The 115,343-nt window shown below is 47.1% G+C and carries 116 protein-coding genes, 2 tRNA genes and 1 riboswitch (2 of these 119 running past the window's edge); of the genes, 12 read left to right on the top strand and 106 right to left on the bottom strand.

Annotated features, from left to right (window positions below; all coding sequences use genetic code 11):
- The 10 genes from DW915_RS06380 to DW915_RS06335 all read right to left on the bottom strand — a co-directional run.
- Nucleotides 1-180: the start of a hypothetical protein gene (locus DW915_RS06380; RefSeq protein WP_022461074.1), read on the bottom strand. 234 nt of this gene lie to the left of the window's left edge; the window shows 180 of its 414 coding nt (coding positions 1-180); it begins with the start codon at nucleotides 178-180; its stop codon lies off the left edge, out of view.
- 26 nt (nucleotides 181-206) lie between these two features.
- Nucleotides 207-542 carry a YlbF family regulator gene (locus tag DW915_RS06375; RefSeq protein WP_158568317.1) on the bottom strand — a complete coding sequence of 112 codons (336 nt, stop codon included), beginning with the start codon at nucleotides 540-542 and terminating at the stop codon, nucleotides 207-209.
- 5 nt (nucleotides 543-547) lie between these two features.
- Complete coding sequence (locus tag DW915_RS06370; protein ID WP_055218756.1) at nucleotides 548-2,212, bottom strand: ribonuclease J; 1,665 nt, start codon at nucleotides 2,210-2,212, stop codon at nucleotides 548-550.
- 178 nt (nucleotides 2,213-2,390) lie between these two features.
- The gene (locus DW915_RS06365) at nucleotides 2,391-2,651 is read right to left on the bottom strand and encodes a DUF1292 domain-containing protein (protein WP_022461718.1); all 261 of its coding nucleotides are present in this window, start codon (nucleotides 2,649-2,651) and stop codon (nucleotides 2,391-2,393) included.
- A gap of 15 nt (nucleotides 2,652-2,666) precedes the next feature.
- Nucleotides 2,667-3,110 (bottom strand): Holliday junction resolvase RuvX, encoded by a 444-nt coding sequence (ruvX, locus tag DW915_RS06360; RefSeq protein ID WP_022461717.1) that lies wholly within the window; start codon nucleotides 3,108-3,110, stop codon nucleotides 2,667-2,669.
- Nucleotides 3,111-3,121: 11 nt separating this feature from the next.
- Nucleotides 3,122-3,385 carry an IreB family regulatory phosphoprotein gene (locus DW915_RS06355; protein WP_022461716.1) on the bottom strand — a complete coding sequence of 88 codons (264 nt, stop codon included), beginning with the start codon at nucleotides 3,383-3,385 and terminating at the stop codon, nucleotides 3,122-3,124.
- Nucleotides 3,386-3,591: 206 nt separating this feature from the next.
- On the bottom strand, nucleotides 3,592-5,361 hold the full coding sequence (locus DW915_RS06350) for a glycoside hydrolase family 3 N-terminal domain-containing protein (RefSeq protein WP_118741797.1): 1,770 nt from the start codon (nucleotides 5,359-5,361) through the stop codon (nucleotides 3,592-3,594).
- Between the two features lie 216 nt (nucleotides 5,362-5,577).
- The gene (locus DW915_RS06345; RefSeq protein WP_118741796.1) at nucleotides 5,578-7,188 is read right to left on the bottom strand and encodes a hypothetical protein; all 1,611 of its coding nucleotides are present in this window, start codon (nucleotides 7,186-7,188) and stop codon (nucleotides 5,578-5,580) included.
- Complete coding sequence (gene tnpA, locus DW915_RS06340) at nucleotides 7,181-7,594, bottom strand: IS200/IS605 family transposase (protein WP_055228324.1); 414 nt, start codon at nucleotides 7,592-7,594, stop codon at nucleotides 7,181-7,183. The genes DW915_RS06345 and tnpA overlap by 8 nt, the downstream gene beginning before the upstream one ends.
- Entirely contained in the window at nucleotides 7,572-7,769 is a 198-nt protein-coding gene (locus DW915_RS06335) for a hypothetical protein (RefSeq protein ID WP_055228323.1), read from the bottom strand. The genes tnpA and DW915_RS06335 overlap by 23 nt, the downstream gene beginning before the upstream one ends.
- Before the next feature lie 231 nt (nucleotides 7,770-8,000).
- On the opposite strand from DW915_RS06335, the gene DW915_RS06330 reads away from it, so the two are divergent.
- Together DW915_RS06330 and DW915_RS06325 are read left to right on the top strand one after the other, a co-directional pair.
- On the top strand, nucleotides 8,001-8,243 hold the full coding sequence (locus tag DW915_RS06330) for a hypothetical protein (RefSeq protein ID WP_022463041.1): 243 nt from the start codon (nucleotides 8,001-8,003) through the stop codon (nucleotides 8,241-8,243).
- A 38-nt stretch (nucleotides 8,244-8,281) separates the two neighbouring features.
- Complete coding sequence (locus DW915_RS06325; protein ID WP_117509614.1) at nucleotides 8,282-8,482, top strand: Uma2 family endonuclease; 201 nt, start codon at nucleotides 8,282-8,284, stop codon at nucleotides 8,480-8,482.
- Here the strand turns inward: DW915_RS06325 and DW915_RS06320 are convergent.
- The gene (locus DW915_RS06320) at nucleotides 8,468-8,743 is read right to left on the bottom strand and encodes a hypothetical protein (protein WP_118666405.1); all 276 of its coding nucleotides are present in this window, start codon (nucleotides 8,741-8,743) and stop codon (nucleotides 8,468-8,470) included. The genes DW915_RS06325 and DW915_RS06320 overlap by 15 nt on opposite strands.
- A 149-nt stretch (nucleotides 8,744-8,892) precedes the next feature.
- Between DW915_RS06320 and DW915_RS06315 the strand changes: the two genes are divergently transcribed.
- The gene (locus DW915_RS06315; protein ID WP_055265066.1) at nucleotides 8,893-9,528 is read left to right on the top strand and encodes a helix-turn-helix domain-containing protein; all 636 of its coding nucleotides are present in this window, start codon (nucleotides 8,893-8,895) and stop codon (nucleotides 9,526-9,528) included.
- Nucleotides 9,509-10,330 carry a hypothetical protein gene (locus tag DW915_RS06310; protein WP_118666406.1) on the top strand — a complete coding sequence of 274 codons (822 nt, stop codon included), beginning with the start codon at nucleotides 9,509-9,511 and terminating at the stop codon, nucleotides 10,328-10,330. Before DW915_RS06315 ends, DW915_RS06310 begins: the two co-directional genes overlap by 20 nt.
- An 84-nt stretch (nucleotides 10,331-10,414) precedes the next feature.
- Here the strand turns inward: DW915_RS06310 and DW915_RS06305 are convergent, their stop codons facing one another.
- The 3 genes from DW915_RS06305 to DW915_RS06290 form a co-directional block, all read right to left on the bottom strand.
- A complete protein-coding gene (locus DW915_RS06305) occupies nucleotides 10,415-12,442 on the bottom strand; it encodes a glycoside hydrolase family 31 protein (protein WP_118666407.1) in 2,028 nt (675 codons plus the stop codon).
- 266 nt (nucleotides 12,443-12,708) lie between these two features.
- Nucleotides 12,709-15,027 (bottom strand): alpha-xylosidase, encoded by a 2,319-nt coding sequence (gene yicI / locus DW915_RS06300; RefSeq protein WP_118741795.1) that lies wholly within the window; start codon nucleotides 15,025-15,027, stop codon nucleotides 12,709-12,711.
- Nucleotides 15,028-15,330: 303 nt separating this feature from the next.
- Complete coding sequence (locus tag DW915_RS06290; protein ID WP_117813043.1) at nucleotides 15,331-16,281, bottom strand: phospho-N-acetylmuramoyl-pentapeptide-transferase; 951 nt, start codon at nucleotides 16,279-16,281, stop codon at nucleotides 15,331-15,333.
- Between the two features lie 167 nt (nucleotides 16,282-16,448).
- On the opposite strand from DW915_RS06290, the gene DW915_RS06285 reads away from it, so the two are divergent.
- Together DW915_RS06285 and DW915_RS06280 are read left to right on the top strand one after the other, a co-directional pair.
- Entirely contained in the window at nucleotides 16,449-17,324 is an 876-nt protein-coding gene (locus DW915_RS06285) for an AraC family transcriptional regulator (RefSeq protein ID WP_022463035.1), read from the top strand.
- Nucleotides 17,325-17,369: 45 nt separating this feature from the next.
- Entirely contained in the window at nucleotides 17,370-18,011 is a 642-nt protein-coding gene (locus DW915_RS06280; protein ID WP_022463034.1) for an endonuclease III domain-containing protein, read from the top strand.
- 90 nt (nucleotides 18,012-18,101) lie between these two features.
- On the opposite strand, the gene DW915_RS06275 is transcribed toward DW915_RS06280, so the two are convergent.
- From DW915_RS06275 to tadA, 15 genes are all read right to left on the bottom strand, one after another.
- Nucleotides 18,102-18,539: a MarR family winged helix-turn-helix transcriptional regulator gene (locus tag DW915_RS06275; protein WP_022463033.1), complete on the bottom strand. Its 438-nt coding sequence runs from the start codon at nucleotides 18,537-18,539 to the stop codon at nucleotides 18,102-18,104.
- Between the two features lie 163 nt (nucleotides 18,540-18,702).
- On the bottom strand, nucleotides 18,703-20,052 hold the full coding sequence (locus DW915_RS06270; RefSeq protein ID WP_117813042.1) for an MATE family efflux transporter: 1,350 nt from the start codon (nucleotides 20,050-20,052) through the stop codon (nucleotides 18,703-18,705).
- The gene (locus tag DW915_RS06265; protein ID WP_022463031.1) at nucleotides 20,036-20,500 is read right to left on the bottom strand and encodes a MarR family winged helix-turn-helix transcriptional regulator; all 465 of its coding nucleotides are present in this window, start codon (nucleotides 20,498-20,500) and stop codon (nucleotides 20,036-20,038) included. The genes DW915_RS06270 and DW915_RS06265 overlap by 17 nt, the downstream gene beginning before the upstream one ends.
- Before the next feature lie 173 nt (nucleotides 20,501-20,673).
- A complete protein-coding gene (locus DW915_RS06260) occupies nucleotides 20,674-22,959 on the bottom strand; it encodes an ATP-binding protein (RefSeq protein ID WP_243033796.1) in 2,286 nt (761 codons plus the stop codon).
- A gap of 2 nt (nucleotides 22,960-22,961) precedes the next feature.
- Nucleotides 22,962-24,806: an ABC transporter substrate-binding protein gene (locus DW915_RS06255; RefSeq protein WP_118741794.1), complete on the bottom strand. Its 1,845-nt coding sequence runs from the start codon at nucleotides 24,804-24,806 to the stop codon at nucleotides 22,962-22,964.
- Between the two features lie 58 nt (nucleotides 24,807-24,864).
- A complete protein-coding gene (locus DW915_RS06250) occupies nucleotides 24,865-28,071 on the bottom strand; it encodes a response regulator (protein WP_118741793.1) in 3,207 nt (1,068 codons plus the stop codon).
- A gap of 222 nt (nucleotides 28,072-28,293) precedes the next feature.
- A riboswitch (cyclic di-GMP riboswitch) is annotated at nucleotides 28,294-28,384 on the bottom strand.
- A 116-nt stretch (nucleotides 28,385-28,500) separates the two neighbouring features.
- Complete coding sequence (locus tag DW915_RS06245) at nucleotides 28,501-28,716, bottom strand: hypothetical protein (RefSeq protein ID WP_118741792.1); 216 nt, start codon at nucleotides 28,714-28,716, stop codon at nucleotides 28,501-28,503.
- 71 nt (nucleotides 28,717-28,787) lie between these two features.
- The gene (locus tag DW915_RS06240) at nucleotides 28,788-30,860 is read right to left on the bottom strand and encodes a hybrid sensor histidine kinase/response regulator (protein ID WP_118741791.1); all 2,073 of its coding nucleotides are present in this window, start codon (nucleotides 30,858-30,860) and stop codon (nucleotides 28,788-28,790) included.
- A 330-nt stretch (nucleotides 30,861-31,190) separates the two neighbouring features.
- The gene (locus DW915_RS06235; protein ID WP_118741790.1) at nucleotides 31,191-31,859 is read right to left on the bottom strand and encodes a hypothetical protein; all 669 of its coding nucleotides are present in this window, start codon (nucleotides 31,857-31,859) and stop codon (nucleotides 31,191-31,193) included.
- Nucleotides 31,860-32,070: 211 nt separating this feature from the next.
- On the bottom strand, nucleotides 32,071-32,856 hold the full coding sequence (locus DW915_RS06230) for a Cof-type HAD-IIB family hydrolase (protein WP_243033795.1): 786 nt from the start codon (nucleotides 32,854-32,856) through the stop codon (nucleotides 32,071-32,073).
- A 157-nt stretch (nucleotides 32,857-33,013) separates the two neighbouring features.
- Nucleotides 33,014-33,087: transfer RNA gene (locus DW915_RS06225), tRNA-Pro, on the bottom strand.
- 234 nt (nucleotides 33,088-33,321) lie between these two features.
- The gene (locus tag DW915_RS06220; protein WP_118741788.1) at nucleotides 33,322-34,620 is read right to left on the bottom strand and encodes a PcsB-like coiled-coil domain-containing protein; all 1,299 of its coding nucleotides are present in this window, start codon (nucleotides 34,618-34,620) and stop codon (nucleotides 33,322-33,324) included.
- 190 nt (nucleotides 34,621-34,810) lie between these two features.
- Nucleotides 34,811-36,244 (bottom strand): RsmF rRNA methyltransferase first C-terminal domain-containing protein, encoded by a 1,434-nt coding sequence (locus DW915_RS06215; protein ID WP_118741787.1) that lies wholly within the window; start codon nucleotides 36,242-36,244, stop codon nucleotides 34,811-34,813.
- A gap of 172 nt (nucleotides 36,245-36,416) precedes the next feature.
- Nucleotides 36,417-36,502 (bottom strand) — tRNA-Ser (locus tag DW915_RS06210).
- A gap of 352 nt (nucleotides 36,503-36,854) precedes the next feature.
- Nucleotides 36,855-37,403, bottom strand: a complete 549-nt coding sequence (gene tadA / locus DW915_RS06205; protein WP_117509593.1) for a tRNA adenosine(34) deaminase TadA — start codon at nucleotides 37,401-37,403, stop codon at nucleotides 36,855-36,857.
- Nucleotides 37,404-37,510: 107 nt separating this feature from the next.
- Here tadA and DW915_RS06200 point away from each other — a divergent pair, with 107 nt between their 5' ends.
- Entirely contained in the window at nucleotides 37,511-38,692 is a 1,182-nt protein-coding gene (locus DW915_RS06200; protein ID WP_118741786.1) for a DUF6128 domain-containing protein, read from the top strand.
- 8 nt (nucleotides 38,693-38,700) lie between these two features.
- Here DW915_RS06200 and DW915_RS06195 read toward each other — a convergent pair whose 3' ends face one another.
- The 4 genes from DW915_RS06195 to DW915_RS06180 form a co-directional block, all read right to left on the bottom strand.
- The gene (locus DW915_RS06195; protein WP_055228308.1) at nucleotides 38,701-39,396 is read right to left on the bottom strand and encodes an anaerobic ribonucleoside-triphosphate reductase activating protein; all 696 of its coding nucleotides are present in this window, start codon (nucleotides 39,394-39,396) and stop codon (nucleotides 38,701-38,703) included.
- 102 nt (nucleotides 39,397-39,498) lie between these two features.
- Nucleotides 39,499-40,584, bottom strand: coding sequence for a tryptophan--tRNA ligase (trpS, locus tag DW915_RS06190; protein WP_022461312.1), 1,086 nt, complete (start codon nucleotides 40,582-40,584; stop codon nucleotides 39,499-39,501).
- 152 nt (nucleotides 40,585-40,736) lie between these two features.
- Nucleotides 40,737-41,501, bottom strand: a complete 765-nt coding sequence (locus tag DW915_RS06185; RefSeq protein ID WP_118741785.1) for a YlmH family RNA-binding protein — start codon at nucleotides 41,499-41,501, stop codon at nucleotides 40,737-40,739.
- A gap of 66 nt (nucleotides 41,502-41,567) precedes the next feature.
- Nucleotides 41,568-43,712, bottom strand: a complete 2,145-nt coding sequence (locus tag DW915_RS06180; RefSeq protein ID WP_118741784.1) for a Tex family protein — start codon at nucleotides 43,710-43,712, stop codon at nucleotides 41,568-41,570.
- A 209-nt stretch (nucleotides 43,713-43,921) separates the two neighbouring features.
- Here DW915_RS06180 and DW915_RS06175 point away from each other — a divergent pair, with 209 nt between their 5' ends.
- Complete coding sequence (locus tag DW915_RS06175) at nucleotides 43,922-44,401, top strand: hypothetical protein (protein ID WP_055218430.1); 480 nt, start codon at nucleotides 43,922-43,924, stop codon at nucleotides 44,399-44,401.
- 19 nt (nucleotides 44,402-44,420) lie between these two features.
- Nucleotides 44,421-45,239, top strand: coding sequence for a DUF975 family protein (locus DW915_RS06170; protein ID WP_118641119.1), 819 nt, complete (start codon nucleotides 44,421-44,423; stop codon nucleotides 45,237-45,239).
- A gap of 89 nt (nucleotides 45,240-45,328) precedes the next feature.
- On the opposite strand, the gene DW915_RS06165 is transcribed toward DW915_RS06170, so the two are convergent.
- From DW915_RS06165 to hrcA, 19 genes are all read right to left on the bottom strand, one after another.
- Entirely contained in the window at nucleotides 45,329-46,546 is a 1,218-nt protein-coding gene (locus DW915_RS06165; protein WP_055228305.1) for a homoserine dehydrogenase, read from the bottom strand.
- 30 nt (nucleotides 46,547-46,576) lie between these two features.
- A complete protein-coding gene (locus DW915_RS06160; protein WP_022461318.1) occupies nucleotides 46,577-47,023 on the bottom strand; it encodes an ACT domain-containing protein in 447 nt (148 codons plus the stop codon).
- Nucleotides 47,024-47,115: 92 nt separating this feature from the next.
- Nucleotides 47,116-47,967, bottom strand: a complete 852-nt coding sequence (locus tag DW915_RS06155) for a TPM domain-containing protein (protein WP_055228304.1) — start codon at nucleotides 47,965-47,967, stop codon at nucleotides 47,116-47,118.
- Complete coding sequence (locus DW915_RS06150; RefSeq protein WP_118741783.1) at nucleotides 47,964-49,073, bottom strand: TFIIB-type zinc ribbon-containing protein; 1,110 nt, start codon at nucleotides 49,071-49,073, stop codon at nucleotides 47,964-47,966. Before DW915_RS06150 ends, DW915_RS06155 begins: the two co-directional genes overlap by 4 nt.
- A 56-nt stretch (nucleotides 49,074-49,129) precedes the next feature.
- Nucleotides 49,130-50,383 (bottom strand): SPFH domain-containing protein, encoded by a 1,254-nt coding sequence (locus DW915_RS06145; RefSeq protein WP_055228302.1) that lies wholly within the window; start codon nucleotides 50,381-50,383, stop codon nucleotides 49,130-49,132.
- 111 nt (nucleotides 50,384-50,494) lie between these two features.
- Nucleotides 50,495-51,602 (bottom strand): peptide chain release factor 2 gene (gene prfB / locus DW915_RS06140; protein WP_117509617.1). Its coding sequence is split into 2 segments (ribosomal slippage): nucleotides 50,495-51,550 and nucleotides 51,552-51,602, totalling 1,107 coding nucleotides; the frame shifts between segments, so codons are not numbered across the junction.
- Nucleotides 51,603-51,743: 141 nt separating this feature from the next.
- Nucleotides 51,744-54,314, bottom strand: a complete 2,571-nt coding sequence (gene secA / locus DW915_RS06135) for a preprotein translocase subunit SecA (RefSeq protein WP_118741782.1) — start codon at nucleotides 54,312-54,314, stop codon at nucleotides 51,744-51,746.
- Nucleotides 54,315-54,548: 234 nt separating this feature from the next.
- Complete coding sequence (gene hpf / locus DW915_RS06130; RefSeq protein WP_055218411.1) at nucleotides 54,549-55,076, bottom strand: ribosome hibernation-promoting factor, HPF/YfiA family; 528 nt, start codon at nucleotides 55,074-55,076, stop codon at nucleotides 54,549-54,551.
- Between the two features lie 301 nt (nucleotides 55,077-55,377).
- Nucleotides 55,378-56,154 (bottom strand): phosphoribosylformimino-5-aminoimidazole carboxamide ribotide isomerase, encoded by a 777-nt coding sequence (gene hisA / locus DW915_RS06125; protein WP_055228301.1) that lies wholly within the window; start codon nucleotides 56,152-56,154, stop codon nucleotides 55,378-55,380.
- A gap of 325 nt (nucleotides 56,155-56,479) precedes the next feature.
- Nucleotides 56,480-58,972: a S8 family serine peptidase gene (locus tag DW915_RS06120; RefSeq protein WP_055228300.1), complete on the bottom strand. Its 2,493-nt coding sequence runs from the start codon at nucleotides 58,970-58,972 to the stop codon at nucleotides 56,480-56,482.
- Between the two features lie 12 nt (nucleotides 58,973-58,984).
- Nucleotides 58,985-59,674, bottom strand: coding sequence for a zinc ribbon domain-containing protein (locus DW915_RS06115; protein ID WP_055228299.1), 690 nt, complete (start codon nucleotides 59,672-59,674; stop codon nucleotides 58,985-58,987).
- Nucleotides 59,675-59,702: 28 nt separating this feature from the next.
- Nucleotides 59,703-61,625 (bottom strand): hypothetical protein, encoded by a 1,923-nt coding sequence (locus DW915_RS06110; RefSeq protein WP_118741781.1) that lies wholly within the window; start codon nucleotides 61,623-61,625, stop codon nucleotides 59,703-59,705.
- Nucleotides 61,626-61,765: 140 nt separating this feature from the next.
- On the bottom strand, nucleotides 61,766-63,781 hold the full coding sequence (locus tag DW915_RS06105; protein ID WP_118741780.1) for a zinc ribbon domain-containing protein: 2,016 nt from the start codon (nucleotides 63,779-63,781) through the stop codon (nucleotides 61,766-61,768).
- Between the two features lie 155 nt (nucleotides 63,782-63,936).
- Complete coding sequence (locus DW915_RS06100) at nucleotides 63,937-64,410, bottom strand: zinc ribbon domain-containing protein (RefSeq protein WP_055228296.1); 474 nt, start codon at nucleotides 64,408-64,410, stop codon at nucleotides 63,937-63,939.
- A 203-nt stretch (nucleotides 64,411-64,613) separates the two neighbouring features.
- On the bottom strand, nucleotides 64,614-65,213 hold the full coding sequence (locus tag DW915_RS06095; protein ID WP_055228295.1) for a Crp/Fnr family transcriptional regulator: 600 nt from the start codon (nucleotides 65,211-65,213) through the stop codon (nucleotides 64,614-64,616).
- Nucleotides 65,214-65,543: 330 nt separating this feature from the next.
- Nucleotides 65,544-66,755 (bottom strand): molecular chaperone DnaJ, encoded by a 1,212-nt coding sequence (gene dnaJ, locus DW915_RS06090; RefSeq protein WP_055228294.1) that lies wholly within the window; start codon nucleotides 66,753-66,755, stop codon nucleotides 65,544-65,546.
- A gap of 225 nt (nucleotides 66,756-66,980) precedes the next feature.
- Nucleotides 66,981-68,858, bottom strand: a complete 1,878-nt coding sequence (gene dnaK / locus DW915_RS06085) for a molecular chaperone DnaK (RefSeq protein WP_055228293.1) — start codon at nucleotides 68,856-68,858, stop codon at nucleotides 66,981-66,983.
- Nucleotides 68,859-68,924: 66 nt separating this feature from the next.
- Nucleotides 68,925-69,569, bottom strand: a complete 645-nt coding sequence (gene grpE, locus DW915_RS06080; protein ID WP_330378123.1) for a nucleotide exchange factor GrpE — start codon at nucleotides 69,567-69,569, stop codon at nucleotides 68,925-68,927.
- A gap of 16 nt (nucleotides 69,570-69,585) precedes the next feature.
- Nucleotides 69,586-70,644 (bottom strand): heat-inducible transcriptional repressor HrcA, encoded by a 1,059-nt coding sequence (hrcA, locus tag DW915_RS06075; protein WP_022461073.1) that lies wholly within the window; start codon nucleotides 70,642-70,644, stop codon nucleotides 69,586-69,588.
- Nucleotides 70,645-70,929: 285 nt separating this feature from the next.
- On the opposite strand from hrcA, the gene DW915_RS06070 reads away from it, so the two are divergent.
- Entirely contained in the window at nucleotides 70,930-71,148 is a 219-nt protein-coding gene (locus DW915_RS06070; RefSeq protein WP_118741779.1) for a helix-turn-helix domain-containing protein, read from the top strand.
- A gap of 77 nt (nucleotides 71,149-71,225) precedes the next feature.
- On the opposite strand, the gene DW915_RS06065 is transcribed toward DW915_RS06070, so the two are convergent.
- Nucleotides 71,226-71,591, bottom strand: a complete 366-nt coding sequence (locus DW915_RS06065) for a hypothetical protein (protein ID WP_022461735.1) — start codon at nucleotides 71,589-71,591, stop codon at nucleotides 71,226-71,228.
- Nucleotides 71,592-71,763: 172 nt separating this feature from the next.
- On the opposite strand from DW915_RS06065, the gene DW915_RS06060 reads away from it, so the two are divergent.
- Nucleotides 71,764-71,982: a helix-turn-helix domain-containing protein gene (locus DW915_RS06060; protein ID WP_055228291.1), complete on the top strand. Its 219-nt coding sequence runs from the start codon at nucleotides 71,764-71,766 to the stop codon at nucleotides 71,980-71,982.
- Between the two features lie 210 nt (nucleotides 71,983-72,192).
- Here DW915_RS06060 and uvrB read toward each other — a convergent pair whose 3' ends face one another.
- The 48 genes from uvrB to DW915_RS05820 form a co-directional block, all read right to left on the bottom strand.
- Entirely contained in the window at nucleotides 72,193-74,181 is a 1,989-nt protein-coding gene (uvrB, locus tag DW915_RS06055) for an excinuclease ABC subunit UvrB (protein ID WP_117813028.1), read from the bottom strand.
- 211 nt (nucleotides 74,182-74,392) lie between these two features.
- Nucleotides 74,393-76,468, bottom strand: coding sequence for an efflux RND transporter permease subunit (locus tag DW915_RS06050; protein ID WP_118741777.1), 2,076 nt, complete (start codon nucleotides 76,466-76,468; stop codon nucleotides 74,393-74,395).
- A gap of 228 nt (nucleotides 76,469-76,696) precedes the next feature.
- Nucleotides 76,697-77,575 carry an FKBP-type peptidyl-prolyl cis-trans isomerase gene (locus tag DW915_RS06045; protein WP_118741776.1) on the bottom strand — a complete coding sequence of 293 codons (879 nt, stop codon included), beginning with the start codon at nucleotides 77,573-77,575 and terminating at the stop codon, nucleotides 76,697-76,699.
- Between the two features lie 27 nt (nucleotides 77,576-77,602).
- Complete coding sequence (locus tag DW915_RS06040; protein WP_055220735.1) at nucleotides 77,603-78,847, bottom strand: aminopeptidase P N-terminal domain-containing protein; 1,245 nt, start codon at nucleotides 78,845-78,847, stop codon at nucleotides 77,603-77,605.
- Nucleotides 78,848-78,966: 119 nt separating this feature from the next.
- Nucleotides 78,967-80,226 carry a S41 family peptidase gene (locus DW915_RS06035; RefSeq protein ID WP_118741775.1) on the bottom strand — a complete coding sequence of 420 codons (1,260 nt, stop codon included), beginning with the start codon at nucleotides 80,224-80,226 and terminating at the stop codon, nucleotides 78,967-78,969.
- 83 nt (nucleotides 80,227-80,309) lie between these two features.
- Nucleotides 80,310-81,224 (bottom strand): permease-like cell division protein FtsX, encoded by a 915-nt coding sequence (gene ftsX, locus DW915_RS06030; RefSeq protein WP_022461639.1) that lies wholly within the window; start codon nucleotides 81,222-81,224, stop codon nucleotides 80,310-80,312.
- Nucleotides 81,214-81,897, bottom strand: a complete 684-nt coding sequence (gene ftsE / locus DW915_RS06025; RefSeq protein WP_022461638.1) for a cell division ATP-binding protein FtsE — start codon at nucleotides 81,895-81,897, stop codon at nucleotides 81,214-81,216. The genes ftsX and ftsE overlap by 11 nt, the downstream gene beginning before the upstream one ends.
- A 26-nt stretch (nucleotides 81,898-81,923) precedes the next feature.
- Nucleotides 81,924-83,012 carry a PucR family transcriptional regulator gene (locus tag DW915_RS06020; protein ID WP_022461637.1) on the bottom strand — a complete coding sequence of 363 codons (1,089 nt, stop codon included), beginning with the start codon at nucleotides 83,010-83,012 and terminating at the stop codon, nucleotides 81,924-81,926.
- Nucleotides 83,013-83,197: 185 nt separating this feature from the next.
- Nucleotides 83,198-84,067 carry a YitT family protein gene (locus DW915_RS06015; protein ID WP_022461636.1) on the bottom strand — a complete coding sequence of 290 codons (870 nt, stop codon included), beginning with the start codon at nucleotides 84,065-84,067 and terminating at the stop codon, nucleotides 83,198-83,200.
- Between the two features lie 5 nt (nucleotides 84,068-84,072).
- Nucleotides 84,073-84,861: a WecB/TagA/CpsF family glycosyltransferase gene (locus DW915_RS06010; protein WP_118741774.1), complete on the bottom strand. Its 789-nt coding sequence runs from the start codon at nucleotides 84,859-84,861 to the stop codon at nucleotides 84,073-84,075.
- A 104-nt stretch (nucleotides 84,862-84,965) separates the two neighbouring features.
- On the bottom strand, nucleotides 84,966-87,080 hold the full coding sequence (locus DW915_RS06005) for a glutamine synthetase III family protein (protein WP_022461634.1): 2,115 nt from the start codon (nucleotides 87,078-87,080) through the stop codon (nucleotides 84,966-84,968).
- A 416-nt stretch (nucleotides 87,081-87,496) separates the two neighbouring features.
- Entirely contained in the window at nucleotides 87,497-88,360 is an 864-nt protein-coding gene (gene fba, locus DW915_RS06000) for a class II fructose-1,6-bisphosphate aldolase (RefSeq protein ID WP_022461579.1), read from the bottom strand.
- A gap of 179 nt (nucleotides 88,361-88,539) precedes the next feature.
- Nucleotides 88,540-89,439 (bottom strand): diacylglycerol/lipid kinase family protein, encoded by a 900-nt coding sequence (locus tag DW915_RS05995; RefSeq protein ID WP_022461578.1) that lies wholly within the window; start codon nucleotides 89,437-89,439, stop codon nucleotides 88,540-88,542.
- Between the two features lie 186 nt (nucleotides 89,440-89,625).
- The gene (locus tag DW915_RS05990; protein WP_022461577.1) at nucleotides 89,626-90,162 is read right to left on the bottom strand and encodes a bL17 family ribosomal protein; all 537 of its coding nucleotides are present in this window, start codon (nucleotides 90,160-90,162) and stop codon (nucleotides 89,626-89,628) included.
- Nucleotides 90,163-90,266: 104 nt separating this feature from the next.
- Nucleotides 90,267-91,229, bottom strand: coding sequence for a DNA-directed RNA polymerase subunit alpha (locus tag DW915_RS05985; RefSeq protein ID WP_022461576.1), 963 nt, complete (start codon nucleotides 91,227-91,229; stop codon nucleotides 90,267-90,269).
- 72 nt (nucleotides 91,230-91,301) lie between these two features.
- Nucleotides 91,302-91,895, bottom strand: coding sequence for a 30S ribosomal protein S4 (rpsD, locus tag DW915_RS05980; protein WP_022461575.1), 594 nt, complete (start codon nucleotides 91,893-91,895; stop codon nucleotides 91,302-91,304).
- A gap of 16 nt (nucleotides 91,896-91,911) precedes the next feature.
- A complete protein-coding gene (rpsK, locus tag DW915_RS05975; RefSeq protein WP_022461574.1) occupies nucleotides 91,912-92,304 on the bottom strand; it encodes a 30S ribosomal protein S11 in 393 nt (130 codons plus the stop codon).
- Between the two features lie 50 nt (nucleotides 92,305-92,354).
- Nucleotides 92,355-92,723, bottom strand: a complete 369-nt coding sequence (gene rpsM / locus DW915_RS05970) for a 30S ribosomal protein S13 (RefSeq protein ID WP_022461573.1) — start codon at nucleotides 92,721-92,723, stop codon at nucleotides 92,355-92,357.
- A gap of 295 nt (nucleotides 92,724-93,018) precedes the next feature.
- On the bottom strand, nucleotides 93,019-93,132 hold the full coding sequence (gene rpmJ / locus DW915_RS05965) for a 50S ribosomal protein L36 (protein ID WP_003022746.1): 114 nt from the start codon (nucleotides 93,130-93,132) through the stop codon (nucleotides 93,019-93,021).
- Complete coding sequence (locus DW915_RS05960) at nucleotides 93,122-93,415, bottom strand: hypothetical protein (RefSeq protein WP_147398420.1); 294 nt, start codon at nucleotides 93,413-93,415, stop codon at nucleotides 93,122-93,124. The genes rpmJ and DW915_RS05960 overlap by 11 nt, the downstream gene beginning before the upstream one ends.
- 10 nt (nucleotides 93,416-93,425) lie before the next feature.
- On the bottom strand, nucleotides 93,426-94,898 hold the full coding sequence (locus DW915_RS05955) for a VanW family protein (protein ID WP_022461572.1): 1,473 nt from the start codon (nucleotides 94,896-94,898) through the stop codon (nucleotides 93,426-93,428).
- 684 nt (nucleotides 94,899-95,582) lie between these two features.
- Nucleotides 95,583-95,801 carry a translation initiation factor IF-1 gene (gene infA, locus DW915_RS05950; protein WP_022461642.1) on the bottom strand — a complete coding sequence of 73 codons (219 nt, stop codon included), beginning with the start codon at nucleotides 95,799-95,801 and terminating at the stop codon, nucleotides 95,583-95,585.
- A 3-nt stretch (nucleotides 95,802-95,804) separates the two neighbouring features.
- Nucleotides 95,805-96,056 carry a KOW domain-containing RNA-binding protein gene (locus DW915_RS05945; RefSeq protein WP_055220745.1) on the bottom strand — a complete coding sequence of 84 codons (252 nt, stop codon included), beginning with the start codon at nucleotides 96,054-96,056 and terminating at the stop codon, nucleotides 95,805-95,807.
- On the bottom strand, nucleotides 96,053-96,823 hold the full coding sequence (gene map / locus DW915_RS05940) for a type I methionyl aminopeptidase (RefSeq protein ID WP_022461644.1): 771 nt from the start codon (nucleotides 96,821-96,823) through the stop codon (nucleotides 96,053-96,055). The genes DW915_RS05945 and map overlap by 4 nt, the downstream gene beginning before the upstream one ends.
- A gap of 3 nt (nucleotides 96,824-96,826) precedes the next feature.
- Complete coding sequence (locus DW915_RS05935; RefSeq protein WP_118741773.1) at nucleotides 96,827-97,471, bottom strand: adenylate kinase; 645 nt, start codon at nucleotides 97,469-97,471, stop codon at nucleotides 96,827-96,829.
- 167 nt (nucleotides 97,472-97,638) lie between these two features.
- On the bottom strand, nucleotides 97,639-98,955 hold the full coding sequence (secY, locus tag DW915_RS05930) for a preprotein translocase subunit SecY (protein WP_055220749.1): 1,317 nt from the start codon (nucleotides 98,953-98,955) through the stop codon (nucleotides 97,639-97,641).
- Complete coding sequence (rplO, locus tag DW915_RS05925) at nucleotides 98,955-99,395, bottom strand: 50S ribosomal protein L15 (protein ID WP_022461647.1); 441 nt, start codon at nucleotides 99,393-99,395, stop codon at nucleotides 98,955-98,957. Before rplO ends, secY begins: the two co-directional genes overlap by 1 nt.
- 12 nt (nucleotides 99,396-99,407) lie before the next feature.
- Complete coding sequence (gene rpmD / locus DW915_RS05920) at nucleotides 99,408-99,590, bottom strand: 50S ribosomal protein L30 (protein WP_022461648.1); 183 nt, start codon at nucleotides 99,588-99,590, stop codon at nucleotides 99,408-99,410.
- A gap of 14 nt (nucleotides 99,591-99,604) precedes the next feature.
- Nucleotides 99,605-100,114 carry a 30S ribosomal protein S5 gene (rpsE, locus tag DW915_RS05915; protein ID WP_022461649.1) on the bottom strand — a complete coding sequence of 170 codons (510 nt, stop codon included), beginning with the start codon at nucleotides 100,112-100,114 and terminating at the stop codon, nucleotides 99,605-99,607.
- 20 nt (nucleotides 100,115-100,134) lie between these two features.
- Nucleotides 100,135-100,503 (bottom strand): 50S ribosomal protein L18, encoded by a 369-nt coding sequence (rplR, locus tag DW915_RS05910; RefSeq protein WP_055220751.1) that lies wholly within the window; start codon nucleotides 100,501-100,503, stop codon nucleotides 100,135-100,137.
- A gap of 17 nt (nucleotides 100,504-100,520) precedes the next feature.
- On the bottom strand, nucleotides 100,521-101,060 hold the full coding sequence (rplF, locus tag DW915_RS05905; RefSeq protein WP_055220754.1) for a 50S ribosomal protein L6: 540 nt from the start codon (nucleotides 101,058-101,060) through the stop codon (nucleotides 100,521-100,523).
- Nucleotides 101,061-101,141: 81 nt separating this feature from the next.
- Nucleotides 101,142-101,543: a 30S ribosomal protein S8 gene (gene rpsH, locus DW915_RS05900; protein ID WP_022461652.1), complete on the bottom strand. Its 402-nt coding sequence runs from the start codon at nucleotides 101,541-101,543 to the stop codon at nucleotides 101,142-101,144.
- Nucleotides 101,544-101,567: 24 nt separating this feature from the next.
- Nucleotides 101,568-101,753 (bottom strand): type Z 30S ribosomal protein S14, encoded by a 186-nt coding sequence (locus DW915_RS05895; RefSeq protein ID WP_022461653.1) that lies wholly within the window; start codon nucleotides 101,751-101,753, stop codon nucleotides 101,568-101,570.
- 16 nt (nucleotides 101,754-101,769) lie between these two features.
- A complete protein-coding gene (rplE, locus tag DW915_RS05890; protein ID WP_022461654.1) occupies nucleotides 101,770-102,309 on the bottom strand; it encodes a 50S ribosomal protein L5 in 540 nt (179 codons plus the stop codon).
- 20 nt (nucleotides 102,310-102,329) lie between these two features.
- Nucleotides 102,330-102,671, bottom strand: coding sequence for a 50S ribosomal protein L24 (gene rplX / locus DW915_RS05885; RefSeq protein WP_022461655.1), 342 nt, complete (start codon nucleotides 102,669-102,671; stop codon nucleotides 102,330-102,332).
- A 10-nt stretch (nucleotides 102,672-102,681) separates the two neighbouring features.
- Nucleotides 102,682-103,050: a 50S ribosomal protein L14 gene (gene rplN, locus DW915_RS05880; protein WP_022461656.1), complete on the bottom strand. Its 369-nt coding sequence runs from the start codon at nucleotides 103,048-103,050 to the stop codon at nucleotides 102,682-102,684.
- 35 nt (nucleotides 103,051-103,085) lie between these two features.
- Nucleotides 103,086-103,343 carry a 30S ribosomal protein S17 gene (rpsQ, locus tag DW915_RS05875; RefSeq protein ID WP_022461657.1) on the bottom strand — a complete coding sequence of 86 codons (258 nt, stop codon included), beginning with the start codon at nucleotides 103,341-103,343 and terminating at the stop codon, nucleotides 103,086-103,088.
- A gap of 16 nt (nucleotides 103,344-103,359) precedes the next feature.
- Nucleotides 103,360-103,569, bottom strand: a complete 210-nt coding sequence (rpmC, locus tag DW915_RS05870; RefSeq protein WP_022461658.1) for a 50S ribosomal protein L29 — start codon at nucleotides 103,567-103,569, stop codon at nucleotides 103,360-103,362.
- Nucleotides 103,559-103,996: a 50S ribosomal protein L16 gene (gene rplP / locus DW915_RS05865; protein ID WP_022461659.1), complete on the bottom strand. Its 438-nt coding sequence runs from the start codon at nucleotides 103,994-103,996 to the stop codon at nucleotides 103,559-103,561. The genes rpmC and rplP overlap by 11 nt, the downstream gene beginning before the upstream one ends.
- A gap of 2 nt (nucleotides 103,997-103,998) precedes the next feature.
- Nucleotides 103,999-104,655: a 30S ribosomal protein S3 gene (gene rpsC / locus DW915_RS05860; RefSeq protein WP_022461660.1), complete on the bottom strand. Its 657-nt coding sequence runs from the start codon at nucleotides 104,653-104,655 to the stop codon at nucleotides 103,999-104,001.
- A gap of 12 nt (nucleotides 104,656-104,667) precedes the next feature.
- Nucleotides 104,668-105,054 carry a 50S ribosomal protein L22 gene (gene rplV / locus DW915_RS05855; protein WP_022461661.1) on the bottom strand — a complete coding sequence of 129 codons (387 nt, stop codon included), beginning with the start codon at nucleotides 105,052-105,054 and terminating at the stop codon, nucleotides 104,668-104,670.
- 33 nt (nucleotides 105,055-105,087) lie between these two features.
- Nucleotides 105,088-105,369, bottom strand: a complete 282-nt coding sequence (gene rpsS, locus DW915_RS05850; protein ID WP_022461662.1) for a 30S ribosomal protein S19 — start codon at nucleotides 105,367-105,369, stop codon at nucleotides 105,088-105,090.
- 11 nt (nucleotides 105,370-105,380) lie between these two features.
- Nucleotides 105,381-106,226 carry a 50S ribosomal protein L2 gene (gene rplB, locus DW915_RS05845; RefSeq protein ID WP_055266980.1) on the bottom strand — a complete coding sequence of 282 codons (846 nt, stop codon included), beginning with the start codon at nucleotides 106,224-106,226 and terminating at the stop codon, nucleotides 105,381-105,383.
- Nucleotides 106,227-106,287: 61 nt separating this feature from the next.
- Nucleotides 106,288-106,587, bottom strand: coding sequence for a 50S ribosomal protein L23 (rplW, locus tag DW915_RS05840; protein WP_022461664.1), 300 nt, complete (start codon nucleotides 106,585-106,587; stop codon nucleotides 106,288-106,290).
- Nucleotides 106,587-107,207, bottom strand: coding sequence for a 50S ribosomal protein L4 (rplD, locus tag DW915_RS05835; RefSeq protein WP_022461665.1), 621 nt, complete (start codon nucleotides 107,205-107,207; stop codon nucleotides 106,587-106,589). Before rplD ends, rplW begins: the two co-directional genes overlap by 1 nt.
- 26 nt (nucleotides 107,208-107,233) lie before the next feature.
- On the bottom strand, nucleotides 107,234-107,869 hold the full coding sequence (gene rplC, locus DW915_RS05830) for a 50S ribosomal protein L3 (protein WP_022461666.1): 636 nt from the start codon (nucleotides 107,867-107,869) through the stop codon (nucleotides 107,234-107,236).
- A 193-nt stretch (nucleotides 107,870-108,062) separates the two neighbouring features.
- Entirely contained in the window at nucleotides 108,063-108,380 is a 318-nt protein-coding gene (gene rpsJ, locus DW915_RS05825; RefSeq protein WP_022461667.1) for a 30S ribosomal protein S10, read from the bottom strand.
- 504 nt (nucleotides 108,381-108,884) lie between these two features.
- Nucleotides 108,885-109,937, bottom strand: a complete 1,053-nt coding sequence (locus tag DW915_RS05820; RefSeq protein ID WP_118741772.1) for a hypothetical protein — start codon at nucleotides 109,935-109,937, stop codon at nucleotides 108,885-108,887.
- A 187-nt stretch (nucleotides 109,938-110,124) separates the two neighbouring features.
- Here DW915_RS05820 and DW915_RS05815 point away from each other — a divergent pair, with 187 nt between their 5' ends.
- A complete protein-coding gene (locus DW915_RS05815; protein WP_118741771.1) occupies nucleotides 110,125-110,880 on the top strand; it encodes a GNAT family N-acetyltransferase in 756 nt (251 codons plus the stop codon).
- A 99-nt stretch (nucleotides 110,881-110,979) separates the two neighbouring features.
- On the opposite strand, the gene DW915_RS05810 is transcribed toward DW915_RS05815, so the two are convergent.
- The 5 genes from DW915_RS05810 to mtaB form a co-directional block, all read right to left on the bottom strand.
- Nucleotides 110,980-111,243 carry an HPr family phosphocarrier protein gene (locus DW915_RS05810; protein WP_022461839.1) on the bottom strand — a complete coding sequence of 88 codons (264 nt, stop codon included), beginning with the start codon at nucleotides 111,241-111,243 and terminating at the stop codon, nucleotides 110,980-110,982.
- Nucleotides 111,240-112,178, bottom strand: coding sequence for a DNA-binding protein WhiA (whiA, locus tag DW915_RS05805; protein ID WP_118741770.1), 939 nt, complete (start codon nucleotides 112,176-112,178; stop codon nucleotides 111,240-111,242). The genes DW915_RS05810 and whiA overlap by 4 nt, the downstream gene beginning before the upstream one ends.
- 10 nt (nucleotides 112,179-112,188) lie before the next feature.
- A complete protein-coding gene (gene rapZ, locus DW915_RS05800; protein WP_055227737.1) occupies nucleotides 112,189-113,070 on the bottom strand; it encodes an RNase adapter RapZ in 882 nt (293 codons plus the stop codon).
- Between the two features lie 29 nt (nucleotides 113,071-113,099).
- The gene (gene murB, locus DW915_RS05795) at nucleotides 113,100-114,011 is read right to left on the bottom strand and encodes a UDP-N-acetylmuramate dehydrogenase (RefSeq protein ID WP_373141650.1); all 912 of its coding nucleotides are present in this window, start codon (nucleotides 114,009-114,011) and stop codon (nucleotides 113,100-113,102) included.
- A gap of 260 nt (nucleotides 114,012-114,271) precedes the next feature.
- On the bottom strand, nucleotides 114,272-115,343 hold the 3' portion of the coding sequence (gene mtaB, locus DW915_RS05790) for a tRNA (N(6)-L-threonylcarbamoyladenosine(37)-C(2))-methylthiotransferase MtaB (protein ID WP_118741769.1). Its footprint extends 263 nt past the window's final position; 1,072 of the gene's 1,335 nt are visible here — the last part of the coding sequence; the start codon falls outside the window, past its right edge; it ends in the stop codon at nucleotides 114,272-114,274.

The raw sequence follows: 115,343 nt of genomic DNA, 5'->3' as shown, positions 1-115,343 counted from the left end.
CTTTCCTTTTCCTCTGGATGCGACTGGCTCCTCGGCAAACACGTCATGTCCAAACTGATATGAAGTTTTCGCTGCCAGAATGATCACAAGAATCACGCAGACGTAAATGAGCAGGCGCACGGTTCCTTTCGCACCTGTCAGCGCTGCGCGGTATCCGGCATCCCTTTTCTTTTCGGACATGGGCGCTCTCCTTTTGATTTTCGGTTTTAGATTTCCGGTACTCCGATGCGGATTGCCTCTGAAATGCAGTCCTGCACCTTCTGTACCATCTTACAGACCTCAAGCTCCGCCTCAAGATAAGCGTTTGCCTTCTCGCTTTTGCGGAGTGCGTAGGAATCCCGCTCCAGGGAATCTACCGCATCGTAAAGGTCTACGTTTTCGGACTGCTGCAGTCGGTAGTTGCGGATTCGATAGTCGTCGACCCGGCTTTTTAAGTCCGGGTCTTTTTCAAGTTCCTCTTCCATCCACAAGTAATTCTGATATGCCCTGCTCTCCCTCATTTCTTCGATGAGCGCATCCAGACATTCTGTTACTTTGTCCATGGTATTTATGCCTCCATGATGATTGGAAGGATCATCGGTCTTCTCTTTGTTTTCTTCCATACATAATCGCCGAGGGCATCTTTGATCGTGGATTTGATCTTGCCCCAGTCGGAGATATTTTTGGAAAGGCAGCCATCCAGTGCCTCTTCTACAACTTCTCTTGCCTCGCCCATCAAATCCTCGGATTCGCGTACATAGACGAAACCGCGGGATACGATGTCCGGGCCGGCCAGAAGCTGGTTCGTTCTCTTTTCGAGAGTCAGTACAACGACCATGATTCCGTCCTCGGACAGATGCTGGCGGTCACGCAGGACGATATTTCCTACATCACCAACGCCGAGTCCGTCGACCATGATGGCTCCGGTGTGGACTTTGCCAGTTACTGCTGCGCCGTCCTCATCGAGTTCCATGACATCACCGGAATACATGAGGAAGATGTTCTCTTTCGGGATGCCGAGGCTCTGTGCTACTTCTGCGTGTGCTTTTAAGTGGCGGTATTCGCCGTGTACCGGGATCGCGTATTTCGGTTTTACCAGGGAGTAGATCAGCTTGATTTCCTCCTGGCAGGCATGTCCGGATACGTGAACGTCCTGGAATACGACGTTGGCACCCTGTGCAGACAGTTCGTTGATGACGTTCGAAACGGCTTTTTCATTTCCCGGGATCGGGTGGGAACTGAAGATCACGGTGTCGCCCGGCAGGATCGAGATCTTTTTGTGCAGGTGTGCCGCCATACGGGACAGTGCTGCCATGGACTCGCCCTGGCTTCCGGTAGTGATCAGGACAAGCTGCTCGCCGGTGTAGTTTTTCATCTGCTCCACATCGATCAGGGTATTTTCCGGGATATTGATGTAGCCCAGCTCCTGCGCGATGGAGATGATGTTGACCATACTGCGGCCTTCGATGACAACTTTACGGCCGTATTTATAAGCAGAGTTGATGATCTGCTGCACACGGTCGACGTTCGATGCGAAGGTTGCGATGATGATTCGGGAATTCTGATGCTCGGCAAACAGGCCGTCGATCGTCTTTCCTACGGTCCGCTCGGACATGGTAAAGCCAGGCCGCTCTGCATTGGTACTGTCGCACATCAGTGCCAGAACGCCTTTCTTTCCGATCTCTGCGAATCTCTGCAGGTCGATGACATCACCAAAGACTGGTGTGTAGTCGACTTTGAAGTCTCCGGTGTGGACGATGATGCCAGCCGGGGAGTAGATTGCCAGTGCTGCTGCATCTGCAATACTGTGGTTTGTTTTGATAAACTCAATGCGGAATGCGCCCAGGTTGATGGACTGTCCGTGTTTGATGATTTTCCGTTTTGTGGTGCGGAGCAGGTTGTGCTCCTTTAATTTGTTTTCGATCAGGCCAATCGTCAGTTTGGTGGCGTAGACCGGCACGTTCACTTCTTTTAAGATGTAAGGCAGGGCTCCGATATGGTCCTCGTGGCCGTGGGTGATGACGAAGCCTTTGACTTTGTCGATGTTTTCTTTCAGATATGTTACATCCGGGATGACCAGGTCGATACCGAGCATGTCGTCTTCCGGGAATGCAAGTCCGCAGTCTACGACGATGATACTGTCTTCATACTCAAAGACGGTGATGTTCATACCGATCTGTTCCAGACCGCCAAGCGGTATAATTTTTAATTTACTTCCATTATTCTTTTTCAAATAGCACCTCCGCGCATGTTTTCCAAACGATTCCGTTACCGGTACGGCTTCACGCACGCATCCCCTGAGCGTCACTTCAGGCTGATGGAGCATGTCCCGCACCTGCAGGATTTGCCCTTTAAAGCGCTGTCCCGGTCCCGCTTCGTCTGCGTCCCGGTATGGCTTCAAAACGGCTGGTTCAATAGGTGATGTCTGCCTCGTCATCCAACATGGAAGCAAATACGCCGGAAACGGCATCGAATTCGGTGTCGTCTTCTACCATAACATACTCTGCCTCTGCGTCGGTGTCGGTGGAGATATCCTTCAGAATATAGGCATTTGCCTCGTCGTCCTTTGAATCGGATACCAGAATATAGTTGACTCCGTTGATTCTGGTCTGCTCCTCCACGTAAAATTCTTCTTTGCCGCCATCATCTGTTACAAATGTTATTTTTTCCATACAATATTCCTTTGTTCAGTTTTCCTGTGATTCCTTCTGATGGGAAAGATAGTCCAGATATCCCTGCAGGATAAAAACAGCTGCAATCATATCTACGTACTCCTTGCGGTTTTCCCTGCGGATTCCGGTTTCCATCATGGTGCGGTCTGCTTCGACCGTTGTCAGCCGCTCGTCCCACATAACAACGGGCAGACCTGTCCGTCTCTCCAGCATTTCTTTGAACTCGAGAGATTTTTCGGCCCGCTCTCCGATGTCGTTGTTCATATGTTTCGGGAAGCCGAGTACGATTTTTTCCACGCCGTACTCTTTTGCTATCTCTTCAATCCGGGCCAGCGTCTGACGCAGCTTATTCTCCGATTTTCTGCGGACAATTTCGATTCCCTGCGCAGTAAGACCCAGGGCGTCGCTGACTGCCACCCCTACTGTTTTTGAGCCGTAATCTAATCCCATTATTCTCATAGTAATTACGCTCACTTCCAGGATTCATTTTTGATGTACTCTTTTAACAGTTCCTCTACCAGCTCGTCACGCTCTACTTTCATGATCAGACTTCTGGCTCCCTTAAAGCTTGTGATGTACGTCGGGTCGCCTGACATGATATAGCCTACGATCTGGTTGACTGGATTATACCCTTTTTCTACCATGGCGTTGTAAACGGTTTCGAGTACCTCTTTTACCTGAATCTCCGGCTCTGTTTTTACTTTAAAATATTGTGTGTTACTTAATCCTGACATTCTTTTCACGTCCTCGTATTTATTGATATCATTTATATTCTAATACATGTTATGGGAAATTTCAATCGTGAAATTGCCCAACTATTTGAATGTTACAGTTCACTGCATCTCAGCGAACTGTAACATTCAAAGCCCGCATGGAAAATTTTGCTTTGCGAAGGGGCGGCAGCTATTTCTGATGTTATTTTATCCCTGAAAACGCCGCATTATTCATATGAATTGGAAGTAAAAATCATTTCCAGGATTCTCTGGGCACAGGCGGTCAGGTCTTTTTCCTCGAGATACTGGTCATTTTCGGCACTCAGCGCATCCAGGATTTCGCGGCGGTCGGTGTCGGTTCCCGGCATCACAAGATCATTTCCGGCGGCGATGCATTTTGCGGCGGAGGAGCCTCCGTCGGCGTTTGTTGTGGTCCAGTCGGTCATGATGATGCCGGCAAAGCCCCATTCCTTTCTTGCAGCGGTTGTGCACAGATCATAGCTGTTGGCGGTGTGGACACCGTTTACCTTGTTGTAGGATGTCATAATTGCCTTTGGCTGGGATTCTTTGATTGCAATTTCGAAGCCCTTCAGATAGATCTCACGCAGAGCGCGCTCGGAGACGATGCTCGATACGCCGCGGCGGTTTTCTTCCTGATTGTTGCAGGCGTAATGTTTGATGGTCGTTCCGACCCCGTACCGGCTCTGGACGCCTCTTGTGAGGGCTGCCGCCATTTTTCCGCTGACAAGCGGATCCTCAGAATAATATTCGAAGTTGCGTCCGCAGAGCGGATTGCGGTGGATGTTCATGCCGGGTGCAAGCCAGAGGGTCACGCCGAACTCCTCCAGCTCTGCGCCGATCATGCGGCCTACTTCCTCGAGAAGCTCTGTGTCGAATGTCTGCGCCAGAAGCGTTCCGACCGGGATCGCACTGCAGTACTGATAATAATCTTCTCCGTCGTCGTGAAGGAATTCTGTTCCGAAAATGCGGTTCTCGAGACGCTGATACATGTTCATTTTGTAAACACTGCCGTCCGACGGATTTTTCTGATAATGGGAGGTGATGCGGATGCCTGCCGGCCCGTCAGCCAGAATGACATTGGCAACACCGTATTTTTCCAGCAAGGAGGCGGTTGTCTCCCCGGCTGCACCCGGTACGGTAACGGCAGCGGCTCCGATGATTTCTTTGCTTCCGCTGCTGCGGCCGCAGACAAGAGCCGTTTTTTCTTCCGGTGTCAGCTTCTGAGCGAGTTCGGCGGCTTTTTCCATCGCCCTGCGCCGTCTTTCTTCCCATTTCGGCTGTTCTGCTCCACATTTGCAGTTTTCGGCATCCTCTTTCGCTTCTGTTGTTTCTGCTTCAAATTCACAGCCGTTGGCATCGCATTCCTTTGCTTCTGCTGCATTTGTTTCTCCGAATTTCAGAATTTTATACATTTCTTCGGCACTCTTTCCATCGCGGATCAGACCTTTTTCGTCCAGGAACAGCAGCGGGATTTCTGCTTTCTTTTCTTCCCACATCTGCTCCCGTTCTGCTCTCCAGCGCTCCTCTTTTTCCTCTTCCGGCTGAATTTCCTTTAATGCGTCGAGCAGCGGGCAGATGTTGGTCAGATGCTCGGTTTCCACGGTTTTATCAAGTGTCAGTCTCGCAGCCAGGGTTACATCCCGGCTTGAGGTTCCGACCAGAAAATCATAGTCTCCGGCCTCCATACAGTATACGGCTTTGCCTGTCCGGTAGGATTCCAGCAGGACAGTTGGTACCTTAAGGTGCAGTGTCTCGGATTCTCCCGGCTGCAGCAGTGCTGTTTTTCCAAAAGCGACCAGACGTTTTCTCTCTTTTTTCAGTTTTCCAAACGGGCAGGCAGCGTAAATCTGTACAACTTCTTTTCCGGCACAGGAGCCGGTGTTTGTTACTTTTACGGTTACTGTGATTGTTTTTGGCTCTGCATCCGGCTTCCACGCTGCATTTTCTGTTGCTACGTCAAAGGTCGTATAGGACATTCCATATCCGAACGGCTGACGACTCCCACGGGCAAGCCCGTGGGGTTCTTACTACCAAGTTTAGCTTGTAATCGTACATCATTCTCAGACTTTGGAATACAAGTGTAAGTCTATTTGAGTAAGGACTTTTATTGCCGGGCAGTCCTACGACCACATTGACGGCAAATTTCTATCTTTTGATAAGGAAGTATCGTCAATCTCCCTAACGTATTTCATTTATGCTGTTTTTATTCCACTATTTAAAATTTTAATCTGATTCGCCTGAATCCATTCAATTAAGGCTTTTTCCCTCTTGTAATGTTTTTCAAATTCTGTTCTACATTTTGTTTTATTTATCTCTTCTATTTTATCATCGTAACAGTATAGTAAAAATGAGGAATACCAGTCTCGCTGTACCAATGTTCCATCCACTAAATGATACATTCTATCCGACAACTTCTTTTTGACATAAGCATCTGCGGTATGGTCATATTGACTTGCTCTATAATTGCTCGCCACTTCTATATATCTGCCACCAGACACTTCAAATTTCTTTTCTATTGTCGTTTGAAATCCACCAGGGCATCGATTCTTTATTGATTTACCGAAACGCTTTTTCTTGTTAAACTTACCTTTATTGTTTTTCGTAGTCTCTTTCGCTCGTTTCATAAGTTTACTGGCATTTTTAGGCTCTGTAATCAACACATCTCCAAGGCTTCTTAGATAGTTGGCATCTTCATTTATCGCAAGCTGTCTGTTTCTTTCATTAATACGGCATAATTCTGCGTGTTTCGCTTTCAGTCTTTTATAATGATTCGAGTATTTCCAAATCTTTCGACCTTTTTTAATCGTACCATCCTTATTATAATTCTGTGGATTGGTCGCTCGTCTGCTTCTATCCATTGCACAATAATAAATTCTTTCTAATCGCTCGGATTTTTGAATACTGTTCCCTCTTTCGGATAAGTTTTTAAGACCAACCTCCGTATCCGATGTATAAGCAACGGTCTGCGTTCCAATATCCGCACCAATGATACCTTTTCCAAATTTATGCCTTGGATTCCCAAATCTGTCATATTTCGGTTTTGCTTTCCCCTCAATCGTTAAGTGCAAATACACTCTGTATTTCCCACGAATCAACTTTGGTACAAGCGTAGCATAGCAGGGTCTGTAAGTATTGATACAATACGCTTTCTCTGCAAATATCTGGATTGCTTTCTTATCTATTATTTCAGGTTCAGCAAGGTAATCCAAAACAGCGTGAATTTCATCCGATTGAAATCTATCTTTCAGTTGTATTCCAAACGTAGATTTACCAAATTTAAATTGCAATTGATTCTCTTTCACAGAAATTGGAATCCCACGATTCCTTTGTTTGGCTCGAATACAGGGCAACACTCCATATTTAGAAAAGTGGAGTCTCTTACCATTTGCATATAAGCATTTTTCTATCCCTCTCCAAACATCTTCGGCTTTTGTAAGTGCAAATATAGCATCAATCCCATATTTTTTACCGATTGGTATCATAGATGTTCTACAATCATCCCATGTAACATGATATTGCTTTTGCATTTCATTCAGCTGACGGGCAAGTACTTTTCGTTTCTTTTTCTCTTCTGTAGCACCATAAAGTTTCCGTACTTTCCGATACCTTTTCGTACGGATAAGCTGGTCGTAATTCTTTCTCATAAGACCAACCAGTTCATTTCCTGCTTTTCGAATCTTATCAGAAAGAGCTACCACCTTTTGTATATCAGAAAAAGACATATCGGTTTCTACGACCAGGATATGTCTGTCAGAATGTTTATGAAATTGTCTTAGGCTTTTCTTATATTCCTTCTCATTCATGACTTTTCTGTTCCTCTATATACTGCATTACTGTTGCTTCACTTATCTGTCCCACTGTAGATATAAAATATCCCCTCGACCATAAAACACCACATCTTGCATAAAACCGTTTCAGTGTTGGATATGCCTTAAATAATTCAATCGCACTTTTACTTTTGAGTGTTCTAACCACATCGCAGGGAGCGACTGTTTGTGGCACATCTACAAAAATATGGATATGGTCCGGCATTACTTCAAGTGCTTTAATTCTATATCCGTAATCCTCGCATATTTTTTGTAGTATCTGTTTGAGAGTCATATCTGCTTTCCCATGTAATACAGAAAATCTAAATTTTGGACACCAGATAATATGATATTGTATCAGATACTTGCAATGCGAAGCACTATGATAGGGTTTCCTGCTCATCATTCTGTTCTCCTAACTGATACTTTTCCTGAATTCCTCGACGCATTAAATCAAGGAATGTAATTGTTTTCCCTTCCTCAACAGAATAGATACGAGCAATATTTTCCAGTTCTTTTTTCCACTCCATAGGAATTGAAATGTTAATTTGTACATTGTTTGATTTCGGTCTTCCCATGCACTTAACCTCCTTTTTATCTATGCATATATTATACATCTATTCTATGTAAAAACCAAGTAAAAAATATGTGGCTTTCATCCCACAGGCAAACCTATGGGTTTTCGCCACTAATTTATAACCTCTCAGACACGTATACTGTTATCGAAAAGCTTGTAGATTGAATTTTTTCCGCCATTGCCCTATACTAATAACAGATATGTCAACAACGATTAGGAGGATTATAGTTTTATGCATATGCCAGAAATTCAATCTGTTTTAAACGAGAAGAACATCTCTTTTTCTTATGTCGAAGAGGACAACTGCGGAAGCATCGACTTTGAGCACCGCGGTCTGCGGTATCATATCTGGGAATTTGCAGACGATGTGGAGCCGGTCGGCGTGGAGACCAATCTGCGGTATGCAGGGCGCGATGAGGAAATCGAAGGCGATTACGATACGATTCTCGCAGAACATTTAAAGAAAGAATTTTAAGCGATTTCATTTCATTTTTGGGAAAAGATGTGTATTTTATGACGCCAGTTCTTCAACCACAGCTCGAAAAAGTCACGCTGGAACAGTATGAAATGCTTCCAGAAGAGAAACGCTTCGAAGTTTTTGACGGTGTCATCTACGACATGGCAAGCCCTTCGCAGGTTCATCAGGCACTATCCATGCAGCTTTCTACACTCATCAATACTTACATTCTTCGCAAAAAATCATATATTTTCTAACGCTGCCAGAAACAGCTCATAGAAGTCATCTTCCCCTTCAAGCGCCGGGGAATTTTCTCCGCCGCCATTGGTGCTGCGTTTGATTTCTGCGTAAAATTCTTCACCTGCCATGGCAAGATCCATTTCATAGATGGAAACGCCATAGGCATGGCAGATTTCGCAGAATGCGTGGATTGGATTCGGATTTTCCCTTGTCTGAAGCAGTTTTTCACGCAGAATAGAGTCTGCTTTTGCTTTTTTCTGCCAAGCTTTTGCCTGCACTGCAGGGAAGTTCTTTCATCGCCATGATTGCTGTTCTCAGACATCTGCGAGCCGTAACTTTTCTCAATCAGTTCGTTTTTTGTCAATAAATGATTTCTTGACGCTTTCAGATCTCTGTGATACAGTAATGGCAGAAACGAGGTGATTGCATGAAAAACACATTTGAGCAACAGATTTACGAGATCTTTGGAACAACGGACCCAAAGGAGCTGCGCAAGCTTTCCAAAGACGCGAAACAATACCAGCAGTTAGCGAAAAAAGAAGCACTGCGCCATGCGGCTGGAAGAAAACCAGCTTTTTCGCTGCCGCAAATCATTCAGATGGCTGCCATGCAGCAGCAGGGAAAAAGTATTGCCGAGATCGCGCGCACCTTTCAGGTCAGCAGGCAGACAGTATACAATCAAATTGCCCGTGCTCACTGTTTCAGCACGGATCCCGATGTCAAAACGCGGATGTGTTTTCTTTACCGCGATCAGCTTTGCACAACGATCGATATCGACTTCCGTCATGAGAAAATTGCAATCCAGAATTACACAAAAAAAATTCCGCTTCGTGCCTTTGGCGTTGTGGAGCATCCGACCTGGGATGATTTTACCTGGTTTCTGGAAAGCCGCTGTTTTCCCAAAACACGCGATCATGCCAAAGATATTTTAAAAGAAATGGGACTTCCCTTTTATGATCCGCTGCTTATCATTGAAAAAACAGATGGACGAATGGCCGGTGACGAGCAATGGATCCTGATTCTGAAAAATAAGGAGGCACGCCATGGAACAGATCCGTCTTGATCATCAGCTGCCTGTCAAAAAAACAGATCACACCTCAAAAGGGGACCAGCTCAAATGGAAAATCGGTAATATCTGGTACAAATCCGACTATATGGGATATGAGGGACTCTCGGAGACACTGGTGTCTCATTTACTGCAAAAAAGCACTCTTTCCCACCCGTTTGTCCTGTATCAGCCTGTTCGGATTGCATACCGCGGCACTCTCCGCAGTGGCTGTTCCAGTCCTGATTTTCTAAAAGTAAATCAGATGCTGATCCCATTGGAAAAACTGTACCGTCAGAATACCGGAGACAGTCTGGCAATCTCACTTGCTGCTTTTTCAGAACCTGCGGAACGCATTCGTTTTCTGGCAGATCAGTTAGAAAACATGACGGGAATTCAGAACTTCGGCGCATATTTGACCGCTATGCTGGAAATTGATGCCTTCTTTCTGAATGAAGACCGGCACACCAACAACATCGCTGTTCTATATGATACAGAAACAGCGCAATATTCTCTAAGTCCTCTGTTCGATCAGGGTTTATGCCTGTTTGCAGACACCAGCAATGACTACCCTCTGGATCTGCCGATGGATGTTTGTATGGAACGCATCGAAGCCAAACCTTTCAGCTCTGATTTTGATACACAGCTGGATGCTGCGGAGGAATTATACGGTATCCAGCTTCACTTTTCCTTTACTACAAAAGATGTCTGCACGGAACTGGCTTCTCTGGCCGATTACTATCCTCTGGAAATCCGCCAGCGTGTTGAGCAGATCATACGCCGACAGATGCGCAAATATGGATATCTGATGCGCAGTTAGAGTCGAAAAGAAAACAGTACAGAAAAGTCCCCACGCTGTGTGTGTCTTCTGTACTGTTTTCTTTTTTGACCTTTTTACACGATCTTATGCCATTTTCTTAAATACCGGAATCGAATCGATCGGTGCAGCGGCACGGATAGTCTGTCCGCCTTCGTACACTTTTCCGTCTCTGGTGTCTTCCCAGCGTCCTTCCGGAAGATATACTTCACGCTCAAACTCGTTCAGATGGAAAATCGGCGCTACCAGGTATTCGCTTCCGAACATATACTGATCCTGCAGCTCCCAGCATTTTTTGTCATCCGGGAACTCGTAGAACATGGTACGGATCAGCGGAGAACCGTTTTCGGATGCTTCGTCATACAGCTGTTTGATGTAATCGTGCATGCTGATGCGGATGTCGTAATATTTCTTCATGATCCGGTAATTTTCTTCTCCATAGCTCCACAATTCATTGGACTGGCCGGTATACAGATAGCCGCCGCCAAAGTCACGGTCATCGAGCGGTGGAATGTTGTGCGGTCCGCGGTCGCCGTGCATACGGAGAACAGCAGAGTAAACGGCAAACTCATACCATCGGATCAGAAGCTGCTGGAAATCCGGGTCATTGACATCATCTGTCATAAAGCCGCCGATATCGGTTGTCCACCACGGAATGCCGGCAAGACCCATATTAAGGCCGGCCTGGAGCTGATCATAGAAGGCTTCAAAGGTACTCGGCACATCGCCGGACCATACAACATTTCCGTATTTCTGACTTCCGGCCCAGGCGCAGCGAAGCAGGTTTACAATATTTTCTTCTCCTTCTGCTTTCATGCCGTCATAGAAGACACGGCTGTACAGCTGCGGATAGATGTTGCTGCAGGAAAGAGCCGGTCCGTCGATATAGCGGTAATGGTCGAAATCGTAAACGCCGAAATCCGGTTCTGAGTTGTCCAGCCAGAAGGCATCAATTCCCAAATCATAATAGTTTTTCTTGCAGACTTCCCAGACGTATTTTCTGGTCTCCGGGTTGAACACATCGATTTCCACACAGTCTCCCTGGAAATCATACGTCTGCAGGGCGCCGCGCTCTGTTTTAATCAGCAGGCCGCGGTCCAGCATCGGCCAGAAATTCTCGCTCTTCCGGTCTACGCTTGGCCATACGGAAACGATAACTTTGATTCCCATGGAATGCAGTTCGTCCACCATGGCTTTTGGATCCGGCCAGTATTTTTCATCGAATTTCCAGTCACCCTGCACGGTCCAGTGGAAGAAGTCAATGACAATCTGATCGATTTTGATGCCTTCCTTCTGGTAGCGGCGTGCCACTTCAAGCACTTCGTCCTGCGTACGGTAGCGCAGCTTGCACTGCCACAGGCCCATACGGTCCTCCGGGAATTTCGGCGCGCGGCCGGTCACTGCGGTGTAATTTTCCAGGATCTCTTTCGGTGTATCAGCTGCAGTCAGCCAGTAGTCCATATCTTTCGTCGAGCATGCGGTCCATTCGGTATAATTCTTTCCGAAGGTTACCTGTCCGACGGCCGGATTGTTCCACAGCATGCCATATCCTAAGCTGGATACGGCAAACGGTACACTGATCTGGGAGTTACGCTGCGCCAGCTCCAGGGTACATCCCTTCAGATCCATGTATTTCTGCTGATACTGACCCATTCCGAAAATCTTCTCTTCGTCGTTGCTCTCAAATTTCAGGTTCAGGCTGTATTCGCTTCCGCCGATCACACCTTTCCACTCACGGTTGACCGTTTTTAAGCAGCGGCTCTCTTTGCTGATCGTTCCGTCGTAGCACCGATGATATTCTCTTAAAATTTCCTGATCTTCTTTGTAGAAGGTGATAACTCCTGCAAAGTTGACCACAGCACGGATTTTTCCATTGGTGATCGATGCGCTGGTTCTTTTTCCCATGGATCCGTCGATTTCCAGATGATCGACTTCAAACTGCTCTGCTTTTGCCTCTGTTTTTTCCGGCACTTCGGTCAGTGCCCAGTCCTTTCCGAAAAATCCCGGAAGCATGGTTGCGCGGACACGTAAGGAATCTTTTCCCCACGGCTCAATCCGCAGTGTTTCTCCGTTTGCCTGTGCAATTAACACACCATTTTCTGTCTGAAAACGCATTGTTTTTTCCTCCTTTTTGTTTCAATCCACAGTCGGTAATTTCACAGAGTCTGACATGCCAGCAGAATGCTGACTGTGGTTTGCCTCATGTCAGTGGGGGATACCGATTTCTCTCCGCCCGCCACTGCTGTTAACTTTCTTATTTGCAATTCATCTCACCACCTATAGAGGTGGGAGAATCCTTGCTATTATTTGTTGAAAGGAGAGGTCACAGAAAAATTTGCTTTTCCGTGCCTCTCCCTCCCTATATTCTTACATTCCGATGCTTATGCAACAACAACTTCGCTTGCATCTGCTGCCAGAACAGCTTCTTTCTTCTCATTTCCGACGAAGACTTCTACTTTCAGTTCGGTATGTGCGCCTTCTACGGATACTTTCACTGTGTCGCCGTCTTTGACTGCTTTTACGGTGAATACATTGTTTCCGTGGATATCCGGAACTTTTGTCTCGGCTGCGTCTTTTAACTGATATACGCAAACAGTTGCGTGGTCAGCGTAGTCGTAATCCGGTTTGGTGTCGCAGTTTCCTCTTACTACGATGCTGTTCTCTCTTACATACAGCGGCATGGAGAAGTAGTCGTAGGTTCCCTGATACCATCTTCCGCCCTCTTTTGTCTCGCCGGTCAGAAGCTCAGTCCAGGCGCCTTCCGGCAGGTAGTACTGTGCAACTTTATCCTCGCGGAATACCGGTGCAACCATAAGGGCATCACCTAACATGTACTGCTGATCCAGATACGGAACGGCCGGGTCGTTCATGAACTCGAATACCATCGGGCGCATTACCGGGGTTCCTTCCTCGTGTGCCTCTACAGATTTCTGGAAAATGTACGGCATCAGCGAGCATTTCAGGTTGGTGAAGAATTTTACTACGTCGCAGGACTCTTCGTCGAACAGCCACGGCACACGGTAGCTTGTGGATCCGTGCAGACGGCTGTGGGTAGACATCAGTCCAAATGCGCACCATCTCTTGTACAGATCCGGTGTTGCGGTGCTCTCGAATCCGGAGATATCATGGCTCCAGAAGGAGAAGCCGCTCATGGCGAAGGAAAGGCCGCCGCGCAGCGTTTCTGCCATGGACGGATAGTTTGCAGAGCAGTCGCCGCCCCAGTGTACCGGGAATTTCTGGCTTCCTGCTGTTGCACTTCTTGCAAACAGAACTGCCTCGTTCTCACCTTTTACTTCTTTTAACAGGCTGAATACTGCCTGGTTGTACAGGTATGTATAGTAGTTGTGCATTGCCTGCGGATCGCTTCCGTCGTGGTAAACAACGTCAACCGGGATTCTCTCGCCGAAGTCGGTCTTAAAGCAGTCTACGCCGCAGTCCAGAACAGTTCTCAGTTTATCGGTATACCATTTAACCGCATCCGGGTTGGTAAAGTCCACAAGGCCCATACCTGCCTGCCAGTTGTCGGTCTGCCATACGCCTTTTCCGTCTGCTCTCTGCAGCAGATAGCCGTTTGCAGCGCCTTCTTTGAAGAATGCGGTTCCCTGTGCAATATACGGGTTGATCCATGCACAGATGTGAAGACCTTTGTCGTGATATTTCTTTAAGGTTGCGCGAATATCCGGGAAGCATTTCTTGTCCCACTCAAAATCGCACCAGTGGAATTCGTGCATCCAGAAGCAGTCGAAGTGGAAAACGCTCAGCGGAATATTTCTCTTTTCCATTCCCGCGATGAAGGATGTGGTAGTCTCTTCGTCGTAGTTTGTGGTAAAGGATGTGGACAGCCACAGACCAAAGGACCACGCCGGAGGAAGTGCCGGGCGTCCGGTCAGCGCGGTGTACTCGTTCATGATCTTCTTCGGTGACGGTCCGTGGAACAGATAGTATTTGATTCTTTCGCCCGGTACGGAGAAGCCGACATACTCTACTTTTTCACTTGCTACTTCGAAAGAAACGTTGTCGGTACTGTCAACGAGAATACCGTAGCCGTTGTTTGTCATGTAGAACGGTACGCATTTGTAGCCGATTTCGGATGCCGTACCGCCGTCCTCGTTCCAGGTGTCTACAACCTGTCCGTTTTTTACGAATGGAGTAAATCTCTCGCCAAGGCCGTATACGCACTCGCCGACGCCAAGGGAGAGCTCGCTTACCATATATGGCTGATATTTTTCGGTCATGTAATTCTGGGCTGGCAGCATGGTGCTCTGCTGACGGTCCCATCTGATATAGGAAAGGTTGCGGAAGCCGCTTCCGGTCAGAACTTTTCCATCTGCCTCGAAGGTGTAAGCAAAGACACCTTTTCTCTGTACGCGGACCTGTACGCTTCCGGTATCAAGAACTGCCTCATCCTCGTTGATCGTTACAGTTACGTCCTCGTATACGCTCTCTGTTTTGTCGAAGGACGGAACTTTGTTGTCGTAGGCTTCGTAGTGCCATGCCTCCATGGAGATGGTGTCCGGTGTATGTGCTACGAACTCAACGGTGATGGTCGGCAGGTTCAGGGTCATGCCTCTGTGCTCGATCGGACGTGTGGTAGCCAGGATACGCATACCGCCTGGAATCTGCTCTACTTCATAAGCCTGCATTGCATGGGATGCATTTGCTTTTTCACTCGGAAGCCAGTAACCTTCTGTGAATTTCATCTTTTCATTACCTCCTGATTTGATGCGCCCGAAACAGAGGATGAAAAGCACTCTCTTTTCATCATTTTTTACAGAATTCCTGTTTCAGGCTGACGTTTTTTGGTAATTTTATCCTACCACACTTTTCCTGTCGAAAACAGGGAGGATTCTGTGAAAAAATACGGCGATATTATCTTTTTTCCGGTTTGAACCTTTTTCTGGTTCCAATATGCAAAACGGGAGTGTGTCCCGCAAAAGTATCCTGTTGCATTTCCAGTTACTTTTGCCGGGACACACTCCCATCTCTCTTCTTTTGTTTTTTCTTTATGCCACAATCAGATAGGCAACAACTGCCAGCAGGATCTGCAGGATCACAAAGCGGATCACAACCTGACTGTCGGACCATTTGTATTTCAGGCGGACATGGTCATGCAGCGGTGTTCTTGTATTTTTGAGGATCGCGATTTTCAGGAAACGGAGTAAAAATACTTTGACAAGGCCGATTCCTCCGTCGACGATCATCACGCCTGCCATCAGCAGATATAAGAACGGATGGCGGGACTGCATGGCAAGGATGGCGATGTAGAAGCCAAGTGCTCTCGAACCGGCGTCTCCCATCAGCATGCTACTCGGCGAGGTGTTGAAATACAGGTACGCGAGAAGCGCTGCCACGAACAGGTAATTGGCTACGGTGAAGCTTCCAAGGACATCGTGGAAAATCATACTGAACGCGAAGATAACCACACAGGAAAGGCTCGCGCAGAGTCCGTCGACACCGTCGGAACAGTTTGTAACGTTGATCGAAATCCAGATCAGGATGATGCCGAGGATTATGTAGACCACTTTCGGAATGGTAAGGGACATGCTTCCGAAGTAGATCGTGGTGGAATTGTAATTCACAAAGGTGATGACGGTCACAATGGAGATGACGAGGTCAATCGCGCCTTTTTTGTAATCGCTCCACGGGGTTTCGGATGCATCATCGAGGTAGCCGCTCAGCATGATGCAGACGAGCAGGATCGCGTAGATCGCATACTCGGCGCCAAGAGGCAGGAACAATACGCTTCCGATCAGGAAACAGATGACGATCACAAGGCCGACGCCGCGCAGTTTTCCGCGGGAGAGGCCGCCGTTTACGGCAAATTCTCTGCCGTGATCGCTCGGCAGAAAGGAAAATGGATGCTTTAACGCCAGAAAGGTCAGCAGAAAGGTGACCACGATTCCCAGCATGGCGATCTGGCCGGGATTTAAAAAGTTACTCCATACTTGATACATACGTTTTCTTCCTTCACTTTTCTTTAGATTGAGTTTGCACGAAGCCGTATGTGACGTGGCTTTGTGTTCATTTATTATAACAACTTCATGCAAAAATTGCTATACCCAATTCGGGGGTTTCGTGATAAGATAGTGATACACTAAGTTGAACAAAAAAGGAGTTTTTTATGCCACGCAAAGATCATCTGCCGCGCCAGACACGCCAGGAACACATCACGCTGCAGCCGAACCGCAGCATCGAATTTCGCGTAACCGACGATTTCGGCAGTTTTTCGCCGCCGCACTGGCACGACGCGCTGGAAATTATTTATATTCTGGAGGGTTCCTCCATTGTCACGCTCTCGGACCGCACCAAGACCGTCCTTCCGGGTCAATTTCTGCTGATCAATTCCGGGCGTATCCACACGGCGCGCTGTCCGTCCACGGGAAACCGCTCGATTCTGATGCAGATTCCGGATGCGTTCCTTGCGAACTATCTGCCTGATCCGTCACAGCTCTGGTTCTCGATTGACTACGACAGTACGAATCCGGAAGTGCAGAAAAATATCAGCCAGTTCCGGCGTCTTCTGCTTTCGATGATGCAGCTTCATGAGGAAATGCCCGACGGCTATCTTCTGACGTTCCAGCGGGAGCTTTTTACGTTTCTCGATCTGCTCTACACGAAATTTTCCGAGAAGAGCCCGCTTGCGCACCACCCGATGAGCTCCCGGACGCAGACACGGCTCGATACGATTCTGACGTACACGCAGGAAAATTACCAGCGGCCGATTACGCTGAAGGAGGCTGCCGATGTTGTCTCGCTGCAGCCGGAATATTTCTGCCGGTTCTTCCGCCAGAACATGGAAACGACGTATCTGGAATACTTGAATTCCTACCGTCTTTCCCGCATCTACCGCGACCTGATCGCCACGGATCTGCCGGTCGGCACGCTCGCGGAAAAGCATGGTTTTACAAACGATAAGCTGTTTCACCGCCTCTTCCGCGAGCGGTTTCACACGACGCCGCTGCAGCTTCGGAAGGCAGCACGCGAGAAAGGATCCTGATAGCTTTCGCTGTTTTAATATCTTTGAGAATGGGAGTTTAACACGATGACAAAAGAAGAACTGGCGCTTGCCGTCATTGAACGTTTGAAACAAGAATATCCTGACGCCGACTGTACGCTTGACTATGACCAGGCGTGGAAGCTGCTCGTCAGTGTCCGCCTGGCCGCACAGTGCACCGATGCGCGGGTCAATGTTGTGGTGGAGGATCTCTACGCAAAGTATCCTGATATCGATGCGCTGGCAAACGCGACACCGGAGGAAATCGAGGAAATTGTGCGGCCGTGCGGTCTTGGAAAGAGCAAGGCACGCGACATCAACGCCTGCATGCGCATGCTGCGCGACGAGTACCACAGCCAGGTGCCGGATGACTTTAACGCACTTTTGAAGCTCCCGGGCGTGGGACGGAAAAGTGCGAACCTGATTATGGGCGATGTATTCAAAAAGCCTGCGATTGTGACGGATACGCACTGCATCCGGCTGTGCAACCGCATCGGGCTCGTGCATGACTGCAAGGATCCGAAGAAGGTGGAGATGGCACTCTGGAAAATTGTGCCGCCGGAAGAAGGAAGCTCGCTCTGCCACCGGTTTGTGGAGCACGGACGCGAGGTCTGTACTGCGCGGACGACACCGCACTGTGAACGGTGTGTGCTCGCGGATATCTGTGAGAAGAACGGCGTAGAAAAATAGCATTTTTTTATGCGTTTCCATGCGAAAAAGGCTTTTGCATACCGGACAGATTTTTCTGATTCTGTCCCGGCTGCAAAAGCCTTTTTGTTTCTATTTTTTATATGACCGAAAGAAGTCCGTCAGCGCTTTCAGCGTTTTCCCGAGCACCTGCACTTCCTCTTCTCCGAGTTCCGCCATCACGGCATCCGTCATCTGCTCGTGGAATTTTGCGTGATGATGGAATGCCTGCCGTCCCTTTCCGGTCAGGTGGATGTAGACGATCCGGCGGTCCTTCTCGCTGCGCTCCCGCTCGGTGTAGCCTTTTTTCACCAGACTGTTCATTGACGTTGTCAGCGATCCGACCGTGATGTCGAGCTTTGCCGCGATCGATGACATATTGCCGCCCTCCAGGCCGACGGCCTCGATGATGTGCATATCGTTGTTCGTCAGATCCTTGAAATCCTCGGTAATGATCGCCTCTTCTTCCAGTTTTTGTATCTCGTGAAACAGATGGACCAGTGTCTCATTGATGATTTCTCTGTTATCCACTCCTCTTCCCCTTTCCGTCTGTTCTGTCCCTTCTGAACAGGGTTCCGCTCTTTCTGTCTGTATTGTATCAAAAAAGTTCCGGACAAACAATACCAAAAACTGCCTGGGAAACGGCGGATCGCTCCGTGCCGTTTCCCAGGCAGTTCTGTTATGTTTGATTCAATTACATCTGCCCTTTTTTCTTTAACCGTGCAAAGCAGATCATGAAAAAGCAGATGCCGTATACGGTTGTGATCGGGGTGGACATGCCGACGAAGGTCAGGTTCGTATTCGGCAGGTGTGAGAAGAACAGCGCCAGCGGAATACGGATCAGGCAGGCGGAGGTGATTCCCTGGATCATAACCGGGATGCTGATGCCGCGGCCGTTGAAGTATCCGATGCTGCTGAACAGCACACAGGTCAGAATACATTCCGGTGCGAAACCGCGCAGGTAAGCGGCGCTCTGCTCGATAACGGCCGGATCGCTCGTGAAGATTCTGGAGATGACACTTCCACCGAAGAAACCGATGCAGAAAATCACAACTCCAAGAGAGCAGCCCGTTGCGATTGCGGTGAGGAAGCCCTTCCACGCGCGGTCTTTCTTTCCGGCTCCGGTGTTCTGTGCCACGAATGCTGACACAGACTGCATCACAGAGGACGGGATCAGCATGATGAATGAGGTCAGCTTCTGCGCCACACCGTATCCGGCGGACGGCATCAGACCCATGCCGTTGATGATCGAGTTGATCACAAGGAAGGAAATCTGTACGGTCGTCTCCTGCAGCGCGATCGGCACACCGACGTTCAGGACTTTCTTCAGCTCGTCATGGTCGATGCGGCAGTCTTCTTTTTTGAATTCAATCGGCAGATTGCCTTTTTTCAACACACCCATGGAGGCGATGACAGAAATCAGCTGCGCCAGAACCGTCGCAAGCGCTGCTCCCGCAACGTCCAGTTTCAGCACACCGACGAAGAACAGATCTCCGGCAATATTGGCTGCGCAGGCGATGCCGACGAATAAAAGCGGCAGATTTGCATTACCGATTCCGCGAAGCACGCTGCTGATGACGTTGTACGCGATGATGATCAGAATACCGCCGGAACAGATCCGCAGGTAGAGGACGGTTTTGTCAAAAGACTCCGCCGGGACCTGTAAAATATTGGCGATCGGGCCTGCGAACAGCTCCAGAATCACCGTCATGACGACACCGATGATGGCGAACAGAACAATCGAGGTTCCCACGGTTTTGCCGGCCTTATCCGGCTTGCCCTCGCCGATGTGCTGGCCGATCATAACGGTCGAACCCATCGCAAGGCTGGTGATGATAAATGTTACCATCTGCATGAAGCTGCTTCCGGTTCCGACAGCGGAAATACTCGACGCATCGCCGAACCAGCCGACCACGAGAAGGTCGACCGCACCGTAAGCCGCCTGCAGAATCAGCGCGCCGAGCACCGGCAGCGCAAAACGGATCAGGGACTGGAAAATCGGTCCCTCTACAAACGATACTTCTTTCTTATTTTCTTTTGCCATTGTTTTTCACTCCTTTTATTCCCGGCATCGTTTCCTGCATCCGTGTGATTGCATGCACAAATTCGTCCACCACCGCGTCGTCCAGATCTGGCAGGCGGGATGCCCATTCCCCGTGAAAGTGCGTCACGCGGAGTTCCACAAACTCTTTTCCCTCTTCGGTCAGTGTCAGGTTGATCACGCGCTTATCTTTTTCATCCGCCTGTTTCACGAGAAGATTTCTCTCCTCCAGTTCCTGCACCAGCTTGGTGATGCTCGGCAGCGTTGTGTTCATATAGCTGCTGATGTCGCTGACGCGGCAGAAGCCCTGCTTTTTCTGAATCTCATTCACCGCATCCAGCACATGCACCTGCCGCGGCTTCATACCGTCCGGCAGGTCCGGGAGTTTCTCGATCAGACGCTTTGCATCAAAACACGCATCCAGGAACTGCTTTAATTTTTCCTGTGTCATGGAAAATGGTCCTTTCTTCTTAAAATTTAGTTATCTTTAGTAATTATCTTTGATAAGTATAGCAGGAAATGAAAAAATGTCAAGAGGGAACTGATGCTAAAAAAGAGCTGATTGAAAGTTCTGGCAATGCCAGATTCTTTCATCAGCTCTTTTCCATATCCATTTGTCACTGTTCAATGAGCTGCATTTCGGTGCCCCCCGCCGGATTTTATGCTTCTGATCGTCTTTTCCAGTACCTTCATCTCAACCGGTTTTGAAACATGGGCATTCATACCGGCTGCCAGAGAATGCTGAATATCCTCAGAAAACGCATTGGCGGTCATAGCAATGATTGGAATTGTCTTTGCCAGTTCATGGGAGCTTCTTCGGATTGCTTTTGTTGCCTCATAACCATTCATAACCGGCATCTGTACATCCATCAGGATCATGTCATAATCCCCCGGAGCAGACTGCTCAAATGCCTCTAAGACCCTTTTACCATTTTCACAGATTGTACACTCTGCACCCTCAATCTTTAACAATTCCATCAGGATTTCTGCATTCAGCTCATTGTCCTCTGCACACAGAAACCTCATTCCTTTCAGGACATTGCCAGCCGGTTCATCCTTTTCTGCCTGTTCTGCTGAAGAAACAAATCTATCTTCTGCTATTCTCAGATCTATAAGAACCTCAAAACAGCTTCCCTGGCCCAGTTCACTCTCCACATCAATGGTGCCTCCCATTGCTTCAACCAGATTTTTGGTAATAGCCATTCCAAGACCAGTTCCCTGTATCTTATTCGTCATAGAACTTTCAGCACGAGTAAAAGCATCAAAAATTGTATCTTTGAAATCTGCCGACATTCCCATGCCATTATCGCTGACCAAGAAACGGTACTTTGCGTAGACAGATGACTTTGTCTCACATTCTTCTACCAGAAACTGAATTTTTCCACCTTCCTGCGTGTACTTCACTGCATTAGAAACCAAGTTGCTGAAAATCTGCATCAGATGAACCTGATCTCCGTTCACCCACTCGTGCCGGATGTTTTCTTTTATGATTGTAAGAGTCTGATTTTTTTCGTCTATCTGTGAATGGAATATGGTATTGAGTTCTGTAATAAAATCCAAGATGGAAAAATCGGTATACTTAAAAACTGTTTTTCCTGCCTCAATTTTGCTCATATCCAGAACATTATTAATGATTCCTAACAGATGCTGTGATGAAATGTCTATTTTATCTGCATACTCTATTACTTTCGCTTTATTACCGGCATCATGTCTGATCAATGATGTCATGCCGATAATTGCATTCATTGGTGTACGAATATCATGTGACATATTGGACAGGAAATCCGTTTTCGCCTTATTTGCATTTTCAGCGGTCTGCAAGGCTTCCGTTGTAATGTCCTTTGCTTTTTTCAGTTTTTTATTGGACTCCTCCATATCCTTCATTGCCTGCGTCTGAATCTCATTATTTCTTTTTTCGTATTCAGCTTTTTGCTCAGCAAGACTGCGTCTGGAAATACTGTAGAATAATCCGGCAAAAAGCAAAAGTATAAAACCTGCCATGAGTATTGTTTCAAACACTATTGTTTTCTGATAGTCTCTTAGTACATTATCTACAACACTTTTTTCTACAATACAAATCAGCATGGTGTTATTATTTTCTATTGGACAGTATCCCAGATAGTAAGGTTTGTCACTTTCCACAAGTTCTACCCCCTGTTCTCTGCCATCCAGCTTTTTTTGAAGAGAATCAGCCTCTTCCTCAGTGATAGCCTGATCTCCTTTTAAATGCTTTAACAAGAAATAGTTCCTGAAAAATTTATCTTCTTTCTGATTTGTATAAGTAATATTTCCGTCGTTATCCAGCATAAACAGATACGCATTCCCGTTATAGCTTTTCACACTTAACATGGAATCTAATTTTGAATGATCATACAAGGTTCCAATTGCCGTATAAGTTTCCCCATTAATCGTATATTCCTGACATGGAATTGCAACCAGATAACCATCTTTTTTCTTCTGGTTGTAATCAAGAGAAACCAATTTTCCAATATTATATCCGTTCCTCAAATCCAACAAAAGTTTACTTGGCATGTCAACCCGAAGTTTTGTTCCATCAGTGGTTATTGCCTTTCCATTTTCCTGGAGAAATATAAGTGTACTTTCAGATTCTTTCTGCCATGCCTCAAAGAACTTCTTGTTTCTATCCAGTTCAATAGATCTCACTCCCTCTTGAGTAAGAAAATCCTCAAGCATATGCAGCCGACTGTAGTATCCATTCACCTGCAGATCATAGGTCTGCTGTATCTGTTCAACAACTGCTCCCATACTGCTTTTCCCGTTTTCTGCGATATAGCTGTTCATCCTGTTCAAAAGGAACTTTACAAAAATTAAGTTTAAAAAGATAAGAATTAAAAAGAACAATGGTACTATCATCTTTTTTCTTTTTGTTTTCGCCTGTTCTGTTCCCACTTTTATTTTTCAACCTCTATATAATCTTCCGGTGCTGACGGCTGCTGTCCGTTTTCTATTGCTGCAGTCCATGCACTTGATAATGTTGTGTCCTTAATCTGCTCGATCTCACATCCCGGATTTATTTTTTTCAAAACAGACATTGTGGTGTCTGTAAGAAGAATAGAGTACTCCTTTTCTTTGTCGATTTCTTTCTTATTTACTTCTATGTCCTTTAATGAGAATCCGTTTTCCTCCTGCCTGACGATTAATTTCATACCGGATGCAATTGGTAATTCATATTTATTGGTTATATGGAATTTCTCATCAGAATCAGCAAGATATTTCTCCGCAAGTTCATAAATCTCTTTGCCATTGATTTTTGCCAGGTATAATGGTGTATCTAAACTCTTTGCTGTCATCAGACCAACCCGGCTGCCGGTACACTCCCCTTTGTAAATGGAGGAAGTAAAATAATAATATGGTGCCAAAGCCAGCTGAGCATCATTTTCTTCTCTAATCGTAGTTAAAATAGAAGATGCCGCATCACGACCGTTTTTATCATTTAGCGAAATGGAATATTCATTTTCAAAATTAACTGTGGTTTCTTCTTTTGAATCCTTACTGTTCATTGTGCTGCGAAAAGCATCATAAGCCTGTGTTTCATCCATTTCCCCTGACAATAATCCGTGAACAGCCTCAAGACTGGCATCAAATGATTTTTGAGCAGAATATCGGATATAAACAGAATTATTATTAATTTCATCTTCCAGTCCAGGTACATCTTCCATCATGTTTGGAACATCTACATTTAATGAAATTACACCCTTTCCATCTGCGATCAATGTTTGTCCTTCTTTTGAAATCATACACTCCAGGACATCGAATGCCAGATCCAGTTTTTCCTGATCTTTTTCCAGTTCTTTGTTAAATGCAATATTCAGAGAAGGGGTCATATTTATAAAAGCTTCATCCGAAATCTGTGAAAAAAACGGTATACGAGTTAATTCTGCATCCATCTGTTCCTGAAATTCCTGCATAAGTGCCGGATAACCATGAAACATTGCTGCTTTTCCCTCAAGGAACATCTGCGTTGCAGTATTAACATCGACGCTGATATCATCACTTGTAAAATGTGAGTCCTTTAAAAATGTATTGGTTTCTGAAAAAATACGTTTCCATAATGCATCATCAAACGCGATATCCCCTGATGCACTTTCAGCTGAGCTTCTCCATTCAATTCCATCCAGACTCATGAATTCCCCAATTGCACCTGTCTGAATCACCTCATGAGCAGACCAGTCTTCTGCAAGATCCAGGGAATACGGTTTTATACCATTATCATAAAATTGCTGGCATGCCTGTGCATATTCCTTATAGTTTTTCGGTATCTTGATTCCATACTGTTCAAACAATGTCTTGTTGGCAATAATCGTCTGCGGTATACCGCAGATAGGAAGCCACTGGATCTCATCTTTTGAATTTTTGTAATATTGCAATGCATAAGAGTAATACCTGGAAACCACATCATAAGAAGCAAAATCCATTAGATATGGCTCCAGATCCTGTGCATCTTTTCCAGAAAATCGACGTACGGTTATGATATCCGGCAGTTCACCATGTTCCTCAAAATAGCTGTATAAATCGGTATCATTGTTACCGGTAATAAACTCAATATCCTGATCTGGAAACTGCTCATTTATATAGGGTACAATATTTTTCATTAAACGATTTTCCCACAAATACACGGTAAGGTGATCGTCATTTTTAGATACTGCTTTTTTAGATTGTCCACAGCCAGACAAAACAGTAGCTGCTACAAGCACCCCTGACAATAAAGCTATCAGACATTGTTTTGCCTTTTTCATCCTCGTATTTTCCTCATTCTTTCCTGATAAAATCATTAATTCAATAATTGGGAAACAATTACAGCCAGTTTTCCAGAACATCATTCAGCTTATTCATATCCAGCGGTTTCGCGATATGTCCATTCATGCCTGTATTTTTTGCCAGCTGTACATCTTCTGCAAAAGCATTTGCTGTCATGGCAACAATCGGTAGTTTTCCCTGTTCACCCGGAAGGCTCCTGATTGCTGCGGTTGCCTCATAACCATTCATGACAGGCATTTGGATATCCATAAAAATAAGGTCATACAAGCCTTTCGGAGAAGCTTCTACTTTTTCAACTGCAATTTTTCCATTTTCTGCCGTTTCCACTTCCGCCCCTGTCATCTGCAGAATTTCAACAGCAATTTCTCTGTTTAACTCATTATCCTCGACCAGCAGAATTCTTTTTCCTGTGTAATCTGCTTCAGACAGCTCATCCAGATAATTTCTTGCTGTTTTTTCTTTTCTGCCAGAAGTAAACTGCCGCAATGCAGCCGTCAAACGGGAACGGAACAGCGGTTTTGCAATAAAAGCATCTACGCCTGCAGCCTTTGCTTCTTCTTCGATCTCGCTGAATTCATAAGATGTCAGTACAATAATGGTAATCTCTTTCCCTATCCGTTTCCGGATCTGTCTGGCTGTTTCAATTCCGTCCATATCCGGCATTTTCCAATCTAAAATAACAGCAAAGTAATCATTTTTTAGCTCATGATGTGCATAACAGCGCTCAACGGCTTCTCTGCCGGAGAGAACCCATTCGCCTGTAATCCCAATCTCCTTCAATGTGGCAACTGTACTTTCACAACATATCTTATCATCATCCACAACCAGAACAGGTAGATTCATCAGATTTCTGTCCTGTTCTTTTTCTTTTTCCTGAAGTTCCAGATAAATTGTTACTGTAATTTTAGTCCCCTTATGTAAGGTGCTTTCCACTTTAATATTACCATTCATCAGGTTCACAATATTTCTGCTGATTGTCATTCCCAGACCTGTTCCCTGGACTCTGGTTGTCCGATGGTCATCTGCGCGGCTGAAAGGATCAAACATGATTTTCTGGAATTCCGGTGACATACCGATCCCATTATCCTCAATCGTAAATTCATAGCATCCAAGTTCCGAAAATCCATTTGGCTTTTCCTCTATGGAAAAAGTAATATTCCCACCATCCGGTGTATACTTGATCGCATTACTCATCAGATTCACAAATACCTGCTGGATTCTCAGGCTGTCACCACAGACACTCTCATGTTCAATGTGATTAATGTGTATATCTAAATTGTGTTTATGTTCATCAATCACCGATTTTGTGAGTGTTATAAGATTATCCACCAGATCTGGCAGATTGAAATCCTCCTGTGCCAGCGTCATTTTTCCACTTTCAATACGTGCCATATCCAGCACTTCATTAATCAGCCCCAGCAGATGACGGCTTGATTTTGTAATTTTGCTGAGACATTCAATGACTCTGTCCTGGCTCTCAATATTTGCTCCTGCAATTGCTGTCAGGCCGACAATGGCATTCATCGGTGTCCGGATATCGTGGGACATATTGGAAAGGAATTCTGTTTTCGCACGGTTTGCATTTTCTGCAGACCGGTAAGCCTCTTTCAGTGCCTGACGGGATTCAATCTCTGCTTTCTTCTCCTGTGTCACATCCATGGATGCCAGCAATACCTTTACCAGCTTTCCATTCTCCCATTCTAGAGGAATATAAGAAGCGATCTTATAAGTCCTTTCATCCAGGCTGCAGTACTCAAACTTATAAATATCATTTTCACTTTTCAGATTCTTCCGGATATTTTCCGGTGCGATCAGGATGTCCATAGTTTCCAATGGTTCCAGTGTCTTATATTTTTCAAGAACCTGCATCTGAAAATCATGATAAAATCCCAGAGGTTTATATATCATCTGTCCATTCAGATTGTAGAATTCATATCTGTCATTTTCCAGATCACAGACAACAAACCGGTCAACCAGACGCACAATACTCTGAATTATCTGCTCCATGGAAGCATTATCCGCTGCCATCTGCAGATGCCGTGCGCTCTCTACCTTTGCCTCTGTGATATCACGCAGAAAGATCATGGCATATTCTGAATCCTCTATTTCGCCACGTATGACCACATTGCGGACCCATCGTTTTTCTCCATTCAGAGTGATACGGCACTCTAAAGCCAATTCGGTTTCCAGACCCTTCAGCCTTTCTGCAATATAACCACGGTCGTAAAAAGAGGATACCGCCTTCTTATCTGTCTCCACAACATAGGAATCCACAAAATGACGGATCAGTTCATCCCATGTATGACTCTGTTCAAAGACTGTCATCAGGGACGGTTCAACCTTAAAGGTATCAAAAGTATTCGCTTCCAGATTTACATAATACTCACACAGGTCTGCTTTCGTAAAAGCCCGGTGGAAAGCAGCAGATTTTTGTGCCTGCATGGCCTCTTTTTTTTCCGCATCAATATTAATAAAAATCCCGGCAATCCTGCTGGCAGAACCATCCAGACGGCGTATTACTTCTGCCGATGCCCGAAACCACTGGTATTGATTATCCTTCATTCTCATACGATACTCTACCTGGTATTTTATCTGGTTCGTCTTATCCTTAATTGCCGCCTGAAGCTGCACCATTACTCTTTCTTTATCCTGTGGATGCAGAAGATCTGACCAGGATTCCAGTTTATTCGGAAAGTCCAGAGTGTCATGATAGCCAAGCATTTTTCGGAATTCATGACTCCAGTTTGCATTCACAATCTCACTGTTTTCGTCACAGTCAAAATACCAGAAACCGGAACAGATAGCCTCATTGAGCAGTGTCAAATTTACATGATCCCAGTTGACCTGTACGGACATAACCCAGATCTGTCTGCCCGCCTCATCTGTTGCATCCTCTTTACAAAGCCGTACATTTTTCACTGTACCGTCTGCTGTAAGGATCTGTGCTTCCCCTGTTCCGTGAAGCTGCAAAAAACGGTCTCGCTCCTGTCTATCTTCCTCGTCATAAAAGAAGTTTCTCAATGAGCCTTTTGTCTGTTCCATGAAAGTATCGAATGTATATCCTGTACTATGCAACAGCAGATTATTCACAGACAAAATAGACAGGTTTTGGTCATAAGATCCTGTCATTATACCTACCCCGCCATTATTTTCCAGTGTTTTCTGTACGGCCTGTGACATAGCCTGTGTCTGTCCCGTTACAGCCTCACCTAAAGAATATATTTTGTCCTCATAATTTCCCATTTTATAAAAATCCTCTCTTCGTCTTATGCCTTCTTCATCCTGCTTTTATCTGTATACAAAAAACCTGTCCCTGCCAGTTTTCTTACTCATTTTTGCATACAAAAAGGACACCTGCCAAAATCTGCCAGTGCCCCTACTGTATCTCTTTATAACCACATATCCATATCATATAAAAGTTATCGGAATCTCTTCCGTTCTCATATCTTCTTCATATATGGAAATAGTAGCAACCGGCTGACATGGTCAAACTTTCTGACTTTAGCCCCTTCTGGCTTTGCGTCCCTGCTTTTCAGCAAGTTTGCCTTTAAATAATTTCCATTTATTCCAAAAATAAAATACCATGAAGTTTTTTATACGTCAATATTATAGGATAGAAAACCTGTATTTTTTTCAATGCCATCCCTGTACACCACCCGGATGTCCTCTTTGCTATGCACCACCACATGGTCTACCATGCTGATCCATAGCAATCCGTGCGTTCTGCATGATGAGTGCCTGAATCTGTTCTTCCAGAAGCTGACTTTCCTGCCAAAGTGCTGTCTGCTGTTGAAGCGTATTTTCACCGCCGGAGAGCAGGTTTCGGATAGCGCTGAGGTTATCCAGGACTTCTTCCTTATTGGCAAATTTCTCGTTAAGATTATCCACAAAGGCTTCCTTGATCAGTATCTCCTACAGAACGTGAAAAATAGGTACACGGATTTGAGAAGTTGCAACCACTACACACAATATTCACACAAAATTCTCTTTATGTTTTCAATTTTTATAGGCTTTGCCAAGTGAGCATTCATTCCTGCTTCCAGACACTTTTCTTTATCTTCTCTGAATGCATTTGCTGTCATGGCAATAATCGGGATTGTCTCAGCATCTGGATGTTTCAGTGACCGGATTGTTTTTGTCGCAGTAAGCCCATCCATTACAGGCATCATGATATCCATCAGAATTGCATCAAAATAACCTTCCGGTTTATCCTGGAACATTCTGACCGCCTGCAGTCCATCTCTTGCAACTGTCAGATTTGCACCTTCATCAGACAACAGCGTTTCCGCAATTTCTGCATTCAGTTCATTATCCTCCACCAGCAATAAGTTTAATCCGCTGATATCCATCTGTGCCGCTGTTTTCTTTACTGTATCTGGTGCAGGAGCAAGTTTAAACGGAATCCTGATAATAAAAGTTGAGCCAACTCCCTCTTTGCTTTTAACTTCGATAGTTCCACCCATCTTTTCAATCAGACCTTTTACAATCGCCATTCCCAGTCCAATTCCCTGCTGTGTACTTCTTGCATCCTCTCTTTCCTGCGAAAACGGCTCAAATATATGCTCCTGGTATTCCCTGCTCATACCAATGCCAGTATCAGTTATGGTCCACTCATATGTCGTAATTCCGTCAACAGCTTCTGTATAATCTGACACCGTTATTATCTTGCCGCCAATCCGGTTATACTTAATACAGTTTCCATAAATATTAAGAAATATCTGTCTTAAATGTACCGGACTTCCATAAATAAAAGGATATCGAAGGTCTTCCTTTTTTGCACGGAACTGCATCTGGATTCCTCTGTCTTTTGCCCGCTGTTCTATGATAGTCAGAACATCCTGACTTAATTCCTCAAAGTTGATGATTTCCTGCGTCAGAGGTACATTTCCATCTTCAATTTTGCTCATCTGAAGGATATCGTTAATAAGAGACAATAGATAGTCTGCAGCTACCTGCATTTTTCTGAAATTTTCCAGAACCAATTCCCTGTCATCAAAATGCTTCTCAGCAATCTTCAGCAATCCGATAATTCCATTCAGCGGGGTTCTCATATCGTGCGACATCCTGGAGAGAAAATCAGACTTGCTTTTATTTGCTTTCTTTTCACTTTCCAAGGCAATTGATTTGTGCATGAAGTCATTTTTATCCAGCATGAGATTCCAATGTTCAATGGTTCCGTTTTCCTTTATCACTTTCTGTCCACGATCCTCGATGTATTTGTATGTGCCGTCCTTACAGCGTATCCGGTAAATAGTAGCATAATGATCAGAATGAGTATATTGATTTAATGCATCTGCAAGTCCGACCTCCACGTCATCCGGATGAGCAAGGCCGATAATATTACCGCCAGAAGCGTCCAACAGTTCCTTTGGTGTTGCGTAACCGAGCATATTTGCAAATTGTTCTGAAACATATTTGAAAGAGTATTCCGGGTCATCATTGCTGATTTTGACGCCGCCGGGGATGGATACGGTAAATAACTCCAGCTGACTTTGCAGTTTTTTTGTCAATTCCTCGATCATAGCTGTATGCTTTTTCTCTTCATCCAGAAGCTTCGCATACTCTCTGTTTGATTTTTCCAGTGCCCGCTCTTTTTCCTCTAAGCGGTAATGTTCTGTACGGTCAAGAACATAATTGACTGCAATGACATCTCCGGTCTCTTCTTCCCGATACAGAGCCATGTGATCTTCTGCAAGCATAGGCTCAAAAGTAGCAGTCCTGGTCCAGTATCGGAACGATATATGACGTTCACCATTTGCAAAACGCTTTAACAGTCGTTCTCTGTCAAACTCGTGCAGAAAATCTTTAAGACCTTCCTCAGGTATGGTCAATGCCCATGCATCCACCAGACTCTGTAAGCTTGAATTTTCCGGCAAACCTAATTGTTCATTCAGATTATATTTTTTTCCATTAACTACCTGATACATGGAGCCACGTACGATATTCTTTGTGAGATTGATCACGCAGTATCCATCGGCAATAGCAAATACCGACTCTTCCAAAAAACGATTATTAATAATATCCTGACTCATACAACTTCTCCTCGTCAATCTTCTAGTAAGAATTATATCCTTATTTTTGTGTATCCGTCAATAAAAAAGAGTGTGGTAACTATTCAAATACTTAGTCACCCATTTCTCCACCAATTTCCATCGTGTACTTTGCTTCCATATGATATCCTGCTTTTTTCGCATATTGCATTTCTCCCTTCTGAAGTTTTCTTTTCCGTTACATGACTATAACAGAAATCAGGGAAATAGCGATTCATCAGATGTACCGAAAATACGAGGAGGAGATTGGGGATAGTTGACAATAGGGGAATATTGAGGAAAAAGAAAAGTCATGGCTTGTGCCATGACCTTTCAATTTTCATTATAAGGCTGAAACGGTACGGTCGTTCCGTCCGTTTTTGTGCTGTCCAGAACGTAACCCTCTTCTCCGGTCGCCGTGTTGTACTCCGCCTGCGGATTCTTTTTATCGCTGATTTCAAAGATATACTCATTTTCTGTCGGCTGGTCCAGTCCGGCCTGGTGTATTACGAAACCTGCACGAATCGCTGATGAGATCGGATTGTTTTCATCGCTGTCCTCAAAGCCGATATCGGAAAGATAGATGTCGGTGGATTTTCCATTACTCCGCAGGAACAGGCTGGTTTTATAATAATCGCTGTAGTCGCCTCTTCCAAACAGATTCGCCACCAGATTGGACTGGTTTTCCGTTCCGTTTGTGAAGCCGAGCACTTTCTGAAAACCTCCGCTGATCCGGTTCGTCGATACCGGATTGAGCTGGCCGGAAAAGCTGTCCAATACGGCGGCAGAACCATAAACACCATCGTAGGCATTGCTGATCTGCAGATTGATTCCTGCTCCGGCTGCCATACGTACTTTTGTCGTATGACGTCCCGTGTTGTACACATACCAGGCATATGTGGAAACAACAACCGCACCCAGCGTAAGAAGCACTCCGATCGTTCCTGCTGTAAAACGGTATCTGAGGCTTTTTTTATTTATCTGATTTTTTTCTGTTTCCATGGAACTTCTGAACGCTCACCTCCTGGTATCATTACAAATATGCACAAAAATTCATTTTTATATTACCACGAAATTTTTTACTTTGCAATGCACATACCTTTTCAGACGCTGCTTTTCTTGTTTCCTTTTTCAGAAAATTGCAACCAAAGGGGCACACCTGAAAATTTCTTTTCAAATGCGCCCCTTCGCTTTCTTTTCTTCTGTTTTTCTGTCAGATCAATCCGTAATGCTCCATCGCCTTTGCCACGCCGTCCCGCTCGACGGTATCGGTTACGTACTCTGTGTACGGATCCAGAATCTCATCATGTTTTCCAAGCGCAATGGTGTGTGCGCCGCACCGGAACATGGTAAGGTCGTTGCTGCTGTCGCCAAATACGTATGCATCTTCTTTCTCCAGCTGAAACTGTTTCAGCGCATAGTCCACAGCTGTTCCTTTGCTGCAGCCGTGCGGAACGATCTCGTATACACCGCCGCGGCGATCCATGATATCAAACTCCTGCTCAAATTCACGGTACATACGTTCTATATCAGACTGTGCATCGGTTACGATACAAAATTTATCGTAAATGATTCCTTTTGTCTCCGCTGTCTCTGCGAGTCCGATTCCGACAGCAGCGAAATAGGCACGGGTCTGCTCGACCTCCCGAAAACGGGATACCTCCGACGAAAAATAAACATTATCCGTTCCCTCCAGAATCATGCCGATCCTGCACTCCTTTAAAATAACCGGGATTTCCTCACAGCGCTTTTTCGGAATCGTCTGATGCATCAGGATTTCGCCGTCCCGGCGCAGATAGGTCCCGCAGCCGCACAGAAATCCGGAAAATGGAAGCTTTTTCAGCTCCTCGGGCAGCTCCGACCAGGTGCGGCCGGTATTAATAAACGTAAGATTTCCTTTTTCCGCTGTCTTTTTCAATGCATCGAGCGCGCTCTTCGGAATTTCTTTTGTAATCTCACTCAGTAACGTTCCATCAATATCAAAAAATAATGCTTTCACAAAAATTTCCTCCTCGTGTACTCTTTTCCTATCGGTCTGAAAAATTCGTGACTAAATTCGTGACCAGATATTTTTCCCTGTTTTCCTGTTCTCTTTCTGACATACGAAAAAATGCCGAAGCTCTTGATTGTCAAGGCTTTCGGCATTTTCATTCCAGTCGAAGCGACGGGATTCGAACCCACGACCTCTGCGTCCCGAACGCAGCGCTCTACCAAACTGAGCCACGCTTCGATTTTTTGTTTTCTGAACTCTCGTCCGTCAACAATAGCTATTATATATGATGTCTATAGGAATGTCAACACCTTTTTTGAAATTTTTTTAATTTTTTTTATTATTGCTTCAAAAGGTACATTTTACACGGGTTTGCGGCCTTTTTGGTGTTCTTTTAGAATGACAGTTTCTGAGAAAGTCAAAAAAAGAGATATGCCGGAAGTTCTGTTCCGGCATATCTCTTATCTTTGTTTCTCAGCTCAGCTGATATACATCTGCATACTGCACGCCGAAGCTCAGCGCCTCGGAATGGCTGCTGCAGAAGATGTCTACGTGGCCGTAAGCGGTTCCGCGGTCTTCTACCGTGTAAACCTGGCCGTTGATCATCAGTTTCGTTCCGAATGGTACACCGCCCATGGCGATCGTTCTTCCTGCGGTCGGTGTGGTTCCGCTCGCGGTGGATCCGCCGGACCACTGTCCGGTACAGATGGAACAGGAGCAATAGCCTGTCAGTTTAAATCTTCCAAGGTATGTTCCGCTGGAGGAGCTGCTGGAAGTATCTGACGCGGATGGACTCTCCGTTGTCGTGGAGGATGCGCTGCTGTCCGAAGAACTGCTTCCGGAGCTGCTGCTTGTATCGGTATCTGCTTTCGCTGCGGCATTTGCTGCTTCTGCGGCTGCGACTCTTGCGGCCTCTGCCTCGGCTGCCTGTTTTCTGGCGGCCTCTGCCTCAGCTTCTGCGGCAGCCTGCTGTGCGGCGGCGGCGGCTGCTTCCTCTTCTGCTTTCTTCTGCGCTGCAATCTCCTCTTCTTTCGCCTGACGGATCAGGTCGTTGATTGCATCTGCTTTGCTGTTGATTTCATCTACCAGTGTACTCTCGCTGGATTTTGCATCGTCCAGCTCTGCTGAGTAGGTACGGAGTTCCTGATAAGCTGCTGCGTACAGCTCCTGGATGGCTTCCTGCTGATCGCTGCTCTGCTGCTGCAGTTCTACGATCGCTGCCTGCTCTTCCTGCACCTGTGTTTCTTTTTCTTTTACCTGGTTTACCGTGTCCTCATACTCCTGCATAAGATCGCGGTCGAAATCGGAAATTTTCTGTATGTATTCTGCCCGGCTGATCAGCTCTGAAATGCTTTTGGAAGAAAAGAGCATTGCCATGTATCCGTTTCCGGAGGAATTTTCATACATATACTGGATACGGAGCTTCATCGCCTCGTACTGCTCTTCTTCTTTTGCTTTTGCATCTTCCAGATCTGCCTGAATCTGTACCAGTTCGTTCTGCTTCGCATCATACTGATCCTGAAGCTCCTGCAGACGGTTCTGCAGATCGTCCAGCTGCTGGTTCAGTTCGGAAAGATATTCTTCTGATTGTCCCTTTTTGGAATTGAGTTCGTCAATCCTGCTCTGTATGCTGTCAAGCTGAGACTGTGCGGCAGCCTGTTCTGCCTGAGCATTTGAAATTTTCTCCTTTGTACTGGCACCATAGCATGGCAGAACGGTTGCTGCCGTAAGCACTGTGGCCAAAACCAGGCTGAATAATTTCTTTTTTTTCATGTCGTACACCTCATACTTATTACGTTCTGTTGCTGATTGTCACTCCAAGTTACTGCGGAAAATGGGCCTTTTTTCCCGCCGTACTTTGCCATTATAACACAAGTATGTCTGAAATGAAAGTCTTTTTTAATTTCTGTTAATAACTTTGTAATATTTCGACGTTTTTCCTGCAAAAACTGGCATGATTTTTCTACTTTCTCCATCCAACAGGGTACTTATTTTTCAAGGTTCCATTGACCAGTTTGCCCCATCCAAGGCCGAATCCATCGACGCAGACCAGCTTCCAGCCCGACGGCGATGCGGTCTCTCCCGGCTCTACGGAAATTGTCTCACCGTGGAGATATTTTTCGGTACGCTCGTCATCTGCCTTTAAATTCATGTAATCTTTGAACTTGTCCGCGGCGAGTGTCACGGCAAACGGCTGTGACGGCTCGAAACGGTCTTTTTTCAGTTCACCGAGATACAGACCGTTCCGCAGGAAATGAAGATTCCGCACGCCATCCGGCAGGGACGGGGAATGGTATACTTTTCCGGCGCGGACTTCCAGTTCCTCCACCGGGATCGGTGCTGTCATCCGGGACAGGAAATCGGAAAGGATCTGTTTTTCTGCTTTCGACGGACCCGGTGCTTCCGTTCCGCGGTCTTTTTTCCGGTTTTTCTGTTTTTTGTTTTTCTTTTCGATCGGCTTTTCTTCTGTCTCATAAGGAATGGCTTCGCCTTTTTTGCGGAACAAGGCAAGGTAATGGCCCTCGCCGTTCATTTTATGCGGCCAGATGCGCACGGTCTTTTCGATCTCCGGATCGCCGTTTCCCCAGACTGGATTGCCTTTTGAAAAACCTTCGTAGCCTTCCATCTCGATCAGTTCCATTTCCGGAAAGTTTTCCAGAAGGAAAGAAACGGTTCCCTCGTCCTCCTGCGGGGAGAAGGTACACGTCGAATACATCATGAGGCCGCCCGGACGCAGCATTTTGACAGCATTCGAGGTGATCTCGCGCTGCAGATCCGCAAAGAAATCCGGCCGCTCCGGGGTCCAGGTGCCGATGACTGCCTCGTCTTTCCGGAACATGCCCTCGCCGGAGCACGGTGCATCCACGAGGATTTTATCGAAGAAGCCCGGGAAGACGTCTGCAAGGCCTGCCGGTGTCTCATTGGTGACAAGCACGTTTTCGCTTCCGAACAGCTCCAGATTGCGCAGCAGTGCTTTGGCGCGGGCGTTGCTGATGTCATTGGCGACGAGAAGGCCGGTTCCTTTCAGGCGCGCATTCAGCTCGGTTGCCTTGCCGCCCGGTGCGGCGCAGAGATCGAGCACACGCTCACCCGGTTCGATCGGGAGGCGGGACGCCGGGGTCATGGCGCTTGGCTCCTGCAGATAGAAGACGCCTGCCGCATACAGCGGAGACTGGCCCATGCGCATGCCGTCCGGCACGAAATAGCCGTTTGGAATCCACGGAATTTTCTTCCACGTTCCCGGAACAAGCGGCGGGAAATCTTCGGTCCGGCATTTTTTTGTATTCACACGCAGCCCGGCTGTGCGGGGTGCGTCGTAGGAAGTTAAAAATGCATCAAATTCATCGCCCAGCATTTCCTGCATGCGGGTCAGAAATTCCTGTGGTAACTGCGCCATGTATTGTCTCTCCTTTTTATTTTGCTTTGTTGTGCATCGGTCCCTTTTCGTGAACTGGCGATGCTTTTTCTGTCTTTGTTTCTTTTGTTTTTCATCTGTTTCATAATTTCTCACAGAAAAAGAGACAGCTTTTTCGATTTTTCAATCTTTTTGCTGTCTCTTTTTTGCATAGCGGAGAAGAAGGGATTTGAACCCTTGCGCCGTTTCCGACCTACTGGTGTTCGAAGCCAGACCCTTCAGCCTCTTGGGTACTTCTCCGTATTTTGTCAAATACATCGTATATTATAGTGCTTTTTCTACGATTCGTCAATGATTTTTTCATTGGTTTCCGATGGAAATACGGGGATTGTATTTTTTACGGAAATTTTTCGGGAAATGCGGGGGAGAGCTTGGCTTTTGGGAGTGTGTTATTTATGATGAAATTAGTTAGGAAATGGAGGTAAATGTCATGAAACATACATATGAAAAGCCCGTAATTACTGTGGATGCAGGGATGGCAGAAGGGGTTTATGCGGCGAGCGGTGCTCCAACAACTCAAATTCGAAAGTGCAGCTTACTCAAACAAATAATCTTCCTCAGGCAGCATCCCATCCCGATGTTGCCTCTTCTTTTATTCTTTCCCTTCTTCCGCCCTCTTCCTCTCTTCTTTTTTCTTCTTTTTCACCACCCGCAGTCTCCGGAAAAACGCACTCAGCATCTCCGAGCACTCTTCTTTCAGCACGCCGCGCTCGACCTTCACCTGATGGTTAAACTCGTGCATTTCCAGCATATTTAAGATCGATCCCGCGCAGCCCGCCTTCGGGTTCATGCTGCCGATGACGACTTCGCTGACTCTCGCCTGTACGATCGCACCGGCGCACATCTGGCACGGTTCCAGAGTGACATACAACGTACAGCCCTCCAGCCGCCAGTCGCCGAGCTTTTTGCTGGCTTTCCGGATCGCATTCAGTTCCGCGTGGGACAGCGTGTTTTTATCCGTATTTCTGCGGTTATAGCCCCGCGCAATCACCTTTCCCTCGTACACAATCACACAGCCGATCGGCACTTCCATTAGCTTTTCCGCTTTCTTCGCCTGCGTAATCGCCTGGCGCATGAAGCGTTCCCGTTCTTTCCGGTGCGCTTTTTCCTCCGGCGTTTCCAGCTTTGTTTCTTCTTCCATTGTGCACTTCCTTTCTTCTCTGCGTATATTTTCTGTCCTTCCCGCATATCGTGAACTGTAGCGCAGTATCTTTTTCTACTCTTTTTACTTCTATGCAGGAGGTTTTTATGTCTGATTACCGGCGTTTCATTGCCTATCTATACGAATACCCGAACAACCGCAAGGGCGGATGCTGCGGCTTTGTCCGTGTGGAGTCGCAGAACGGCTTCTGCCGCATGGACTTCCAGATCAAATCGCCGTCTCTTCCGCCGGAGACCTCGGTCACAGTCTACGGTTTTATCCGTCGGTCAGGGCGGATGTACGGCATTCCGCTCGGGAATCTCCTCGCGGGTCGCTCCTCCACAAGCGGAAAGCTCTTCACGCACTCCGATGCCATTGGGCAGACGGATGTCACGCTCGACGAGCTTGGCGGTCTTATCCTGCTCTGCCGCCAGACCGGCGTCATCGCCACCCAGTGGGACGATCTTCCGATTCAGCCGGAGTTTTTCGCTCCCACGCTCCCGCAGGAGCCCAAAACACCCGCAGACAATGGTGCCAGACCGACCGAAGAGAAAACTGCCGAAACACCCGAACCTCTGGATCCCGCCGTACCTGCGCAGTCCCTGCCATCATCAGACGCTTCAAAAGCACAGTTCGATGAACTTTCCACAGAATTCAGCAGCAATTCCGAACTTTATCCACAAAATTCCAACCCGGAATCCACCGTCTCCACAGAATCCACATCAACTGACACGGTAAACACCGTTCCTGCAGACAGGATCACGCAATCATCCGCCGACACACTCCATCCCGCATCCGCGGAATCTGTGAAAACCGCAGAAAGCTATCCCTCTGCCAACCCGGAACCGCCGCAGCCCATCCCGGATTCTGCCGCCCAGCCGCTACATATGACTTCCGCCGATTTTCCCGCCGCAGCAGCCGTGCCGCCGTCCCGCGCTGCTCTCTATCTCCAGCTTCAGGACCAGTTCCCGGAGTTCCATCCGTTCCCAGATGATGATCTGACCGACTGCCTGCGCCTCTCACTCGACGATCTTCCACAGCTCCGCGCCGCCGGTCTTTCGGTGGATGCGAACCGCTTCGTCCTCCATGGCTCCTCGTCCTATCGCCATCTGCTCCTCGCCCGGAACCGCGACCAGCAGGAACTCTGGTATTTCGGTGTCCCCGGCGTCTACACGCCGAATGAGCAGTTCATGGCAAGCCTCTTCGGCTTTTTCCACTTCAAGCAGGCGATGCGCCCCTCCGAGCTCGCGCCCGATGCCCGCTTCGGCTACTGGTACCGCACGCTTTAAAGCGTTTTTTAATCCACGCCGCGGATCTCCACCGTCTCAATCTTTCCGCGCAGGATCTCGCAGAACCGCTCGAGCTGCTCCCTCGCATACCCCGAGAACCTCGGATCAATCACATAATCCGATTCCCGGTAATTCTGCAGGAAGTACCGTTTTGCCCCGGAAAGCCACTTTCCGATCGCTTCGATCTCTTCCCTTCCATGCAGCTCCTTGCAGAGCGTTGTCCGGAACTCATAGTCCACCACGCCGCTCTTTAAAAACTCGACCGACTCATTGATCCGCATCACATCGATCTTTTTCACGCCCGCCGTCTCGCCGTACCGGGACGGCGCGTTTTTGATGTCCATGGCGACGTAGTCGATTTTCTTCTCTTCCACCAGCTTTTTCAAAATCTCCGGCCGGTATCCATTCGTATCGAGCTTCACAAGATATCCCAGTTCCTTAATTTTCGTCACGAACCGCTCCAGATCCGGATCCAGCGTCGGCTCACCGCCCGTCACGCAGACGCCGTCCAGCACGCCGCGCCGCTTTTCGAGCACTGCAAAAATCTCCTCCTCCGGAATCACCGGCTCCCATTCGGGATGCTGCACGAGATTTCCGTTCTGGCAGAACGGGCAGCGGAAATTACATCCGCCCGAAAACAATGTGCACGCCACCTTGCCCGGGTAATCCAGCAGCGTCAGCTTTTGAAATCCATGTATGACCATATGCTATCCTCTCCGACCGCAGGACTCCGAACTTTCGTCCGCCCTGCAACAGAAAAAGCGGAACCATAATGTCCGCTTTTTCCATTCATCTTCTATTGGTAATTATTTGCCGTAACGCTCTGCCTGGGAACGGATCAGGTCCAGATCATCAAAATAGTTGATTTTCATGGCTGCTTTGACATCCGCCAGTGTCTGAGCGGCAACTTTTTCTGCCTCTTCGCTGCCTTTTTTCAGCATCTCGTAGATCGCCGGAATGTCTTTTTCCAGCTCTTTTCTGCGGTTACGGATCGGCTCTAAGGTCTCCTGCAGTACATTGTTCAGGAACTTCTTCACTTTGACATCGCCAAGGCCGCCTCTCTGGTAATGTGCTTTCAACTCGTCGAGATTTGCATAATCCGGCAGATAGCGCTCGAAGTGCTCCGGCTGGCAGAATGCATCGAGATAGGTAAATACGGTATTTCCCTCGATCTTGCCCGGGTCGGTGATCTTGATATGATCCGGGTCGGTGTACATGCTCATGACTTTTTTCTTGATCTCATCCGGCTCCTCGGACAGGTAAATGCAGTTTCCAAGCGATTTACTCATCTTCGCTTTTCCATCGATACCCGGCAGACGTCTGCAGGAATCATTCTCCGGCAGCATAATCTTCGGCTGCACAAGTGCCTCGCCATAAACTGTATTGAATTTGTGGACGATCTCCTGTGTCTGCTCGATCATCGGCATCTGATCCTCTCCAACCGGAACGGTCGTTGCCTTGAATGCAGTGATGTCGGCTGCCTGGCTGATCGGGTAGGTGAAGAATCCAACCGGGATGCTCGCCTCAAAGTTTCTCATCTGGATCTCCGATTTTACGGTTGGATTTCTCTGCAGTCTGGAAACCGTAACGAGATTCATATAATAGAAAGAAAGCTCGCACAGTTCCGGAATCTGAGACTGGATAAAGATGGTGCTCTTTTCCGGATCAAGTCCGCAGGAAAGGTAATCCAGTGCTACCTCCAGAATGTTCTGGCGCACCTTCTCCGGGTTGTCCGCATTGTCGGTCAGCGCCTGTGCGTCTGCAATCATGATGTAAATTTTATCGAATTCACCGGAGTTCTGCAGCTCCACGCGGCGGCGCAGTGAACCAACGTAATGTCCTACATGCAGCTTGCCGGTCGGTCGGTCGCCGGTCAGTATAATTTTTCCCATTTTTTCTTCCTGCCTTCCTGATACGTAATCTTCGCAGTCCGCTTCCGTCTGAAAATTCTCAGCCCTGCGGACCTTCTACATACCCTCTATAATACCGTCTTTTTACAAACACTGTCAATGGTCTTTTCCTGTAAAATCCCTCAAAATATCTATTATGAGACAAATCGTTCAACAGCCACGTACAGCCTTCCCTTTTTCGTCTGATTCTGCACGCCAGCATAGCGGAATTTTCCCATATGGCGCACGGTCACGAAATCGTCCTCTTTTAATGACGCGCTCGGCGACGTCACCAGTTTTCCATTAATAAACACCTGGCCGCCCTCGATCAGCGGCACCATTTTGCTCCGCGAACTGCTGAACGCCAGCGACAGCACCGCATCGAGCCGCACGGAAGCGACGGAGCCTTCTTTCCGCTCGGTTTTCGGCTCCGTCAGCTCCTCCGGCAGTCCCGCCTCGACTTCACAGTACACGCTCGTATGGCGCACTTTTTTCAGCTCCGCACAGATGTAGTCCGCCATATCCGCCATACAGATCAGATACGCCTGGTTTCCATCGATCAGAATGTCTCCCAGCTTATACCGCTCCACGCCGAGATTCATCAGTGATCCTAAGAAATCACGGTGTGACAGCGCATCCGCAAATTTTTCATTCAGCGGGCTGATGCGCACGACTGCGATCGGAAGCATCGACGCATCACCGTCCTCTGCATAGGATGGCAGAAACAGCGCCGCTTTCCGCTCTGCCGCCTCGTATCCGCCGGACAGCACATAACGCACGCCCGGGATTTTATTTACCGTGCGGTAGAACAGATCCTGCTCCGCCAGCGTCAGAAACTCCGTGTGTGACGGAACATCCCTGTGATAACACTGCTCTGCCAGATCCTGAATCCGTCCGACCAGCACTTCTTCCTCATTCATGGTAATCCCCCTTTGATACACCGCGGGCTGCCCCTGTTTTCTTTCGGGCAGCCCACATATCACACTTTATTTATCCAGCAGCATCGACAGTCCGATCCGCTTCTTCGCCAGATCAAGGCTGATGACCTTCACTTCCACGATATCGCCGACGCTCACAGCCTCCAGCGGATGCTTGATGAAGCGTTTCGTCATCTGGGAAATGTGGACGAGTCCGTCCTGATGCACGCCGATATCGACGAATGCACCGAAGTCAATGACGTTGCGCACGGTTCCCTTTAAGATCATGCCGACCTTCAGATCCTTCATATCGAGCACGTCGGTGCGCAGGATCGGGCGCGGCATCTCGTCACGCGGGTCACGGCCAGGCTTCTGCAGCTCTTTGATGATATCGCGCAGCGTAATCTCGCCGACACCGATCTCCTCTGCCATCTTCTTGTAATCTTTGATGAAGAACGCCGTCGGTCCCTCGCTGATCTGCTCTGTCTTCATATTTAACTTTGCAAACAGCTTCTCGACTGCCTCGTAGCTCTCCGGATGAACGCTTGTGCCGTCCAGCGGATTTTTGCCGCCGGTGATGCGCATAAAGCCCGCGCACTGCTCAAACGCCTTCGGTCCGAGTTTTGCCACTTTCAGGAGCTCTTTTCTGCTCTCGAAACGGCCGTTCTCCTCGCGGTATGCTACGATGTTTTTTGCAATCACCTTGCTGACACCGGAAATGTATTCCAGCAGCGACGCGGATGCCGTGTTCAGATCGACACCGACTTTATTCACGCAGTCCTCAACGACACCGCCGAGCGCCTCGCCGAGCTTCTTCTGGTTCATATCGTGCTGATACTGGCCGACACCGATGGATTTCGGATCGATTTTGACAAGCTCTGCCAGCGGATCCTGCACACGGCGTGCGATGGAAGCGGCGCTTCGCTGTCCGACATCAAAGTTCGGGAATTCCTCGGTTGCCAGCTTGCTTGCAGAGTAAACGGATGCTCCTGCCTCGTTTGTGATCACATACGCAACCTTCTCCGGGATCTCTTTTAAGATCTCGACGATGATCTGCTCGGACTCACGGCTTGCAGTTCCGTTTCCGACAGAGATCAGGGTGACACCGTATTTGTGGATCAGATCTTTTACAGTGGCTTTCGCTGCCGCAATCTTCTTCTCGTTCGTCGGCGCGGTCGGATAAACCACGGTGGTATCGAGCACTTTTCCAGTCGCATCGACAACAGCCAGCTTGCATCCCGTACGGAACGCCGGGTCCCATCCAAGGACAACCTGGCCTGTGATCGGCGGCTGCATCAGAAGCTGCTCAAGGTTCTTTCCAAAGACCTTGATCGCACCGTCCTCTGCCTTTTCGGTGAGCTGATTTCTGACCTCACGCTCGATGGCCGGAGCGATCAGACGGTTGTAGGCATCCTCGATGGTCGCCTGCAGAACCGGCTTTGTCTGCGGATTCTCTTTGGTGATGATTTTTTTCTCGAGATAACGCAGGATTTCTTCCGTCGGCGCCTCAATTTTGACGTTCAGGAATTTTTCTTTCTCACCGCGGTTCAGCGCCAGCACACGGTGTCCGGCAATTTTCGATACCGGCTCGGAAAACTCATAGTAATTCTCGTAAACGGACTCTGCTTTCTCATCCTTTGCTGTCGAGACGATCAGGCCCTTCGCCTCGGTTCTGCGGCGGATCTCCATACGGTAATCGGCCTCATCGGAAATGCTCTCGGCGATGATGTCGCAGGCACCAGCAATGGCGTCTTTTGCCGTTTTGACTTCCTTTTCTTCTGAAACAAAAGCCTCTGCCTCTTTTTCGAGCGGCTCTTTTGTCATCTGCAGAAGAATGATATTCGCCAGCGGCTCCAGTCCTTTTTCTTTTGCGATCGTCGCACGCGTCCGGCGTTTCGGGCGGTACGGGCGGTATAAATCCTCTACAACCACGAGAGTTGCGGCCTCTTCGATGGATTTTTTCAGTTCTGCGGTCAGCTTGCCCTGCTCCTCGATGCTCGCCAGGACAACGGCCTTGCGGTCATTTAAACTGCGCAGGTACATCAAACGGTCGTACAGATTTCGCAGTATCTCATCGTTTAAGGAACCTGTTGCTTCTTTTCGATATCGTGAAATAAAAGGGATCGTGTTTCCCTCGTCAATCAGTTTCACTGCAGCTTCTACCTGCCACGGTTTGACGTTCAGCTCGGCTGCCAATACCTGATTCATATCCATAGGTAAATTCCTCCTGTTGTCTCTTCCAAAACACGCTGTTCCTTCTCTGTTTTTCCCGCATAAAAAGCGGGACCCTTGGCGGAACAGCCACTCTATTACCTTATCAATAGGTCTTGTTTTTGTCAACCTTACATGATAAAATCTTTACTATAGCTTTTTTGACAGACTGCGTGTGAAACCGCGCTTTTTTGCAGAAGAAAGGACATTTTATGACACCAGAAAATTACGATCCAAACACCAATGAGTCCGGAGATTCCTATCAGTCCTCCCATCCGTACGGCGTGCCTGAGGGCCAGCGTCCCGGACCGTATCAGCATTACCAGCAGCAGCCTCCCGTACAGCCGCCGCGCAGGACGGGTTCGCAGGCCCTTGCGGCCGCTTCGATGGTCATGGCGATCTGCTCCTTTTTGTTCATGCTCAACATGGGTTCCCTGTTTTTCGGCTCGCTCGGCGTGATCTTCGCCCTTTTAAGCCGCGGCGCAGGACGCATGAGCGGCACGGCAAAAGCCGGTCTGGCGGGCTGTACCATCGGCATAATTGTCGGTATCTGCATGTATGCTTCTTTCCTGCTTTTCAACATGGTCAGCGGCGGCAGCACCAACCTGCTCGAGCGGTATTACAATCAGTACATGCAGGAATACCAGATGACACCGGATAACGGAACAACCACCGACGGAAATACCATCTAAGTACCAGAAAGGATTTTTCATGAACGGACAAAAACAGAAATTTTCAGAACTGAAAAAGCAGGCCCGTGAGGCCATGGCAGGCCGATGCGGCACGCTGGTGGGCGCAACCGCGATCAACCTGTTTCTCACCTTCTCCTGCTCCCTCATCCCGACGCTGATTTTTTCAGGCACAACGCTGTACGATATCATTTTCCTGAATCTGACGCTGTTCCTGTTTTCCCTGCTCCTCAGCCTCTTCCAGGCAGGCTACTTAAAAATCTGCCTCTCGACGCTGCGCGGGGAACCGATTTCCGTCGGTGATATGCTCTACGCTTTCTATCACCACCCGGACCAGTACGTGCTGATGTTCCTTATCATCAACGGCATCAGCTCTGTGATCGCCCTGATTTCCAGCATTCCGGGCTTCCAGTATCTTTCCTCCCCGAGTGCGGAACTGACGCTTGGAACTGCACTTTCCATTGACGCCGAGCTTTCTTCGCTCATGAATGTTTACGTTTATAAGCTGATCGGCTCTCTCGTTTCCACGCTGGTGCTGGTTCCGTTTTCCCTTTCCACCTTCGTGATGAACGACGCTCCCGGCATCGGCCCGATCCAGGCGATCCGTCAGAGCTTTGTGCTGATGAAAAAGAATTTCTTCCGCTACATTCTGCTGCTCCTCAGCTTTTTAGGACTTGAGATCCTCGCATCCTGCTCCTGCGCCATCGGCTTCTTATGGGTGATGCCGTATATGCAGATCACGATGGCTGCGTTCTATCAGGAACGGAAAGATATCCTGTATCCGGCATCGGAACCGGTGGGATATGATACGGATTCCTTTGGATCCGGCACAGATCTTTAAAAATAAATCTTAAGATAACTAAAAAGACGTTTCACACCCCTTGCTTTACGGCTGTGAAACGTCTTTTTAGTTATGTCTATTTCGAGATCTTAAATTCTCGCGCGGATTCTGCTCTGGATTCCGTCGAGTTTCTCTGCTTTTTCTCTGTACTCCTGCTCTGTGATTTCGCCTGTGATGAATGCGAACTCCTCGGACAGACTTGGAACTGCTACGATTTCTACTTTTCCGAACAGCTCCTCAATCTCACTCTGGCGCTCTGCGGCGTGGCCGGATACGCGGACGAAGAAGCGGCTCTTCACATCATCGATCTGCAGCAGGTTCAGTTTCTCCTCGCTCCAGCTCATCATGATGTTTCTGCCTTTGTTCTTTGCGCAGTCTACAACATCGGCAACAACGGCACTTGCGGTCGGGAGTTTTCCTGCTCCGCTTCCGTAGAACATGGCATCACCCAGTACATTTCCGTGGATGAAGATGGCGTTGAAGACACCGTTTACGCTGTACAGCGGGTTTTTCGCGTCAATCATCACCGGGCTTACCATAGCGTAATACTGATCACCCACCTTGCGGCTTGTTGCGAGCAGTTTGATTGCGGTTCCCATCGAGGTCGCATATTTGATATCCTCTGCGGTGATCTTTGTGATTCCCTCGGTGTAAACCTCTTCGTAATTGACTTCTTTTCCATAAGCAAGAGAAGAAAGAATCGCAATTTTACGGCACGCATCGTAGCCTTCTACATCTGCTTCCGGGTTGCGCTCTGCGTAGCCGAGGCGCTGTGCCTCTTTTAATACATCCGCGAAATCGGAACCGTCGCTTGCCATTTTGCTTAAGATATAGTTCGTGGTACCATTTAAGATACCAGTTACTTCATCGATCTCATCTGCAGTCAGGGAGGAGTTTAACGGACGGATGATCGGGATACCGCCGCCGCAGCTTGCCTCAAACAGATAGTTTGCGCCGTGCTCTTTTGCAATTGCAAGAAGCTCGGTACCGTGTCTTGCCACCAGTTCTTTGTTGGATGTGCAGACGCTCTTTCCAGCCTCCAGCGCACGTTTTGTGAAGGTGTAAGCCGGCTCAACGCCGCCCATGACCTCGACAACAATATCAACCTCCGGATCGTTTGCGATCACTTCGTAATCATGTACCAGCACTTTTTCCACTGGATCTCCCGGGAAATCTCTTAAATCCAGAACGTATTTGATATTAATCTCGTTCTCTGCTCTCTTGTTGATGCTGTCATGGTTCGTGTTGATGACTTCTACCACGCCGGAACCAACGGTGCCATATCCTAATACTGCAATCTGAATCATCTCTTTTGTCCCTCTCTTGCTTTTTCTTTTTCAGGACTCCTGTCCTAAGATTTTAAAATAATGAACTCCCTGTCTGGACTCAATCTCGTTGATCATCTCCGAGGCGTCTCCCCGGTCTTCCGCGATATCCACACTGATCGTCAGCGACGCCACGCCGTTTAACGGAATCGTCTGATGAATGGTCAGAATGTTTCCGTGAAACTCGGCGATAATCTTCAGCACATCGGAAAGCAGTCCCGGCTCATCGTCCATCTGCAGAATAAACGTAATCGTTTTTCCTTTTGCATTGTCATGAAAAGGAAGAATATCATCTTTGTATTTATAGAAAGAGCTTCTGCTGATTCCCGCTTTTTCCGTTGCCTGCTGCACGGTAAGCTCCTGCATATCCATCAACCGTTTGGCCTCGATGACCTTCAAAAGGACCTCCGGAACCGCCTTTTCTTTGATTACATAATACTTTGTTTTCTCTTCTCTCATGGCAATCCTCTGTTTCTATGTTCTTTCCAGGAAATACATTTGTTTTCACAGGAAAGATCGTACCATATTCCGGCACAATGCGCAAGGACTTTTTAGAATCCGATACTTCCGCCGCCGTGGCTGTTTCCGCTGGCGGATGTGTGAACGTGGCTTCCGCCGCCACCGCCTCCTCCGCCGCCGGAACCGCCTCCTCCGTGGTTTCCGTCGTCCCTCGGGATCTTGTGCATCGACACATGGCGGTCAATCAGTGCATCCCTGCGGTCTCTGATTTTTACGCGTTTCAGATCCGCATAGCCCTTTGCACCGCGGTTTTTCTTTCGTCTGTAACTCTTCCAGATTCCAAAATAAACACAAAATCCTGTCACAGCAGCTAAAAGGACAGCAATCATTGCCTCGGTACTGTTGATTTTACGGTAATGAATGATCGAGCCGTCTTCTGTAATCAGGTAGTCCGCCTCGGAAACACCGCGGTCGAAGCACTCCTGCGTTATCGTAATCATTTTTGCAAACGTCCCCGCATAGTCGCCCTCTTTTGCATAGCTCTGCGCTGCCTGCAGAATGTCATCGATTTCCGCGTCCGACATATAATACTGCATAATGCCCGACGTTGAAATCACAATCTGGCGCTGTCCCATGTCAATGAGGAAGCAGACGCCGTTCGGCTCCTTCGGATACTTTTTATCATAGAAATCATCCGCAATCGCCTGGCAGTCCTCGGAGCCGCTGCTGTACTCGGTCAGGATCACCATATGAATGTCCGTATTACTCTCAAACTCCGCACAGGAACGCTCGAGATCCTGCTCCTCCTCATCCGAAAGAAGCGATGCGTTGTCGTAGACATACTGGGTGTCCGCTTTTACGGTATTCACAGAAAAAATCCCGCACAGCAGAAGGGCTGCAAAAATGCCGAGCAGATATTGTCTCGCTTTTTTCATTCTTCTCATGAGAAATACCCTCCCACCAGCATAAAGATCAGTACGAAAAGTGCACTCACAACCGACGTCAGCAGCGCTTTTTTCCGCTCAAACGGAAAATCACCGTTGATCGTGCCGGTCTGGCCGTTCATCGCGTAGTAATAAACCTTTCCGTCTTTTCCCGGATACGTCAGTGTCCAGACCGGAAACAGTACGTAACGCCAGTCCTCCCGCTTTGGAGAAAGCTTCATTTTCTCCTGTTCGAGGGAAATATACTCGTTTGCCTCGTTCCGCATTGCGCCGCGCGCCATCGTCTCCAGTTCTTTTTTCAGTTCCGGTGCGATCTGCGCCTGTTCGATATCACGTTTTTCCGCCTGAAATCCGGAAAGATAGCCCATGGAAAACGGCTGCATCTCCTCCAGACGATAGGGCTGCACGCATTCGATCAGATCGCGGTCGGCCTTGTTCAGTGCATTGCGCGACAGACCGTCCACGCGGACCTCGCCCTCCCGGCGGACATCGTAGATGCTGGTCTCTTTGTACTCCACATCACCGGTCTGCCAGACTCTCACCTTCCGGCCGCGTGCCATGTAATCCGTCTCAAAGTCTCCGCCGTAAATCCAGTACGGGAAATAGACACCCGTCATCTTCTGTACCTGGTTTTTCTCGAAAAAGTCCTTCGGAATAAAGCGTTTCTTCCGCGCAAATGACAAAAATTTCTCGATTGCCTGCTCCTTGCTGATCTTAAACGGCAGCACGAAATCCGGCATATATTCTCCCGAGAGCCGGCCGGAAAGCACCACCGGGTTGTGACAGTAGAAACAGTATGTCGCTGCCGTCGTCGCATCGGTCACAATCTCGGCGCCGCAGTTCGGGCAGGTGTAGACAACTGCTTCGCCCTGCTCTGTTTCCCCCTTTGTTTCCTCCGTACTGCTTTCCTTCTGTGCATCGGATGCTTCCTGTGCACCGGCAGCATCGTCCTCCCCGTTCAGCGCTTCCGCTGCTTTCGGGTTCGCCTTTTCGGCTTCTTCCTGTGTAAACGAGGACAGGCAGTACTCGCATTTATACTTTCCGCTTGCCGGATCGAAGGTCAGATCGCCTCCGCAGTTCGGGCATTTGTATGTAATAACCTCCATATTCTATCCCTCCTTCCCCGGAGCCGCTGTTGTATTGGATGGTTATCTGTTTTCTTTTACTGTCTTGGTTTTCCGCAGTTCGAGCAGAACTTGCCGGTATTCTCGGTCCCGCATGCGCAGACCCATTTTCCTGCCGCTTCCGGTTTCGGGCTGCCGCAGTTCGAACAAAACTTCCCGCTGTTCTCCGTTCCGCACTTGCCGCAGATCCACACCATCGGCTTTGCACTTCCGCAGTTTGAGCAGAAATTGCCGGTGTTTTCCGTTCCGCAGGAGCATTTCCATACGCCTTTTGCAGCTTCCTGCTGTGCCTTGGCTGCCGCCTGCTGCTGCATCTGCTGCTGATTCGAAGCGGACGCCGATGCAAACGAGGAACCGAAGGCATTCATGCCCATCTGAACACCCATAAAGCCGTTCATGGCTCCGTTTGGGTTGGCTGCTGCTTTCTCCATACTGCGTGCCATCGCTCCCTGTACATAGCCCTCACGGATCGATGGATCAGACATCATCGCACCTTCGTTGCGCATCTGGATCAGTTTCTGGGAAGCTTCATCGTAGGAAAGGCTTGCGATTGCCACGGACTGGATCTCCATGCCGCGCATTGCCCGCCAGCTCTCATCCATCGCATCTGCCATGTAGCGGGACAGCTCGGCGCTCTTGGATGCTGCGAACGAAATGCGGATGCCGTCGGCTGCCATCTGATTGATCGAGGACTGCAGGCCCTCTAAAAATTCGTTCATATACTGCTCGTTGATATCCTCGATCTCCACGCGGGATGCGTTTCTCGGCACAGCCTCTGCGTAGAAGCGGAGCGGATCGACGATGCGGATGGAATAGGAACCGTGTGCCCGAAGGAACAGCTCGGCATTGTAGAACTGGTCGAAATAGTTGACCGGATTTCTCGTTCCGAATTTGATTCCCTTGATTTCCTGCAGATTAATATAGAAAACTCTCTGCTCATGCGGAGTCTGGCCGCCGAATTTCAGGCGCTCAAACGTATCTTTTACTGCCGCGTCAAGCGATCCGCTGAACATCGACGGAGACGATGACTGGTCTACGGTAAAGTAGCCCGGCTCTGCGGTGTAATCAATGATCTTTCCGCCGTCTACCAGCATCATGAACTGATTGTCATAGACATGGATCACAGAACCGTTTGAAATCGTCTGGCTTCCCTTTTTATTCTGGCCTTTTCTTACCAGAATCCCCTCTGTAAATACCGTATGTTCCCCCATCTCATACGGTTCCACGGTCTCCAGCCACTGATCGGCGAGACTGCCGTGTACTGCATTGACTGCTGCTCTGATAATACCCATACTTTTACCTCCTGTTTGCCTTTGGCTTCAAAACAGAAAGGAGCATTTCCGTCCTCTGTTGGTGAAAATGCTCCTTATTTTACTTGTCACTGTGCTCTGCCCACAGCCGAATTATGCTTCTTCCTCTTTCGCTCCGGTTCCGAGGGCAATCCACTTCAGATATGCGTTGATAAACAGATCAATTCCGCCGTCCATGACTGCATCGACGTTTCCGGTCTCTGCGTTGGTACGGTGGTCTTTGACCATGGTGTATGGCTGCATAACGTAAGAACGGATCTGGTTGCCCCAGCCGATCTCGGTTACTTCGCCGCGGATGTCGCTCAGCTTATCTGCCTGCTCCTGGAGTTTCAGCATATACAATTTTGCTTTCAGCATCTGCATTGCCTTGTCCTTGTTCTGGAACTGGGAACGCTCATTCTGGCACGTAACCACGATGCCGGTCGGCATATGCGTGATTCGGATCGCCGATGACGTCTTGTTGATGTGCTGTCCGCCGGCACCGCTGGAACGGTACGTATCGATACGGATATCCTCATCACGAACCTCAACATCGATCTCTTTGTCGATATCCGGCATAACATCGCACGATACGAACGATGTCTGGCGTTTTCCTGCCGCGTTGAACGGAGAAATACGGACGAGACGGTGAACGCCTTTTTCGGATTTCAGATAACCGTAAGCGTTTTCGCCGTTGACCTGGAATGTCACGGACTTCACACCGGCCTCATCACCGTCCAGAAAGTCGAGTTCCTCGATCGTAAAGCCTTTGCGTTCTGCCCATCTGGTGTACATACGGTACAGCATGCCGCACCAGTCGCACGCCTCGGTTCCGCCTGCACCTGCGTTCAGTTTGATGATCGCATTGTCCTTGTCAAATTCGCCGGACAGCAGGGTTTTGATGCGGATGGCATCGAAGGATGCCTTGAACTCTTCCATCATTTCCGCGATTTCCGGAACAACGGAATCGTCATCCTCCTCCTGTCCCATCTCGATCAGAGTTTCCATATCTTCTTTGGCGGATACCAGTTTCTGATACGTATCTCTGTCCTCTTTCATGCTGCTCAGCTGTTTCATCTGCTCCTGCGCTTCTTCGGGGTTGTCCCAGAAATTGGGTTCCTCCATTTTACGCTCTAATTCTTCGATCCTCTGCTCTTTGTTAGCGAGGTCAAAGTGAATCCCTCACTTCCACTAATGGTTTATCGTATGTGCCAAGTTCCATTTTGAACTGGTCTAATTCAACTACCACAAGCTTCACCTGCTTTCTGTTTTATATTTTGTATGACACGCAGCTTCTGGTAGGGAAGCTGCGTGCTTTGTCAAACGGATCGTGCTCATCCGTCTCACTGCTGTTCTGCTTTTATCAAACCGGTTTTCTTCCGCAGCACTGTTTGTACTTCTTGCCGCTTCCGCACGGGCATGGATCGTTTGGATAGATCTTACGCTCTGCGCGCTGTACCGGTTTTCTCGGGCCGGACTCGTCTTTGTTGGTTCCGGTCACTTTGGCTACCTGCTCACGTTCTACTTTCTGCTCAACACGTACATGGAACAGGAGACGGACGGTATCCTGCTGGATGGACTCGAGCATTTCGTTAAACATGTCGTAAGCTGCCATCTTGTACTCAACCTTCGGGTCTCTCTGGCCGTATGCCTGCAGGCCGATACCCTCGCGGAGCTGATCCATATCATCGATATGATCCATCCACTTCTGGTCGATAACCTTCAGAAGAACGACACGCTCAAGCTCACGAATCTGCTCCTCCTCCGGGAATTCTGCTTCTTTCTCCTCGTAGAGTTTAACAGCTTCCTCTTTTAACTGCTGTTTCAGCTCGTTTTTGGAAATCTTCTCTACGCGCTCTTTTGTCACTGCCTTCACCGGCATGACGGAGAGCAGCATCTCATTTAACTCGGTCAGATCCCACTCGGACTGCTCGGTGTTCTCGCCGATGCAGAGATCCACAGTATTGTCGATGGTGTCGGCAATCATCTTGAAGATGGTGTCTCTCATGCTCTCGCCGTCCAGAACGCGGCGTCTCTCTTTGTAGATGATCTCACGCTGCTCGTTGTTGACCTGGTCATAGTCGAGCAGGTTTTTACGGATTCCGTAGTTGTTGCCCTCGATCTTCTTCTGCGCTTTTTCGATGGCGGAAGAAAGCATCTTGTGCTCGATCTGCTCATTTTCCGGTACACCGAGGGATTTGAAAATGCCCATCAGTTTTTCGGAACCGAAGAGTCTCATCAGATCGTCTTCCAGGGAAATGTAGAAACGGGACTCACCCGGGTCTCCCTGACGGCCGGAACGACCGCGGAGCTGATTGTCGATACGGCGGGACTCATGACGCTCGGTGCCGATGATCTTTAAGCCGCCGGCAGCTTTTGCCACATCATCCAGCTTGATATCGGTACCACGGCCGGCCATGTTGGTCGCGATGGTAACGGCTCCTGCCTCGCCGGCATGGGCTACGATTTCTGCCTCGAGCTCATGGAACTTCGCATTTAAGACCTGATGCGGAATTCCCTCGCGGCGAAGCATTTTGCTGATCAGCTCAGAAGTCTCAATGGTGATGGTACCAACCAGAACCGGCTGGTTCACGGCATGTGCCTCTTTGACTTCCTCTACGACTGCGTGGAATTTCTCTTTTTTCGTCATGTATACGGCATCGTCCATATCCACACGGATGACCGGGCGGTTGGTCGGGATCTCGATAACGTCCATGCCGTAGATGTCACGGAACTCCTGCTCCTCGGTGAGAGCAGTACCGGTCATGCCGGCTTTTTTCTCGTATTTGTTAAAGAAGTTCTGGAACGTGATCGTTGCCAGAGTCTTACTCTCTCTTCTTACTTTTACGTGCTCTTTTGCCTCGATTGCCTGATGCAGACCATCGGAATAACGGCGGCCCGGCATGATACGGCCGGTGAACTCATCGACGATCAGAACCTCGTCGTCTTTGACTACGTAGTCCTTGTCGCGGTGCATCAGATAATTGGCACGCAGCGCCAGGATCACGTTGTGCTGGATCTCCAGGTTCTCCGGATCGGAGAGGTTCTCGATATGGAAGAAGTTCTCGACTTTCTTCACACCGTCATCGGTCAGGGTAACGAATTTGTCCTTCTCGTTGACGATGAAGTCTCCGGTCTCCTCGATCTCCTCGCCCATGATCGCGGTCATCTTGGTCATCTCGCCGCTTGCCTCGCCGCGCTGCATCTGGTGTGCCAGAATATCTGCGGTCTCGTACAGCTTGGTGGATTTGCTGCTCTGTCCGGAAATAATCAGAGGTGTTCTTGCCTCGTCGATCAGGACGGAGTCGACCTCGTCGATGATACAGTAAGCAAGCTCTCTCTGTACGAGCTGCTCTTTGTAGATCACCATGTTGTCACGCAGGTAATCGAAACCAAGTTCGTTGTTGGTGATGTAGGTGATGTCGCATGCATACTGCTGGCGGCGCTCATCGTTCTTCATATCGTTCAGAACGACACCGACGGTCAAACCGAGGAATCTGTGGACTTTGCCCATCCACTCAGCATCTCGGTTTGCCAGGTAATCGTTGACGGTAACGATGTGGACACCGCGTCCGGTCAGTGCGTTCAGGTAAGCCGGAAGGGTGGAAACAAGGGTTTTTCCTTCACCGGTTTTCATCTCGGCGATACGGCCCTGATGAAGGATAATACCACCGATCAGCTGTACGCGATGGTGCTCCATACCGAGGGAACGTTTTGCTGCCTCGCGGACGGTTGCGAATGCTTCCGGGAGAATGGAATCCAGGGATTCGCCTCCGTTGTAGCGGTCTTTATATTCCTTTGTCTTGGCACGCAGCTCTTCATCGGTCAGCGCCTGCATGGTCGGGCGGAGAGCTTCGATTTTGTCTACGATTGGATAGATTCGTTTCAACTCGCGCTCACTGTGCGTACCAAAAAGTTTTTCTGTGAATTTCATAGAATGTTTGCTCCTGCTTTCTCTATTAATTGCCATATTAACATATGGTACTATTCTACCACTTCTGGCACAAGATAACAATGAATTTTTCGTAAACATTTGGTGCCGTTCCCCGGTTTTCCGCTGTTTTTACGGCTTTTCCCGGACTTTCCGGCCCTTTCCGCGAAAAAGTCACCCTGTTTCACAGCTTTTCTAAGCTGGAAACAGGGTGACTGTTCATTCTTTATTTACTTTTCAGCACTCCGGCTCGATCAGACCGTAGGTGTTGTTCTTTCTCTTGTAAACGACGTTTACTTCGTCGGTCTCTGCATTGCGGAATACGAAGAAGGTGTGTCCAAGAAGTTCCATCTGTACGCAGGCATCTTCCGGATACATTGGTTTCATGCCGAATTTTTTCGTACGGATGATCTGGATGTCTTCGTCCTCCAGATAGTCATGCTCCAGATATTCTTTCTGGAAGTTTCCTGCTTCCTGCTGTTTGTCGGCAATTTTGTTTTTGTATTTGCGAAGCTGGCGTTCGATGACTTCCTCTACCAGATCGATGGATACGTACATATCGTTGCTTACCTGCTCGGAACGGATGATATTTCCTTTTACCGGAATGGTAACCTCAATTTTCTGTCTTTCTTTTTCTACACTTAAGGTTACAATGACATTTGTGTCAGGCGTAAAATATTTCTCCAGTTTGCCAAGTTTTTCATTGACCGCGGCTTTTAATCCCTCTGTCACGTCAATATTTTTTCCGCTGATGGTAATTTTCATTATGCCCAACCCCTTTGCTCTCAAATTTTACAGGTTTTTCACTTCCCCTGTAAGTAACTCTAATTATAGCAATAGTTGTCTCTATTTGCAATAGTATTTAGAAAATTCATGAATATTTTAGAGTTTTTTCTGTTACAGTTCACTTGTATCTTATTTTTGACAGATTTCATGCTCGCATGAAAATCTGTCGAGAATAAGATACAAAGGGAGCGCCTGGTTATGAGCAAAAAGGAGCTGCGCAGCAGCGGAGAGCGCTGAAAGCGCGGTTTTGCGAATGGCGCGGGTGAACGTCCGTTTCCGCTTACCGGCGGCATACTGCCAGTACGTCTTCAAATTTCATGTTTCCGCCAAACAGATCCAGTGCGCTTCCGATCGTCACATCCACATGATCGTTCCCAACCTTTTTCAGCAGTTCCAGATCCGCAAAGTTTCCGACGCCGCCGGCATATGTAACAGGGAAATCTTTCATTTTCGCAAGTAATTCCACCAGTTCTGTCTCGATACCGGATGCTTTTCCTTCGACATCTACCGCGTGGATCAGAAATTCATCACAGTATTCCGTCAGATGATGCAGGAGCGGTTCCGTTACTTCTTCCTCTGTAAACTTTTGCCAGCGGTCCGTTACAATATAATATTTCCCGTTTCGTTTCCGGCAGCTTAAGTCCATGGTCAGCCGCTGTTTTCCAACAGTCGTTACCAGTTTTTCGAGATTTTCATAGAATACATGGCCATCCCGGAACACATACGATGTCACGATCACATGGCTTGCACCGGCCGTCAGAAATTCGCAGGCATTTTCCGCGTCGATACCGCCGCCAACCTGCAGTCCGCCCGGATACGTAGAAAGTGCCAGCAGCGCCTGCCGCTTTGTTTCCGGATAATATTCGGAATCTTTTTTGTTCAGAAGAATCACATGACCTCCGGTGATCCCTTTTTCTTCATATAACTGCGCATAGTAAGACGCATCCTGCTCCGAAACAAAATTTTCATTTGCCTGGTTTCCCTGATCTTTTAAGGATCCCCCAACAATCTGTTTTACTTTTCCATTGTGGATATCAATACATGGTCGAAATTTCATAAATAAAGTCCCCTGTCCCTTTCCTGTTCATCGAATGGATATCTGTAGTTAGCGATGATTCGGTTAAAAAATTTTTATCTCCCTCAAATTTCTCATATTATATCAAATTTCGGACTTCCTGTGTGCAAATTCACTCTTTTTTCACTAAAAAGCTCCCCTTGGATCTTTTGTTCGTGTGCATGACAGCAAAAAAATGCCGCAATCCGGATTTTTTCCCGAACTGCGGCATCCCATTATACTTTATCTTATGTTTTGTCCTATCCCGTGCTTATGCCTAGACTCATGTTTCAGTCTATCCTTGGGTTTATGCCTGGAATCATGTTTTCTACTCCTGTACCACAGAATAAGAATAGTCAGAAAGATTGACACGGATCACCGTTTCTTCTCCGGACGGTGTACCGTCCATTTTCACATCAACATGATCACCTTCGTAATGTACTTCATATGCCCAATAGTATCCCGGATAGAAACTTTCTACTTCATACAATTCATTTCCGTCTTTATCAATTGCGCCAAAATCCGGTCCATAGAAAGAGCAGTAATAAAGTGTTCCGTCCGGTCCGAAATCCGTTCCTGTCATGGAACCATGTGATGATGCACTGTGCCAGATTTCTTTTCCGTCCCGGAGGCGTACGGCATAAATAACTCCACAATGCGCATAATAATACCTGTCTTCATAAATTCCAATTTCTGTATTGGCTGTTATCTCCGCTGCCGGAGATTTTTCTGTCTCAATGGTCCATACTACATTTTCATCCTGATCCAATCCGGTAATCACAGCATACTCCTGATCCCTATTTTCTTCTGAAGCAAACAGGTCATGCGTTTTTTCTCCGTTATTATAAAAGGTTTCCAGTATTACATGTGTTGCATCTTTTTTTGCCACCTTTTCCAGGGCAGCTTTCAGATTCAGCATCGGATACTCTTCCCGCTTGTCCTCCTGACAGGTTGATCTTGCGGTTCCGGCTGTGGAGATCAGTGTCTCTTTTACCTCCTCCGCCGAAAGTTCCGGAGCCACAGACCACAGAACAGCCGCAGAACCGGAAACCAGTGGGGCCGCCATGGATGTTCCAGGCAGATTTCCATATTTAATCCCGTTTTTCACTGTTCTAAGATTTTCATGGCCTGGATTTTCTTCGGTATAGGAATCATCTTTTTCTGTAATCGTGCTGTAAACATCATATCCAGGTGCAACAATATCTATATTGGAACCATAATTTGAAAATTCTGTCATTTGATATCCCTTTTCTGTTTCCTGCACTGCACCTACAATCAGGATATGATTTCGAATTTTCTCATAGGAGTATCCGCTTCTGCTTAATCTATGCGTTTCTCCATCCAGTCTGTTATAAACCTCCTCATTAATTCCGCAATAATCTCCTGTCTTTTGAACATCAAATCCCACACCACCGTTATCATACCCATTGCCTGCACTCTGGACAATTAAAAATCTTTCCTGTTGATTTAAAAGCAATTCAAAAAGCATCACTATCATCTGACTGGAAGTGCATTTTGCGCTCGTTTCTAATTCCTTTTGATAACTTTCGTACAACTCATATTTCTGATCAATCTTCCCTTTTTCTATGAGAAACTCCGCTATTTTTTCTTCCCATACCGGTCTTTCCCCGATTAGCGTATCTTTTAAATACTGCTCTCTGGATTGTATCACAGTTGCCCATGAATTATTCACCACGCAGGCCGTATGTTCACTTAGCATCGTTTCAATCATCTGTTTTGTTACATTTACATATTCTCCTGTACTGAAGAGATCTTCTTTCCACCAGCTCACAAAATACAAATCCGTCCGATCTGCCACACCACGGATTCCGGCCTGATTATTTTCCGCACCGATCAATCCCGTCACATGTGTGCCATGGTCAAATGCCAGATTTTCTTTGTAATCTTCCAGCCAGTGAATTTTACTTTCGCCGTTTTTCTGAAATTCTTCGTGTTCCGCATCAACTCCATCATCCATAATGCCGACCGCCACATTGGCAAGATCCTGCTCGTGGGAATCAACATAGTCCCATGCAGAAAATGCTCCAATTGCCTCTGCCCACCAGTCATTTCCATCTGGTTTGCTTTCATTATGGTCATTATTCTTTTTATCCTGTTCTCCTGCCTCCCATGGATTCTCATCTGCAGTATTTTCCATCATCATCGGAATTTCCGTCGAACTGTAGAGCACATTTTCTTCTTCCATCAGAATTTCAGCCTTCTGTTCCAGATCCGCATACGCGGTGTCCTCCACCAGGATTTCAATCACGTTCATGCTTCCGCTCATATTTCCAACCAGCGTTCCATCTACCTTTGCTGCAAGTGCTTCCCGCTCTTCCTGGCTGCTGTTTTCTATCAGATAAACAATCAGCAGATTTTCGTAGTACAACAGGCCGGTATCTTCATCATAAGAAACGGTACTTACCGACGGCTGATAAACCGTATCCCCATTGGCACATTTTTTCATTGTGCCTGGCTCTTTCACATCCTGACTATCCTGCGACTGTTCTCCATTCTGATTCTTGTTCTGTTTTTGGCTTTGGTCACCTTCATCTGCCTGCACTTTTTCCTGTTTTTGTTTCCATTCTTCCAGTTGTCTTTCTTTCCATCCCTGTATTTGCTTCTTCTGTGATCCAACTGCAATGGCAAGCAGGATACCTAAAAACAGCACAATCACAATGACAAGTACCAGAAATCTTCGAATTTTCTTTTTTCTCTTCTTCTTTTTTTCTTCCGCCACATGGCAGCCACAGTACTGGCAATAGGCATCTTCTTTCTGAATCCTGCGTCTGCACCTGGGACATTTGATTTCCTTTTTCATTTTCTGCTCCTCTTATTGCAGTTTTGATCCGCAGCGCGTACAAAACTTTTCTCCTTCTTTCGGAATTCTTCCGCAGGAGGGACACGCTGACCGCATCTTCGAAGCTGCCGGGTTCTTTGATACGGTTTCTTCCGGCTTGATTTTTTTCGATTCCGTTTTTTTTGATTTGATTTTTTCCGGCTCAATTTTTCTTGAAATACTTTTCTTTGAAGCACTTTTCTCTTTAGAAACCATTCCCCACAGTGCAAATATAAGAATCAGAACATGAAGTGCTATCCACACCCACACAAATTCCATGCGAAGCGGCATTCCTGTCATCTGGCCGTTATAATCAACCTTGTTTTTCCATCCCCAGCTGAGTCGTTGCATTGACCACGCAAGACCTCCGTTTGTCACGATGGATAATACAATTGCCAGAACATAGGTCTTTTTTCCATTTAACAGCGTAACCAGAACTGATCCCACAAGCGTTACTGCCGCTGTTCCAATCAACCATGCGTTGATATTTTCAAAGACACTTTCCTGCATCAGTTTCCAGATCATCCCTCCGACAAAAGAGTCTCCTTCCTGGCTTTCCATTCCATAGAGAATCACATCGTAAAGCCGGATGGCATCATCTTTCCAGCCGATCATTCTGCAGAAATATAGTGGTATCGTACATAAAAACAGAATTACAATGACGTATTTTGCTTTTGTTTTCATCTGAAAATTCTCCTGTTCTGCTCTATTTTTATACTTCTTCGGATGGTTCCAGCACCATTTTGCTATCTGCTGTATCCATTTCCGAAAATAACTTTTTGCCTTTCAGATCGTAATAATCTGTCTTATCTACCTCGACATATTCCGACTCACCATCCACAGTCTCTTTTTCTTCCTCGCTGTATGTTACCTGCAGGATTCCATCACTGACCAGTTCTCCTTTTTTTCCATCCTCAACGGTATATAACAGATTCCCGCTTAAATCATACAATTCTTTCTGATCGATCAGTAATGTCTTATCTTCCATGGAAAAAGATTCTCCGGCAATCGGATCGGCAATTTCTTTCATGGTATCCGCATTGATCAGGCAGACATAAAACTGATTATCTTCCCCATACATGGAAAGTGCAAGAACATTATCCTCGATGCAGCTTGTTGTAGTGGAATAATATTTAAAATACGGCGCATACTTTCCTGTATATTTTTTGATATCGCCTGTCTCCAGATCACACAAAAAATAAATGTCCTGGTCGTCCTGTCTTACCGTAAAAAGTGCATATTTTTTTGTCCAGTCGAGCAGAGTCGGATATCCGCCAAACGGGCCAAGATACTGACTCGGGATTTCAATTTCTTTTTCTTCTCCATTCCCGATCACTGTAATATGAAACGGATTTTCATCCCCTGCCCAATATCCATCGTCCATTGCGCCCGTTTCTATGATAAGTCCGTCCCGCATTCCATGTTCTTCTGCTTTGTCAAACGAAACGTTTAACTCTGTTTCTTTTCCCAGTTCCGGCTCAACCAGAACACAGACTTCTTTCGTACCGTCCATTTTTTTATACAGAAATTTTCCATCACCCATGTAGGATCTTTTAAAGCTCAGATTTTCCAGGTCCTGATTGCTGACTGTATAATCACACACTTCACCCCCTTCCGGACTATACAGTGTATATTTCCAAAACCCGGCATCATCCCAGGATACATTTTCTTCCTCCTCCAGCCAGGTATAACCACCGCCGTAATCTGCCACTTTGTCTGCATCATACTGGCTTTTTATCATTCCATCCGTGTCAATCACATAAAAAATATTGTCATAGACGAACCAGTTATAACCATTATTAAAATTCACATCGTACCGATAAATATCTGCATCAATTGCATCTTCATCAAAAGGTATATAAAACTTTAACTTTCCCTTTTTATCCAGAAAGCCTTTGTAAGATTCCCCCTTTCCGTGAATTCTTACAAAGGCAAGTCCATCCTGAAATTCTCTTGCATCAGAAAATTTCATATTTTCCAATGTATGAGACGTCTCCGCATTTGAACTTATATCGTCTTCATCATCCGACCATGTATCATCATCATCTTCTTCTTCTTCGTCGTCATAGTTTTCTTCCGATCCATCGTCCCAACCCTCAAAGTCGAGATACCATTTTCCGTCAATTTCAACAACCGCTATCTCCATTTCTTCCGGTTCTATGCCGGATGCACTCACTTCCACAAACACATTTCTTGCATCGGTGACCGTATCTCCTTCTTCTCCATAATGACTTTTTATTTTTTCCATGTTGCCTTCGGACTGTTTTTCTGATCTGACTGGCCAATGGGTAATTTGTATATCCCCAACTTCATCTTGCAGTTTCTGAAGTTCCTCTTCCACTGCATTTTCTATGATCCACTGTAACGTTTCCCCATATTGGCCAAAATACCGCTCCGGCAACAGGCTCAGAAGCGTATCGGTATCTCCTGTAAATAATGCTTCGACTGCACGATCTGCCACCTGCATATATTCCTCATCGGACTCCTGGCTTTCCGCTGTTTTTCCAGCTTTTTCCCCTGATTCCGTCATCTGGAGTATTCCATATTCCGGAACAAACTTCCATGGATATAAAATTGCTATAGCCGCCATAATTCCAAAAGTAATGATCAAAATTCGGCTTCCTGCTTTTTTCATATATTCTCTACTCCTTTTTCTCTCATCGTATCTTTACTTCTGAATAGAGTCCTAATATAATTTTCCAGATTTTTTGCACTCTCTTACTCTGTAAGGACACTGCTACTCTGCTTTCCACAATAGGTAATAGGGATCTCTTCTCACCAGTCCAGCCGGAAATTCTGTTCCGTTTTCATTTCATCCGCATACCAGAAATCTACTATACCGATTCCAATCCGCTCACTTTCTTCCTTTTGATAAAGCATCAGATCATGCCGGCTGTCATACACAATATCTCCATCCTCTTCCCGAATCGCCTTCGTGACTCCATCTGCAATTTTTGTCTTATTTCCTTTTTTATCAAAAATGGAAAGTTCATATTCTCCATCGGAATTCCGATCCGTGTAAGCCATGACTGTTCCATCTTCGTAAATCTTGACATAGTCTTCCAGCACTTCTTTTGCAAGGCATCTGCTTTTTCCATTTTCTATCACGTTGACATCGTAGTACGCATTGTCCCCTTCCGTGTAGAAATTGCTTGTATAATAAATCTCTGTTGGCGTAACAGATTTTACATAGCCTTCCGGCATCTCTTCCAGATCGCTGACTTCATCATTTTTGATTGCGGCGTGCCAGAAATCAGATCCGCTTTCCAGGAACAGATCTGTTTCGTTTGCATAGATCCAGAAGTTTTCTCCTTCCTCATCTATGTCTTCAATTTTTTTCGCAACTTCTCCTATGATGTGAATGGAATTCTTCCTGCTCGTTGGTTTAACATACATTCCCTGCTCATATATTCTCTGATCTAAAAGGTCAATCATATAATCTGCATCCTTCACTTCTGCTAAATCTACCGGCTCCATTTTCTTTACATCCAGGTATAGTACGCTATTTCCCCTATAAAGTCCGGCATTATTAATGTCATTGGCTGTAATCTGTTTTATTTCACCATCTTTATATTCATAAAGACTTTGACACTCCGTTGGAACAGGATGATATGATTCCGCTTCTTTTTGTAATTCCTGCCACTGTTCCGTGTTTCCTCTGCTGTCAATCACGAAGTCTTCCAGTTCACATTCTGTATTCTCGCCGGAAGCAAAGTAATAAACCGCGCCATTTTCCCATGCATACATATCACTGACTGGTGTTCCCAGCTCTTTTGTCTCTTCCTCAAAAGATGTTAGAAAAACAAGCTGATCATCCTCTGACTGACCGTCATATCGTCTGCACAAAATATGCTCCTGATCATCTGCCAGCATAACATCGGTCATCCCATCCGCCAGAAATACTTCTTCCGTTGGATTGTTATAGCTTACGCCACAGACATCAAATCCTTCGTCAGCGTTTCCCTTCGTATAAACGAGTCCCGTTCCGTCTTTGAGCTGATAATATCCCTGCAGTGAATCTGCAATCTTCACAGATACTTCCCCGTCATAACAAAACAGCTCGGAATCCTTGTCGATATAAAGGAGTTTTCCGTCTTCCAGCGGATAAAAAACTCTGACATTTGCCGCAACTTTTGTTTTGTATTTCTCATTTTTTTCTTCTTTTTTGGACAACTTCTGATATTCACACCGGTAGAGTCTGGACGTTCCCGTCGAAATATCATAGTTTTCCATATAATAGAGATATTTTCGATCCGGTGAAAGCTGCATTACGGCATCGCCCAGCCAGTCCAGCCCATTGTCTGTAATGGTTATGGTATGTCCCAGTTTTTCTTTCGTGAGAATTTCATAACTGTCCCCATATAATTCTACAAATGGGTGTTCCATGTTTTCCCCGGACTTCACACAGAAAACTACTGCTCCGACTGCCACTATTGCAGTCAGGCCAAGTGCTGTCGCAATTTTCCATCCTTTTTTTCTGCGTTTTACCGGCAGCACGGCGTCCGATTTATTGTATTCTGCTCTTTTACGTTCAGCTGTGTTTTTTTCTTCTTCTTTTTCTTCTGCTATCTTTTTATTTTCTGCTGTTTCCCTCGTTTTCGGTCTGACAGGTTCTATCGTTTTTTTCACACTCGGTTTGACCGGCTCTGTTTTTTTTCTCTGCTCCTCTTTCCCATCATCCGGCACTATATCTGGCACTACAATATTTCCATCCTCCAGTTTTGCTCCACAGCTTCCGCAAAATCTTGTCGCATCTGACCACTCTTTTCCACATACCGGGCATTTTTTCATACTTGTTTTCCTCTCCTGTCCCTTTTTATCCACAAATCTTTTTTCTTTGCAATAAATGATCCAAAATCCACCTCCCTATTTTGGATCATTTATCTTTTTGCTGTCTGATTTGATCTTCTCTTCTGTGCTTTGCTTTTTCAAACACGCTCTCGATTTTACTCGTCAACTTTATGTCCACAAACCGTACAGAATTTCATATCCGGTTCCAGCGGTGCTCCGCATTCACTGCAAAAAGCCGGCCGTTCCTGTTCTTCTTCCACCGTTTCCTGTTCTTCACTCTGCAGTTTCATTCCACAGCTGCTGCAGAACATCATTTCCGGTTTGATTTTTGCACCGCAGCGCGGGCAGCTGTTCATTGCATTGATTGCCTGGATCTGCAGTTTGCATGCTTCCATAGCCTCTTCCAGCTCCCGGATCTGGCCAATTTCCTCTTTGACTTCTTCCAGCGGATTTTCCCGATATGCACAGTAAACTTTATATCCTATTTCACTGTAGATTTCATTGATTTTCGTCTCCGATTCAGAAACCGCCATATTCAGTTTCGTAATCTCCGACAAATCCTTTGCTTTTTGCATAGTTGAATATCCTGCTTTTGAAATTTTTCCTTTTACTCCATCTAAAAATGCCATTTTTCTTCCCCTTCCATTTCTTTTTTGTACTTTATAATCTGCTTTTTTTAGATCTGCCGTCTTCTCTCTTATAAGGGGCTTTCCCCTCCTGATTCACGCAATTCCCCGCCTCACTGCTTATTGCTTTTCTCAATGAAAACAGGGATTTCCTTGATTTGATTAAATTTTTCCGCTCAGCGCGCATCACTTTTCGATTCGTTTTTCTATTTTTCTTCCTTATAGCTTTTCAGGACACGGCTCAGACTCTCCGGCGATAAATGCAGATAGGAAGCGATATCTTTCTTACTCACAACATCTACCAGATCCCGATAGGTATCAACAAAATATTGATATCGTTCCTTTGCCCTGTGGTTTGCAACAATATCCTCATGTTCAATTAGCTTTTTATATGCAAGGCTGAGTGCACGGTTATATAAACGCATCATTTCCGGCGATTGCTCAATCAACTTCAACAATTCTGGTATCGGGACGCACAGCATGGTACACGAACTGATTGATTCTATCGTCAAAAGTGATTTCACATTTACGGATAAATTGGAAATTCCTACAACAATGTCTCCTTTTAAATAACCAAAGCAGGAAACATGCTCTTTTCCATCTCCCTTGCTTTCACAATACCCTTTTACAATGCCCGATATCAGAAAAGGAACGCATGGCAGCGGTTCCCCTTCTCGAATGATAACTTCCTTATCTTTCACCTTCCAGACATACGCCATTTGTTCCAGACTGCTCAGCACATTTTTATTTTTGATACCTAAATAAGTTTTGAAGAACTCCTGTTTTTCTATATTTTCATTTTCCAACCGCTCTATTTCCTTTCTGCCTTTTTATTTTACATTACATAACATCAATCTTTTTTATTCCTATGCAATTTTGTTAATTATATCATGAACAGTTTTTCACATCTCATCATTCTCTTGATTTAGATCAATATTTGCAATTTTCTGAATATTCTGTATTTTTAAATTTTGTCAAAAAAGAAGAACCTGTTTCTCCTGCAGGTTCTTCTTTTCATTTATCTCATATTTTCTATTTCTTTCATATTAGAGCGTGTTGGAAAAGACTTTTCATATTCTACATGCTCAAGTCTGTGAGAAATTTTGTCCGAATGAGAACAAAAACAGATAGATTTTTTATTTATCAATATCCTCAAACGCTTCCTTCACCTTATCCATAAACCCTTTTTTCTTCTTCGGCTGTTCTGCGGTATTCTCACCATCGGCTGCTTTTGCTTCTGCTGCCGGGCGGTTTCCGCAGGCTTCGTCGAAGGCGCGGAGGGCTTCTTTTGCTTTCTCATTCAGTTTCGTCGGAGTCTGGACTACGAGTGTTACGTAGTGATCACCGCGCACATTGCTGTTGCGAAGGGACGGAACACCTTTTCCCTTCAGACGGATCTTCGTATCGGTCTGGGTTCCCGGTTTTACAGTGTAGAGAACGTCTCCGTCAACGGTGCTGATCTTCACATCGCCGCCGAGTGCTGCCTGGGCAAACGTAATCGGTGCAGTGGAGAAAATGTTCATATCCTGTCTCTGGAAGATCGGATGACGGGTTACCTGAACCTCGACAAGCAGATCTCCTCTCGGTCCGCCGTTTACACCCGGCTCACCTTTTTCACGGATCCGGATGCTCTGTCCATCGTCGATTCCGGCCGGAATGTTGACCTGAATGCGTTTTCTGCTGGATGTATAGCCCGTGCCGTGGCATGCGGTACATTTATCGCGAATGATCTTTCCGGTTCCGTTACAATCCGGACACGTTGTCACGTTTCTCACAGAACCGAACATGGTCTGCTGTGTGTACGTAATCTGACCGGTACCGTTACATTTGGAGCATGTTTCCGGTGAAGTTCCTGGTTTTGCGCCGGTTCCGTGGCACGTTGTACAGGTATCCTTCAGGTTGATCTCGAGCTCTTTCTGGCATCCGAAAACAGCTTCCTCAAACGTAATGTGGACAACAGCGCGGAGGTTTGCTCCCTTCATCGGTCCATTGTTTGCTCTTCTTCTGCTTCCGCCGCCACCGAACAGGTCGCCGAAAATATCGCCGAAGATATCACCCATATCTCCGCCGCCAAAGTCGAAGCCGCCGAATCCGCCGGCTCCTGCGCCGCCACCGCCGTTTTCAAATGCAGCGTGGCCAAACTGATCGTACTGACGCCGTTTGTCCGGATCACTCAGCACGCCATAGGCTTCTGTCGCCTCTTTAAATTTTGCCTCGGCCTCTTTGTCGCCCGGGTTCATATCCGGATGGTATTTCTTGGCCAGTTTACGGTATGCTTTTTTTAATGTTGCATCGTCCGCTCCGCGGTCTACGCCGAGGACCTCGTAATAATCTCTTTTTTCTGCCATTTATGTTCACCTTTTCATTTCTGTTCCACAAATTTCATCTTTGCAGAAATGTTTTTCCGCACGCTCCAGTATAGCACTTTTCCGAAAGCAATACCAGCATAAATACAGGGGGCGGAATGTATTTTCCGTCCCCTGCAAACATTCGCCTCACAGGGCTTTTTGCGTTTATTTACTTATTGTTTCAACTCACAGTCGGTATTTTCACGGAGTGTGACATGCCGAAAATTAAACCTCTTTGTAGTCAGCGTCTACGACATCGTCGTCATGGCCGCCTGCCGCTCCTGCATTTCCCATATCCGGGCCTGCACCAGCTGTTCCGGCACCAGCGCCTGCTGCGCCGCCCTGCTGCTCATACAGCTTTGCGAACAGTTTCTGAGCGCTTGTCATCAGTTTTTCCTGAGCTGCTTTCAGGTCAGCTACCTGTGCATCTGTCATCTCTTCCGGATTGCATTTTGCAATGAGGTCTTTCAGTGCGTTCAGGTCAGCTTCTACTGCTGTCTTATCGTTTGCATCCAGCTTGTCGCCGACTTCCTCGATTGCTTTCTCGGTCTGGAATACCATAGAGTCTGCATCGTTTCTTGCGTCGATTGCTTCTTTGCGTTTCTTATCCTGAGCTTCGAACTCAGCAGCTTCTTTGACTGCTTTGTCGATCTCGCTGTCGGACATATTAGAGCCTGCGGTGATGGTGATGTGCTGCTCTTTTCCTGTTCCCAGGTCTTTTGCAGATACATTTACGATACCGTTGGCATCGATATCAAAGGTAACCTCGATCTGCGGAACGCCTCTTCTTGCTGGCGGAATTCCATCCAGACGGAACTGGCCGAGGGATTTGTTGTCTTTCGCGAACTGACGCTCACCCTGTACTACGTTGATATCTACTGCTGTCTGGTTATCAGCTGCGGTGGAGAAGATCTGGCTCTTCTTGGTCGGGATTGTGGTGTTACGCTCGATCAGACGAGTTGCAATACCTCCCATCGTCTCGATGGACAGAGACAGCGGAGTTACATCCAGAAGAAGGATGTCGCCTGCGCCGGCATCTCCTGCAAGTTTACCGCCCTGTACGGAAGCACCAAGTGCTACGCACTCATCCGGGTTCAGGCTCTTGCTCGGCTCGTGTCCGGTCAGCTGTCTTACTTTATCCTGTACAGCCGGGATACGGGTAGATCCGCCTACCAGAAGGACTTTGGAAAGCTCGGATGCCTGCAGACCTGCATCAGAAAGTGCTCTCTGTACCGGCTCTGCGGTTTTCTCTACCAGGTCGTGGGTCAGCTCATCGAATTTAGCCTTTGTCAGGTTCATATCGAGATGTTTCGGGCCATCTGCGGTTGCAGTGATGAACGGCAGGTTGATGTTGGTTGTAGTTGCGCTGGAAAGCTCTTTCTTTGCTTTCTCTGCTGCTTCTCTGATTCTCTGCAGAGCCATTTTATCATTGGAAAGATCTACGCCTTCCTGTTTCTTGAACTCAGCAAGGATGTAATCTGTTACTTTCTGGTCGAAGTCATCGCCGCCCAGACGGTTGTTTCCTGCTGTGGAAAGAACTTCGATAACACCGTCACCGATCTCGATGATGGAAACATCGAAGGTACCGCCTCCAAGGTCGTATACCATGATCTTCTGCTCTTTCTCGTTATCCAGTCCGTATGCCAGAGCTGCTGCGGTAGGCTCGTTGATGATACGTTTTACATCAAGACCTGCGATTTTACCGGCATCTTTGGTTGCCTGACGCTGTGCGTCATTGAAGTAAGCCGGAACTGTGATAACTGCTTCTGTTACTTTCTCACCAAGGTAGTTCTCTGCATCACCTTTCAGTTTCTGAAGGATCATAGCGGAGATCTCCTGCGGAGAGTATTTCTTTCCTTCGATGTCTACTTTATAATCAGTACCCATCTCACGTTTGATGGAACGGATGGTTCTGTCTGCGTTTGTTACAGCCTGACGTTTTGCCGGCTCGCCGACCAGACGGTCACCTGTTTTTGTGAATGCTACGATAGATGGAGTTGTTCTTTCACCCTCTGCGTTTGCGATAACGGTTGGTTTTCCACCTTCCATAACGGCTACACAGCTGTTTGTTGTTCCTAAGTCAATACCAATAATTTTGCCCATTGTTGTTTCCTCCTCAATGAATTATGCTAAAAAATGGTTTAATTTCTATTTATTTATCTTCAAGGCTTAGTTAGCCACCTTGACCATACTGTGACGGACTACGGAACCTTTGTACATGTAGCCCTTCATGAACTCTTCTACGACGATGTTCTCGCCGGCTTCCTCATCCTCCACATGCATCACTGCGTTGTGCAGATTCGGATCGAATTCCTTTCCAACGGCCTCGATCACGGTTACACCGAGTTCATCGAGTGCTGTGGTAAACTGTTTGTATACTTTATTCATGCCGTCTGCGAACGGATCTTCCTCCGGGTTTTCCACCGTTGCAAGTCCGCGCTCGAAGCTGTCAACAACCGGAAGAATCTTCTCGATGATGTCTTTTGCTCCAATGGCATACATATTTGCTTTTTCTTTTTCGGTGCGTTTGCGGAAGTTATCGAACTCTGCCATCTGACGGGTCAGGCGGTCAGTCAGCTCTTCGATTTTCTCATCTTTTTTATCTTTTTTCTTTTTGAAGAACTTTCGTTCTTTGCCATCCTCAGCAGTTTCTTCTGCAGCTTCCGCTTCTTTTGCCTCTGCTGCTTTCTTTGCTTCTTCCTGCTCCGCAGCCGGTTCGGTTTCCGGCAGATCGTTCTCTGCTCCGGTTTCTTTTTCCATCTCGCGTGTAGGTTCTTCCATGGTTTCCTCTTTCTTTCTATTTTCTTCGCTCACTGATCATTCCACCTTTCTACTCACCTGTGTCCGGCTTTTTGAAGACGGCGTCCAGTTGAACTTTTAATGTTTTCAGGTTATCTACCACATTTTCGTAATCCATCCGCTTTGGTCCCACGATACCGATTGTTCCGCGCATACCGTTTCCCATATCGTATGTGGTGGTGACCACGCTGCAGTCCCGTAAGGGTTCCATCGAAGATTCATTTCCGATGTATACCTGAATACCGGTATTTTCCTCTCCGTCCTGCTCCTCGGCAGCTCCTTTGATCATATCGACCAGTTTCTGCCGTTCCTCGAATGTGGAGATCAGCTGGCTGGCTTTGCTGCTGTCGGAAAGCTCAGGGTACTTGAAAATGTTGGTTGCGCCGCTGGTGTACACCGGCACATCTTCTTCACTGACTGCGATGGCTTCCGCTACGGTATCGACCACTTTGCTGATGATGCCGGAGTGGATGCCTGCCTGCTCTTTCATCTTCTTGATCATGCCAAGATTGATTTCTTCAATGGTCAGGCCATTGAGCTGTGTGTTCAGAAGCAGGTTCAGCTTTAATATCTGTTCATCGTTGATGGTCTCGTCGAGGTCGATCATCTGGTTTTTCACCAGGTTGCCTTCTACGACGATGACGGCCAGGAGCTGCTCTTCATTGACTTTTGAGAGCTGGATGAATTTCACTTTATTTCTGTGATATTCCGGTCCTGTAATCAACGTTGCATAGTTGGTAGATGAAGCGAGGACTTTGACAACCTGCTGCAGAACTTTTTCCATTCGGTCTGTTTTTTCAATGACCATGTTTTTGATGTCTGCAACTTCCTGTTCTTTTTCCCGCATCAGCTCATCTACATAGAGGCGGTAGCCTTTATCGGAAGGAATGCGTCCTGCGGAAGTGTGGGGCTGTAAGATGTAACCCATCTCTTCCAGATCGGACATTTCATTCCGGATTGTGGCGGAGCTTAAATTCAAATCCGTGTATTTGGAAATCGTTCTTGAGCCGACCGGCTCGCCCGTTTCCAGATACGTCTGGATGATCGCTTTTAATATTTTTCTTTTTCTTTCATCCAATTCTGTATCCACTAAGATAAGCTCCTTCCTGTTGTATAGTCCTGTTAGCACTCGTTTCAGTGGAGTGCTAACATCTATGCTCTTAAGATAGCACTCTGCCTTTTGTTTGTCAACACCTTTTCCCGGTTTTTCTATGAAGAAATTGTGAAAAAAGTATAAACCGTTTTCTTTCTGAAAAGGAATCTGACTTTTCTTTTTTATTGCATTCTACTGTTTCAAAGGCGCTATAGCCGTATGGTAGGATTCTGCCATTTTGATACGACCATTTAGTAGCATTTTTCTCAGAGGTGATGAATCATGAAATATCAGAGACTGGAGGATCTGCGCACGGACCACGATCTGACGATCCGCCAGGTTGCCGACTATCTCGGCTGCAACCGCGATGTGTATACCCGATATGAAAAAGGCGTCCGGCAGCTGCCGATCTCCATTGCCATCCGTCTGGCGGAGCTGTATCAGGTCAGTCTGGATTATCTGGTCGGCATCAGCGATGAGAAGCGGCCGTATAGATCCTGACTTTCCGGTGTCTCCGCCGCAGCAAAAGCAGGAGGACAGTTTTTCTTTTCCCTGTCCTCCCTGTTTTGCTTTTTCGTTTACAGATTCTGCAGATATTCCATCATCCGCGTTTCGCTGAGTTTCCATCCGTCCGGCTCCCCGCAGAGATACAGCGTAAAATGCCCGCACGGGACTCCGTTTTCCAGGTGGATGCCGGTATACAGTTCTACAATGAGGAGTTCTTCTGCTTTTTCTTCATATATATTAGTAATCTGATAGATGCGCTCTCCCTTTTCGTCCACCGGCCATTCTTTCTTCAGCACATCCCTCAGACGGCTCTCCTGCCCCTGCGCTTCGCATTCTTCTTCCCGGCTGATCATTTTTTCAAACGCTTCCGGCGTCTCCATCCGTTCCACTATATTCTGGACAAAATCTTCTATTTCTATTCTTTCTGCTTTTCCCATTCGTTCCCCCATTTCTGCCGTACATATTTTTCTGCTTTCTGCACAGGCTGTCTTCACCCGCCGTTTTTCTCTCCCGCCCCATTCTCCAATTTGCGACCATATGATCTGATTTAACTTTGTCCATCCAACCGTTTGGTAGTATGGGTTTGAATCTGAAAGGATGGTACAACGTATGAAATACCAGAGAATTGAAGATATGCGGATCGATCAGGATCTCACCATCAAAGAGATTTCTGCCCTGCTCGAATGCAACCGCGACGTCTATTCCCGCTACGAAAAAGGAATCCGCGACATCCCGATCGACTATGTGATCCGGCTTGCACGGTTCTATGACTGCTCGGTCGACTATCTGCTGAGTGTCTCCAGTAAAAAGAGAAAATTCGGCGATTAATTTTTTTATTGTTGTCTTTTTTATTTTTGTGTTTTTCGTTTTGATACGACCGTTTGGTCGTATTTTATATTATAATAGTATTCTTATTTTGCGTCAATTCTGAACAAGAAGGAAGCAAAATCGGACGCAAAAAAGCGTGCCGGAAAGTTTTCTGTCGCTTTTCCGGCACGCTTTTTTCATGCTCTTTTCTTCTTTTTTATTTCTGATTTTTTATTCTTCCATGTCATCCAGGCTCTTCTTCAGTGTGATCATTTTGTCACGCAGCTCGGCGGCCATTTCGAAGTTGAGTTCGGCGGCAGCGGCTTTCATCTGTTTCTGTACCTGGCCGATCAGTTTTTCCAGTTCTTCGCGGCTCATGGACTCCGGGTCTTTTTCCATCTTTTCTTCTGTCTTTGCCACTTCTTTCGAAATGCTGATGAGATCGCGGACGGCTTTTTTGATGGTGGTCGGAGTGATGCCGTGTTCTTTGTTGTAGGCTTCCTGCAGGGCACGGCGGCGCTTCGTCTCGTCGATCGCGAGGCGCATGGAATCGGTCATCACATCGGCGTACATGATAACATGGCCCTCGCTGTTTCGCGCGGCACGGCCGATGGTCTGGATCAGGGAGGTTTCGGAACGCAGAAAACCTTCTTTATCGGCATCCAGGATCGCCACGAGTGTGATTTCCGGGATGTCGAGACCCTCACGCAGAAGGTTGATGCCGACGAGCACATCGAAGACATCGAGACGCATATCACGGATGATCTCGGTCCGTTCCAGGGTGTCGATATCGGAGTGCAGGTAACGCACGCGGATGCCGGCCTCTTTCATATAGTCGGTCAGATCCTCTGCCATACGCTTCGTCAGCGTCGTCACGAGAACTTTGTTGTGTTTTTCAGTTTCTTTCTTTACTTCCGAAATCAGATCGTCGATCTGTCCCTCCACCGGGCGTACCTCGACATCCGGGTCGAGAAGGCCGGTCGGGCGGATGATCTGTTCGGCGCGCAGCAGCTCGTGGTCTGCCTCGTAGTCGCCCGGCGTGGCAGATACGAAAAGGATCTGATCGATCCGGTCCTCGAACTCGCCGAAGTTCAACGGGCGGTTGTCTTTTGCGGACGGCAGACGGAATCCATAGTCCACCAGCGTCGATTTCCGCGACTGGTCGCCGGCATACATGCTGCGGATCTGCGGAACAGTCTTATGCGACTCATCCACAATGATGAGGAAATCATCTCCGAAATAGTCCATCAGTGTGTAGGGCGGCTCGCCTGGCTTTAATCCGGAGAGGTAACGCGAATAGTTTTCGATGCCGGAACAGATGCCGGTTTCTTTGAGCATCTCAATATCGAAATTGGTCCGCTCCTCGATGCGCTGGGCCTCGATCAGTTTTCCCTCGTGCTTGAAGAACTTCACCTGCTCTTCCATATCCTTTTCAATCTCGCCTGTTGCTTTCAGGATCGTGTCCATCGGCACAACGTAGTGGGAGGCAGGAAAGATTGCGATGTGGTTCAGTTCACATAAGATTTCACCCGTCAGCGTATCGATCTGCACCAGACGGTCAATCTCATCCCCGAAGAACTCGACGCGCACCGCCTTGTCCGTCTCCTCCGCCGGAAAAATCTCCAATACATCACCGCGCACGCGGAACGTCCCGCGGTGGAAATCCATATCATTCCGGTCATACTGAATATCAATCAACTGTCGGATCACATCGTCCCGGTCCTTTTCCATTCCCGGGCGGAGCGAAATAATCATCTCCATGTAATCCTTCGGGCTTCCGATTCCATAGATACACGAAACACTGGAAACCACAATGACATCGTTCCGCTCACTCAGTGCAGAAGTCGCGGAAAGCCGCAGCTTATCAATCTCATCGTTCCGCGCAGAGTCCTTCGCAATATACGTATCCGAAGACGGCACGTAAGCCTCCGGCTGGTAGTAGTCGTAGTAGGAGACAAAATATTCCACTGCGTTCTCCGGAAAAAATTCTTTAAATTCTCCATACAGCTGCGCCGCCAACGTCTTATTATGCGCAATGATCAACGTCGGTTTATTCAGCTTCTGGATCACATTCGCCATCGTAAATGTTTTACCGGAACCCGTAACACCGAGCAGTGTCTCACACTGATTTCCTTCCTGAAATCCTTTCACCAGCTCCTCAATCGCCTGCGGCTGGTCACCGGTCGGCTGATATTCGGAATGTAATACAAAATGATCCATATATATCTCCTTCTGTATGCTCTGTCTGCAGATCCAATCTGTTCGTCTGTCCGCTTTCTGCGGTCTCTCTTATAGCTTCTCTGATTATACCAGACTTTATAACAAAAGTATAGCTTTTTCGAATATTTGTTCTATTCATTTTTCATCTCCTGGACGCAAAAGTCCCCTGCATCAGACACATTTCTGACACAGGGGACTCTCCCAATTGGTTTTATTTCGTTTTCTTCTTCAAAAATCCAATCGACGTCTTGCAGATCAGTTTATCGAAGATCATAAACATCGCCGGCAGGATCAGGATAACAACGACCATACTGATGATCGCGCCTCGTGCAAGCAGGGTACAGATGGAACCAATCATCTCAACCTGGGAGTAGCAGGCTACACCGAAGGTTGCGGCGAAGAAGCTGAGGCCGCTGCTGATGATGGACGGCATGCTTGTTTTGTGGGCAATGCTGATGGCTTCTTTTTTGTCTTTTCCGTTCTGACGCTCTTTCTGGTAACGGGTTGTCATCAGGATCGCGTAATCGACGGTTGCACCGAGCTGGATAGCTCCGATTACGATGCTGGCCACGAATGGAAGGCTGGTTCCCTGATAATACGGGATTGCCATGTTCAGCATAATTGCAAACTCGATGACTGCTACCAGAATAATCGGCAGAGAAATCGATTTGAAGATCAGCAGAATGATGATAAAGATTGCACCAATGGAAAGCACGTTTACGTTGACAAGGTCAGCATCGGTAACATCCTGCAGGTCTTTCATCAACGGTGCTTCACCGATGACCATTCCATCTTTATCGTAGGATTTTACGATTTTGTCAATCGCTTTGACCTGTTCGTTTACTTCATCTGTTGCGGACTCATATTCAGAGCTCACAAATGCAAGCTCATACTCATCGCTCTGCAGCATGCTTCGGAGATTTTCCGGGATCATGGATTCCGGAATCGTCGGTCCAAGCAGGGAACTCATGCTGATGGTCGATTTGACACCTTTTACGTTGCCGATCTCCTCCATCATTTTCTTTTTCTGTTTGGAATCCATATCGCGATCCATCATCACAATATGCATGTTGCTTACGTCAAACTGCGCTTTTACCTCATCATTTGCCACGTTGCAGTCCAGGGTAGCCGGAAGAGAACGCGCAATGTTGTAGTAAATCTGGGTATGATTGTTTCCGTAGATCGACGGGAACAGCAGGATCAGGAAGATCACAACCCACGCCTTATAATGTTTGGTAATAAAAGCGGATGGTTTATCCAGACTCTTTACCAGCGGTTTGTGTCTCGTTTTCTCAATTGCCTTGTCAAATACCAGAACCATGGCCGGCAGGACGGTGACGCAGCAGACAACGCCGATCAAAACACCTTTTGCCATAACGATACCAAGGTCGCGGCCAAGGGCAAAGGTCATAACACACAGTGCCAGGAAACCGGCTACGGTGGTAACGGAGCTTCCGGCTACGGATTTGAACGTGTTGGCGATTGCATGGCCCATCGCACGCTCTTTGTCATCCGGGAAACGCTTTTTATTCTCCTCGAAACTGTTCAGCAGGAAGATGGAGTAGTCCATCGTAACACCAAGCTGCAGCACGGCGGTCAGCGCTTTTGTGATGTAGGAAGTCTCACCAAGAAACACGTTGCTTCCCAGGTTGTAAAGGATTGCAAGTCCGATACTTAACAGGAACAGGATCGGAACAACGAAGGAAGTCGATGTCAGCTCGATGACAACGAGGCTCAAAACTGCGGCGATGACAACGTAAACCGGCAGCTCTTTTAATGCTACGTTTTTGATATCGGTAACAACACCGGTCATACCGCCGATGAAGCACTGCTCGTTCGCAATTTTACGAAGATCCTCGATTGCCTCCATGGAGTCATCGGAAGAAGTCGTATTGTCGAACAGAACGAGCATCATGGTTGCATCCCCATTGTAGAATGCTTTTCGGAGTTTTTCCGGGATCATCTCAACCGGCACGCTGATGTCTGCCACATCGTCATACCATAAAACTTCTTTTACGTGGTTTACCTGCTCGAATTTTTCTTCGAGTTTCTGTACGTCCTTCATTTCCATGTTTTCCACGACAACCATGGAGAACGCACCCATGCCGTATTCATCTACCAGAATGTCCTGTCCTTTTACAGTTTCCAGATGCTCCGGCAGATAGCTGAGCAGATCATAGTTTACTTTCGTTGCTGCCATTCCGATGACTGACGGAATAATCAGCAGAAATCCAATGATCAGCATCAGAATCCTGTGCTTGGCAATCCATTTGCCAACTTTAACCATTTTCATTCATCTCCTCTGATTCATTTTTAACTTGTTTTTCTAGTACCACATCTTACAACTTAAATGACTATTAGTCAATATTTGAAATGGCAAAAAATGAATTTTGGTCATTTTTTGTTTACTTTTACAAAAAATAACGGAAATCGGAAATGGGAATCGTTGATTTTTCTGCGCATCAAAAAAGAGTGCCTGGCTCCTTCGTCCTGACACTCTTTTTTATGCATTTTTTTATTTCACTTCAACCAGTTCAATCTCAAAATTCAGCTCTTTTCCAGCCATCTCATGGTTGGCATCAAACGTGATATTGGTCTCGTCTTTTGCGGTAACTTTTACCGGGAACGGCTGGCCGTACTGGTTCTGCAGATAAACCTGCTGTCCGACCTCTACTTCCTCTGCTCCCGGAAGCTGTGCGATCGCAACGGTGAAAATTGCGTTCGGATCCGGCATTCCGTAAGCCTCCTCCGGCATCAGATGGATGTTGACTTTTTCGCCGACTTCCATCTCTGCAACGGCTGCATCGAAGCCGCGGATCATCTGGCCCACACCGCAGATGAACTCGAGCGGTTCGCCGCGGTCGTAGGAAGAATCAAACTGGGTTCCATCGTTGAAGGTTCCTCTGTAGTGGGTACGGCAGGTTTTTCCGACATTCTTACCTTCCATAACCGGAGTCGGTGCACCGCATCCGCCGCCGCAGGTTCCGCAGGAACCGCCGCAGGAGCTCTCCTCTTCCTCATGGCTTCCGCAGTGGCCGCCGCAGGAATGGCCTTCCTCGTGATCGTGGTGATCGCAGGTTGCACCCGCAGATGTGAGCGTTCCGTTTAAGTAAGCTCCCACCGCTGCATCCACATCTCCCTCTGCTCCGGAGCAGAGCTCTACGCCTGCCTCAGCAAGAGCAGCCTGTGCACCGCCGCCGATGCCGCCGCAGATCAGAACATCCACGCCCTGCTCGGAAAGAAGGCCTGCCAGTGCGCCGTGGCCGGTTCCGTTGGATCCGATCACTTCGCTGGAAACCACCTGATTGTCTTCTACTTCGTAAACCTTAAAATTCTCTGTTTTTCCAAAATGCTGGAAAATATTCCCGTTATCGTATGTAACTGCAATTTTCATCTAACTAAATCCTCCGTAGTTTTTTTCTTACGCCTCTTTTTCCTGCATAAAGGCTTCAATCTGGTCTGGATCACGCATCAGATTCTCGGAAAGAACCTCGCATCCGTCCTCTGTAATCAGGATATCATCCTCGATCCGGATTCCGATCTCCCACTCGTCAATATAAAGACCCGGCTCATCGGTGATGATGGCGCCTGGACGCAGCTTGTCGTTCCATGCCGCAGTCACATCGTGTACATCAATGCCGAGGTGATGGGAAACGCCGTGCATGTAATAGGTTCCGACATCCTCTTTCTTCTCGATCAGACCAAGTTTCACACAGCCCTCGCCGAGAACATCCTTTGCGATATCGTCGAGCTCTTTTAATGTCATACCCGGTTTTGCTGCTTTTGCAACGGCGCGGTTTGCTGCCAGAACAACGTCGTAAACCTGTCTCTGACGGTCCGTATATTTTCCGTTGACTGGATACGTTCTGGTGATATCTGCGCAGTAGCCCTGGAATTTTGCTCCGAGGTCCATCAGAAGCAGGGTCTCATCCTCGCACACATCACGGTTGGTGTCGTAGTGCAGCATCGTTCCGTTTGCACCGCTTCCTGCGATCGTCGGGAATGCGGTTCCGTCTGCTCCCTCGTGGAAAATCTTGTACTCGAAATCAGCCTGTGCCTGATACTCGGTGCAGCCCGGTTTCAGATTCTTCATCACGAATTTCAGCGCGTCGTCGGTGATCTTGATTGCCTGGCGGACGAGAGCGATCTCATCCTCATCTTTCTGCATCCGCAGTGCTGCGATGACAGGAGCAATGTTTTTAATCGGTCTGCCTGGAAATTTCTTTGCGAACTCCTCTGCCTTTACCATGTTGTAATCCGGCAGATCCTCGACCTGATAGCGGTAGCAGTCGAAATACAGGGTTCCGATGTCCTCGCGTGCCATCAGACGGTTTACCATGCCCTCAAAGGAATCCAGGAAACGAACGTCATCGATTCCGGTGATCTCCTGTGCCTCGGATACGGTTACTTTTCTTCCAAACCATCTCTCCTGGTTCAGATCCGCTTCCTCGATAAACAGAATGGATTTCTCCTCTTTTGCGGTCTTTTTCATCATCAGGATCATGTGATCTCTGCGAAGACCGGTCAGATAGAAAAAGTTGCGGTTTGCTTCAAACGGCAGATATTCGTCTGCGCTGACATGCAGCTCGATTCCGGAAAACAAAAGCAGTGCGGAATCCTGGTCCATTTTATCAAAAACCTGTTTTCTTCTTTCTGTAAAGTTCATCTGTCTTTCCTCACTTTCTTTTAGAGCCTGCCAAGATCTGTTTTCGGCTCCTCTACTAAGATAACACGTTCGTGCTTTTTTTCCTACCTTTTTCCTGCTTTTCTGTGAAAATTCTTATTTTATTCCGCACTTTCCAGTCCTTTGACAACTTCCAACGCTTTTTCGAGCTGCACATCGCTCGTCGCGTCATCCGGCAGCTCCACCTCGACATCCGGCGTAATGCCGACCTTGTGGATGTCGTTTCCGAGCGGCGTGTAATAATGGGCAATCGTCAGCTTCACCACGCTGCCGTCCGAGAGCTGGAATGTATTCTGGACAATGCCTTTTCCGAATGTCGTCGTTCCGACAATCGTTCCGATGCCGTAATCTTTGACTGCTCCCGTGAAGATTTCTGCCGCACTTGCCGTATTTTCATTGACCAGCACGACGAGTGGAATCGAGATCGGGGTATCGCCGTCGCAGGTATACTCTTCCCGTTTTCCATTTGTATCCTCGGTATACACGATGAGTCCCTCCGGCAGGATCTGGCGCAGGGTGTCGCAGACTGCCGTCACGAGGCCGCCCGGATTGCCGCGCAGATCGATGATAAGGCGCTCCATGCCCTGATCCTGCAGTGACTGGTATACTTTCTGGAACTGCTCGGGGGTAAGCCCTGTAAACTCGCTGATGGCCAGATAGCCGATCTTGTCGTCCAGCATTTTACCGTCTGCCACAATCGCCGCAAGCTTCTCTTTTGTGACTTCCGTTTCAATCAGATCCGCCTCGCCTTCCCGCTCGATGGAAAGCGTCACGGTGTCGTTCTCGCTGTTTTTCAGAAGACCGACCGCATCGTTGAGGCTTAAGCCTTCGAGTGTCTGCCCGTCAATCTTCACAATGCGGTCATCCGCCTGAATACCGGCCTTCGCCGCCGGGGTATCGTCCTGTACGCCGGTGACCTGCAGCTTATCGCCGTCCAGCGTCACCGTAACACCGATGCCCTGATAGTAACCCTCCTGCGCTGTCTTGATCGCTTCGTATTCCTCTTTCGTGTAATACGTAGAATACTTGTCGCCGAGGCCGCTGATCAGCCCTTTATACATCGCATCCGACAGCTCTGTGTCATCCACATCGCCCGCGTAAAGCTGGCTGATCATCGCTTTGATCGCCGCCGTCTTCCGCCACGCCCAGAAGCCGCCGGGGTGGTCCGCACTGCTTCCCGGCCAAAGAAACGTTGTTCCGACAAGCACGATCATTACAATCGCCAGCATGGAAATCATGCCCGCAAAGTAGCTCTTCCGCATCTCATTTTTTCGGTTTTTCTTTCTGTTTCTGCGCTTTTTCGGTTTTTCCTGCTCTGCCGCTTTTACGCCCTCTTTTTCTTCCTTCATCAGTTCTTCCAAAATATGCCTCCCAATCGAAAGATCCCGGAATCTTTTGACGGATTCCGGGACTTATTTTTACTTTATTATATTGTCTAATCCTATCAGACTTTCAAGTGTTTTCGAATCGTAAAGATACTGCCGACAAGTCCGATTCCCATACCGAGAATGAGTCCGACCGGAAGCAGAATCCGGAATACGGCCGATACCGGCATGAATGCCATAAAGTTCGACAGTACGCTGAACTCCGTCATAACGTAGCTGATGACTCTGTTGTATACAACGTACAGCAGCCCCAGCGGAATCGCTGCTCCGACAAGACCGATCAGGATACCCTCGATCAGGAACGGAGCCCTTACAAACAGGTTCGTCGCACCGATCAGCTTCATGATACCGATCTCCTCTTTCCGGACCGAAATACCGATCGTGACGGTATTGCTGATCAGGAAAACAGATACGGCAAGAAGAATCAGGATGATCGCGATGGAAACGTAGCCAATGACACGGTTCATCGTCGTCAACGTTGTTGTTGCACCCTCGGCCTGTTTAACCTCACGGACACCGTCCAGCGAGCGGATATACTCAGCCAGTGCATCCTGCGTCTCTACCTGGTATACGTAAACCTCGTAGTGAGCAGAAGTTGCGAGCGGGTTGTCGTTTGGCTTAAAGCCGTCCTTGTATTCCTCTTTTCCTTCGAAATACTGTTTTGCAAAGTTTTCCCACGTCTCATCCGCGGAAACATACTTACATTCCTTGACCACATCGGTCTTGGCCTTGATCTCCGTTCCGATCTCATCGATTGTCGCCTGATCCACATCTTCGTTGAAGAAGACGGTCATGGATACGTCTGTCTCGGCATTTTTTACGATGTAGTTAAAGTTGATGACAACCGCAAAGAAGATACCGAACAGAAAGATACAGGCTCCCATGGTTGCGATGGATGCCAGCGAGAACATCTTGTTTCTCCAGATGTTTTTGACACCCTGTTTGATGCTGTAGCCCAGTGTACTAAACCTCATGGTACTCGCCCTCCTTCTCATCGCTGACTACCACGCCTTTTCGCATGGTAATAACGCGTTTTTTCATGGAGTTGACGATCTCACGGTTGTGGGTTACCACAAGAACGGTCGTTCCTCTGTTGTTGATTTCCTCCAGGAGCTTCATAATCTCCATGGAGTTTCCCGGGTCCAGGTTTCCGGTCGGCTCGTCCGCCAGAAGAATGTCAGGCCGGTTGACAATGGCTCTTGCCACGGCAACTCGCTGCTGCTCTCCTCCGGAAAGCTCCTTCGGGAAGGATTTGTACTTCTCTGCCAGTCCGACCAGCGTCAGGACTTCCGGCACGCGCTTTTTGATGACGCGGTTCGGTTTCTCGATGACACGCTGTGCGAATGCTACGTTTTCATAGACATTCCGGTCTTTTAAAAGGCGGAAATCCTGGAATACGACGCCGACACCGCGGCGGTATTTCGGCACTCTCCAGCGTTTCATTTTATTTAAGATCTGTCCGTTTACCTTAATGGTACCGGATGTGGGCTCGAGTTCTTTCAAAAGGAGCTTGATCAGCGTCGATTTTCCAGAACCGCTGTTTCCCACGATAAAGACGAATTCCCCCTTCTCGATGTGTAAGGATACGTTGTTGACGGCCGGCTGGCCTTTCGCGTAACTCTTACTTACACTATCCAATGTTATCATGCAATTCCTCCTTCAAGGGTTCTCGCTTAATAATCGAGCGTTTCCATGTATTTCATGTACTGCACAACCATAAGCGCAATCTTGAATGTGATCGCATCTTCAAAAACTCTAAGATCGAGTCCCGTGCTCTTCTGCAGCTTATCCAGCCGATAGACAAGGGTATTTCGGTGTATATAAAGCTGTCTCGAGGTTTCCGAGACATTCAGAGAATTTTCAAAGAATTTATTGATCGTTGTCAGTGTCTCTTCATCAAAGTCATCCGGCGATTTGTTGCCGAAAATCTCTTTGATGAACATTTTGCACAGTGGGATCGGAAGCTGGTAAATCAGACGGCCGATACCCAGTGAGCTGTATGCATAGATATCATTCTCAGCGGAGAAGATTTTTCCGACGTCCATCGCCATTCTGGCTTCTTTGTAGGAACGCGATACTTCTTTGATCTCCTTGACAATGGTACCGTAAGCAACGTGGGTTTTCCCCTCCTCATCTCTTCCTGCTGCTTCCAGAATGGTGGCTGCCACTTTGTTCATCTGGGCATAATCCTCACCTGGAGCAAGTTCCTTGACGATGATAATGTTTTTCTCATCGACGGCAGTTATAAAGTCACCGGATTTGGTACCGAGCAGACTCTTGACGCTTTCCAGCGCCCCGCTGTTTTTATCCGGATTTGTCTCAAGAATAAATACAAGGCGGCGTGCTTCCACTTCAATATGTAACTTCTTCGCCCTGTTGTAGATGTCGACCAGCAGCAGGTTGTCGAGCAGCAGATTCTTGATAAAGTTGTCTTTATCGAAGCGCTCCTTGTAGGCGGTAAGGAGGCCCTGAATCTGGAAGGTAACCATTTTCCCGATCAGGTGAATGTCATCGTTTCCGCCTTTTACAACCAGAACGTACTCCAGCTGGTGTTCATCGTATACTTTAAAAAACTGATAATTTTTCATGGTCTGGGAATCTGCCTGAGACTGCGCAAACGTTACAATATCATTCTGGCTGATCTCAACCTCCGGAAACGTCGTTACCAGAACCTTTCCTTCTACATCAGTCACGCAGAGTTCGACACGCGAAATATTTTTGATTCCCTCAATGGTACTCTGTAAAATCTGATTTGAAATCATATTTTCTTCCCTCTTTCATCCTATAGTTTGTCTCCGGCTGCACCCGCTTTCATTGCCAGGCATATCCACACCCCTATGGTTCTGCGCCTGATGCAAAGTACCTCACAGATATAATTATTTTAATACAAAATAGACAAAAAAGGAAGAGAAAACACAACATTTATACCACAAAATACGTAAAAAGTTCAGGAGAAATCCGTCTGGAAGCCCTCTCCTAAGACTTCTCTTGCATCCGACACAACGACAAACGCGTCCGGATCGATCGTTCCTACGATCTGTTTGAGCTGCGGGATCTGTTTTTTGCCCACAACACAGAATACCATCATACGCTCTTCGCCCGTATACATTCCCTTTATGTGGATGCCGGACGCGCCGCGGTCGAGTTCTTTCATGAGCTCATCGGCTACCTGCTCCGGATGCGCGGTAATGATAAACGCGGATTTCGCATAATTCATACCTTCCATCAGGGCATCCGTCACTTTCGTCGTCACGTAGATTGCCACGATCGCATAGAGCGAAGCGTGGATACCGAAGACAAAAATACCGGCGATGACGATGATTCCATCAAGCACCTGCATAACCTGTGCAACGGAATAGTGGCGCAGCTTTCTCTGGATCAGAGCCGCCATCATATCCGTTCCGCCCGTCGTACCGTTTCCGATGAAGACGAGGCCGATGCCTGCTCCCATCAGAACGCCGCCGAACAGTGCGGAAAGCATCCTGTCATCCGGCACCAGCTGCAGCACCGGGAGAACGGCAATCCAGAACGTATTCATCAGGGTTCCGAAGATGGTTTTCACCAGAAAATCGCGGCTCATGCGGATTCCGAACAGAAAGAGCGGAATGTTCAGCACAAGGTTCGTCACCCAGAGCGGAACTCCTTTTCCGAACAGCATCTGGCTCAGTTGTTTGATGACGATTGCAAGACCGGAAAATCCTCCGGTAACAAGCCCCGCCGGGTCGTAAATCGAGCTGGTCGCAACCGCCATGACCGCGGTTCCCAGCGTAATCAGCAGATAATCTCTCCACTGCTGTTTGTTCCGTATCCAGTTCATGAACTTTAACCGTCCTTTTCGCTGTTATATTTTGTTACCATCCGCTTGAACGTATTCTTCTTTAGCAGAGTTCCCCACCAGCTCGTTTTTATACCGGCCTCGTTCTGCAGCGTCGAATGCTCGCCAAGGCTCAGCCAGATTTTTGCGCTGATTTTGCTGCTGTTTTCCAGAACGAAACGATCCTGCCGCGTTCCTGCAAGGCCGCTCACAATCACGTCCGTCGTCTGGCTGTTGATCTCGTTGACCAGGCTGTCAAACGCGGATTCCTCCAGCGTCTCGACGACAGCACCGCCTCCGATCTCAATGCCGGGATACGTTTCTGTCAGATATTTCTGCAGTGTCTGCAGTTCTTCCTCAGTGTCGCCCAGTACGAAAATCCGGCTTTTCTTCTGAATCAGTCCCCAGAAAAAGCGTGCGATGAACTCGTTCGTCTCCACTTCCTCATAGGACGGCGTCTCCGGGTCAATTCCTGCTGCCTCCAGCACCTCGGTTTCCCCGATGACCGTCAGATCCAGATCTTCGATATACTGTTTCCACGTCGGTTCCTTGCTCGCCTGCATCAGCATCTGCATCGTAACAATCCCGATGGTGTTCAGCTTATCGTTCGAGAGGTATTCCTCTGCAATCTCCATTGCCGCATCGACGCGGTAATGTTTCAGCTTCACACCTAAAATTTCCAGTTCTGCATTCATAGTTCTGTATGCTTCTGTTTTTCTCCGAAATTCCAGAAGCGTTTCCTCCATGTTTTCCTGCCGCTTGTTCCGGCAGCGCTGTCCGCCCTTTTCTTCTGGCAACAACTAATCTCCATTATACTAAAAAAAGAGGCTGTTGTCAAAAACAGCCTCTTTTTCTGCCCTGTTTTCACAGAATTTTTACAATTTATCGGACCGTCTGCGGATTAAACCTCAAACATCAGATCGCCGTAAGACGGCATCGGCCACATCTCTTTGTCTACGATCATCTCCAGTTTGTCAACCGGTGCACGGAGTGCCTCCATAGCCGGAGTAACTTTCTCGTAGTAGTATTTTGCTTTTGCTTCGCCGTCTTCCATCTCGCATCCTGCATTCTCGATTGCGATCAGCTCGTCGAGTGCTTTCTGAGTTTCCTCAAGCAGTGCACTTGTCTCGTTCAGCAGATTCTTCTGTACACCAACTGCCGTAACACCTGCTGCGGTGATGGTGTTGATGGATCCAGCCAGGGAAGTCGCATATTTGATGACTGCCGGGATGATCTGTTTGCTTGCCATGTCGATCATGGTCTTTGCTTCGATGTTGATGGTCTTTGCATAGTTCTCGAATTTAACTTCTGCACGGGATACCAGCTCTGCCTCGGTGAATACTTTGAAATCGCCGAACAGTTTGATTGCGGTATCAGTGGTCAGTGCCGGGATTGCGTACACCATGGATTTGATGTTCGGAAGTCCTCTTCTCTCTGCCTCAGCTAACCACTCATCTGCATATCCGTCGCCATTGAAGATGATTCTCTGATGCTCACTTAAGTTCTTCTTGATCAGATCATGGACAGCGTCCTCGAAGTTTTCAGCGCCTTCCAGTACATCGCATGCATCGCGGAATGCTTCTGCAACGATGGTGTTCAGTACGATGTTCGGAGCTGCAACGGAGTCACGGGAACCAACCATACGGAACTCGAATTTGTTTCCGGTGAAGGCGAACGGTGAGGTTCTGTTACGGTCGGTAGCGTCTTTCTTGAGATCCGGAAGCGTCTTAACACCAGTCTCCAGAACGCCCTCTTTTTTACTCTTGGTTGCATTTCCGGTGCTGATCAGCTGCTCAACAACGTCCTCCAGCTGCTCGCCAAGGAATACGGAAATGATGGCCGGCGGTGCCTCGTTGGCTCCCAGTCTGTGATCGTTTCCTGGATCGGCTGCGGACTCACGGAGCAGATCTGCGTGAACATCAACAGCTTTCAGGACGCAGCTTAACACAAGCAGGAACTGAATGTTCTCGTGCGGTGTTTTGCCCGGCTCAAGAAGGTTGATGCCGTCATCTGTGGTGATGGACCAGTTGTTATGTTTTCCGGAACCGTTGACACCTGCGAACGGTTTCTCATGCAACAGGCATTTCAGTCCGTGCTGGCATGCAACTCTCTTTAAGGTCTGCATTACGAGCTGGTTGTTGTCGACTGCTACGTTTGCCTCGGAATAGATGGAAGCCAGCTCATGCTGTGCCGGTGCAACCTCATTGTGCTGTGTCTTTGCGGTAACGCCCATCTTCCACAGCTCAATGTTGACCTCCTTCATAAAGGAAGCAATTCTCTGACGGATGGTTCCGAAATAGTGATCGTCCATCTCCTGTCCTTTTGGAGGCATTGCGCCGAACAGGGTACGGCCGGTGTAGATCAGGTCTTTTCTCTGCAGGAATTTCTCTGCATCTACCAGGAAGTATTCCTGCTCCGGTCCTACAGAAGGAGTTACTTTCTTGGAAGTGGTGTTTCCGAACAGTTTTAACAGACGCAGGGACTGTACATTCAGAGCTTCCATGGAACGAAGAAGCGGTGTTTTCTGGTCAAGCGCCTCTCCTGTGTAGGAGCAGAATGCAGTCGGAATGCAGAGGGTTGCGCCTGCTGCGTCCTGACGAACGAAAGCCGGTGAGGTGCAGTCCCATGCTGTATATCCTCTTGCCTCAAAGGTAGCACGCAGTCCACCGGACGGGAAAGAAGATGCATCCGGCTCGCCTTTGATCAGCTCTTTACCGGAGAAGCTCATCAGTACTTTGCCGTTCGGCATCGGTGCTGTGATAAAAGAATCGTGCTTTTCTGCAGTTGTACCAGTCAGCGGCTGGAACCAGTGTGTATAGTGTGTTGCTCCTTTTTCAATTGCCCATTCTTTCATCTCATGTGCAATCGTATCTGCAGTAGCAAGATCCAGCTCACCGCCTTCTTCGATGATCTTTTTCAGCTTCTTGTAAACATTTTTTGGAAGACGTTCCTGCATTACAGTGTCATTGAATACATTTTCGCCAAAGATTTTGGCCGGATTTACATATTCTCCCATTTTCTTTCTTCCTTTCCATTTGTGAATTTTGCGATGCGACCTTCCCGCCGGACTCTAAAAAGGTCCTGATACAAGAAAAAGGGGTTCTCAAAAAGCAGCTAAGGAAAGCTAAGTTTTTGTAGAACGCCCTTGTTTTACATTCGCATATGGATTTGATTTCCAACTGATACTAAAATAACTCAAAAACTTAAAAAACGCAAGTGCTTTTTTGAACTCAGTCCCTTTTTCGTATTATTTTACAAAACTTTCCTAATTCAGACGAAAAAATTAGCGGATTCGATGAAAGCTTTCGCGGCAGTCGTCAAGGTCTCGTGCAAGCACGGACTTTGACTCGTTGCTCGCGAAAAAAAAATACTGTGCAGACCCTGAGGAGGAAGTCCCCCAGGAATCCTGCACAGCATTTTTCGTGCTTAAACTCAGGCTTTGTTTGCAGAACCGAACAGTTCGATTTTTTCTCTTACAGTAGCTTTGATAGCTTCTGCGCCAGGAGCAAGCAGTTTACGAGGATCGAATCCTTTACCCTGCTGATCTTTTCCCTCTTCGATGTATTTACGTGTAGCTGCTGCGAATGCAAGCTGGCACTCTGTATTTACATTGATTTTGGAAACGCCAAGGTCAATGGCTTTCTTGATCATGTCATCCGGGATACCTGTACCACCGTGAAGAACGAGCGGCATAGTTCCTGTCAGCTCCTGTACAGCTGCCAGAGTCTCAAAGCTCAGTCCCTGCCAGTTAGCCGGATATACACCATGGATATTACCGATACCTGCTGCAAGCATATCTACACCGAGGTCTGCAATCATCTTGCACTCGTTCGGATCAGCGCACTCGCCCATACCTACAACACCGTCTTCTTCTCCACCGATAGAACCAACTTCTGCTTCCAGAGACATTCCTTTCTCTTTGCAAACAGCTACCAGTTCTTTTGTTTTTGCAACGTTCTCTTCGATCGGATAGTGAGATCCGTCAAACATGATAGATGAGAAACCTGCTTCGATGCATTTGTAGCATCCTTCGTAGGTTCCGTGGTCCAGATGCAGAGCAACCGGAACAGTGATGTTCAGCTCTTCGATCATAGCTTTTACCATAGCAGCTACAGTTTTGAAACCTGTCATGTATTTTCCTGCACCCTCAGATACGCCAAGGATAACCGGAGAATTCATCTCCTGTGCGGTAAGAAGGATGGATTTTGTCCACTCCAGGTTGTTGATGTTAAACTGACCAACTGCATAGTGGCCGGCTTTTGCTTTGTCCAACATTTCTTTTGCTGATACTAACATAGCTCAAATGACCTCCTGTGTCTGTAATTGTGCCGTGTACCGTTTTCAGGCTTACGGCATACTTGTTACTTTCATAACTGGTTTTATTATACAACATCTTTCTGCAAATGCCAAATGGTTTTCGCGGCGAAATCCATTTTTTTGCACTTTTTTGTGAAAAACTTATCAAAAAGCCGTGCCTACTTATTGTTCAGAACCAGTTCCATGGCATGTTTGCGCGCTTCGATGCAGACATAGCCGTGATCTCCGCCGTATTCGCCGTCCAGGGTCCAGGAAATCTCCTGGTTGGACTCGATGATGATGCGGTCGGTCTTGAACGAATCGATGAGGTCTGTGTGATCCTCCTGCATCAGCAGGGACGCAATGATCTCATTCAGTTCCAGAGGGTTTTTCGGGCGTTTGATCAGGGTTACCTCGAAGAGTCCATCATCCAGGCGTACATCCTGTCCCGGCAGGTTTTTGAAGCCGCCGACGGACTTGGCATTCGTCACCATACCGTAGATATACTCTCCCTCAAAGGTTTCCCCGTTTGCCTCGACTTTAATCCAGTACGTCGGCACATTCCAGATCCGTTTGGATCCCTCCAGCAGGTATGCCAGATGGCCGAGAATGTTTTTCATGTGCTGATCTGTCTCATAGGAAACATCCGTGAAAAGGCCGAATGCAGCGATGTAGACAAAACTGTCGTTGTTGAACGCTCCCACATCACAGGAATACAGGTTTCCCTCGATGATATCCTTTGCCGCCTGTACCATATCTTTTGAAATAGAAAGACTGTTTGCAAAGTCATTGGTGCTTCCGGCCGGAATATAACCGATCGGAACGCGCTGATCCACTTCCATCAGACCGCTGACAACTTCATCCAGTGTTCCGTCGCCCCCGCTGCAGACAACGAGATCCACCTGCGGCGCAAGCTCCTTTGTCTTTTCGAAACCATCTCCGACTGCCTGCGTCGGGTGGACAATGACTTCATATCCGCCTTTTACAAAAACATCGATAATTTCAAACAGTTTACTTTTAATCTGCGCTTTTCCGGAAAACGGATTAAAAATAAACAACATTTTTTTCTTGCTCTCCATGCAAATGCTCTCCTTTGTATCCCATTTTAGCTGTTCTGTATTCTGTATTGTACCTTATTCGCAAAGCAGATGCAACCCCGTACATTGCCACAATTTCGCAATTGTGTCATATAAAATATGATATGCAACAAAACAGGAGCCACCTACTAAGAGGCAGCCCCTGCGAATTTCAAAACTATTTACAGATTAAACCAGCTCGATTACAACTTCCATAGCTGCATCACCTTTACGCGGTCCGATCTTGATGATACGGGTATATCCGCCGTTACGGTCTGCATATTTCGGAGCGATCTCATCGAACATTTTCTGTGGCATATCGATGGACTTGGTGTTTTTCTTGCGTCCTGCTGCTTCGGTCGGGACCTCTGTTACAGGATAGAAGAAGCTTGCCATCTGACGTCTAGCGTGAAGTCTGGACGGAAGATCTTTTTTGATCTCTTTCTGAACTTCATCGTATACGGTAACTTTTTTGCCGTCTTTTACTTCTTTCACACGTTTGCCATCAGCATCTTTGCGAGCTACTTTAGCAGTAACGGTAACGGTCTCAAAGTTATCTTTCTCTTTTACAGCCAGTGCGATCATGCTTTCAGCGATCTTGCGGATCTCTTTTGCTTTGGTCTCAGTGGTAACGATTTTTCCGTGATACAGAAGGTTGGTTACCTGGTTTCTTAATAATGCTTTTCTCTGGTCAGATGTTCTGCCAAGTTTTCTATATTTTGCCATTTTAAATTTTCCTCCATTTGTGGAACCCACAAGTCATGCTGCCTCGGACTTACTGACAGGGGGTTTTCGTCTACAAATCAAACGGAAAGATAAATCGCTGTGATTTATTCTCCGTCCCCAGGACTCAGTGACAGTCCCAGTTCTTTCAGCTTTGCAAGTACCTCTTCCAGAGACTTGCGGCCCAGGTTACGAACCTTCATCATGTCTTCGGAAGTTTTGTTGCACAGCTCTTCTACGGTATTGATACCGGCACGTTTCAAGCAGTTATAGGAACGCACGGAAAGCTCAAGCTCGTCGATGTTCATCTCCAGAACTTTCTCTTTCTCATTGTCCTCTTTCTCGATCATAACTTCTGCTGTCTTCGCATTCTCAGACAGATCGATGAAGAGTTTCAGATGCTCGCTTAAAACCTTAGCTGCCAGGCTGACTGCCTCGTCCGGATCCAGTGTTCCTCTGGTGTAAACATCCAGTGTCAGTTTATCGTAATCGGTAATCTGACCTACACGGGTGTTCTCCACTTTGAGGTTTACACGCTCAACCGGTGTATAGATAGCATCCACAGCGAGAACGCCGATCGGCATGTCATCGCTCTTGCCTTTGTCAGCACTGATATAACCGCGGCCTTTTGTGATCGTCAGCTCCATGTACAGCTTGCTGTCCGGGCCGCCGTTCAGGGTTGCGATTACCTGATCCGGATTCATGATCTCAATATCCTGATCTACCTGAATATCGGATGCTCTTACAACTCCCTCGCCCTCGAACTCAATATAAGCAACTTTTGCTTCGTTGGTTTCGCTGTTATTGCGGATTGCAAGGCTCTTCAGGTTCATGATGATTTCTGTAACGTCTTCTTTTACTCCAGGGATGGAGCTGAATTCATGAAGAACGCCCTCGATTTTAACCTGGCTTACTGCTGCTCCAGGGAGGGAAGAAAGCATAATTCTGCGAAGAGAATTACCTAATGTGATACCGTAGCCTCTTTCCAGAGGTTCAACCACAAATCTGCCGTACTTCTTGTCATCAGAAATCTCAGTAATTTCAATTTTCGGTTTGTTAAAATCAAACACTCGAAAGCCCCTCCTTTTAAATTGGTTGGCTCATTACTCATGGGAATAAAGCCTTCCGCGTATGGCGATTCTTTATTTAGAATACAGCTCGACGATCTGCACTTCGTCAACCGGAACATCGATCATTTCGCGGGTAGGACGCTCTTTTACAACACCTTTGAGTGCCTCAAGATCAGCCTCGATCCATTCTGGAGTCAGACGGCCGCCTGTAACCTCTACGATGTCTTTATATCTCTGAGAGGATTTTTTACCCTCTTTGATTTCGATGGTATCACCAGCGCTTACAAGGTAAGACGGGATATTTACCTGTTTGCCGTTAACCAGAACGTGTTTGTGGTCAACGATCTGACGTGCTTCTTTTCTGGTTCTAGCCATTCCCATACGGAACAGAACGTTGTCCAGACGGAGCTCAAGAAGGATCATCAGGTTCTCACCAGTCTGTCCTTCCATTCTGTCAGCCTTTTTGTAATAGTTAACAAAAGGTTTCTCCAGAACGCCGTAGATGAATTTTGCTTTCTGTTTTTCTCTTAACTGAAGACCATACTCAGACATTTTTCTGTTTGCTCTTTTCAGCTGTCTTGTGGACTTCTTATCAATTCCAAGATATACAGGATCCATTCCGAGGGATCTGCATCTTTTCAGGACTGGTACTCTATTTACTGCCATGTTCTTAACCTCCTAATCAGACTCTTCTACGTTTTGGTGGGCGGCATCCGTTGTGCGGAACCGGTGTTACGTCGCGGATGCTTGTAACTTCAAGACCGCATGCCTGAAGGGCACGGATTGCAGCTTCACGACCTGATCCTGGTCCTTTTACCATAACGTCAACAGTCTTTAAGCCATGAACCAGCGCTGCTTTGGTAGCAGTTTCTGCAGCCATCTGAGCTGCGTATGGAGTAGATTTTCTTGAACCTCTAAATCCCAGACCGCCGGCACTTGCCCATGAAAGAGCATTTCCTTCTGCATCAGTCAGTGTTACGATTGTATTATTGAAGGAAGACTGGATATGTGCCTGTCCGTGTTCAACGTTTTTTCTGACACGACGTTTTGTCGTTTTCTTTGTCACTTTTGCCATTTTAAAACTAACCTACACTTTCTTAATCTTATATTGGACTACTGGTTAAATTATTTCTTCTTATTTGCAACAGTTCTCTTAGGACCTTTGCGGGTTCTTGCGTTGGTCTTTGTTTTCTGACCACGAACCGGAAGGCCTTTACGATGACGGATACCTCTGTAGCATCCGATCTCCTGCAGACGTTTGATGTTCATAGCGATTTCTCTACGAAGATCTCCTTCTACAACCTGACTCTCATCGATAACTGCACTGAGTCTCTTTACTTCATCGTCTGTCAAATCTCTGCAGCGTGTGTCCGGATTTACTCCAGCTTCTTTTAAGATACGATCTGCACTTGTTCTACCGATTCCGTAGATATAGGTCAGACCAATCTCAACACGTTTGTCTCTTGGTAAGTCTACACCAGCTATACGAGCCATGTACTTTGTCCTCCATTTTTCTAAAACATTAATATTTTCCTAATTGGGATACAGGTATGCGTGTATCCAGCCGTGTTCGCACGACCTTTCTCCTTCTGCCACCTGACAGATCGGAGTATTAAGCAATATTATAAGGGATGTCTGCGCTCCGCGCGTCCATCCGCCGGAGGTGTCCTGGCTGCTTCGGGCCAGGTGTCTCACTTTATAATATTAACAGCATAACAACGCGCTCACGCGCATCTTTGCTGCAGCCGCACTTAAAATCTGCACAATTACGATCAAGCCTAATGACGGATTAGCCCTGGCGCTGTTTGTGCTTTGGATTCTCACAAATGATTCTGATGCTACCTTTTCTTTTGATAACTTTGCATTTCTCGCAGATCGGTTTTACAGAAGATCTAACCTTCATGATGAATCCTCCTTTCTTTGCTCCTAGCGCCCCGTGTAGGGGAATTTTCTGTTGTAAACTTTTGGAATGCGTTTTCTTTTTGTGGGTTAGAAAAAAGTCCACGCGCAAAAGTTCGTTTTATAGTATAGCATTTTGTTCCCGGAAATGCAAGAAATTTTTTACATATTTTTTCATTTTTTTTTGCTCTTTTTCTGTGCATTTTTTCATCTCTCCCACCGGTAAGAAAAAAAACAGGCGGGACAGATTTCTCTTCTCTGTCCCGCCTGTTTTTTACAGGTAACATCTTTTTTGCATCATGATCCTGAGTTCAGCGGTTTGTATTTGCTTGCGCATACGGATTCTGATTTTACTACATTTCCGCTTGCATCTTTATAATCACGATACGTTACATTACTCATCTCATCGATCTGCTCTACCCTTGGCTCAATGGTATAGTCGTTTTCTTTTGTTCCGAGAATTTTTACGGTCAGTGTATCACTGCTGTCCATATTCATCACAATTTTCACCGGATACTTATGATTATTTTCAAATTTGAAATCCGGTGAATCCCAGAATACGGTTGCATCCATTCCTGACGGCACATAATGTACCGGCATCGAATGGTTGGCTCTTTCCAACACATCAAGGTCTGTATACAAAATAGCGGAAAACAGTGTGGAAGACACCTGGCATTCGCCTCCTCCAAGTACCTGGACGACTTTGCCATCCTGATAGCCTGCTGCCTCCTGGTATCCTTTTTCTGCCGTTGTATCACCTACGACACCATTAAAAGAGAAGGTTTCTCCCGGCAGAACGATCTGTCCGTTGCAGATAGATGCCGTAAGTCCGACGTTGTGAATTCTTCCGCTCGTTCCACCTGCTGCGCTGGAGCTGTAACTTCCAAGCGTGTCTTTAAACAGATTTGCGTTCATCTTCTCGGTTGTAATCTCCGGCTCGGTAAAGGTAAACGGAATCGTGATATCCGTATTTTCTTCTGCACTCTCATACTCGGCTTTCGCACTGTCCGCATCCATTGAGGTTCCGTTTTTCGATGCCACAACGGAATATCCGTTGTCCGGATCCAGCGTCGCATTGACCGGCTCGGTATAAATCTGGCTTGCAATTCCGGCAAAATCCGGCTCCGTCAGCTGATTTTCTGCCGTCGGGCAGGAAATTACATCCTGGAAATTCATTGCTGTCACATTCGTCTGGATCTGCTGTTTTAAAGCATCCACATCCGGTCTGGTTCCGGAAATGCCTTTATGCACGATCAGGCCGGTATCTGTTACTTCATATGTAGTATCCTGCATGGAGTTGTAATCCTGAATGCCGGATGCCTGTACAATTCCTTCCACCTCATCTGGATGGGCCACAGTCGGCTGCACATCATAGGAAAGTTTCTCTGCCTTTCCCCGTTTCATCTCGACCCACTCCAGACCGCGAACCAGAAGATTTCCATGGCCTTTTTCATATGCTTTTTCAATTTCTGCGGAAGCATCCATCCCCAGCATTGGAAATACGTTCATCGTATACTGCTGACCATCCAGCTCAACGGTAACAGCTGTATCTTTATAATCTTCTTCAAACTTCTGTTCCACTGTCTGTGCAGCTTCTTTTTTGCTCATTCCCTGAATGTTTACTCCGTTAATAGAAGCATCTGCCCAGATTTTGTCATCCTCGATGATCAGACAGAAGATTCCATATGCAGCGGCAAGTAAAACAATCACTGCAACTACGCTCAATGCTGCAACAAGGCCTTTTTTCTTTTTCTTTCCCATTTTTGTCATTGCACATTTTCCTTTCCTGTTATCTGTAAGGAACAGCGATGCCATTGCTGCAGATCCGAATTATTTTTCAGACTGCAGCCTGCTGTTTCATAAAATGTTTCCCTGATTTCTGCCGGTGCATGGATTTTACCGCACCGCCCAGGAGACCCTTCCCGGTAAAATTTCCCCGTAAAGTTTCTCTATTGCATTGTATCACATTATTTTGAGAATTCAACCAAATATTTCAACTTCACACAGAATTCACGAACATATATTCTTCTGTCGCTTTCGAGCCCTCATCTGTCATTTTCACGGTTTTCCGGCCGCTCTTTTCTCCTGTCTTTTCACTTTTTCTTTTTCTTCTGACGGTTTAAAAATTTTGTTTCAAAAGTGCACAAATTCTCCTGGTTTTCACAAAAAGTTTTCATAAAATTTTATACTTTTTTCATTGCTTTTTCTATTAAAATATTGCATAATACATCTGGAAGGTTTCAAAAGGGACTGAAAAGAAATTCAGATGCCCGCCGCCGCGGATGCTGCAGGGTTTGCAGACTGGTGCTTGCTTTGTGGCTGTCAGAAATCTGAAGGCCGGTGATCGAAATCTTTGTTCTGTAGAACGGTTACTGTTATTGGGGATGAATACAGAGAAACACATACAGAGAAAAAGCCATCCGGCATGCCGGATGGCTTTTTTTATCGTATTTCTTATTTATCTCTCCAGATAATACGTCCCTTGTCCAGATCGTATGGGGACAGCTCGATGGTTACTTTGTCTCCCGGGAGAATACGGATAAAGTTCATACGCAGCTTTCCACTGATATGAGCTAATACTACGTGTTTGTTCTCCAGTTCTACTTTAAACATTGCGTTTGGTAATTTCTCGAGGACAGTTCCCTCTACCTCAATTACATCTGCCTTAGACATTGATTAATCCTCCTTCAACTCTTTGCAACTTTTTTCTTTTAATGCCTTACGGATATCTTCATCACGAACCGCATCCGTCATTTCGTAATCCGGCTGTACGTGAATCAGCTTCTTCTTTTTCGGCCGGTTGGCGGTACGGATTTTTCCGTCCACCAGGAATACGTATGGCTCCTGTACATCCGAAATCACATACAGCCTTCCTTTATCGTGGCCGGCCAGGCTTCTGGCAAACATTCCTTTCACAATCGGTTTCATAAATCCTCCTCCGTATGCGAAAGTGTCAGAATTTCCGGTTCTCCCTCCGTAATCAGAATCGTGTTCTCATAATGTGCGGCAAGAGAGCCGTCTTCTGTCACAACGGTCCAGTCATCATCCAGCCATCTGACTGCATAGCCTCCGGCTGTGATCATCGGCTCGATGGCGAGCGTCATGCCAGGCTGCAGGCGGACGCCGCGGCTTGGCTGTGCGAAGTTCGGCACTGCCGGATCTTCGTGCAGGTGCGTTCCGATGCCGTGGCCTACCAGGTCGCGGACAACGCCGTAGCCGAAGCTCTCTGCGTATGCACCGATCGCCGCCGAAATCTCATGAAGATGATGGCCTGCTTTTGCGTATTTGATTCCTTCAAAAAAGGCCTGGCGTGTTACTTCCACCAGTTTTCTTGCCTCCGGCGAGATCTCACCGACCGCGTGTGTGCGGGCTGCGTCGGAATGGTATCCTTCATAGATAAGTCCCGCATCCAGGCTGACAATGTCGCCCTCTTTCAGAATCCGTTTTTTACTTGGGATTCCGTGAACCACTTCTTCGTTCACAGAAACGCAGATCGAAGCCGGATACCCATTATAGTTTAAAAAGTTGGGAGTGCATCCGAAGCTGCGGATCATCTCTTCTCCGAGCTTGTTGATTTCCCAGGTTGACATTCCCGGATGGATGGCGCGGCCTAATTCATCGTGTACCTTCTCCAGCAGTTCACCGGCACGGCGCATTTTTTCAATTTCCCGGGCAGTTTTAATTGATATGGACATCCTTTACGCTCCTAAAATCTTTACTATATCCTGAAATACCACGTTGATATCCTGGGTTCCGTCAACTTCCACCAGAACATTGGCTTTCTTATAGTAGTCAATCAGAGGCTGTGTCTGAGCATGGTATACAGACAGTCTCTTCTGTACGGTCTCAGGTTTATCGTCATCACGAAGAACCAGCTCGCCGCCGCAGGTATCGCATACATCTTCTACCTTTGGTGCGTTAAATTCTACATGATACGTTGCTCCGCATCCGATGCAGGCACGGCGTCCGCCCATACGGTGAACGATATTTCCATCCGGTACTTCTACATTGATTGCGTAGTCAATTTTCTCTCCGCGTGCTTCCAGGGCTTTGGTCAGTGCCTCGGCCTGCGGAATCGTTCTTGGGAAGCCATCCAGCACGTAGCCCTTTGCTGCGTCCGGTTTGGAAATACGGTCTACAACAAGATCGCAGGTCAGCTCGTCCGGAACGAGTTCTCCCTTGTCCATGAATGCTTTCGCCTTCTTTCCAAGCTCGGTTCCCTCTTTGATATTTGCGCGGAAGATATCGCCGGTTGAAATATGAGGAATCTCATATTTTGCAGCGATCTGTTTTGCCTGTGTACCTTTTCCGGCACCAGGTGCCCCCAACATAATAATTTTCATGCGCTTTTCCTCCCATGTTTGAATTTGCAGCAATCCGCTGCGTGTAATTTACCTTATTATACCATAAAGTAAACCACAATAGCAAAAATTTTCTCTGCTAAAGCCTCTTTAAAAGCGCTTTAAACAAAAGAAAGGGCCTGTCTTATCCAGACAGTCCCTCTTATGCCTTAATCGTTTAAGAATCCTTTGTAATTGCGTACCAGCATCATGGATTCAATCTGTTTTAAGGTTTCCAGAATTACGCTGGCAATAATGATCAGAGAAGTACCTCCAAAGGATACATTCGCTTTGAAAAATCCATTAAAGAAAAATGGAATCACTGCAACAATGGTAAGACCTGCTGCACCGATAAAAATAATATAGCTGAGCAGATTGTTCAGATAATCTACCGTGGATTTACCCGGGCGGATGCCTGGGATAAAGCCGCCCTGTTTTTTCATGTTATCTGCAACTTCCATCGGGTTGAAGGTGATGGAGGTATAGAAATAAGCGAAGAAAACAACAAGGACAATGTAGAGAATCAGGCCCAGCGAAGCAACTGGATTGGTTTTGTCAAACCAGTTGTTGGAATTCAGCATCTTGATCAGCGTTCCGCCGATGCCTTTGATATCCGACTTTCCGACAAACGACAGGATAATCGATGGGAAAGACATGATGGATGATGCAAAGATGATCGGGATAACGCCCGCTGTATTTACCTTCAGCGGAATATTGGATGACTGTCCGCCAACCATTTTTCTTCCGGCCATTTTCTTGGAATACTGTACCGGAATTCTTCTCTCAGCGCCATTCAGGATCAGTACCAGCACAACAACAGCGATGATCACAACAGCGATGATAATCCACATCAGCAGACCACGCGCGATGGTTTTGCCTTTTACGAAGGTTTCGTAAAGGGTTACCATATCCTGCGGGATTCTGGAAAGGATGTTGATTAACAGGACCATAGAAATACCATTTCCAACGCCCTTGTCGTTGATCTGTTCTCCCACCCACATAAGGAAGGCAGAACCAGCTGTCAGAGCTGCCACTACAACAATCACATTAACTGCGTTAAAAGTGGTGAGGAGTCCCTGGCGTCCAAAGCCTACTGCCATGGCAACAGACTCAAACAATGCAAGACCTACTGTCACATAACGAGTAATCGCAGTCATTTTCTTTCTTCCCTCTTCGCCGTCACGCTGCATTTCCTCAAGTTGTGGAATTGCAATGGTGAGCAGCTGAATAATGATGGAAGAAGTAATGTACGGTGTAATACTCAGAGCAAAGATGGAGAAACGGTCGAAACCGCCGCCCGTGAATGCATTCAGGAAACTGAATGCCTCATTCGTATTATTTGCAAAATAATTCGCAAAAAAGCTTGTATTGACACCCGGTACAGGCATCTGAGAGCCTAACCGGATGACAACAAGCATCATAAGCACATAAAATATTTTGCGACGAACATCTTTGACCTTAAATGCATTGATAAAGGTCTTAAACATTAGATCACCTCGACTGTTCCACCTGCCGCTTCAATTTTTGCCTTTGCGCTCTCGCTGAAAGCATTTGCTTTTACAGTGAGTTTTTTGGTGACTTCACCGTTTCCAAGGATTTTTACGCCATCTCTCGGATTGGAAACAAGACCAGTCTCAATCATAGTTTCTACGGTTACAACAGCTCCGTCCTCATAACGATTCAGAGCATCTACATTGATTCCAACGATTTCCTTAGAGTTTCTGTTTTTGAAACCTCTCTTCGGAAGACGTCTGTATAAAGGCATCTGACCACCTTCAAATCCCGGTCTCGGTGCTCCGGAACGTGCTTTCTGTCCTTTGTGGCCTTTACCTGCTGTTTTACCATTTCCTGAACCATGTCCACGGCCTCTGCGGAAGTTATCGTTCTGTCTGGAACCTTCAGCCGGCTGTAAATTAGATAAGTCCATTACGGTACCTCCTTATGCTTCTTCTACTTTAACCAGGTAAGAAACCTGATTAACCATGCCGCGAACTGCTGCGTTATCCGGCAGTTCTACCGTCTTGTTAACTTTTTTCAGACCCAGTGCTTCCACGGTTCTTCTGTGTTTCGGAACACATCCGATCGGGGATTTCACCAGTGTTACTTTTAATTTATCTGCCATTTTTCACATCCTCCTTAAGCAAAGATCTCGTTTGTAGATTTGCCGCGAAGTCTTGCTACTTCTTCTGGAGTCTTCAGCTCAGACAGACCAGCGATGGTAGCCAGAACTACGTTCTGCTTATTTCTGGATCCAAGGGATTTTGTACGGATGTTCTTAATACCAGCTAACTCGATTACGGCACGGGCTGGGCCACCAGCGATGACACCAGTACCTTCAGGAGCTTTCTTTAACAGAACCTCTGCGCTTCCGAATTTACCTACGTAGTCATGAGTGATACTTCCGTTCTCATTGATTGCTACGCTTACCAGTTTCTTCATAGCGTCTTCTTTACCTTTGCGGATAGCTTCCGGAATCTCGGCTGCTTTTCCAAGGCCTGCGCCTACGTGTCCATTGCCGTCGCCGACAACTACTAAAGCTGTGAAACGGAAGTTACGACCACCTTTAACAACTTTTGTAACACGCTTAATTGATACGACTTTTTCTTCCAGTTCGAACTGGCTTGCATCAATAATTGTATGCTTCATGTGTTCTTTTCCTTCCTTTCTTAGAATACCAGCCCAGCTTCTCTAGCTGCGTCTGCGAATGCCTGGATTTTTCCCTGGTAGATGAATCCGCCACGGTCAAATACAACTTCAGTAATACCTGCTTCTACAGCTTTCTTTCCAAGAACGGTTCCAAGATATGCTGCTGCATCTACATTGTTGGTTTTCTCAAGCTCTGCTTTCACTTCTTTCTGAAGAGTAGAAGCAGAAACTAAAGTATTTCCAATCGTATCGTCGATAATCTGAGCATACATATGGTTATTGCTGCGGAATACACACAGACGCGGACGCTGTGCAGTACCTACGATATGATTACGTAATCTTCTATGCTTTTTCTGGCGCATCTGCGCTCTTGATACTTTACTAATCATGTTCACACTCTCCTTAATTATTTCTTACCAGTCTTACCAACTTTACGTCTGATCACTTCATCAGCATACTTGATTCCCTTGCCCTTGTATGGCTCAGGTCTTCTCTTATCTCTGATTTCAGCAGCATACTGGCCAACTTTCTCTTTGCTGATACCGGAAACAATGATCTTGTTGCCGTCTACAGCGGAGGAGAGTCCTTCCGGATCGATCATCTCTACCGGATGGGAATATCCAAGAGACAGAACTAATTTGTTGCCCTGTTTTGCAGCTCTGTAACCTACACCGTTTACTTCCAGTGTTTTGGTATAGCCTTCGCTAACACCAACTACCATGTTGTGGATCAGAGTTCTGGTCAGACCATGAAGAGCTTTCATTTTCTTCAGATCGCTCGGTCTTGTAACTACTACATGTCCGTCTTCCACTTTGATGCTCATTTCAGCCGGGAGAGTTCTCTCTAATGTTCCTTTTGGTCCTTTTACTACAACGTGGTTGTTTTCCTGGATGTCTACTGTTACACCTGCAGGAATTGCCACTGGCAGTCTTCCAATACGTGACATACCAATTTCCTCCTATTAACTTAGATTTTCGGAGAGAGCCTTACGCTCTCTCTGTTTTCAGTTGCTTTGTTTCGTTTCAGATTACCAAACGAATGCCAGAACCTCGCCGCCAACCTGCAGCTTGCGAGCTTCTTTATCGGTGATAACACCCTGGTTTGTGGAAAGAATAGCGATTCCAAGTCCGCCAAGTACTCTCGGCAGCTCATCTTTGCCAACATAGATTCTCAGACCCGGTTTGGAGATTCTCTTCAGACCGGTGATGATCTTCTCGTTTTTGTCAGCGCCGTATTTCAGGGTGATGTGCATATTCTGGAATGCACCCTCATCGCTGAGTTCATATTTTGCAATGTATCCCTCGTTTACCAGGATATCAGCGATTGCGATTTTCATTTTGGATGCCGGAACATCTACTGTATCATGTTTTGCAGTGTTAGCGTTACGGATTCTTGTAAGCATATCTGCAATCGGATCACTCATACTCATTTGAATTTGCCTCCTTCTAAAATTTTACCAACTAGCTTTCTTAACGCCAGGAATCTGGCCTTTGTATGCTAATTCACGGAAGCAGATTCTGCAGATTCCGTATTTTCTTAAATATGCGTGTGGACGGCCACAAATTCTGCAACGATTGTATTCTCTTGTAGAGAATTTAGCTTTGCGCTGCTGTTTGATTTTCATTGCTGTTTTAGCCATGAATCAATTCCTCCTATTACTTTGCGAATGGCATGTTGAATAATGTCAGTAATTCACGAGCTTCTTCATCTGTGTTAGCAGTGGTAACGAAGATAATGTCCATACCTCTGACTTTATCAACTTTATCATACTCGATCTCTGGGAAAATCAGCTGCTCTTTGATACCAAGAGCATAGTTTCCTCTGCCATCGAAAGCGTTCGGATTTACGCCGCGGAAGTCACGTACACGAGGCAGTGCCAGGTTGATCAGGCGGTCTGCGAACTCGTACATTTTCTCGCCACGAAGGGTAACTTTGCATCCGATCGGCATACCCTCACGGATTTTAAAGTTTGCTACGGAATTTTTCGCTTTGGTGGTAACTGCTTTCTGTCCGGTGATAGCTTCCATATCACTGATTGCAGCGTCCAGAAGTTTAGCGTTCTCCTTAGCTTCACCAACACCCATGTTGATTACGATTTTGGAGAGCTTCGGCACTTCCATCACGTTTTTGTATCCAAATTTTTTGGTCATTGCATCAACGATCTGCTCGTTGTAAAGATCTTTCAGTCTACTCACGGTTTTGCCTCCTCTCTTCCTTAATCAATTACTGCGCCGTTCAGCTCTTTTGCTTTTGCAACGCGGGTTCTAACAGCTTTTGTTTTGCCGTTTTTCTCAACCATCTCAACTTTGATTCCAACGCGGGTCGGAACTCCTTTTACAACCAGCATTACGTTGGATGCATCGATAGGAGCTTCTTTGTTAACGATTCCGCCCTGCTGATTGCTCATAGACGGTTTCTCATGCTTTGTAATCATGTTTACGCCTTCAACAACAACACGGTTGTTTTTTACGTCAACGCTGACTACTTTGCCGGTTTTGTCTTTATCTTTGCCGGCGATTACCTTTACGGTATCGCCTTTTTTAATCTTCATTGACATAGCTGTCCTCCTATAATACTTCCGGAGCTAAGGAAACAATCTTCATGAACTGTTTCTCACGAAGCTCTCTGGCTACTGGTCCAAAAATACGGGTTCCTTTTGGAGTTTTGTCATCTTTGATAATAACTGCTGCGTTCTCATCAAATTTGATGTAAGAACCGTCTTTACGACGAGCGCCTTTTACGCTTCTTACAACAACAGCTTTTACTACGTCACCTTTTTTAACAACGCCGCCTGGTGTTGCATCTTTGACCGAAGCAACGATTACATCACCAATGTTGGCATATCTTCTTGTAGAACCGCCCATAACACGAATGCATAAGATTTCTTTTGCACCGGTGTTGTCAGCGACTTTCAGTCTAGTTTCCTGCTGAATCATGCTGGTATTCCTCCTTTAGCATTCTGATCTCTTATTTATTTCGCTTTCTCAACGATCTCCACAAGTCTCCATCTCTTATCTTTGGATAAAGGTCTTGTTTCCATAACTCGTACGGTATCACCTACATGGCACTCGTTGTTTGCATCGTGTGCTTTCAGCTTATATGTGCTTTTTACAATTTTCTTGTACAGAGGATGTTTTACATGGTCTTCGATGGCAACCACGATAGTCTTATCCATCTTATCGCTGACAACTTTGCCCACGCGAGTTTTTCTAAGATTTCTTTCTTCCACGATATTTTCCTCCTAATTACTCAGCTGCGTTTGCCTTCTGGGCAATAACAGTCTGGATTCTTGCAATATTTTTGCGAACCTCTTTGATTCGGCTTGTATTGTCAAGCTGGTTGGTTGCATTCTGGAATCTTAAATTGAAGAGTTCCTTTTTAGCAGCTACTAATTCGTCATTCAGCTCAGCTGCGCTCTTTGTATTTAAATCTTTTACAAATTCGTTAGTTTTCACTGTTATCACCGCCTTCTAAGTCTGCACGAGAAACAACTTTGCATTTACATGGTAACTTATGCATGGCAAGACGTAATGCCTCGCGGGCTGTTTCTTCCGGAACACCTGCGATTTCGAACATTACACGGCCTGGTTTTACTACTGCTACCCAGTACTCCAGAGAACCTTTTCCGGAACCCATTCGGGTTTCAGCCGGCTGTGCGGTTACTGGTTTGTCCGGGAAAATTTTGATCCAAACTTTACCACCACGTTTGATGTAACGTGTCATGGCGATACGGGCTGCCTCGATCTGGTTGGATTTGATCCAGCATGGCTCAAGGGCTACGAGACCAAATTCACCGTAGTTAATTTTGTTTCCTCTGAGGGCTTTACCCTTCATGGAACCACGGAACTGTTTACGACGTTTTACTCTCTTCGGCATTAACATAATTAATTCTCGCTCCCTTCCTTTTTAGTTCTGGTTGGAAGTACTTCGCCATTGTAGATCCATGCTTTTACGCCAACTTTACCGTAAGTGGTATCTGCTTCAGCGAATCCATAATCGATATCGGCACGCAGGGTCTGCAGCGGAATAGTTCCCTCGCTGTAGAACTCGGTACGAGCCATATCAGCTCCACCAAGACGTCCGGATACAGATGTTTTGATTCCCTTAGCGCCAGCTCTCATCGTACGCTGCATGGTAGACTTCATAGCACGACGGAAGGAAATACGGTTTTCCAGCTGTAATGCAATGTTCTCAGCAACGAGCTGTGCATCGCGGTCCGGTCTTTTTACTTCTTTGATATCTACGATAAGCTTTTTGTCAGTCAGTTTCTGAACTTCAGCTTTTACTTTCTCGATCTCTGCTCCGCCTTTACCGATAACAACGCCCGGTTTTGCGGTGTAGATGATAACTTTTACTCTGTCAGATGCTCTTTCGATTTCGATCTTGGAAACACCTGCGCTGTACAGTTTCTTCTTCAGGTATGTGCGGATGTTGTAGTCCTCTACGAGGTTATCTGCGAAATCACCCTCGGCATACCATTTGGAATCCCAGTCTTTAATAACACCGACTCTCAGGCCGTGTGGATTAACTTTCTGTCCCATGACATGTCCTCCTTATTTCTCGTCTAACACAATCGTGATGTGGCTGTTTCTCTTCAGGATTCTGTAAGCTCTGCCCTGTGCTCTCGGATGAATTCTCTTCATGGTCGGAGCCTTGTTAGCGAAGCACTCAGCTACATACAGGTTTTCTCTGGAAAGACCGTTGTTGTTCTCAGCGTTTGCGATTGCGGACTCCAGCAGTTTTTTCACTACGCTGGAGGCATATCTCGGGTTATAAGTTACAATACCAAGTGCGGTTGTTACGTCTTTACCGCGGATTGCATCTAAAACAAATCCAGCTTTCTGCGCAGACATTCTAGCGTAGGATAACTTTGCAGACGGTCTGGTATCTTTGTTAGCATTTCTTGCTCTTTTAATCTGACTTCTATGTCCTTTAGCCATTGCTAAAAAACCTCCTCTCTCAAATCATTCTACTTAGCGGACGCCGGATTTCTTCTCGTCCTTGCCGTGACCTCTGTAGGTTCTGGTTGCTACGAACTCACCGAGTTTGTGTCCAACCATGTCCTCTGTAACGTATACCGGCACATGTTTTCTTCCGTCATGAACAGCGATTGTGTGTCCAACGAATGACGGGAAGATTGTAGAACGACGTGACCAGGTTTTAATGACTGTTTTATCTCCTGAAGCGTTTGCAGCGTCAACTTTCTTTAACAGGCTTTCATCTGCAAATGGTCCTTTTTTTAATGAACGAGACATCGTTTACCTCCTTATTTCGATAAAGCTTTTCCATCGCGTCTTCTTACGATGTACTTGTTAGACTGCTTGTTCTTTGCTCTGGTCTTCAGGCCAAGAGCCGGTTTTCCCCAAGGAGTAGACGGGCCCGGACGTCCGATACCGGTCTTTCCTTCTCCACCACCATGTGGATGGTCATTCGGGTTCATGACAGAACCACGTACAGTCGGGCGGATACCCATGTTACGTTTCCGTCCTGCTTTACCAATGTTGATCAGGCTGTGCTCGCCATTTCCAACAACACCGATGGATGCACGGCAGTTGATCGGAACCATTCTCATCTCTCCAGACGGAAGACGAAGGGTTGCGTATTTGCCTTCTTTAGCCATCAGCTGAGCACCATTACCAGCTGCACGAACAAGCTGTCCGCCTTTGCCTGCATGAAGCTCTACGTTGTGAACCATGGTACCAACCGGAATCTCGGACAGCGGCAGGCAGTTTCCAGGTCTTACCTCGGCAGCAGCGCCGCTCATAACCTTCATGCCAACTTTCAGTCCTTCCGGAGCCAGGATGTATGCTTTCTCGCCGTCTGCATAGCAGATCAGAGCGATGTTTGCTGTTCTGTTCGGATCGTACTCGATCGATTTAACGATTGCCGGAACATCATCTTTTCTTCTCTTGAAGTCGATGATTCTGTATTTTCTTCTGCTTCCGCCTCCGCGGTGTCTTACAGTGATTTTACCCTGGTTGTTACGACCAGCGTTTTTCTTCAGGGACACTACCAGAGATTTCTCCGGTGTGCTCTTCGTGATTTCGTTGAAATCAGAGGAGGTCATGTGTCTTCTGGAAGGTGTATATGGGTTAAAGCTTTTGATTCCCATTACTTTGTTCTCCTTTCATTTCGTATCGCACTTATGTGTGCATATTTCGAACAGCTGCTAATTAAAGTCCTTCGAAGATTTCGATGTCTTTGCTGTCCTCGGTCAGAGCAACGATTGCTTTCTTGCTCTTTGCAGTTTTTCCAACTACCATTCCACGACGTTTGTTCTTTCCGTCCATGTTCATGGTGTTTACGCTTTTTACTTTTGTTCCTTCGAACATTTTCTCAACTGCTTCTTTAATCTGAGATTTGTTTGCTTCCGGGTGAACCATAAATGTGTATTTCTTCTCGCCCATAGCGTTCATGCTCTTCTCAGTTACGATTGGTTTCAGGATTACGTCGTAATATCTGATATCTGCCATTATGCGTACACCTCCTCGATAGATGCAACACTGCTCTTGGTTGCGATGATGGTGTTGTATTTCAGCATGTCGAATACATTGATGGTATTAACAGATGCAGTCTGAACGCCGGCAATATTTCTTGCGGAAAGTGCTACGTTTTCGCTGTCATCTCCGATGATTACCAGTGCGTTGTTTACTTTGAGGTTATCAAGCACTTTCTTCATCTCTTTTGTTTTAACCTCTGCAAGTTTCAGCTCATCAAGAACGATGAATTTGTTCTCCTGAACTTTGCTTGTCAGAACGGATTTTAATGCAGCTCTTTTCTCTTTCTTGTTCATTTTGAAAGAGTAATCTCTTGGTACTGGAGCGAATACAACTCCGCCGCCTGTCCACTGAGGAGCTCTTGTTGAACCCTGTCTTGCGTGACCTGTTCCTTTCTGTCTCCACGGTTTTCTTCCGCCACCGCTTACTTCGGAACGGGTTTTAGCTTTCTGAGTTCCCTGACGATTATTTGCAAGCTGAAGCACTACAGCCTGATGTACCAGATGCTCGTTGATTTCTACACCGAACACTGCATCATTAAGCTCCATGCTGCCAACTTCTTTGCCTTCCATATTTAATACAGATACGTTAGCCATTACGTGTGTTCCTCCTTTCAACGAACTTATTTACCGCATTTTACTGTCTCTTTGATGGTAACCATGGATTTCTTCGGTCCTGGTACAGCACCTTTGACTAACAGTAAATTGTTCTCTACGTCAACTTTTACGATTTCCAGGTTCTGTACGGTGATTTTCTTTCCACCCATCTGTCCTGGCATTCTTTTTCCTTTGAATACCTTACTCGGATCGGAGCAAGCACCATTGGAACCTGCGTGACGATGATATTTGGAACCATGAGCCATAGGTCCTCTGGACTGACCATGTCTCTTGATGGCACCCTGGAATCCTTTACCTTTGCTTGTTGCAGTAGCGTCGATTTTGTCGCCTGCGCCAAAGATATCGGCCTTGATTTCCTGTCCTAATGTATAGGTTTCGGCATCTTCAAATCTGAACTCTTTCAGATATCTCTTGCAGGAAACACCTGCTTTTGCGAACTGGCCTTTCATTGGTTTGTTCACACGGTTTTCTTTCTTCTCGCCGAAGCCTACCTGAATTGCACTGTACCCGTCGTTGTCTGCGGTTTTCACCTGTGTTACAACACACGGACCTGCCTGCAATACAGTTACCGGTACTAAAACACCGTTTTCGTCGAAGATCTGAGTCATTCCGACTTTTGTAGCTAAAATTGCTTTCTTCATTCCTTTTACCTCCTGTTTTATCTACAGCGGAACTTCCTATTATAAAGAAGTTCATTCTAGCGAACAGTTGATATAAGTGGAACACTATGACCCTTAGGGATGTTGATTCCTTCGAATGAGTGTTGCTTCTATATCATCTATTGCTTACTTAATTGATGGCCGGGGGCTGATCCCGGACTTTTTACAGCTGATCTTATTTGTTTTTCATCTTGATGTCGATGTAAACGCCAGCCGGCATTTCCAGTCTTGCTAATGCATCCACTGTTTTCTGGGTAGGTGCGATGATATCAATCAGTCTCTTGTGGGTTCTCTGCTCGAACTGCTCACGGGAATCTTTGTACTTGTGAACTGCACGAAGGATTGTTACTACCTCTTTCTTCGTTGGAAGCGGTACTGGTCCGCTCACCGTTGCTCCGTTCTTCTTTACAGTTTCGATAATTTTCTGTGCAGATGCATCTACTAACTGATGATCATACGCTTTCAGTGTAATTCTCATTACTTGACTTGCCATAAAAAAAGTCGCCTCCTTTTCGCACTTTTACGAGTACGACAAGCGGTGACTGTACACTTACCCGTGTGTGTCCTGATGTTTGCACACGGTCGTTTCCACTCTTACAGGTGGACTTAATTGTGGGTACAGTGACTTGTCGCCAGTTTCTTTAACTTGACATTCGCTCCACGGAAAACCCGCTGTTTCTCAGCGGCAACCTCGCGCTTCAACGCTATCAATGTCACAACAGTTGTTAGTATACAAGAAAGCACGCGAAAAATCAAGGTTTTTTTTTATTTTTTTCGATTTATCCGTTTTTATGCAAAAAGAGAAATACAGGGGTGCCGTGTTGTGCACTTTTCCTATATCTCTCTCTTTTTTGACGTTTTCCAACTATTCAGAGCCCCATCTCGATTCCGCTGCGATGCATCTCGATGTGGCTTCTTGCCATATGAACAAAAAGAAAAGAACGTTCATTCATGCAAGCATGATTCGCGTTCTTTTCGTTCGCATGGCTCTGAATAGTTACAGAATGTCGGAATAATCTAAGATTGTGATGCCGGTTGCAGGATCTTCAATGACTTTCGGGTCATCTCCGGCTGCGTGGGCCTTCTGGAGGAGTTCTTCCGCCGTGTAAACCGGCATGGCAAGTTCGATCGGCTCGGACGGTTCCGGCTCTTCTTCCGGCTCTTCGATGGTTTCTTCAAACTCTTCGATTTCTTCCACAGTTTCCGGCTCTGCAGATTCCGTTTCTTCGGTTTCTTCTGTCACTTCTTCCGCTGTTTCTTCTGCGGCAGCTTCTTCGACAATTTCCGTTTCTTCCACGGCTTCCGGAATTTCTTCGGTTTCTTCTCCTCTTACAAGGTTCTGCAGATCGACGGTATGAAAGGACACCTGCTCCGTTCCTTCTTCTTCCAGATCCGGAATTTCAAATTCGTCCTGTTTCTCTTCTTCTGCCGTTTTCTGGTCGGCTGCTCTCAACTGTTCGGTCATTTCCTGTTCTTCCCGTTTCTTTTTTTCTTCCAGGGCAGCTTTCTTTCTGCTGCGAAGCTCTTCGGACGCTTTCTCATCGTCCTCGTCTTCGTCTTCTTCCTCTTCTTCCTCATCCTCTTCTTCATCACGTTTCCATACCTCGGAAAGGATGAACAGAATGACCAGAAACAGAATGGCAAGTCCGATGATCATGATTCCCTCTCTGCTCTGCGCCGCCATCGACAGAAAGCCGATCACCGGAATCGTGACGATCACTTTGCTCACGGTTGCTCTCACGGTAATTTCCGTCGTGTCTCCACTGATCACATTTTTTACGGATGCGGTTCCGGCAGCGGTGTCGAGGGACTGTATCGTATAGATATACTTTCCGGAATTGTCATCAACCAGGATTTTGTCTCCCGCCGCAACCGATGACGTATCTGTCTTCTTTGCGTACGTGACAGCGCCGCGGGAAATGTTGGTATTTCCCATCCCGTCTGAGACAAGTGTCGTGATGCCGGCAAACGGCGGAATCACCAGTGCGCCTGCTGACAGGATTGCAAGCAGAAGCAGCGTATTCACAATTACCTTCAGTAATTTTGACATATTCAATTCTCCTTGTATTCTCAGTCTTTGCCCCCTATTATAACCCCTTTTCTTCGATTATGCAAGAAAACGTTACGCATCGTGCCCCGGCCGCCCGGTTCCGCGTGCCGAATTTTTCGATTTTTTCTTGAAGATCCGTCCTGTTTCTTCTATACTATATACATAACCAAAGGGGGAATACTTTCATATGAATACACTGATCAAAACCATCGAAGATCTTTCCCTGAACGCATGGCCGTCTCACCAGATCGAGCTGTACGACGGATGGATTCTTCGTTTTTCTTATTTTTATACACACCGGACCAACAGCGTCGAGCAGATCGGGCCGTCCACGATTCCGGTGGAAGAAAAAGTGCAGTACTGTGAGGAGATCTACCGTCGCTGGGGTACACCGGCAATTTTCAAGATCAGTCCGCTTGTCAATCCCGGCTTTGATGCAATGCTCGCCGACCGCGGCTATGTAGTCCAGCACACGACGCACGTCATGACAATGGATCTGGCGAACTTTGCCAAAAAGGCTCCTGCCGTTGCCGTGACCGTCAGCAGCTTTATCCCGCCGAAATGGATTGACAGCCTCTTTGCTTTAAAGAGCACGACGAACGTGATGCACCGCATGGTCGTTCCTTCGATGTACCGCGCCATTCCAAAAGAAACCATCTGTACCTCCATCCAGGATGAAACCGGAACGATCATTGCCACCGGCCTTGGCATCCGCGACCGCGATTACGTCGGTGTCTATGCCATCCATGTGCATCCTGCGTACCGCCACCGCCACTACGCTTCCTCGATCTGCCGTACAATCCTCTCCGAGGGAATCCGGCTCGGCGCAACGAAAGCGTATCTTCAGGTTGTCGAGGGAAACACACCTGCGATCACACTGTATGAATCGCTCGGTTTTTCCTATCTCTATACCTACTGGTTCCGCGCGAAGAACGTGGTCTGATTTTCGTCTGATTTCACATAAAAAAGCATAGCAAAACGGCATGTCAAAATTTTCTGACATGCCGTTTTGCTCTATGTTTATGCTATAAGTGCAGTAAGATTATTCAGCAAAAGGACTGCTTAAATATTTTTCAACGCCGTCCATGGCTTCGCTCTCGTCTTTTCCGTTTGCGGTCACGGTAACTTCCTCGCCATTGTCCAGACCAAGTGTCATCATACCCATAATGCTCTTCGCATTTACTTTTTTTCTGCCGCTCTCGACGTAGATTTCACTTTCGTACTGGCTCGCTACCTGTACCAGCATGGCAACTGGTCTCGCCTCCAGGCCGCTTGAAAGACGAATTGTGATTGGTTTCTTAATCATAATACTTCTCCTCCTTGTTTCCTTCGCAAATCTTCTGCAATCTCTTTTAGTTTCCTTAATCTATGATTAACTCCGGATTTACCAACAACCGGCGTTAACATCTTGCCCAGTTCCAGAAGCGATGCTTCCGGGTATTGTAAGCGGAGCCTTGCCATCTGCTCCAGCGGTTCCGGCAGAGAAGAAAAGCCTGTGGTTTCTTCGATATACCGGATATCTTCGATCTGGCGGATCGCCGCGCTGACCGTTTTGTTGATGTTGGCAGTTTCACAGTTCACCTTTCGGTTGATACTGCCGCGCATTTCTTTTAAGATCCGCACGTTTTCCAGATTCATAAGGGCGATGTTGGCTTCCATGATGCCAAGCATCTCCACAATCTGTGCGCCTTCTTTCATATAAACCACATGGTGGTTTTTCCGGAGAACGATCCGTGCATCAATTCCAAAGCTTTTCAGAAGTTCCTGCACCTGTTCTGCTCTCGGCGCATCGGGGCAGACAATTTCGAGATGGTAAAACCGGTTGGGATCGCTGATGGAACCGGACGCTAAAAATGCGCCCCGCAGAAATGCCCGTTTGCAGCACTGACGCTGTACCACAACAGCCGGAATCGGCATTGTTAACTGCCGGTCTGTCTCGTGTAACTTCACTGCCTGCAGAATCTGACGGGTTTCTTCCCTGTCATTTACGCGGATCAGATACGTATTTTCCTTCTGATTCAGCTTAACTGCAAGCTCTGCCTCTATATTAAATGTTTTTTTCAATAAAGTAAAGTACTTTCTTGCCACATACGCATTCTCTGTCTGAATCCGTATCGTCCCGTCCTTCTCGGAAATCTGTCCGCAGAGTGACAGGATCGCCGCTGTTTCCGCAATCTGGCAGTGGCGTGCCGTCGGAAGATGTCTCGATAATTCCTCTTTTACCTCGCTTGAGAATGACATCCTTCCACCTCTAAATTCCTTTTCGGATGGCGTCTTTTTCCAGATCCCGGTGCTCAATCCGGATTCCATAGTCCTTCGCGTTGGAAAGACGCCGGTACAGCTCGTTGGCAAGGGTTACGGAACGGTGTTTTCCACCGGTGCAGCCGATGCTGATAATGAGCTGATGCTTGCCCTCGGAAATATAATTCGGAATCAGAAAACGGATCATATCCTCTAATTTTTCCGCAAACACCTGCGCTGTCTCAAATCCCATCACATAATCCCGCACCGGAGCATCGTTGCCGGAGAGCGGGCGCATGCCTTCTACGTAGTAGGGATTCGGCAGGAACCGCACATCGAAAACAAGGTCCGAATCCGCCGGGATTCCGTATTTGAATCCAAATGAGAGCACAGTGATCATCAGATTTTTGAATTTCTGATCCTGCACGAAAATCTTATCGAGCTCCGCTTTCAGCTCTCTTGTGAGAAGCTGGCTCGTATCGAGAATGTAGTCCGCATCTTTTTTCAGGAACTCAAGTGCTTTGCGCTCTTTTCTAATTCCCTCATCCACCCGTCCAAGACCTGCCAGCGGGTGCGTTCTTCTCGTCTCTTTGTATCGTTTGACCAGCACGTCATCGGACGCGTCCAGAAACAGGATCTCATAGCAGATTCCGTTGATGCTCATCCACTCCAGAACACTCTGCAGGTCCGGGAGCGCCTGGCCGCTTCGGATATCGATTCCGACTGCCACTTTCTGGATTTCTCCGGAAGTACCGTCGGCGGTAAGCTGTGCAAATTTTTCAACCAGCGGGATCGGAAGGTTATCGACGCAGAAATATTCCGCGTCCTCCAGCATTTTCAACGCTGTACTTTTTCCCGCACCGGACATGCCGGTCACAATTACAAAACGCATGTTTTTTCTCCTTTGGTGGATAACGAAAATCAGAATTCCCCGAGGAACTGGATTTCCGGCTCAAGCTGTACGCCAAACTGTTCTTTTACTTTTGCCTGGATCTGACGGATCAGTTCCATCACATCCGATGCGGTTGCACCGCCTGCATTGATCAGAAAGCCGCAGTGTTTTTCCGATACTTTTGCACCGCCGACTGCGTAGCCGGAAAATCCGGCATCCATCACAAGCTTGCCTGCAAAATAGCCTTCCGGCCGCTTGAATGCGCTGCCGGCGCTCGGATACTCGAGCGGCTGTTTCTCTACCCGCTTGTTTTTCAATTCCTGCATGCGGGCAAGAATTTCTTCTTTATCTCCCGGAACAAGCATAAGTTCTGCTCCAAGTACGACGTAGCCTCTGTCTTTGATGACGCTGGCACGGTAGCCGAAGCCGAGCTCTTCTTTTTCCAGTTCCCGGATCTCACCTTCTCTTGTGAGTACAGTGACATTCTGTACAATATCCTTCATCTCTCCGCCGTAGGCTCCCGCGTTCATACGGACGCCGCCGCCTAAAGTTCCAGGGATTCCGGAGGCAAACTCCATACCGGAAAGACCGGCTTCTCTTGCCGCCCGGCTGATGGATACGAGCATGCTTCCAGCTTTCGCCCGGATTCTGTTTCCTTCCACTTCGATTCCCTGAAAGTTTTTGTAAACCGAAAGAATCACACCGTGGTAGCCCTCGTCACTTACAACGAGATTGCTGCCGTTTCCGGTGACGAACCACGGGATCTCTTTTTCTTCGCAGAGAGCCACGATTTTTCTAATTTCTTCTTCTGTATGAGGAGCGACGAAATAATCTGCCGGACCGCCCACACGGAAGGTCGTATGATTTTTCATCGGTTCTGCGGTCTGTACCGCATCTTCCCCTGCAATTGCATAAAGTTCTCTGACAATCTCTTCTTTGATCACGATTTTTACCCTTTGCCGCATCTGCGGCCGAACATTTCATTACGAATTACTACGAATTACAGATTATACTTTTTAGACGCGAAAGCAGCCGACATCCCTCACTTCTTCGTTCGTTCTGCCAGCCGCTGTTTTTCTTCTTCGTCTGCCCGCCTTTTTGCAGGCTCACGGGGTATTCTACCACGAACCCTCAAAAAGTGCAACGAACTTTTTCGTTCCGGCTCTTTTTTCTATCAGATCTTCCGGATCAGTATCATTTCCTACATCAGACAGTCTTTTCCATGGATTCTCGCCGGGGTGACAAGCACCATCTGATTCATGAGATTTTCTTCTGAAAGAACAGCAACGCGCAGATATTCTCTCGTGTGTCCCGTCCAGTAACGGACGCCGTCGATCTCGACTTCTTCTTCCATGAGCACTTCCAGCTCTTTTCCGAGGAAGCCTTCCATATATTCCTGTCTCCGTCTCTCGTCCAGTTCCAGCAGAACGTGGCTGCGCTTCGTCTTCTCCTGCTCCGGAATCTGGCCTGCCATCGCTGCGGCGCGGGTGCCTTCTCTTCTCGAATACTTGAAGATGTGAGTCTCGAAGAAATGAATGTCCTCGACAAAGGCGCGCGACTCTTCAAACTCCTCCTCACTCTCCTGCGGGAAACCGACAATCACATCGGTCGTCAGCGCCGGATTTCCATATACCTTACGCAGCAGATCGCATTTGTGTTTGTATTCTTCTGCGGTATATTTCCGGTTCATCCGCTTCAGTGTTCCATTGCTTCCGCTCTGCAGCGAAAGATGGAAATGCGGGCACACCTTCGGCATTGCGGCGATCGCCTCTGCAAACTCTTCGGTGATGATGCCCGGCTCCAGGGATCCGAGACGGATTCTTCTGATGCCGTCCACTGCATCAACAGCGCGGATCAGGTCGAGCAGCGTCTCTTTTTCGCCCTCCGGGAAATCGAGTCCGTAGGAGGAAAGGTGGATACCGGTCAGCACGACTTCCTGGTATCCAGCCTCCACCAGACGTTTTACTTCTTCTACCACATCACTCTGGCGGCGGCTTCTGACTCTGCCGCGCGCGTACGGGATAATACAATAAGTACAGAACTGATTGCATCCATCCTGTACTTTCAGGAATGCTCGGGTGTGCTCCGCCGTTTTGCTGATCGAGAGTGTCTCGTACTCACGGTTGTGTGTCATATCCACGAGGAAGCTCTTACACTCCGCGTCGGATGGTTTTCCACCATCCTCACGTTCTGCCAGAAAGTTTTCCAGAATATCCACAAGATCTTTCTTCTTATTATTTCCGATGATCAGATCAATCGCCGTATCCTCTTCG

Source organism: Blautia sp. AM42-2 (assembly GCF_003480245.1).
Classification (GTDB): Bacteria; Bacillota; Clostridia; order Lachnospirales; family Lachnospiraceae; genus Fusicatenibacter; species Fusicatenibacter saccharivorans.
Note: the sequence above shows the minus strand (reverse complement) of the source record. Positions and strands in the feature narration are given on the sequence as shown.

Excerpts from the sequence above, each read along its gene's own strand:
- rpsM (WP_022461573.1), bottom strand. The coding sequence starts at position 92,723 with ATGGCTCGTATAGCTGGTGTAGACTTACCAAGAGACAAACGTGTTGAG.
- DW915_RS06325 (WP_117509614.1), top strand. The coding sequence starts at position 8,282 with ATGACGCCAGTTCTTCAACCACAGCTCGAAAAAGTCACGCTGGAACAG.
- ftsE (WP_022461638.1), bottom strand. The coding sequence starts at position 81,897 with ATGATAACATTGGATAGTGTAAGTAAGAGTTACGCGAAAGGCCAGCCG.
- tadA (WP_117509593.1), bottom strand. The coding sequence starts at position 37,403 with ATGGAAGAAGAAACAAAGCTGGAAACGCCGGAGGAAAAAGCGCACCGG.
- DW915_RS05810 (WP_022461839.1), bottom strand. The coding sequence starts at position 111,243 with ATGATTAAGAAACCAATCACAATTCGTCTTTCAAGCGGCCTGGAGGCG.
- DW915_RS06115 (WP_055228299.1), bottom strand. The coding sequence starts at position 59,674 with ATGAAAACAAAAGCAAAATACGTCATTGTAATTCTGTTTTTATGTACG.
- DW915_RS06060 (WP_055228291.1), top strand. The coding sequence starts at position 71,764 with ATGAAATACCAGAGAATTGAAGATATGCGGATCGATCAGGATCTCACC.
- dnaK (WP_055228293.1), bottom strand. The coding sequence starts at position 68,858 with ATGGGCAAAATTATTGGTATTGACTTAGGAACAACAAACAGCTGTGTA.
- DW915_RS06255 (WP_118741794.1), bottom strand. The coding sequence starts at position 24,806 with ATGAAAAAGGCAAAACAATGTCTGATAGCTTTATTGTCAGGGGTGCTT.
- DW915_RS06235 (WP_118741790.1), bottom strand. The coding sequence starts at position 31,859 with ATGGAAACAGAAAAAAATCAGATAAATAAAAAAAGCCTCAGATACCGT.
- rpsD (WP_022461575.1), bottom strand. The coding sequence starts at position 91,895 with ATGGCAGTAAATAGAGTACCAGTCCTGAAAAGATGCAGATCCCTCGGA.
- DW915_RS05990 (WP_022461577.1), bottom strand. The coding sequence starts at position 90,162 with ATGGCAAAATATAGAAAACTTGGCAGAACATCTGACCAGAGAAAAGCA.
- DW915_RS06365 (WP_022461718.1), bottom strand. The coding sequence starts at position 2,651 with ATGGAAAAAATAACATTTGTAACAGATGATGGCGGCAAAGAAGAATTT.
- rpsE (WP_022461649.1), bottom strand. The coding sequence starts at position 100,114 with ATGAAGCATACAATTATTGATGCAAGCCAGTTCGAACTGGAAGAAAAA.
- DW915_RS06175 (WP_055218430.1), top strand. The coding sequence starts at position 43,922 with ATGACACCAGAAAATTACGATCCAAACACCAATGAGTCCGGAGATTCC.
- DW915_RS06200 (WP_118741786.1), top strand. The coding sequence starts at position 37,511 with ATGTCTGATTACCGGCGTTTCATTGCCTATCTATACGAATACCCGAAC.
- hisA (WP_055228301.1), bottom strand. The coding sequence starts at position 56,154 with ATGAAATTTCGACCATGTATTGATATCCACAATGGAAAAGTAAAACAG.
- DW915_RS06355 (WP_022461716.1), bottom strand. The coding sequence starts at position 3,385 with ATGTCAGGATTAAGTAACACACAATATTTTAAAGTAAAAACAGAGCCG.
- rplP (WP_022461659.1), bottom strand. The coding sequence starts at position 103,996 with ATGTTAATGCCGAAGAGAGTAAAACGTCGTAAACAGTTCCGTGGTTCC.
- DW915_RS06270 (WP_117813042.1), bottom strand. The coding sequence starts at position 20,052 with ATGGCAAAAGAAAATAAGAAAGAAGTATCGTTTGTAGAGGGACCGATT.
- DW915_RS06145 (WP_055228302.1), bottom strand. The coding sequence starts at position 50,383 with ATGGGTATTATCAGAGCAGCAGTCAATGCAGTACACGGCAGTCTCGCC.
- whiA (WP_118741770.1), bottom strand. The coding sequence starts at position 112,178 with ATGTCATTCTCAAGCGAGGTAAAAGAGGAATTATCGAGACATCTTCCG.
- tnpA (WP_055228324.1), bottom strand. The coding sequence starts at position 7,594 with ATGAGCAGGAAACCCTATCATAGTGCTTCGCATTGCAAGTATCTGATA.
- rplX (WP_022461655.1), bottom strand. The coding sequence starts at position 102,671 with ATGTCAATGAAGATTAAAAAAGGCGATACCGTAAAGGTAATCGCCGGC.
- DW915_RS06185 (WP_118741785.1), bottom strand. The coding sequence starts at position 41,501 with ATGAATGAGGAAGAAGTGCTGGTCGGACGGATTCAGGATCTGGCAGAG.
- DW915_RS06330 (WP_022463041.1), top strand. The coding sequence starts at position 8,001 with ATGCATATGCCAGAAATTCAATCTGTTTTAAACGAGAAGAACATCTCT.
- hpf (WP_055218411.1), bottom strand. The coding sequence starts at position 55,076 with ATGAAAATTACCATCAGCGGAAAAAATATTGACGTGACAGAGGGATTA.
- rplN (WP_022461656.1), bottom strand. The coding sequence starts at position 103,050 with ATGATTCAGCAGGAAACTAGACTGAAAGTCGCTGACAACACCGGTGCA.
- DW915_RS06290 (WP_117813043.1), bottom strand. The coding sequence starts at position 16,281 with ATGTATCAAGTATGGAGTAACTTTTTAAATCCCGGCCAGATCGCCATG.
- DW915_RS05895 (WP_022461653.1), bottom strand. The coding sequence starts at position 101,753 with ATGGCTAAAACAGCAATGAAAATCAAACAGCAGCGCAAAGCTAAATTC.
- DW915_RS06310 (WP_118666406.1), top strand. The coding sequence starts at position 9,509 with ATGGAACAGATCCGTCTTGATCATCAGCTGCCTGTCAAAAAAACAGAT.
- DW915_RS06335 (WP_055228323.1), bottom strand. The coding sequence starts at position 7,769 with ATGGGAAGACCGAAATCAAACAATGTACAAATTAACATTTCAATTCCT.
- DW915_RS06015 (WP_022461636.1), bottom strand. The coding sequence starts at position 84,067 with ATGAACTGGATACGGAACAAACAGCAGTGGAGAGATTATCTGCTGATT.
- ftsX (WP_022461639.1), bottom strand. The coding sequence starts at position 81,224 with ATGAGGTTTAGTACACTGGGCTACAGCATCAAACAGGGTGTCAAAAAC.
- DW915_RS06100 (WP_055228296.1), bottom strand. The coding sequence starts at position 64,410 with ATGGCATTTTTAGATGGAGTAAAAGGAAAAATTTCAAAAGCAGGATAT.
- DW915_RS06250 (WP_118741793.1), bottom strand. The coding sequence starts at position 28,071 with ATGGGAAATTATGAGGACAAAATATATTCTTTAGGTGAGGCTGTAACG.
- DW915_RS06070 (WP_118741779.1), top strand. The coding sequence starts at position 70,930 with ATGAAATATCAGAGACTGGAGGATCTGCGCACGGACCACGATCTGACG.
- rpsJ (WP_022461667.1), bottom strand. The coding sequence starts at position 108,380 with ATGGCAAGTCAAGTAATGAGAATTACACTGAAAGCGTATGATCATCAG.
- DW915_RS05955 (WP_022461572.1), bottom strand. The coding sequence starts at position 94,898 with ATGACAAAAATGGGAAAGAAAAAGAAAAAAGGCCTTGTTGCAGCATTG.
- DW915_RS06285 (WP_022463035.1), top strand. The coding sequence starts at position 16,449 with ATGCCACGCAAAGATCATCTGCCGCGCCAGACACGCCAGGAACACATC.
- rpsK (WP_022461574.1), bottom strand. The coding sequence starts at position 92,304 with ATGGCAAAAGTGACAAAGAAAACGACAAAACGTCGTGTCAGAAAAAAC.
- DW915_RS05935 (WP_118741773.1), bottom strand. The coding sequence starts at position 97,471 with ATGAAAATTATTATGTTGGGGGCACCTGGTGCCGGAAAAGGTACACAG.
- DW915_RS06375 (WP_158568317.1), bottom strand. The coding sequence starts at position 542 with ATGGACAAAGTAACAGAATGTCTGGATGCGCTCATCGAAGAAATGAGG.
- DW915_RS06345 (WP_118741796.1), bottom strand. The coding sequence starts at position 7,188 with ATGAATGAGAAGGAATATAAGAAAAGCCTAAGACAATTTCATAAACAT.
- DW915_RS06160 (WP_022461318.1), bottom strand. The coding sequence starts at position 47,023 with ATGAGAGAAGAGAAAACAAAGTATTATGTAATCAAAGAAAAGGCGGTT.
- DW915_RS05820 (WP_118741772.1), bottom strand. The coding sequence starts at position 109,937 with ATGTCAAAATTACTGAAGGTAATTGTGAATACGCTGCTTCTGCTTGCA.
- DW915_RS06065 (WP_022461735.1), bottom strand. The coding sequence starts at position 71,591 with ATGGGAAAAGCAGAAAGAATAGAAATAGAAGATTTTGTCCAGAATATA.
- rplR (WP_055220751.1), bottom strand. The coding sequence starts at position 100,503 with ATGATTAGTAAAGTATCAAGAGCGCAGATGCGCCAGAAAAAGCATAGA.
- secA (WP_118741782.1), bottom strand. The coding sequence starts at position 54,314 with ATGAAATTCACAGAAAAACTTTTTGGTACGCACAGTGAGCGCGAGTTG.
- fba (WP_022461579.1), bottom strand. The coding sequence starts at position 88,360 with ATGTTAGTATCAGCAAAAGAAATGTTGGACAAAGCAAAAGCCGGCCAC.
- DW915_RS06195 (WP_055228308.1), bottom strand. The coding sequence starts at position 39,396 with ATGGTCATACATGGATTTCAAAAGCTGACGCTGCTGGATTACCCGGGC.
- DW915_RS06305 (WP_118666407.1), bottom strand. The coding sequence starts at position 12,442 with ATGCGTTTTCAGACAGAAAATGGTGTGTTAATTGCACAGGCAAACGGA.
- DW915_RS05960 (WP_147398420.1), bottom strand. The coding sequence starts at position 93,415 with ATGTTACCTGTAAAAAACAGGCGGGACAGAGAAGAGAAATCTGTCCCG.
- secY (WP_055220749.1), bottom strand. The coding sequence starts at position 98,955 with ATGTTTAAGACCTTTATCAATGCATTTAAGGTCAAAGATGTTCGTCGC.
- DW915_RS06050 (WP_118741777.1), bottom strand. The coding sequence starts at position 76,468 with ATGGTTAAAGTTGGCAAATGGATTGCCAAGCACAGGATTCTGATGCTG.
- infA (WP_022461642.1), bottom strand. The coding sequence starts at position 95,801 with ATGTCTAAGGCAGATGTAATTGAGGTAGAGGGAACTGTCCTCGAGAAA.
- DW915_RS05945 (WP_055220745.1), bottom strand. The coding sequence starts at position 96,056 with ATGAAACCGATTGTGAAAGGAATGTTTGCCAGAAGCCTGGCCGGCCAC.
- rapZ (WP_055227737.1), bottom strand. The coding sequence starts at position 113,070 with ATGCGTTTTGTAATTGTGACCGGCATGTCCGGTGCGGGAAAAAGTACA.
- DW915_RS06280 (WP_022463034.1), top strand. The coding sequence starts at position 17,370 with ATGACAAAAGAAGAACTGGCGCTTGCCGTCATTGAACGTTTGAAACAA.
- DW915_RS06180 (WP_118741784.1), bottom strand. The coding sequence starts at position 43,712 with ATGGATATGAATCAGGTATTGGCAGCCGAGCTGAACGTCAAACCGTGG.
- rplO (WP_022461647.1), bottom strand. The coding sequence starts at position 99,395 with ATGGACTTATCTAATTTACAGCCGGCTGAAGGTTCCAGACAGAACGAT.
- DW915_RS06040 (WP_055220735.1), bottom strand. The coding sequence starts at position 78,847 with ATGAACTTTACAGAAAGAAGAAAACAGGTTTTTGATAAAATGGACCAG.
- DW915_RS06110 (WP_118741781.1), bottom strand. The coding sequence starts at position 61,625 with ATGAAAAAAGCAGGAAGCCGAATTTTGATCATTACTTTTGGAATTATG.
- DW915_RS06350 (WP_118741797.1), bottom strand. The coding sequence starts at position 5,361 with ATGTCCTATACGACCTTTGACGTAGCAACAGAAAATGCAGCGTGGAAG.
- DW915_RS05995 (WP_022461578.1), bottom strand. The coding sequence starts at position 89,439 with ATGGAGAGCAAGAAAAAAATGTTGTTTATTTTTAATCCGTTTTCCGGA.
- rplF (WP_055220754.1), bottom strand. The coding sequence starts at position 101,060 with ATGTCACGTATTGGAAGACTGCCAGTGGCAATTCCTGCAGGTGTAACA.
- rpsS (WP_022461662.1), bottom strand. The coding sequence starts at position 105,369 with ATGTCTCGTTCATTAAAAAAAGGACCATTTGCAGATGAAAGCCTGTTA.
- DW915_RS06265 (WP_022463031.1), bottom strand. The coding sequence starts at position 20,500 with ATGACACAGGAAAAATTAAAGCAGTTCCTGGATGCGTGTTTTGATGCA.
- DW915_RS06155 (WP_055228304.1), bottom strand. The coding sequence starts at position 47,967 with ATGAGAAGAATGAAAAAAGCGAGACAATATCTGCTCGGCATTTTTGCA.
- rplW (WP_022461664.1), bottom strand. The coding sequence starts at position 106,587 with ATGGCAGATATCAGATATTACGACGTAATCCTGAAACCAATCGTAACT.
- DW915_RS06215 (WP_118741787.1), bottom strand. The coding sequence starts at position 36,244 with ATGGCGCAGTTACCACAGGAATTTCTGACCCGCATGCAGGAAATGCTG.
- rpmD (WP_022461648.1), bottom strand. The coding sequence starts at position 99,590 with ATGGCAGATAAATTAAAAGTAACACTGGTGAAATCCCCGATCGGATGT.
- yicI (WP_118741795.1), bottom strand. The coding sequence starts at position 15,027 with ATGAAATTCACAGAAGGTTACTGGCTTCCGAGTGAAAAAGCAAATGCA.
- trpS (WP_022461312.1), bottom strand. The coding sequence starts at position 40,584 with ATGGGAAAAATTATACTGACCGGCGACCGACCGACCGGCAAGCTGCAT.
- dnaJ (WP_055228294.1), bottom strand. The coding sequence starts at position 66,755 with ATGGCAGAAAAAAGAGATTATTACGAGGTCCTCGGCGTAGACCGCGGA.
- rpsH (WP_022461652.1), bottom strand. The coding sequence starts at position 101,543 with ATGAGTATGAGTGATCCGATTGCAGATATGCTTACAAGAATCCGTAAC.
- ruvX (WP_022461717.1), bottom strand. The coding sequence starts at position 3,110 with ATGAGAATAATGGGATTAGATTACGGCTCAAAAACAGTAGGGGTGGCA.
- DW915_RS06170 (WP_118641119.1), top strand. The coding sequence starts at position 44,421 with ATGAACGGACAAAAACAGAAATTTTCAGAACTGAAAAAGCAGGCCCGT.
- DW915_RS06105 (WP_118741780.1), bottom strand. The coding sequence starts at position 63,781 with ATGAAAAAATGCCCGGTATGTGGAAAAGAGTGGTCAGATGCGACAAGA.
- DW915_RS06220 (WP_118741788.1), bottom strand. The coding sequence starts at position 34,620 with ATGAAAAAAAAGAAATTATTCAGCCTGGTTTTGGCCACAGTGCTTACG.
- rpmJ (WP_003022746.1), bottom strand. The coding sequence starts at position 93,132 with ATGAAGGTTAGATCTTCTGTAAAACCGATCTGCGAGAAATGCAAAGTT.
- map (WP_022461644.1), bottom strand. The coding sequence starts at position 96,823 with ATGTCCATATCAATTAAAACTGCCCGGGAAATTGAAAAAATGCGCCGT.
- DW915_RS06005 (WP_022461634.1), bottom strand. The coding sequence starts at position 87,080 with ATGGGAGAATATGTAAATCCGGCCAAAATCTTTGGCGAAAATGTATTC.
- rpsC (WP_022461660.1), bottom strand. The coding sequence starts at position 104,655 with ATGGGACAGAAAGTTAATCCACACGGCCTGAGAGTCGGTGTTATTAAA.
- rplB (WP_055266980.1), bottom strand. The coding sequence starts at position 106,226 with ATGGGAATCAAAAGCTTTAACCCATATACACCTTCCAGAAGACACATG.
- DW915_RS06240 (WP_118741791.1), bottom strand. The coding sequence starts at position 30,860 with ATGAGTCAGGATATTATTAATAATCGTTTTTTGGAAGAGTCGGTATTT.
- DW915_RS06315 (WP_055265066.1), top strand. The coding sequence starts at position 8,893 with ATGAAAAACACATTTGAGCAACAGATTTACGAGATCTTTGGAACAACG.
- DW915_RS06020 (WP_022461637.1), bottom strand. The coding sequence starts at position 83,012 with ATGATTTCAAATCAGATTTTACAGAGTACCATTGAGGGAATCAAAAAT.
- rplD (WP_022461665.1), bottom strand. The coding sequence starts at position 107,207 with ATGGCTAACGTATCTGTATTAAATATGGAAGGCAAAGAAGTTGGCAGC.
- rplV (WP_022461661.1), bottom strand. The coding sequence starts at position 105,054 with ATGGCTAAAGGACATAGAAGTCAGATTAAAAGAGCAAGAAATGCTAAC.
- rplC (WP_022461666.1), bottom strand. The coding sequence starts at position 107,869 with ATGAAGAAAGCAATTTTAGCTACAAAAGTCGGAATGACTCAGATCTTC.
- DW915_RS06165 (WP_055228305.1), bottom strand. The coding sequence starts at position 46,546 with ATGATTCAGATTGCAGTATTAGGATATGGCACCGTTGGTTCCGGCGTG.
- DW915_RS06150 (WP_118741783.1), bottom strand. The coding sequence starts at position 49,073 with ATGGAGGTTATTACATACAAATGCCCGAACTGCGGAGGCGATCTGACC.
- DW915_RS06045 (WP_118741776.1), bottom strand. The coding sequence starts at position 77,575 with ATGAAAATTGCAGTTACATACGATAACGGGAATATTTTCCAGCATTTT.
- DW915_RS06120 (WP_055228300.1), bottom strand. The coding sequence starts at position 58,972 with ATGAAAAAGGAAATCAAATGTCCCAGGTGCAGACGCAGGATTCAGAAA.
- DW915_RS05815 (WP_118741771.1), top strand. The coding sequence starts at position 110,125 with ATGAATACACTGATCAAAACCATCGAAGATCTTTCCCTGAACGCATGG.
- uvrB (WP_117813028.1), bottom strand. The coding sequence starts at position 74,181 with ATGGATCATTTTGTATTACATTCCGAATATCAGCCGACCGGTGACCAG.